119 protein-coding genes, 1 pseudogene and 1 other annotated feature (2 of these 121 running past the window's edge) are annotated in these 114,260 nt (G+C 49.1%); of the genes and pseudogenes, 101 read left to right on the forward strand and 19 right to left on the reverse strand.

The features are described 5' to 3' along the window. Positions 1-895, forward strand: partial view of a CehA/McbA family metallohydrolase gene (locus NIA71_RS18115; protein ID WP_253021144.1) — the 3' end only. 2,360 nt of this gene lie to the left of the window's left edge; the window shows 895 of its 3,255 coding nt (coding positions 2,361-3,255); the start codon falls outside the window, past its left edge; it ends in the stop codon at positions 893-895. Between the two features lie 72 nt (positions 896-967). Here NIA71_RS18115 and NIA71_RS18120 read toward each other — a convergent pair whose 3' ends face one another. The 7 genes from NIA71_RS18120 to NIA71_RS18145 all read right to left on the reverse strand — a co-directional run bounded on the left by NIA71_RS18120 (position 968) and on the right by NIA71_RS18145 (position 9,400). Then, positions 968-1,819, reverse strand: a complete 852-nt coding sequence (locus tag NIA71_RS18120; protein WP_253021145.1) for an AEC family transporter — start codon at positions 1,817-1,819, stop codon at positions 968-970. A gap of 179 nt (positions 1,820-1,998) precedes the next feature. Beyond that, complete coding sequence (gene lexA / locus NIA71_RS18125) at positions 1,999-2,655, reverse strand: transcriptional repressor LexA (protein WP_148395576.1); 657 nt, start codon at positions 2,653-2,655, stop codon at positions 1,999-2,001. Between the two features lie 736 nt (positions 2,656-3,391). Beyond that, positions 3,392-4,120 (reverse strand): transposase, encoded by a 729-nt coding sequence (locus NIA71_RS20115; RefSeq protein ID WP_367177904.1) that lies wholly within the window; start codon positions 4,118-4,120, stop codon positions 3,392-3,394. Next, positions 4,111-4,521 (reverse strand): transposase, encoded by a 411-nt coding sequence (locus tag NIA71_RS20120; RefSeq protein ID WP_367177905.1) that lies wholly within the window; start codon positions 4,519-4,521, stop codon positions 4,111-4,113. The genes NIA71_RS20115 and NIA71_RS20120 overlap by 10 nt, the downstream gene beginning before the upstream one ends. A 277-nt stretch (positions 4,522-4,798) precedes the next feature. After that, positions 4,799-6,145 (reverse strand): aminotransferase class III-fold pyridoxal phosphate-dependent enzyme, encoded by a 1,347-nt coding sequence (locus NIA71_RS18135; protein WP_269478568.1) that lies wholly within the window; start codon positions 6,143-6,145, stop codon positions 4,799-4,801. Between the two features lie 75 nt (positions 6,146-6,220). Further along, entirely contained in the window at positions 6,221-7,645 is a 1,425-nt protein-coding gene (locus NIA71_RS18140) for an aldehyde dehydrogenase family protein (RefSeq protein ID WP_148395578.1), read from the reverse strand. Between the two features lie 372 nt (positions 7,646-8,017). Then, positions 8,018-9,400, reverse strand: coding sequence for a sigma-54 interaction domain-containing protein (locus NIA71_RS18145; RefSeq protein WP_253021146.1), 1,383 nt, complete (start codon positions 9,398-9,400; stop codon positions 8,018-8,020). Positions 9,401-9,904: 504 nt separating this feature from the next. Here NIA71_RS18145 and trxA point away from each other — a divergent pair. The 18 genes from trxA (at position 9,905) to NIA71_RS18235 (ending at position 26,894) form a co-directional block, all read left to right on the forward strand. Beyond that, entirely contained in the window at positions 9,905-10,213 is a 309-nt protein-coding gene (trxA, locus tag NIA71_RS18150) for a thioredoxin (RefSeq protein WP_148395580.1), read from the forward strand. A 20-nt stretch (positions 10,214-10,233) separates the two neighbouring features. Further along, the gene (locus NIA71_RS18155) at positions 10,234-10,605 is read left to right on the forward strand and encodes a desulfoferrodoxin family protein (RefSeq protein WP_148395581.1); all 372 of its coding nucleotides are present in this window, start codon (positions 10,234-10,236) and stop codon (positions 10,603-10,605) included. 436 nt (positions 10,606-11,041) lie between these two features. Beyond that, complete coding sequence (locus NIA71_RS18160; RefSeq protein ID WP_253021147.1) at positions 11,042-11,188, forward strand: hypothetical protein; 147 nt, start codon at positions 11,042-11,044, stop codon at positions 11,186-11,188. A 6-nt stretch (positions 11,189-11,194) separates the two neighbouring features. Then, positions 11,195-13,234, forward strand: coding sequence for a DEAD/DEAH box helicase (locus tag NIA71_RS20125; protein ID WP_269478569.1), 2,040 nt, complete (start codon positions 11,195-11,197; stop codon positions 13,232-13,234). A gap of 81 nt (positions 13,235-13,315) precedes the next feature. Next, positions 13,316-13,444 (forward strand) — a sequence feature (ribosomal protein L20 leader region). Further along, entirely contained in the window at positions 13,396-13,974 is a 579-nt protein-coding gene (infC, locus tag NIA71_RS18170; protein WP_227754770.1) for a translation initiation factor IF-3, read from the forward strand. (Overlaps the previous feature by 49 nt.) Before the next feature lie 36 nt (positions 13,975-14,010). Then, on the forward strand, positions 14,011-14,211 hold the full coding sequence (gene rpmI, locus NIA71_RS18175; protein ID WP_148395583.1) for a 50S ribosomal protein L35: 201 nt from the start codon (positions 14,011-14,013) through the stop codon (positions 14,209-14,211). Between the two features lie 17 nt (positions 14,212-14,228). Continuing rightward, a complete protein-coding gene (gene rplT, locus NIA71_RS18180) occupies positions 14,229-14,588 on the forward strand; it encodes a 50S ribosomal protein L20 (RefSeq protein ID WP_148395584.1) in 360 nt (119 codons plus the stop codon). 326 nt (positions 14,589-14,914) lie between these two features. Continuing rightward, positions 14,915-15,523 (forward strand): hypothetical protein, encoded by a 609-nt coding sequence (locus tag NIA71_RS18185; protein ID WP_148395585.1) that lies wholly within the window; start codon positions 14,915-14,917, stop codon positions 15,521-15,523. Then, positions 15,523-16,083 (forward strand): hypothetical protein, encoded by a 561-nt coding sequence (locus tag NIA71_RS18190; RefSeq protein ID WP_148395586.1) that lies wholly within the window; start codon positions 15,523-15,525, stop codon positions 16,081-16,083. Before NIA71_RS18185 ends, NIA71_RS18190 begins: the two co-directional genes overlap by 1 nt. Beyond that, entirely contained in the window at positions 16,080-16,970 is an 891-nt protein-coding gene (locus tag NIA71_RS18195; protein ID WP_227754769.1) for a hypothetical protein, read from the forward strand. The genes NIA71_RS18190 and NIA71_RS18195 overlap by 4 nt, the downstream gene beginning before the upstream one ends. Further along, positions 16,967-17,539: a hypothetical protein gene (locus NIA71_RS18200; RefSeq protein ID WP_253021149.1), complete on the forward strand. Its 573-nt coding sequence runs from the start codon at positions 16,967-16,969 to the stop codon at positions 17,537-17,539. Before NIA71_RS18195 ends, NIA71_RS18200 begins: the two co-directional genes overlap by 4 nt. Positions 17,540-17,606: 67 nt before the next feature. After that, on the forward strand, positions 17,607-18,293 hold the full coding sequence (locus tag NIA71_RS18205; protein WP_148395589.1) for a response regulator transcription factor: 687 nt from the start codon (positions 17,607-17,609) through the stop codon (positions 18,291-18,293). Continuing rightward, a complete protein-coding gene (locus NIA71_RS18210; RefSeq protein WP_253021150.1) occupies positions 18,280-20,610 on the forward strand; it encodes a sensor histidine kinase in 2,331 nt (776 codons plus the stop codon). Before NIA71_RS18205 ends, NIA71_RS18210 begins: the two co-directional genes overlap by 14 nt. A gap of 89 nt (positions 20,611-20,699) precedes the next feature. Then, positions 20,700-21,545 carry a sigma-E processing peptidase SpoIIGA gene (locus NIA71_RS18215; protein ID WP_227754766.1) on the forward strand — a complete coding sequence of 282 codons (846 nt, stop codon included), beginning with the start codon at positions 20,700-20,702 and terminating at the stop codon, positions 21,543-21,545. Further along, complete coding sequence (gene sigE, locus NIA71_RS18220) at positions 21,535-22,284, forward strand: RNA polymerase sporulation sigma factor SigE (protein WP_227754765.1); 750 nt, start codon at positions 21,535-21,537, stop codon at positions 22,282-22,284. The genes NIA71_RS18215 and sigE overlap by 11 nt, the downstream gene beginning before the upstream one ends. 343 nt (positions 22,285-22,627) lie before the next feature. Continuing rightward, the gene (locus NIA71_RS18225; RefSeq protein ID WP_253021151.1) at positions 22,628-24,895 is read left to right on the forward strand and encodes an ATP-binding cassette domain-containing protein; all 2,268 of its coding nucleotides are present in this window, start codon (positions 22,628-22,630) and stop codon (positions 24,893-24,895) included. A gap of 437 nt (positions 24,896-25,332) precedes the next feature. Beyond that, complete coding sequence (locus tag NIA71_RS18230; protein ID WP_253021152.1) at positions 25,333-25,911, forward strand: sigma-70 family RNA polymerase sigma factor; 579 nt, start codon at positions 25,333-25,335, stop codon at positions 25,909-25,911. Next, entirely contained in the window at positions 25,908-26,894 is a 987-nt protein-coding gene (locus NIA71_RS18235; protein ID WP_253021153.1) for a hypothetical protein, read from the forward strand. The genes NIA71_RS18230 and NIA71_RS18235 overlap by 4 nt, the downstream gene beginning before the upstream one ends. Before the next feature lie 199 nt (positions 26,895-27,093). Here the strand turns inward: NIA71_RS18235 and NIA71_RS18240 are convergent, their stop codons facing one another. Next, on the reverse strand, positions 27,094-28,248 hold the full coding sequence (locus NIA71_RS18240; RefSeq protein ID WP_253021154.1) for an ATP-binding protein: 1,155 nt from the start codon (positions 28,246-28,248) through the stop codon (positions 27,094-27,096). A gap of 101 nt (positions 28,249-28,349) precedes the next feature. After that, a complete protein-coding gene (locus tag NIA71_RS18245; RefSeq protein ID WP_332108586.1) occupies positions 28,350-29,069 on the reverse strand; it encodes a LytR/AlgR family response regulator transcription factor in 720 nt (239 codons plus the stop codon). Between the two features lie 203 nt (positions 29,070-29,272). Between NIA71_RS18245 and NIA71_RS18250 the strand changes: the two genes are divergently transcribed. Beyond that, a complete protein-coding gene (locus NIA71_RS18250; RefSeq protein ID WP_148395596.1) occupies positions 29,273-30,019 on the forward strand; it encodes an ABC transporter ATP-binding protein in 747 nt (248 codons plus the stop codon). After that, positions 30,016-32,127 carry an FtsX-like permease family protein gene (locus NIA71_RS18255; RefSeq protein ID WP_253021155.1) on the forward strand — a complete coding sequence of 704 codons (2,112 nt, stop codon included), beginning with the start codon at positions 30,016-30,018 and terminating at the stop codon, positions 32,125-32,127. The genes NIA71_RS18250 and NIA71_RS18255 overlap by 4 nt, the downstream gene beginning before the upstream one ends. Before the next feature lie 107 nt (positions 32,128-32,234). Here NIA71_RS18255 and NIA71_RS18260 read toward each other — a convergent pair whose 3' ends face one another. After that, complete coding sequence (locus tag NIA71_RS18260; RefSeq protein ID WP_253021156.1) at positions 32,235-32,558, reverse strand: hypothetical protein; 324 nt, start codon at positions 32,556-32,558, stop codon at positions 32,235-32,237. A gap of 648 nt (positions 32,559-33,206) precedes the next feature. On the opposite strand from NIA71_RS18260, the gene argC reads away from it, so the two are divergent. The 37 genes and pseudogenes from argC to NIA71_RS18445 all read left to right on the forward strand — a co-directional run bounded on the left by argC (position 33,207) and on the right by NIA71_RS18445 (position 66,366). After that, positions 33,207-34,160, forward strand: a complete 954-nt coding sequence (gene argC, locus NIA71_RS18265) for an N-acetyl-gamma-glutamyl-phosphate reductase (protein WP_253021157.1) — start codon at positions 33,207-33,209, stop codon at positions 34,158-34,160. Between the two features lie 230 nt (positions 34,161-34,390). Continuing rightward, complete coding sequence (gene argJ, locus NIA71_RS18270; RefSeq protein ID WP_227754760.1) at positions 34,391-35,608, forward strand: bifunctional glutamate N-acetyltransferase/amino-acid acetyltransferase ArgJ; 1,218 nt, start codon at positions 34,391-34,393, stop codon at positions 35,606-35,608. A 12-nt stretch (positions 35,609-35,620) separates the two neighbouring features. Next, the gene (gene argB, locus NIA71_RS18275) at positions 35,621-36,517 is read left to right on the forward strand and encodes an acetylglutamate kinase (RefSeq protein WP_148395601.1); all 897 of its coding nucleotides are present in this window, start codon (positions 35,621-35,623) and stop codon (positions 36,515-36,517) included. Further along, positions 36,504-37,673 carry an acetylornithine/succinylornithine family transaminase gene (locus NIA71_RS18280; protein WP_253021158.1) on the forward strand — a complete coding sequence of 390 codons (1,170 nt, stop codon included), beginning with the start codon at positions 36,504-36,506 and terminating at the stop codon, positions 37,671-37,673. Before argB ends, NIA71_RS18280 begins: the two co-directional genes overlap by 14 nt. A gap of 106 nt (positions 37,674-37,779) precedes the next feature. Then, positions 37,780-38,550, forward strand: coding sequence for an RNA polymerase sporulation sigma factor SigG (gene sigG, locus NIA71_RS18285; protein WP_148395603.1), 771 nt, complete (start codon positions 37,780-37,782; stop codon positions 38,548-38,550). Between the two features lie 67 nt (positions 38,551-38,617). After that, on the forward strand, positions 38,618-38,920 hold the full coding sequence (locus NIA71_RS18290) for a hypothetical protein (protein WP_148395604.1): 303 nt from the start codon (positions 38,618-38,620) through the stop codon (positions 38,918-38,920). Between the two features lie 54 nt (positions 38,921-38,974). Continuing rightward, positions 38,975-39,793 (forward strand): tetratricopeptide repeat protein, encoded by an 819-nt coding sequence (locus NIA71_RS18295; RefSeq protein WP_253021159.1) that lies wholly within the window; start codon positions 38,975-38,977, stop codon positions 39,791-39,793. A gap of 44 nt (positions 39,794-39,837) precedes the next feature. Continuing rightward, positions 39,838-40,779 carry a DUF4037 domain-containing protein gene (locus tag NIA71_RS18300; protein WP_148395606.1) on the forward strand — a complete coding sequence of 314 codons (942 nt, stop codon included), beginning with the start codon at positions 39,838-39,840 and terminating at the stop codon, positions 40,777-40,779. A 51-nt stretch (positions 40,780-40,830) separates the two neighbouring features. After that, positions 40,831-41,478 carry a DUF4125 family protein gene (locus NIA71_RS18305; protein ID WP_253021160.1) on the forward strand — a complete coding sequence of 216 codons (648 nt, stop codon included), beginning with the start codon at positions 40,831-40,833 and terminating at the stop codon, positions 41,476-41,478. A 17-nt stretch (positions 41,479-41,495) separates the two neighbouring features. Continuing rightward, on the forward strand, positions 41,496-42,329 hold the full coding sequence (locus NIA71_RS18310; protein WP_148395608.1) for a MerR family transcriptional regulator: 834 nt from the start codon (positions 41,496-41,498) through the stop codon (positions 42,327-42,329). Between the two features lie 15 nt (positions 42,330-42,344). Beyond that, a complete protein-coding gene (locus tag NIA71_RS18315; RefSeq protein WP_148395609.1) occupies positions 42,345-42,728 on the forward strand; it encodes a BMC domain-containing protein in 384 nt (127 codons plus the stop codon). Between the two features lie 5 nt (positions 42,729-42,733). After that, complete coding sequence (locus NIA71_RS18320) at positions 42,734-43,243, forward strand: EutP/PduV family microcompartment system protein (protein ID WP_148395610.1); 510 nt, start codon at positions 42,734-42,736, stop codon at positions 43,241-43,243. A 402-nt stretch (positions 43,244-43,645) separates the two neighbouring features. Continuing rightward, positions 43,646-44,980, forward strand: a complete 1,335-nt coding sequence (locus NIA71_RS18325) for an MATE family efflux transporter (protein WP_148395611.1) — start codon at positions 43,646-43,648, stop codon at positions 44,978-44,980. 77 nt (positions 44,981-45,057) lie between these two features. Then, positions 45,058-46,149, forward strand: a complete 1,092-nt coding sequence (locus NIA71_RS18330) for a hypothetical protein (RefSeq protein WP_148395612.1) — start codon at positions 45,058-45,060, stop codon at positions 46,147-46,149. A 5-nt stretch (positions 46,150-46,154) separates the two neighbouring features. Continuing rightward, complete coding sequence (locus NIA71_RS18335; RefSeq protein ID WP_148395613.1) at positions 46,155-46,421, forward strand: hypothetical protein; 267 nt, start codon at positions 46,155-46,157, stop codon at positions 46,419-46,421. 73 nt (positions 46,422-46,494) lie between these two features. Continuing rightward, positions 46,495-46,791: pseudogene (locus NIA71_RS18340) on the forward strand (BMC domain-containing protein); the annotation flags it as partial. Between the two features lie 54 nt (positions 46,792-46,845). After that, positions 46,846-47,133 (forward strand): BMC domain-containing protein, encoded by a 288-nt coding sequence (locus NIA71_RS18345; RefSeq protein ID WP_265333430.1) that lies wholly within the window; start codon positions 46,846-46,848, stop codon positions 47,131-47,133. A 41-nt stretch (positions 47,134-47,174) separates the two neighbouring features. Then, complete coding sequence (locus NIA71_RS18350) at positions 47,175-48,665, forward strand: aldehyde dehydrogenase family protein (RefSeq protein WP_227754755.1); 1,491 nt, start codon at positions 47,175-47,177, stop codon at positions 48,663-48,665. 69 nt (positions 48,666-48,734) lie between these two features. Next, on the forward strand, positions 48,735-51,344 hold the full coding sequence (gene cutC, locus NIA71_RS18355; protein ID WP_253021161.1) for a choline trimethylamine-lyase: 2,610 nt from the start codon (positions 48,735-48,737) through the stop codon (positions 51,342-51,344). Positions 51,345-51,452: 108 nt separating this feature from the next. Next, positions 51,453-52,403, forward strand: a complete 951-nt coding sequence (cutD, locus tag NIA71_RS18360) for a choline TMA-lyase-activating enzyme (protein ID WP_148395617.1) — start codon at positions 51,453-51,455, stop codon at positions 52,401-52,403. 24 nt (positions 52,404-52,427) lie between these two features. Next, positions 52,428-52,781 carry an ethanolamine utilization microcompartment protein EutS gene (gene eutS / locus NIA71_RS18365; RefSeq protein WP_253021162.1) on the forward strand — a complete coding sequence of 118 codons (354 nt, stop codon included), beginning with the start codon at positions 52,428-52,430 and terminating at the stop codon, positions 52,779-52,781. Continuing rightward, the gene (locus NIA71_RS18370; protein WP_227754753.1) at positions 52,778-53,224 is read left to right on the forward strand and encodes a EutP/PduV family microcompartment system protein; all 447 of its coding nucleotides are present in this window, start codon (positions 52,778-52,780) and stop codon (positions 53,222-53,224) included. Before eutS ends, NIA71_RS18370 begins: the two co-directional genes overlap by 4 nt. 10 nt (positions 53,225-53,234) lie before the next feature. After that, positions 53,235-53,912, forward strand: coding sequence for a hypothetical protein (locus NIA71_RS18375; protein WP_227754752.1), 678 nt, complete (start codon positions 53,235-53,237; stop codon positions 53,910-53,912). Continuing rightward, positions 53,894-54,736: an ethanolamine utilization protein EutJ gene (gene eutJ, locus NIA71_RS18380; protein WP_148395621.1), complete on the forward strand. Its 843-nt coding sequence runs from the start codon at positions 53,894-53,896 to the stop codon at positions 54,734-54,736. The genes NIA71_RS18375 and eutJ overlap by 19 nt, the downstream gene beginning before the upstream one ends. A gap of 14 nt (positions 54,737-54,750) precedes the next feature. Beyond that, entirely contained in the window at positions 54,751-55,056 is a 306-nt protein-coding gene (locus NIA71_RS18385; RefSeq protein ID WP_148395622.1) for a BMC domain-containing protein, read from the forward strand. Continuing rightward, the gene (locus NIA71_RS18390) at positions 55,050-55,316 is read left to right on the forward strand and encodes a EutN/CcmL family microcompartment protein (protein ID WP_148395623.1); all 267 of its coding nucleotides are present in this window, start codon (positions 55,050-55,052) and stop codon (positions 55,314-55,316) included. Before NIA71_RS18385 ends, NIA71_RS18390 begins: the two co-directional genes overlap by 7 nt. Positions 55,317-55,331: 15 nt before the next feature. Further along, on the forward strand, positions 55,332-56,660 hold the full coding sequence (locus NIA71_RS18395) for a 4Fe-4S dicluster domain-containing protein (RefSeq protein ID WP_148395624.1): 1,329 nt from the start codon (positions 55,332-55,334) through the stop codon (positions 56,658-56,660). A gap of 1 nt (position 56,661) precedes the next feature. Then, complete coding sequence (locus tag NIA71_RS18400; RefSeq protein WP_148395625.1) at positions 56,662-57,210, forward strand: BMC domain-containing protein; 549 nt, start codon at positions 56,662-56,664, stop codon at positions 57,208-57,210. Between the two features lie 67 nt (positions 57,211-57,277). Continuing rightward, positions 57,278-57,934, forward strand: coding sequence for a cupin domain-containing protein (locus tag NIA71_RS18405; protein WP_148395626.1), 657 nt, complete (start codon positions 57,278-57,280; stop codon positions 57,932-57,934). A gap of 18 nt (positions 57,935-57,952) precedes the next feature. Then, positions 57,953-58,573 carry a BMC domain-containing protein gene (locus NIA71_RS18410; RefSeq protein WP_253021163.1) on the forward strand — a complete coding sequence of 207 codons (621 nt, stop codon included), beginning with the start codon at positions 57,953-57,955 and terminating at the stop codon, positions 58,571-58,573. Positions 58,574-58,599: 26 nt separating this feature from the next. Beyond that, on the forward strand, positions 58,600-60,282 hold the full coding sequence (locus NIA71_RS18415) for an acetaldehyde dehydrogenase (acetylating) (protein ID WP_148395628.1): 1,683 nt from the start codon (positions 58,600-58,602) through the stop codon (positions 60,280-60,282). A 3-nt stretch (positions 60,283-60,285) separates the two neighbouring features. Then, positions 60,286-60,942 (forward strand): phosphate propanoyltransferase, encoded by a 657-nt coding sequence (locus tag NIA71_RS18420; RefSeq protein WP_148395629.1) that lies wholly within the window; start codon positions 60,286-60,288, stop codon positions 60,940-60,942. A gap of 30 nt (positions 60,943-60,972) precedes the next feature. Beyond that, positions 60,973-61,263 (forward strand): ethanolamine utilization microcompartment protein EutM, encoded by a 291-nt coding sequence (gene eutM, locus NIA71_RS18425; protein ID WP_148395630.1) that lies wholly within the window; start codon positions 60,973-60,975, stop codon positions 61,261-61,263. Between the two features lie 238 nt (positions 61,264-61,501). After that, positions 61,502-63,508, forward strand: a complete 2,007-nt coding sequence (locus tag NIA71_RS18430; protein WP_227754751.1) for a carbon monoxide dehydrogenase — start codon at positions 61,502-61,504, stop codon at positions 63,506-63,508. A gap of 16 nt (positions 63,509-63,524) precedes the next feature. Beyond that, positions 63,525-64,877 carry a [FeFe] hydrogenase, group A gene (locus NIA71_RS18435; protein WP_253021164.1) on the forward strand — a complete coding sequence of 451 codons (1,353 nt, stop codon included), beginning with the start codon at positions 63,525-63,527 and terminating at the stop codon, positions 64,875-64,877. 18 nt (positions 64,878-64,895) lie between these two features. After that, positions 64,896-65,219, forward strand: coding sequence for a DMT family transporter (locus tag NIA71_RS18440; RefSeq protein ID WP_148395633.1), 324 nt, complete (start codon positions 64,896-64,898; stop codon positions 65,217-65,219). 19 nt (positions 65,220-65,238) lie between these two features. Continuing rightward, positions 65,239-66,366: a 1-propanol dehydrogenase PduQ gene (locus NIA71_RS18445; protein WP_253021165.1), complete on the forward strand. Its 1,128-nt coding sequence runs from the start codon at positions 65,239-65,241 to the stop codon at positions 66,364-66,366. Between the two features lie 481 nt (positions 66,367-66,847). On the opposite strand, the gene NIA71_RS18450 is transcribed toward NIA71_RS18445, so the two are convergent. Further along, positions 66,848-67,663: a hypothetical protein gene (locus tag NIA71_RS18450; RefSeq protein ID WP_253021166.1), complete on the reverse strand. Its 816-nt coding sequence runs from the start codon at positions 67,661-67,663 to the stop codon at positions 66,848-66,850. A gap of 149 nt (positions 67,664-67,812) precedes the next feature. Between NIA71_RS18450 and NIA71_RS18455 the strand changes: the two genes are divergently transcribed. Beyond that, positions 67,813-70,647 (forward strand): hypothetical protein, encoded by a 2,835-nt coding sequence (locus NIA71_RS18455; RefSeq protein WP_253021167.1) that lies wholly within the window; start codon positions 67,813-67,815, stop codon positions 70,645-70,647. Positions 70,648-70,706: 59 nt separating this feature from the next. Here the strand turns inward: NIA71_RS18455 and NIA71_RS18460 are convergent, their stop codons facing one another. Beyond that, positions 70,707-72,506, reverse strand: coding sequence for a helix-turn-helix domain-containing protein (locus NIA71_RS18460; protein ID WP_253021168.1), 1,800 nt, complete (start codon positions 72,504-72,506; stop codon positions 70,707-70,709). Positions 72,507-72,689: 183 nt separating this feature from the next. On the opposite strand from NIA71_RS18460, the gene NIA71_RS18465 reads away from it, so the two are divergent. Genes NIA71_RS18465 through NIA71_RS18475 form a run of 3 tightly spaced genes read left to right on the forward strand, consistent with a single transcriptional unit; the run spans position 72,690 to position 77,027 of the window. Then, on the forward strand, positions 72,690-74,096 hold the full coding sequence (locus NIA71_RS18465; protein WP_227754747.1) for an MFS transporter: 1,407 nt from the start codon (positions 72,690-72,692) through the stop codon (positions 74,094-74,096). 17 nt (positions 74,097-74,113) lie between these two features. Then, complete coding sequence (locus NIA71_RS18470; protein WP_227754746.1) at positions 74,114-75,763, forward strand: amidohydrolase; 1,650 nt, start codon at positions 74,114-74,116, stop codon at positions 75,761-75,763. After that, positions 75,747-77,027, forward strand: coding sequence for a benzoate/H(+) symporter BenE family transporter (locus NIA71_RS18475; RefSeq protein WP_148395641.1), 1,281 nt, complete (start codon positions 75,747-75,749; stop codon positions 77,025-77,027). The genes NIA71_RS18470 and NIA71_RS18475 overlap by 17 nt, the downstream gene beginning before the upstream one ends. Before the next feature lie 411 nt (positions 77,028-77,438). Here the strand turns inward: NIA71_RS18475 and NIA71_RS18480 are convergent, their stop codons facing one another. The 3 genes from NIA71_RS18480 to NIA71_RS18490 form a co-directional block, all read right to left on the reverse strand. Next, entirely contained in the window at positions 77,439-77,708 is a 270-nt protein-coding gene (locus NIA71_RS18480; RefSeq protein ID WP_148395642.1) for a Txe/YoeB family addiction module toxin, read from the reverse strand. Next, entirely contained in the window at positions 77,701-77,970 is a 270-nt protein-coding gene (locus tag NIA71_RS18485) for a type II toxin-antitoxin system RelB/DinJ family antitoxin (RefSeq protein ID WP_148395643.1), read from the reverse strand. The genes NIA71_RS18480 and NIA71_RS18485 overlap by 8 nt, the downstream gene beginning before the upstream one ends. A gap of 760 nt (positions 77,971-78,730) precedes the next feature. After that, positions 78,731-80,251: a hypothetical protein gene (locus tag NIA71_RS18490; protein ID WP_253021169.1), complete on the reverse strand. Its 1,521-nt coding sequence runs from the start codon at positions 80,249-80,251 to the stop codon at positions 78,731-78,733. A 173-nt stretch (positions 80,252-80,424) separates the two neighbouring features. On the opposite strand from NIA71_RS18490, the gene NIA71_RS18495 reads away from it, so the two are divergent. The 12 genes from NIA71_RS18495 (at position 80,425) to NIA71_RS18550 (ending at position 89,463) form a co-directional block, all read left to right on the forward strand. Next, positions 80,425-81,006 (forward strand): hypothetical protein, encoded by a 582-nt coding sequence (locus NIA71_RS18495; protein ID WP_148395645.1) that lies wholly within the window; start codon positions 80,425-80,427, stop codon positions 81,004-81,006. 19 nt (positions 81,007-81,025) lie between these two features. Beyond that, positions 81,026-81,766, forward strand: coding sequence for a creatininase family protein (locus tag NIA71_RS18500; protein ID WP_253021170.1), 741 nt, complete (start codon positions 81,026-81,028; stop codon positions 81,764-81,766). 12 nt (positions 81,767-81,778) lie between these two features. After that, positions 81,779-83,224 carry a sodium:solute symporter family protein gene (locus NIA71_RS18505; RefSeq protein WP_148395647.1) on the forward strand — a complete coding sequence of 482 codons (1,446 nt, stop codon included), beginning with the start codon at positions 81,779-81,781 and terminating at the stop codon, positions 83,222-83,224. 3 nt (positions 83,225-83,227) lie between these two features. Further along, complete coding sequence (locus NIA71_RS18510) at positions 83,228-83,503, forward strand: hypothetical protein (protein WP_148395648.1); 276 nt, start codon at positions 83,228-83,230, stop codon at positions 83,501-83,503. Further along, entirely contained in the window at positions 83,484-84,194 is a 711-nt protein-coding gene (locus tag NIA71_RS18515; protein WP_253021171.1) for an RraA family protein, read from the forward strand. Before NIA71_RS18510 ends, NIA71_RS18515 begins: the two co-directional genes overlap by 20 nt. Next, positions 84,191-85,012 carry a carbon-nitrogen hydrolase family protein gene (locus tag NIA71_RS18520; RefSeq protein WP_227754739.1) on the forward strand — a complete coding sequence of 274 codons (822 nt, stop codon included), beginning with the start codon at positions 84,191-84,193 and terminating at the stop codon, positions 85,010-85,012. The genes NIA71_RS18515 and NIA71_RS18520 overlap by 4 nt, the downstream gene beginning before the upstream one ends. Before the next feature lie 16 nt (positions 85,013-85,028). Then, complete coding sequence (locus tag NIA71_RS18525; protein WP_253021172.1) at positions 85,029-86,252, forward strand: 2-oxoacid:acceptor oxidoreductase subunit alpha; 1,224 nt, start codon at positions 85,029-85,031, stop codon at positions 86,250-86,252. Continuing rightward, positions 86,224-87,036, forward strand: a complete 813-nt coding sequence (locus NIA71_RS18530; RefSeq protein WP_148395652.1) for a thiamine pyrophosphate-dependent enzyme — start codon at positions 86,224-86,226, stop codon at positions 87,034-87,036. The genes NIA71_RS18525 and NIA71_RS18530 overlap by 29 nt, the downstream gene beginning before the upstream one ends. 7 nt (positions 87,037-87,043) lie before the next feature. Then, positions 87,044-87,253 (forward strand): 4Fe-4S dicluster domain-containing protein, encoded by a 210-nt coding sequence (locus NIA71_RS18535; RefSeq protein WP_148395653.1) that lies wholly within the window; start codon positions 87,044-87,046, stop codon positions 87,251-87,253. Position 87,254: 1 nt separating this feature from the next. Then, positions 87,255-87,812, forward strand: a complete 558-nt coding sequence (locus NIA71_RS18540; protein ID WP_148395654.1) for a 2-oxoacid:acceptor oxidoreductase family protein — start codon at positions 87,255-87,257, stop codon at positions 87,810-87,812. A gap of 124 nt (positions 87,813-87,936) precedes the next feature. Then, entirely contained in the window at positions 87,937-89,028 is a 1,092-nt protein-coding gene (locus NIA71_RS18545; protein WP_148395655.1) for a glycerol dehydrogenase, read from the forward strand. 21 nt (positions 89,029-89,049) lie between these two features. After that, positions 89,050-89,463: a DUF3830 family protein gene (locus NIA71_RS18550; RefSeq protein WP_148395656.1), complete on the forward strand. Its 414-nt coding sequence runs from the start codon at positions 89,050-89,052 to the stop codon at positions 89,461-89,463. Positions 89,464-89,550: 87 nt separating this feature from the next. On the opposite strand, the gene NIA71_RS18555 is transcribed toward NIA71_RS18550, so the two are convergent. After that, the gene (locus tag NIA71_RS18555; protein ID WP_148395657.1) at positions 89,551-90,975 is read right to left on the reverse strand and encodes a carbon starvation protein A; all 1,425 of its coding nucleotides are present in this window, start codon (positions 90,973-90,975) and stop codon (positions 89,551-89,553) included. Between the two features lie 730 nt (positions 90,976-91,705). Between NIA71_RS18555 and vanR the strand changes: the two genes are divergently transcribed. The 11 genes from vanR to NIA71_RS18610 all read left to right on the forward strand — a co-directional run bounded on the left by vanR (position 91,706) and on the right by NIA71_RS18610 (position 100,421). After that, complete coding sequence (gene vanR / locus NIA71_RS18560) at positions 91,706-92,398, forward strand: VanR-ABDEGLN family response regulator transcription factor (RefSeq protein WP_148395658.1); 693 nt, start codon at positions 91,706-91,708, stop codon at positions 92,396-92,398. After that, positions 92,388-93,416: a sensor histidine kinase gene (locus NIA71_RS18565; protein ID WP_227754737.1), complete on the forward strand. Its 1,029-nt coding sequence runs from the start codon at positions 92,388-92,390 to the stop codon at positions 93,414-93,416. Before vanR ends, NIA71_RS18565 begins: the two co-directional genes overlap by 11 nt. A 511-nt stretch (positions 93,417-93,927) precedes the next feature. Next, entirely contained in the window at positions 93,928-94,653 is a 726-nt protein-coding gene (locus NIA71_RS18570; protein WP_253021173.1) for a polyphosphate polymerase domain-containing protein, read from the forward strand. A gap of 19 nt (positions 94,654-94,672) precedes the next feature. Then, complete coding sequence (locus tag NIA71_RS18575; protein ID WP_148395660.1) at positions 94,673-95,347, forward strand: DUF4956 domain-containing protein; 675 nt, start codon at positions 94,673-94,675, stop codon at positions 95,345-95,347. Between the two features lie 39 nt (positions 95,348-95,386). Further along, positions 95,387-96,052, forward strand: a complete 666-nt coding sequence (locus NIA71_RS18580; protein ID WP_253021174.1) for a DUF4956 domain-containing protein — start codon at positions 95,387-95,389, stop codon at positions 96,050-96,052. Positions 96,053-96,119: 67 nt separating this feature from the next. Then, a complete protein-coding gene (locus tag NIA71_RS18585; protein ID WP_227754833.1) occupies positions 96,120-96,788 on the forward strand; it encodes a sigma factor in 669 nt (222 codons plus the stop codon). Then, positions 96,778-97,800, forward strand: coding sequence for an anti-sigma factor domain-containing protein (locus NIA71_RS18590; protein ID WP_253021175.1), 1,023 nt, complete (start codon positions 96,778-96,780; stop codon positions 97,798-97,800). The genes NIA71_RS18585 and NIA71_RS18590 overlap by 11 nt, the downstream gene beginning before the upstream one ends. 57 nt (positions 97,801-97,857) lie before the next feature. After that, positions 97,858-98,625 (forward strand): MerR family transcriptional regulator, encoded by a 768-nt coding sequence (locus NIA71_RS18595; protein ID WP_253021176.1) that lies wholly within the window; start codon positions 97,858-97,860, stop codon positions 98,623-98,625. 73 nt (positions 98,626-98,698) lie between these two features. Continuing rightward, entirely contained in the window at positions 98,699-99,361 is a 663-nt protein-coding gene (locus NIA71_RS18600) for an alpha/beta fold hydrolase (RefSeq protein WP_253021177.1), read from the forward strand. Continuing rightward, positions 99,358-100,098: an AzlC family ABC transporter permease gene (locus NIA71_RS18605; RefSeq protein WP_253021178.1), complete on the forward strand. Its 741-nt coding sequence runs from the start codon at positions 99,358-99,360 to the stop codon at positions 100,096-100,098. Before NIA71_RS18600 ends, NIA71_RS18605 begins: the two co-directional genes overlap by 4 nt. Continuing rightward, positions 100,095-100,421 (forward strand): branched-chain amino acid transporter permease, encoded by a 327-nt coding sequence (locus NIA71_RS18610; RefSeq protein ID WP_253021179.1) that lies wholly within the window; start codon positions 100,095-100,097, stop codon positions 100,419-100,421. The genes NIA71_RS18605 and NIA71_RS18610 overlap by 4 nt, the downstream gene beginning before the upstream one ends. Here NIA71_RS18610 and NIA71_RS18615 read toward each other — a convergent pair. Further along, a complete protein-coding gene (locus NIA71_RS18615) occupies positions 100,411-101,154 on the reverse strand; it encodes an acyl-[acyl-carrier-protein] thioesterase (protein WP_253021180.1) in 744 nt (247 codons plus the stop codon). The genes NIA71_RS18610 and NIA71_RS18615 overlap by 11 nt on opposite strands. A gap of 140 nt (positions 101,155-101,294) precedes the next feature. On the opposite strand from NIA71_RS18615, the gene NIA71_RS18620 reads away from it, so the two are divergent. The 14 genes from NIA71_RS18620 (at position 101,295) to NIA71_RS18685 (ending at position 110,533) form a co-directional block, all read left to right on the forward strand. Further along, a complete protein-coding gene (locus NIA71_RS18620) occupies positions 101,295-101,537 on the forward strand; it encodes a hypothetical protein (protein WP_148395665.1) in 243 nt (80 codons plus the stop codon). A gap of 141 nt (positions 101,538-101,678) precedes the next feature. Continuing rightward, a complete protein-coding gene (gene ylxM / locus NIA71_RS18625) occupies positions 101,679-102,035 on the forward strand; it encodes a YlxM family DNA-binding protein (RefSeq protein ID WP_227754728.1) in 357 nt (118 codons plus the stop codon). A gap of 10 nt (positions 102,036-102,045) precedes the next feature. Continuing rightward, complete coding sequence (gene ffh / locus NIA71_RS18630; protein ID WP_148395666.1) at positions 102,046-103,386, forward strand: signal recognition particle protein; 1,341 nt, start codon at positions 102,046-102,048, stop codon at positions 103,384-103,386. Between the two features lie 75 nt (positions 103,387-103,461). Continuing rightward, a complete protein-coding gene (gene rpsP / locus NIA71_RS18635) occupies positions 103,462-103,701 on the forward strand; it encodes a 30S ribosomal protein S16 (RefSeq protein ID WP_148395667.1) in 240 nt (79 codons plus the stop codon). A 17-nt stretch (positions 103,702-103,718) separates the two neighbouring features. Continuing rightward, positions 103,719-103,949, forward strand: coding sequence for a KH domain-containing protein (locus NIA71_RS18640; protein WP_148395668.1), 231 nt, complete (start codon positions 103,719-103,721; stop codon positions 103,947-103,949). Between the two features lie 427 nt (positions 103,950-104,376). Next, positions 104,377-104,874, forward strand: a complete 498-nt coding sequence (gene rimM / locus NIA71_RS18645) for a ribosome maturation factor RimM (protein WP_148395669.1) — start codon at positions 104,377-104,379, stop codon at positions 104,872-104,874. A gap of 9 nt (positions 104,875-104,883) precedes the next feature. Further along, complete coding sequence (trmD, locus tag NIA71_RS18650) at positions 104,884-105,627, forward strand: tRNA (guanosine(37)-N1)-methyltransferase TrmD (RefSeq protein WP_148395670.1); 744 nt, start codon at positions 104,884-104,886, stop codon at positions 105,625-105,627. 52 nt (positions 105,628-105,679) lie between these two features. Beyond that, positions 105,680-106,672 carry an HlyD family efflux transporter periplasmic adaptor subunit gene (locus tag NIA71_RS18655; protein WP_148395671.1) on the forward strand — a complete coding sequence of 331 codons (993 nt, stop codon included), beginning with the start codon at positions 105,680-105,682 and terminating at the stop codon, positions 106,670-106,672. 15 nt (positions 106,673-106,687) lie between these two features. Beyond that, on the forward strand, positions 106,688-107,392 hold the full coding sequence (locus NIA71_RS18660; RefSeq protein WP_148395672.1) for a YggS family pyridoxal phosphate-dependent enzyme: 705 nt from the start codon (positions 106,688-106,690) through the stop codon (positions 107,390-107,392). Between the two features lie 12 nt (positions 107,393-107,404). Further along, positions 107,405-107,905: a cell division protein SepF gene (locus tag NIA71_RS18665; RefSeq protein WP_227754726.1), complete on the forward strand. Its 501-nt coding sequence runs from the start codon at positions 107,405-107,407 to the stop codon at positions 107,903-107,905. 12 nt (positions 107,906-107,917) lie between these two features. Next, positions 107,918-108,496: a DivIVA domain-containing protein gene (locus NIA71_RS18670; RefSeq protein ID WP_227754725.1), complete on the forward strand. Its 579-nt coding sequence runs from the start codon at positions 107,918-107,920 to the stop codon at positions 108,494-108,496. A gap of 22 nt (positions 108,497-108,518) precedes the next feature. Further along, entirely contained in the window at positions 108,519-109,040 is a 522-nt protein-coding gene (lspA, locus tag NIA71_RS18675; protein ID WP_227754724.1) for a signal peptidase II, read from the forward strand. Beyond that, positions 108,979-109,911, forward strand: coding sequence for an RluA family pseudouridine synthase (locus NIA71_RS18680; protein WP_253021181.1), 933 nt, complete (start codon positions 108,979-108,981; stop codon positions 109,909-109,911). Before lspA ends, NIA71_RS18680 begins: the two co-directional genes overlap by 62 nt. A 1-nt stretch (position 109,912) precedes the next feature. After that, the gene (locus NIA71_RS18685; RefSeq protein ID WP_148395675.1) at positions 109,913-110,533 is read left to right on the forward strand and encodes a flavin reductase family protein; all 621 of its coding nucleotides are present in this window, start codon (positions 109,913-109,915) and stop codon (positions 110,531-110,533) included. Positions 110,534-110,581: 48 nt separating this feature from the next. On the opposite strand, the gene NIA71_RS18690 is transcribed toward NIA71_RS18685, so the two are convergent. Further along, positions 110,582-110,761 (reverse strand): hypothetical protein, encoded by a 180-nt coding sequence (locus NIA71_RS18690; protein ID WP_148395676.1) that lies wholly within the window; start codon positions 110,759-110,761, stop codon positions 110,582-110,584. 161 nt (positions 110,762-110,922) lie between these two features. On the opposite strand from NIA71_RS18690, the gene NIA71_RS18695 reads away from it, so the two are divergent. After that, entirely contained in the window at positions 110,923-111,777 is an 855-nt protein-coding gene (locus tag NIA71_RS18695; RefSeq protein WP_253021182.1) for an alpha/beta hydrolase, read from the forward strand. Here NIA71_RS18695 and NIA71_RS18700 read toward each other — a convergent pair. Beyond that, a complete protein-coding gene (locus NIA71_RS18700) occupies positions 111,734-113,416 on the reverse strand; it encodes an Rqc2 family fibronectin-binding protein (protein WP_253021183.1) in 1,683 nt (560 codons plus the stop codon). The genes NIA71_RS18695 and NIA71_RS18700 overlap by 44 nt on opposite strands. Positions 113,417-113,586: 170 nt before the next feature. Between NIA71_RS18700 and NIA71_RS18705 the strand changes: the two genes are divergently transcribed. Continuing rightward, positions 113,587-114,260 carry the 5' portion of a YicC/YloC family endoribonuclease gene (locus NIA71_RS18705; RefSeq protein ID WP_148395679.1) on the forward strand. It continues 211 nt past the right edge of the window, so the window shows 674 of its 885 coding nt (coding positions 1-674); the start codon lies at positions 113,587-113,589; its stop codon lies off the right edge, out of view.

The following is a 114,260-nucleotide window of genomic DNA, read 5'->3' on the forward strand; positions in this document are numbered from 1 at the left end:
CTTCTTCCTCGATGAAAACCGGGAAAACCATGTTATGGATCAGTTCTCCAAGTTCCCCGAATTTGTAAAGCAGACCCATGACAAAGGAGCGACCATTACAGCCAACCATCCGTGGTATTCTTACGGCCTCTATTATTCGGCCCGTAAGGACGGCGGCGTTCCGGGCGGCTATCAGGACGATTACGATAACATCGAAATCAATGCCTGCTCAAGCGATCAGGAAAATGCGGATGTGCTGATTTCTGCCCAGGCTCTGTGGAACGCATATCTGGACGGCGGAAAATATATGGGGGATACGGTTGAAAAACCGCATTATCTGCTGGGCGGCTCGGATACCCACGATGTACTGATTCCAGGCGTTACCAACCAAGGCGAATTTGCAAGAGGCGAATCGGAGCATTACAATTCGGGCAAGGTCAGGACCATAGCCGATGTTGGAAGCACGGAAGGCAAGAACGTGGTGGATACAGGACTGACCTTTACAAAGGCTGTCGCTGAAGGACATTCCTATGTTTCCTTCGGACCGATTCTGGAAATGGATCAAAAACCGGGAGAGATTTATCAGGTGAACAGCGATCAAAAGTTTAATCTCAAGCTGGATGCAAAATCGCTGACAGACATCAAAGAAGTGATCGTTATGACCGGAGACAGCAAAGACAATTATGAAAGTGAGACCTTGATCGGAGCCTATCAGAAAGATTCATATGGAACACATATTAAGTATGATAAAGCACTGACCGATCAGGCTGCAACAATCGCAGGTGATAAAAAGACGGCAGCTGTTGACTTGTCGCTTGCTGTGGATTCCGGCAAGAAAACATGGGTATCCATACTGGTTATGGATGTGAACGGCAATTATGCGGTTACCAATCCTTTCTGGATCGATGGAAAATAAAAATGTAAACCTTTAGATTATAGATAGGTGCTGTCTACATGAAGAAATTAGCTTCGTGCGGCAGCACCTGTTTTATATTCCGTAATAGGTGCTCAGCAGCATGGTGATGAACGGCAATGTGGCCATGGAAAAAAGAGTGGTCATGGCCACGCCCTCTGCCGCCAGCTGGGAATTCTTCCGCTCTTTGGCCGCCAGGGCCACTACAATGACTGCTGTAGGAAAAGCGGCGCCGTAGACCAGTATCAGCTTGGTCATCTCATGGATGGGCAGCCAGTTGACCGCCAGAAAAGTCAGAGCGGGCCATAAGATCAGGTTGATGAGGGATATGACGATGCCCGTAAGGAGTTCGTTGAAAAAAGAAGGGATTTTGAATCCGGAAAAGAGCATAATGATTCCTAAAACCGCTGCCAGCGAGCACATGTTAAGCATTGGTTTGAGGGCCTTTTTCAGCCCTTTGAACTGACGTTTTTCGCCCATATTGATCTGTAAAATCCCCAGCGAATAGAGGTAGATGTTGAGGACGATGTTGCTGACCACCATGAAATACAGCGCTTCATTGCCGAACGCCGCTTTTGTGATGGGAAAACCCATGAAGCCAGTGTTTACGGTGGTGAGGATGCTCATATAAACGCCCTGGTCCGCAGAAGAGATGCGCAGCACCTTGACGATCCCGTAAGAAACGGCCATCCCCACAAGGAAGAAGATGATGGTGCCAGCCAGTACCTCCAGGGTAGAACTGAGGGTATCCGGCGTCAATTGCTTGCCGGTAATGGAGGTGAGGAGCATGCAGGGCGCCGTAATATTCATGAGCAGCGAGATCAGATAACCGTTGGATTCATCCGGCAGGGCTCTGGCTTTATTGGCAATGAAACCGACTCCTACCATAGCGAAAATAATTGCGATTTTACTTAGTATTACAAACATGAATCTTACCCCTTCCAGTTATATACTGGATCTATCATAATACGGCGGTCGGCCAGTTGTCAAATGCAGAACAATGATTCCTGTAAAAAGAATAATTGATGTATTAGCCGAATTGTCCCATGCTGGGATTACCATCACTTTTATACAGAAAAAAACGCGGGTACAATACCCGCGTTGGTTTAAAAATATCGAAAGACGCCTTTGACCTTGCCTAAAATTTTCACATCCTGTACGATGATAGGGCTCATGGATGAGTTCTCCGGCTGAAGCCGAATATGATCCTGCTCTTTATAGAAAGTCTTTACCGTAGCTTCGCTTTCAAAGCCGTCTACCATAGCGACGATGATATCGCCGTTGTTGGCGGTTTGCTGCTGCTGAACCAATATGTAGTCACCGTCCATAATTCCGGCTTCAATCATGCTTTCTCCCTTAACCGTCAGCATAAAATTGGTACCGTTTCCAAGGAAGCGCGATGGAACGGGAAAGGTCTCTTCCACGTTTTGCTCAGCCAGGATGGGCGTGCCGGCGGCAATGCGTCCGATAACCGGTATGTCGGTAACGTCGGTCCGCTGGGCATTATCAATAGGCGGCATCGGTTCTGCCGGTACTGACTCCAATTCCTGATCGACTACCATCAAAGCGCGCGGCTTGGATGGATCCTTGATAATATAGCCTTTTTTTACAAGATTGTCGATATCCTTATGAGCAGTTGAAGTGGATTTAATATTGAGCGCATTGCAGATTTCCCGCACAGTAGGGGGATATCCTTTCTGCCGGATTTCCTGCTTCATGTAATCTAAGATTTTCTGTTCCCGTTCTTTTAACATATCATCCATTCCTCCCGGATTTGTTTTTATCCTGTATAAAGTATTCTGTTTTGCAGTAGGACGGCCATCACCGCCAACATCAAGCCTTATGCATCCAAACCATTCGAGTATCGCTGCTGGTATCAAAAAAATGTCAATTTTGATACTTTGTAGTCCCGGAGCGATTGGATAAAAGCCAGGTGAGGGGCCTCAGTATCAAAATTCCTTGCAAAAACCTTGGATTTTGATATTAATCCGTCCTTCTCTATGAGCGTTTCCCCAAAGAGTATCAATAAAAGAACTATCCTTTTTAGATACTGACAATTTTGCATGAAGGAAGCCCGTCCATTGGTGCAACGTGCCGTCAGAATGTCGTAATTCACTAAAAAATACCGTTTTCTGATACAGTCCGCGGCGTACCAATTGTAATCGTCAGTCAAAGGAGAAACCCGTCTATAACATCAACCTTAGAATACCATAAAAAGAACAAAATGTAAACAGATGTTCTTGATTTGCTTATGTGATGTAAAAAAAGAGACGGTGCAGGGTGTTTTGCCTACTGGGAGCATGATGCCGAGCCAGCGCAGAATCCCCGCCAATTAAAAAGGGGCTGTCGCACTAGGCGGATGAAAATCCGCCGGAGCGAAGCTCCATTATCGTAATCTCTACTTAAATTGTTTCGTCTTTAGCGTATTTCGCCTCAAAAAGACAACAAAAATAAAGCTCTGACAGCAACACTGACAAAAGGTATTTTCAACCTTTAAATTTATGCTGCTTTTTCCGTACAGAACAGGTGTAATCCAGTTCGTTCTTTCTGGATTCGATTATGCAGTTTTTCTATGTTATGTGAAATTGCCATAAGCACACTTTCTGCATATACATTCTTTTGTCCGCGACATAAATATCGTCTAAAATTACGATCCTGCTTCATATCTGCAAAGGAGCCTTCCGCTTGAATGCTGCGATTGATTCGCAGAAGAATACCTTCATCACTTACGATTCTTTCCAAATACTCACTTCTTTGGCGTTCAAAATTTCTGGAGACTTCCAGCTGTTTTGTTCGTTCCTCCAATGGCAGTTTCCAATGATTTGCCTTCGTACAACTTGACTTGTAAGGACAATCTGTGCAATCTTCGCATCGATAGATTGTCGTTTGAGTAAGGTATCCGGCTTTGCTTTTTCTGTTTTTCATCTCAACCGCGATAAGCTTTTTCCTGTTTTTACAAAGATAATAGTCTTCAGCAGGATAGTAATCCATGTGTTCTTTCCTGCTGATATCCTTCTGATATTCTCTCGTTTTGGACCGTTCATAATTGGCAGGTTTGATAAAGGCAATCTGGCCGTTTTCCTCAATCCAACTGTAGTTTTCTTCACTTTCATATCCTGCATCTGCAACAATGTTTTTGTAGGTGAAACTTAGATTCTCTTCCATACTTTTCAGGAATGGTTTTAAGGCTGGCTGGTCATTTGGCGTAGGACCTACAGTCAACCACACAATGTATTCTGAATCGATGCCGTGCTGTAGATTGTAACCGCCTTTTTCCAGACAAAAGTATATTTGTTTGCACGGGCTTTAATTTTCGTACCATCAATAAAGATATCTTTCCCGGATAATTCTCCTAAACGATACAGCCGTTGTGTTGTTTCTGAAAGGATTCCTTCTGCACATGCTGCAAAATGAATACTGCGAAAGCGTGCAAATGTAGCATGGTCAGGAACAGGTTTTCCATCCAGCAGATATATGTAATTTATGTCTCGGTGACAGGCTTGTTCCATCTCTCTGGATGAATATTTACCGTCAAGATAAGCATAAAGGACAAGTTTCAACATGGTGCGTGGAGACGCTTGATTTTCTTTGAGACGCGAATATGTCTCATAAAGATTCGTCAGATCCATTTCCTCCACAAACTGACTTAGCAGTCTCACGCAATCATTATTAGGAATGATATATCCAATATCAAATGGCATCTTGCATTGAAAACATGTTTCGGATTGTGTATAATCTTTCTGTAGAGTATTTGATTTTAGCATACTAATATTTTACCACAAAGTCCGTGAATCTGATGGTTCTCGGGCTTTTAATATTGTTTTTTGTTTATTTTTTGCATACTAGAAGGGGCTATCGCTTAATGCGACAGCCCCTCAAGGAGTACTTTTACATGATCAAACAGGCTTATTTAATCATGTTGTCAACAGAATCTAATACCTTATCCAAAATTGCCATTGCTTCTCTCAGCTCTTCTTCAGTGATGATGAGCGGAGGTGCAACGATAATCATGTTTTCGTGTGAGTAAGTCCAGAATCCTTCTTTAACCAGCATGCCGACGATTTTTGCCATCAGGCCGTCCGGATCATCGTTGAAGCCGACGATCGGTTCTTTTGTAGCCTTGTCTTTTACCAGCTCAAATGCTGAGAAGAGGCCGATGTAACGAACTTCGCCCACGCAAGCGTGTTTCTTGTTCAGATCTTCCAGCAGTTCGCCTAAAACTTTGCCCTGTTTTTTTACATTTTCAGCAATGTTTAGGTTTTTGTATTCGTTGATGGTAGCTACAGCAGCAGCACAGCCCATCGGATGAGCGCTGTAAGTCAGTCCGCACATCATCTTGTGATCGTCAAAGTATTTAGCGATCGGCTCGGATACGATTACGCCGCCCAGAGGAACATAGCCGCAGGTTGCGCCTTTTGCGAAGGTTACCAGGTCAGGCTTGATTCCAAAGTTCTGGAATGCGAAGCAGGTGCCGGTTCTGTACCAGCCTGCCATAACTTCGTCGCAGACCATCATGATGCCGTATTTTGTACAAAGATCGCGAACGCCAGTTACATATTTAGCAGGAGGAACCAAAATTCCGTTGGATCCAACTACGGTTTCGAGGAAGATCGCAGCTACGCTTTCCGGTCCTTCATACTTAACCTGATTGGTCAAAAGTTCCAGATAGAAATCAGCTACATCGTCTTCAGTTTCAAATTTGCAGGCCTTTGGTGCTCTGTAAGCGTAAGGTCCGTCATATTTAATGAATCCGGCAGGTCCCGGCTCATTGGCAAAGTGTCTTGGTTCACCAGTCAGCATTCCAGCGCCGGCGGAAGAACCGTGATAGCATCTGTACTGTGAGAAGATCTTCCATCTTCCGGTGTACTGTTTTGCGATTTTGATGGCGTTTTCATTGGATTCCGCACCAGCGTTGGTGAAGAATACTTTTGCGCCTTCCAGTCCGGAAGCCTCAACAATTGCTTCCGCAGCATCGGAACGAACGTCAATCGCAAATCCCGGTCCGATAAACGGAATTTTTTCCGCCTGATCTTTAATCGCATTGACGATGGCCTTGTTGCCGTGGCCCAGGTTGGAGTTTACCAGCTGAGCAGACATATCGTAATACTTTTTGCCTTCTTCATCCCAGAAATAGATGCCTTCGGCTTTAGTGATCACCTTTGGATTCAGATTGCCCTGTGCGCTCCAGGAGTGTAAGTTATATTTTAAACTTTTTTCTTTAATTGCTGACATTTTTAATCTCCTTTTTTGGATTCTACTGGAGCAGGGAAGTTTGTGAAGCTTTCCTGCTCCCAACACTCAAATTTAATACAGTCGGCTTTCGATTGTTTAGTCGTCTACTTTCGCTCTCAGATCAGCCGGGAATAATTCGTTTGGATCCGGTCTCCAGTTCGGAATTTCTCTGGAAACATAAGTAAAGTTCAGCAGGTCTCTCCATGTTGCATTGTGGGAAACACTGTTTCCGCCCCAGGTTGCGCAGCCCAGAGTCATGGATACCGGGAATCCGCAAGTCCAGCCGCCGGAGTTAACCAGACACTGCGGCTGGCTGACAACGACCTTTGTAACAGGAGCAGCAGCGGCCAGTTTTGCAACTAACTCATCATTGGTTGTGTGGATACCACAGGAGTGGCCTTTACCCATGTAATCTAATGTCTTCATCAGCTTATCGAGCGCATCGTCAAAGTCTTTTGCTTTCTGGATGCCGGATACTGGTGACAGTTTTTCGCCTGTGAACGGGTGTTCCAGACCAAATCCGTTCAGTTCTTCTGCCATCAGCACTTTTGTGCCTGCAGGAACGTCGATGTCAGCCAGTTTTGCAATCTGCTCTGCATTCTGTGCAACAATCGCTCTATTGAGCACGTGGTCGTTTGGAGTGTTCGGCCACATGGTTTTCTGCAATTTTGCTTTTTCTTCGGAGCCTTCCTTGAACAGTACGGCGCCGTGTTTTGCCATTTCGTCAACAAACTCATCGTAGCAGCTTTCGAATACGATGATGTTGTTTTCTGTTGAGCAGGAAGTCGCATTGTCATAAGCCTTGGACCTAACAATCATTTCTGCAACTTTTGCCATATCGGTGGTTCCATCGATGATGGATACTGTATTACCAACGCCTACGCCGATAGCCGGAGTGCCGGAGGAGTAAGCGGATTCAACCAGAGCTTCTCCGCCTGTAGCCAGGATGAAGTCGCACTGTGCCATTAATTCTTTGGAAACTTCGATCTTAACCCATTCAGGCTCAACAGTCTGAACTAAATCTTCCGGATAGCCTAATTTTTTGATGGTAGCTCTGATATCATTAACGATTTCCCAGTTTGTTTTCTTTGCTTTCGGATGGGGTGCCAGGATGATGGCATTTCTTGTTTTAAGAGCCATGTTGGCTTTTACCACAGGAGTAGCTTCGCCGTTTGTTACAGGCATGATACCGGCAACAACGCCCATTGGCTTAGCCCATTTCTGCATGCCGGTTTCTTTGTTGTCTTCCAGCAGACCTACAGACTTTTCATCCTTCATCTGGATATAGGAACCCCAGATTTTTCCGTACATTTTCTGCTCTTTATCAGGAGCGATACCCATGCCGGATTCTTCAACTAACATTTCACCATACTTTAATGCTTTTCCATCCTTGGTCAGGTTGTAAGCAACAGCAGCGGTCAGAAGATCAACATCTTCCTGAGTGAAATTGTTAGCGATCGCCTGTGCTTTTCTGCCTTTTTCAACTAAAGCAGCAACATAATCATGTGCATTCATTGACATTTTTTAAGTCCTCCTTGTAAATATAATCGTATCAACTATGTTCAACGCCAGCAGCAAAACTACTGACGGCTATATATAGAGCAACCAGCGTGCCAAAATGAAAAGAAAAAGTGTGAATTTTCCGTGAAGTCCTATGTTTGAAGATTGTTCTAAAATTAGAACATTGAAATATCAACGTTTGTGAATAAGTCAGTTTCAAAAAATATAATGTATACATGAATCGGCCTGGCAAGATAATGCCAGGAATAAAGCAAAAAAGACAAGAAATGCGATACAAAATTGAATCGAAAGCAAAATTAAGATAGTAAAAATGTTCGAAACGCTTTTAAAATCAAGGGATTGACTGGATGATACAAAATTGAATCGGTGATGCTATTTTGTATCACCTGTAGAAAGACCATATTTTTGGAGCTTTCGAACGACTGTAGGCTGGCTGACCTGCAGGACTTTGGCCATGGACCGGGTCGATTTATATTCAGCTAATGTCCTGGCAAGGATTTCTTTTTCCGCCCTCTGTAAAGCTGCATTGAGGGATAAGGTCCGTACTGCCTCCACAGGCTGTGCCTGTGCAGAGTTTTTGATAAAGATCGGGAGGTTGTCCTCAGTAATAAATTCATCTTTGGTGGTGAGAATGAGACGCTCCATAATGTTCTGCAGCTCTCTGATATTGCCCGGCCAAGGGTAGCGCAGCAGTATGGAAAGCGCAGCCGGATCCAATTTTTTGGCTTCATTGAGTTTTTTATTGCATTTGTCCAGATTGGTCTGGATCAGAGGCAATATATCCTCCGGACGTTCCCGGAGGGGCGGCACGTTGATGGGAACCACGTTCAGTCTGTAATACAGGTCTTCACGAAATTTATTGTTCCTTACAAGCTGGAGCAGTTCTTTGTTGGTGGCAGAAACAATTCGCACATCAATGGGAACACGATTGACGCCGCCGACCCGAATTAATTCCCGATCCTGGATGACCTGCAGCAGTTTCACCTGTAAATTTAAAGGAAGCTCTGAGATTTCGTCTAAAAAGATGGTACCATTTTGCGCGGCTTCGAAGAGTCCCTTTTTTCCTTCCGCCCGAGAGCCGGTAAAAGCGCCCCGCTCATAGCCGAAGAGTTCTGACTCAATGAGGTTTTCAGGAATAGCGCCGCAATTTACTGTGACAAAGGGGTAATCCTTTCGGGCACCGTTTTCGTGGAGCAGTTTTGCGATCACACCTTTGCCGACGCCCGATTCACCAGTGATTAAAACCGTTGAGTCAACCGACGCCAGCCGCTTGGCCAATTGCAGTACATTGCGCATGGAACGGCTGGACGCAACTACGTGTACGCTTGAAAAATTTTCCAATGATTCGATCTGTTTCAGCGTTTTTTGGACCGATTCCAGCTGATTCTGCAGGCTGGTCAATTCGGTAATATCCCTTGATGTGGTGACGATTTTGCTCATCTTTCCCGTATGGTCAAAAATGGGTGTGCCAGTGGAAAGAAGCCGTTTGCCTTCCTTATTCTCGTGAATAATCGTAACCTCTTCCTTTTTTTCCATGACCAGCTTAGCCACAGAAGGTGTAAAAACGCCGCTTTCCTCAAGTTCAGAAACGTGCATGCCGGAAATATCGTCCGGATTGACCTTATAAAGTTCACGGCAAGCTTCGTTGCACCACAAAGAATATCCGTCGCTGCTGTCGATAAAGATTGCATCGTTGATGCTGTTTAAAATGGGAATCAGCTCGCTTGCTGAAAGTGTATCCAGGAATTTTTCCATTCTATACCCCCTTTTAGAATAAAAGCAGCAGTATTATTCGTCCGCCGCCAAGGGCTTGTACGACTGCCAGGCCAGCGCTAGGTATGTTGCAATACAAGGATGAGTATCTTTCCCTGTCTTTTGCTTTGCGACCCGGCTGTTCAACTAAGTAACTACATTATATAATGTAAGAAACGATTCTGCAAGCAGCAATGATGCAACTTTGTATCGCTATAGCCGGCTGATTATTACATTGGCGTGAATGTGCCTGTAACTTTCAGTTGACTAGCGTGCAGATTCCCTATAAAATAACCGTATGCCAGGTGGGAATCGACGGAAAAAAGCCGGGATTGGGGTGCAGGAGCTGATGGGTTTTGACGCACAGTGTTCACCGCGCAATAGGGCGGGTAAGGAGAACTTTTACAGCCGAATAAAAAGTTTTGTCTAAAGAATTTGATTAAGCAGTAAATATATGGGTACTATAAGACTATAATGATGTGATAGATATGCAGGGAGGATGAAGAGATGGCAGTGATGACGTTTACAAAAGATAATTTTGAAAATGAAGTTCTGAAGGCGGATGGACCGGTTCTGGTCGATTTCTGGGCGGCCTGGTGCGGACCTTGTAAAATGATGGGTCCGGTGGTTGATCAGATTGCTGAGGAACATAAGGACATAAAAGTAGGCAAGCTTAATATCGATGAACAGCCGGAGCTGGCTTCCAAATATGGAGTTATGAGTATTCCGACGCTGATTCTGTTTGAGAATGGCCAGCCGAAAGATTCTTCGATCGGGCTGGTTCCGAAGGAATCGATTGAAAAAATGTTTAAATAAAAGTTATGGAGGGTAAAAGTATGAAAATTTTAAGATGTAACCACTGTGGAAATATTGCGACGCTGATTGATGACAAGGGAGTTCCCCTTGTATGCTGCGGAGAAGCAATGGAGGAATTGAAGGCCAACACTACGGATGCTGCGACAGAAAAGCACGTTCCTGTTGTAGAGGTAGCTGACAACAAGGTGAAGGTTGACGTGGGGTCCGTAACCCATCCCATGAGCGAAGAACACCTGATCCAGTGGATTTTGCTGGAAACAGATAAGGGCTGCCAGATTAAGAAGCTGTCCGCATCGGACGAACCGAAGGCTGTATTCTGTTTGGGAGAGGACAAGCCGTTAGCGGTATATGAATACTGCAACCTGCACGGGCTCTGGAAAAAGGAACTGTAAAAGTTATATAATAAAAAGGAGTTGGAAACCAACTCCTTTTTAATATGCTTGGGCATACAGATCGAACGTATACGGAGCTTTATGCGGCCATCGCTTCTGACGAGGTGCTGGATGCTGGGAAGCCGAATCTTTCCACGCCAGAGGTATTTGACACAGCCAACACAGGGAGTTACAATTATTGGGGAGAGGTTGATGTATTATGAAGGACAGAACCGTAGGTATCATATATACGCTTTCTTTAGTCGCGTTTCTTATGTGGCTGCTTTTTCCTGCTGTTTTACTTTCTTTCCTGCCCCTGTTCGTTTTTACGGGCGCTCTGACCGCGGCAGCGCTGCCAGTCTTATCCCGGTATATATCTATAGCCCAAACGATTTGCAAGATTGAATGAACTCCTTTTATTAAAAGATACGACGAGACAATAAAAGGAGAATTTAATATGAAAAAAAAGATGCCGTTTCATAGACGGTTTATTTTACCGTACAGAGATTTTGTTGATAAGGTCAATACTTTTGATGGGAGCGGGCTTTCTGATTCTGCACTAAAAGAAGAGCTGAGAAACTCCTCTCACTGCCCCAGGCGTTAGGGCCTTATAAAAGAAACTATCATACGGTGCAAAGGAATGGTTTTGTTCGATACCCAGCTATCCGCGGCTTACGCCATGGAACAAGGAATGATTGCGGAGCTGCCTACTGGGGAAGGCAAAACGCTGGCGGCAGTAGTTACTGCTTTGAGTCTGGCTTTGTCGGGCGAGCAGGTCCAGATCTTGGTGTTCAATGACTATTTGGCGGCAAGAGACTATAAAGAGAACAAGGAGGTCTTTCAATTTTGCGGCTTATCCTGCGGATGTATTCTTCAGACAACCAAAAGAGAACACCGGCAGGCTGCCTATGATTGCAATATCCTTTATATCACCGCCAGGGAAGCAGGGTTTGACTACTTAAGAAACTTCATGGCTTTTCGTGAAAGTGGTTTGCTGCGCCAGCATTTTCATACAGCCATTGTAGATGAAGCGGATTCTATTCTGATCGATGAGGCTGGTATCCCCCTGGTACTTGCGGGCGAAGAGCCGACTATAGACAAGAATTATATGACGGTTTGGAAAACAGTGGAGGAGCTCGATGCGCAGGATATTGAATTTCAAGAGAAGGAGCATCAGGTATGGCTGACAGAAAGGGGCGCTGTGCATGCGGAACGGCTGCTGGGAGTGAACAATCTGTATGAGCTGGAAAATGCCCATTATTTGGAGATGATTCATACATTTTTAGAAGCGCGGTTATTGTATAAAAAGGATCGTGATTATATCGTAAAGAATGGAACCGTTTTCGTAATTGAACATACGACAGGACGAGTTGCGGAAGGACGGCGTTTCCCGGATCATCTCCACCTTGCAATTGAAATTAAGGAAGGAGTGAAGGCTCGGAAAGGATCTCAGATTTATAATATGATGCCGCTGCAGTTTTATCTGCTAAAATACCGCCGGCTGTGCGGCATGACCGGTACGGCCTGGTCGTCTAGAAAAGAACTGAAAAACATGTATGACCTTTCGGTCATACGGATTCCTCCACACGTTCCTTGTATTCGCAGGGACCACGAGGATGTGATACTGTCTACGAATCAGGCGCTTTACACACAGGTATATCATAAGATCAGGCAAATACATCAAACAGGACAACCGATCCTGATTGGAACTCAAAGTGTAGAAGAGTCAGAAGCGCTGGCCGGTGCGCTGAGAAAGAGAAACTTGCCTTGTTTTGTTCTTAATGCAAAAGAAGACGAAAAGGAAGCAGAACTGATCGCACTTGCGGGAAGGCCGTATCGCATTACCATCTCAACCAATATGGCAGGCAGAGGCGTTGATATAAAATTGGACAAAGATGCGGCGACGGCTGGAGGCCTTTTTGTATTGAGTACAGGCATAAACAGAAGTTTCAGGATTGATCAGCAATTAAGAGGCAGGACCGGACGCCAGGGAGAACCGGGGGAAAGCCAGTTTTTCATTAGTATGGAACAGCCGTTGATCAAAAGACATGTAATTGAGAATACCGGCAAGGTGCAAATCCGCCGAATCCAGCGCATGGCAGAAGGAGAAGATGCACAGATGCGTTATCTTTTGGAAAAGTATTCACTGATTCTGGAAAAGCATAGGCGGATGATTACCCAATATCGAGAAGTGGTTTTGCGGGATATAAAATCTGTGCATTTTTTTGAAACAAACGCGCCTGTGCTATACAAAAAGCGCGTTGCTGAGTCAGGTACTCAAGGGGTATTATGTGCTGAGCAGCAGCTTCTCCTCTTTTACATCAATCAGCATTGGGTCGATTACTTAGCTGCAATGGAGTCTGCCCGCGAGAGCATCCATTTTGCTATTTTGGGCGGTGAAGAGCCAGTGGACGTTTATCAGAGATTCGCGGTCAGAGCTTTTGCGGAAATGGAAGAAGATATAAAAAAGGATGTGCTTAGCAAATTGAAAACATGCAAAATTACCGAGCATGGCGTAGATCTGAGAGGAGAAGGTCTGATAAAAGCTACAAATACATGGACTTATATGATTGATGAAAGCAAAAGCCAATTTGCCAAGGTGCCAAGCTTGTTAAAATATATTCGTAAGCTGAAAGGAACACAATTATAAAAGAAATACTGCAAAAGAAAAGTGGACACTCAAAGGGAAAACACCATTGACAACCAGGCAGAATTTTGATATATTACTTAGGTAGTAAAGAAGAAGTCATCCGCTTCTCACCTTTTCGGCAATCGCGCTGGCAGGGTTCATAAAAGGTTAACACACATGCAATGTGTCTTTTTGGAGCGGATAACGGATTATCCGCTTTTTTTAATGTATGGAGGTACAAGACAATTAGTAAGGAAAACCAAATCAACGAAGAAATTCGTGATAAAGAACTGAGAGTGATCGACAGCGACGGTACCCAAATGGGTATTATGAGCAGGAGCGAGGCAATGGACTTGGCCGCGGAGCGGAAACTGGATCTGGTAAACATCGCCCCTAAGGCAAAGCCGCCGGTATGCAAAATCCTTGATTACGGAAAATACAGATATGAACTTCAAAAAAAGGAAAAGGAAGCGAAGAAAAAGCAAAAGACAACTCAGGTAAAGGAAGTCAGACTGAGCACCTTTATCGAAGAACATGACATCGAAGTGAAAGCAAAGAACGCATCCAAATTCCTGAAGTCCGGAGATAAGGTAAAGGTCAGCTTGAGGTTCAGAGGCAGGGAGAGGGATTATACCAGCAAAGGCATGGACGTTATGAAACGTTTCGCCCAAGTCGTTGAAGAAGTTGGTGACGTTGAAAAGAAACCTTCCTTTGAGGGAAGGAGCCTTATTATGATTCTGACACCAAAGACGGATAAATAGAAACAAATTGAAATTTAACATAGGAGGAAGATCACCATGGCAAAGAACAAGATGAAGTCTCACAGAGGCGCATGCAAAAGATTTAAGTTAACCGGTTCCGGTAAAGTAAAGAGAAACAAGGCATACAAAAGCCATATTCTTACAAAGAAAAGCCCGAAGAGAAAAAGAGGACTGAGAAAAGCTACAACTTTAACAAGTGCGGATCTGAAGAGAATCAAATCTGTTTTAAGCAAGTAAGTTAGGAGGTAAGAAACATGGCAAGAGTAAAAAAAGGCGTTAACGCGCATAAGAGGCATAAAAAGATTTTAAAGCAGGCCAAAGGATTTTACGGTCAGAAGAGCAAGGTGTTCAGAGCTGCTAATCCGGCGGTAATGAGAGCTCTGCGTTCTGCATATGTTGGCAGAAAGAACAAGAAAAGAGAGTACAGACGTATGTGGATTGCAAGAATCAATGCCGGCGCAAGAATGAACGGCATCTCTTACAGCAGACTGATGGACGGTCTGAAGAAATCCGGCATCGAGATCAACAGAAAAATGCTGTCCGAAATGGCAATCCACGATGCAGCTGCTTTTGCTCAGCTGTGCGAGACTGCTAAGCAGGCACAGGCAAAATAAGGACGAATTCAATATGAATCAAAAAAGGAGCTTCTGTCTGAGAATGGCTCCTTTTTTCGTGCGGCGGGGCTGCTTTCGCAGTATGTTGTCTTAAATGGGAAAATTCTGTTGAAAGATTTCATTTTAATCTTTTTCTGATATTACATCTCTTGGCAAAGCCGGGCCAATTAATGAAGATGGGACATTTTGATCTAAGTTAGTGCAACCTAATCTCCAATCTCCAGACACTGCCCGGCCGCCCTCCTTCTCCTTGAAAGCCCGCCCTCCCCATGGTACAATAAGAAAAAGTGTTTATTCAATAAATTTCAAAGAAGGAGGGCAATCATATGACAAGCCTAAAACCCGCTACCAAAGTAGCGGCGCTTTGTATAGGAATAATCGCTTTAGCAGCGATTATTTGTTTTTATCTGCTAGGGCATTACCACCTGCAAAAACCAGTGCTGATTCCATGGCAGACCGAGTATGCCCAGGCATTGCCGGACGATGAGGATGAGGACGAAGATGAAGAAACCCTGGACGAAGGGCCGGGAGGCTTACTATGCTTCTTTCTAACCAACGGCGGCGACACCAGGGCCATCCAGGAAATTGAGTTTGCCGAGGCATCGGAAATCCGATTTTTCGGCGAATATGACGAATACGATTCAGATACCGGCTTCCAAATAGAGGAGGGCTTCGGCGAGCGAATCGGACTTTATCGGGGCGGATGGGTCAGCCTTATTCTGGACCCCCGGACCGACGAATTTCTTGCAAAAAGCCAAGTCTCAATCACGGTGAAAAATGCGATTATCCACTATACAGACGGCTCAAAAGAAACAGCCGATATGGAACCGCTCACCTTTCACCCTCCCGGCGGCAACAACATGCTTCGGGAGGAAGACCCTGTTTCCACCTTTTCCAAAGCCGCCGCATACTTGAAAGAAAGGGGGAGCTTATAATGGATATTAAATCAATTCACGCCAATCTGGGAACGCTTTTCTGGGCCACCATTTTTTCCCTGATAGAATTCCATATTCAACTGGACAATCTTCGGATTTCCACCAGCATCTTATTTGTCATTCTAATTCTGGCAGGAACACAGGATTTGTATCGGGTGACCAAAAACCCCCGCTTCCGGTCAGCAGCCATCTTCGGCTGGATAAACGGAGGCTGCTATGTGCTTTTCCTTATACTAAACGCAGCCATACCGCAGACCATGGCTGTGCCCCTTGCTGAACTAGTCATTGCCAGATTGCTGCTGATCTGCATTTATACCCAGCTCCTGGTGGGAATCGGCGCAATGTTTCCGGCTGCCTTCGGCGACCTGAAAAAAAGAGCCGATCTGTATGCCGTCGCAACGGCCGTCGTGGCACTGGCGGCGATGATCCTTTTCCTTGTCAACGGATACATGGTGATTGGGGCCTTGCAAATGCTCATCCAGCTGGCAGTTCTGATCCAGCTTTACCAGTGCCGCAAAAGGATTGGACAGATGCAACTACCGCAGAAGGAGGCGCTATGATGAAGACATTAAAACCTGCTTCCAGGGCGGCGGCTGCTGCCATTTTCCTGATCGCTCTTCTGGCCGCAGTTCTCTTTGGCATCAGCCAGTACGCTCGCCTGGACTATCCGGTTCTTTGCCGGGTATACGGCGCATATCCAATCTATGGGGATGAGGACGAGGCAGAACAGTTTGAGATACCCTACATAGAATGCAAAGCCGGCCGCCACCAGATCACAGGCGTTGATTTTGCGGAGCTGGCGCTGACAGGTCCAGACGATCCGGATAACGCAGATGAAGCGGACTACTCGTTTACCGACAATGGAGAAAATATGGATTTTTCCTACGACGATACGAATGGATATTATATACGGAAAGCCTCGCAAATCTCTTTGTTCATCGATGACGAAGATTTTAAAGGGTTGAAAAAACCCATTGCCCTGACTACCGCGACGGTTTCCTATGAGGATGGCACCAAGGACCAGGTGGAAATCGGAAAAATCGTTCTCTATCCGGGGGAGGATGTGGATGAAAAGGATTTGAAATTCAAGGGGGAAAACAATTCCGAGGAAGTGAGGGAAGCCAGCTATATGGCGGATCGGGATCTGACCATCAAACAGGTACAGTGCGTTCCGGACGAAAAAAACAGCGGCCTTAAGATCAACGGCAAAGAGCCGGCAGAGCTGGAAGGGGCGACGCTTCTCAAAGACCACTCCATCACCATTTCTTTAAAACGGCAAAGTCCTTTTGTACGATGGCAGCCAATGATCAAGGTCACGTATCAAACAGCTGACGGAAAGGAAGATACCCAGCTGCTCACCGAATTCGGCGAAGCCTTTGATATGGGCAGCGCACCGACCTTCATGCAGACCCTGGCCTATTTGAAAGAAAGAGAGGTGATACGATGAATCCGAAGGCAATGAATCAAGGATATCGGCGCTTGTTCTGGGGCACGTTTTTCATGCTGCTTTGGGGCGGAAGCGACACCACGCTGCCCTTTCTGCCTGGGATAATTGGGCTATGCTGCTGTCTCAGCGGCACGGGAATCATCTGCGCGGTTTCAGAAAACAGACGGTTTTTCCTGGCCCGGCGATGGACTCAGATCGGCATTGGTGTTTGGATCCTGCAAATACTGGTCGTCGTTCCCTTTTTTATCCAACGCGTTCCCTGGGAATTGCGGTTTCTTTCCTATTTTCTGGGCGCGATTATTGTCATCCAGATATACAGTCATATCCTGATCGGCGCGGGAGAACTATTGGGAGGCAGCAGCCAGACTTATTACACCAGGTGCGCGGCTGTCTTTGCCGGTGGCTGCGCGGCCGGCACTATTGCCATGATGATTGATGAACTCTATGGCAGCGGAGAAGTCGTCATCGGCGGCTGGATGATCAACCTTTTGATGCTGCTCTATCTGGGGCTGGCTATTTGGAGCATGTTCCTGATGGCGGCCCTGCGGCGAAGCTACCCGATCCTTTAAAATGTTTCAGAGGACATAAAAAAGACACACGGATCTGTAAAATAGAAACTGTAGGAGGTGTGTATTTGTGTATAACCTGCTTGTAGCGGAAGACGAACCGAAGATGAGAATCATTATCCGTGATTATTTTGAGAAAAAAGGATTCGCGGTATGGGAAGCGGAGGACGGAGTGGAAGCGCTGAAACGTTTGGGGGAACGAACCTTTGATCTGGTTCTGCTGGATGTGATGATGCCGGAACTGGACGGTTTTGCCGTCTGTAAGGCAATCCGCAGGAAAGGGGATACGCCGGTAATCTTTTTGACTGCCCGCATGGCAGAGGAAGATCAGCTGCGTGGGTTTCAGGTAAAGGCGGATGATTATGTAACCAAGCCCTTTTCGTTACCGGTCCTTCACGCCAAAGTCTGTGCGATTTTGGAACGAAGCCGGGGAATGATCAGCGACAGCGGAAAGCTGCGCTCCGGCGGAATCGAGATCGATCTTCGGGCCAGAGAAGTTACCGTTGACGGAGAAAAGACCGCCATGCCGCCCAAAGTGTTCGATCTTCTCGTCTATTTCATGGAAAATAAAAATCGGATCCTGACCAGAGAACAAATTTTGGATCAGGTCTGGGGCGAGGACGCCTTCTGCTACGACAGGGCCGTAGATACCACCATTAAAAAGCTTCGGCAGGCGCTGGGCCGCCGGGCAGGATGTATCCGCACCATTGTCAAGGTGGGGTACAAATTCCAGGAGGTAACGGATGAACAAAAATAAAGCCAAACGCAGCTTCGTGATTCGGGCAGTAACGGCGGTTGTAGCCATCTATGTGCTAATCGTCGGCAGTGTGACCTATTATGGAGCAAAGCGGAATGTTATGGAAGGAACAACGTACAGCTGGGGCGTCATCGGCAATCTTATCAACGAATTGAACGGGTGCCGCTCATCCGCATCCAGTAAAGGCGTCCAGGATGGAATGAATTTGGCAAAAGCCACCAGTGCCATTAGTCGCAACGATTGGAATCTTGGGATTTGGGATGCGTCGGGGAGGACGGACAGTCTGATTCTCTTTCGGGCGCAAAAAGATCCGAAAGGCAATGTGATCGGAATGAAGATGGTCAGCAGCAATGCAAGTGTTTTATCTAACAATTCGTTCCCAGATGACAGCGATAAAAAACGGGTGATACTGGACGACTGGTTTTCGCCGCAGCAGATTCAGGAAATCAGCGAGTGCTGCTATTTGGAGGCTTCGGCTGAAGTGAGAGGCTATGATACGGAAGAGTTCTTTGAACCTGTCAGCTTACAGATCCTTTATACGGGAGATGAAGAGGGGTCAGCCCTTAAGAAAAAGGATTTTATTCCTGTGAAAAAGCCTGATGGAAATAAGCTTACCACCCTGAAATTCGAAGAGGTCAGCGTTAGTCCCATTGACACCACAGCCCGGCAGGAGCAGGATGAAACCTGGCGAGTGCTGGTGAAAAGCGCGGTCGATGCCCGCATTGATCAGGCTGAACTTGGAGAAGACGGCTCCACTTATATCCCCCTGCAAGAGGAAGACAAGAGCATTCTCCGGTCGGAGTCCGTTTGTGTGACCAAGCTTGCTGCCGGCGACTATTTTCTGGGCTGGAGCATAGTCGATCATCCTCTTTCCAAAACCATCGCAAGCACGCTCTGGCTGTACTTTATAATGGCCATTATCTGCACTGCGGCGTGCCTTGTCCTGGTGGGAAGCTATTGCCGGACCATCGATGGGGAATACGAGGCTGAGAGCAAGCGCCGGAAAATGTCGGATGCCATGGCCCATGAGATGAAGACTCCCCTGGGGATTATCAAAAACTACAGCGAGGCGCTGCTGGAAGAAGGGGACGAACAAAAACGAAAGCAATATCTCAATACCATCATTGAGGAAACCGACAGCATGAACGAGATGGTCGTCAGCATGCTGGACCTGTCTAAAATGGAAGCGGGCACCTATCCGATGGAATTGAGCATGATTTCCATGGCTGGGATCACCGAAAAAGTGATCGAGCGTACCCGGATTCTGGCTAAAAACAAGCAGCTGGAGGTTGAACTGAAAGCAGATGACGAACGCCAGATCCTGGCTGATGAGAAATTGGTGACCCAGAGCATTTGCAACCTGCTGATCAATGCCATCACCCACGCCGAGGAGGGAAGCCGGATCCGCATTGTCATTGAAAAAGAACCCCAGGGCATGCGCTTTACCATCCACAACCAGGGTCAGCAGATTGATGACAAAGAACAGGTGCGGATCTGGGACAGCTTTTACAGGGGCGATTCGGCGAGAAACAGAAGCAGCGGAGGAACCGGCCTGGGACTTGCCATTGTGCGCAATACCAGCCTGATTCACAGGGGAACCTGCGGCTGTGAAAATGAAGAGGGCGGCGTCGCCTTTTGGATCCGGATCCCGGACCAGGAGGCGGGACAGACGAAACAAACGGGAAAGATCGGGCCAATTCTCCACACGGCCGATATCGGCCTGAATCTGAAGGGGCTGCTTTACAGCATGGCCGGAACGGGGATCTGGCTGCTGCTCAATGGTTTCATATTTATCTGGAAACGATATGAATACCAGTATGACGGAGCGCTGCTGCTCATTCCGTGGATCATCACCATTCCCGCATGGGTAGTGTGCTGGCTGGGGGCGCGGAAGTTGAAATTCCTCGCTGATAAAACAATACCGATCACCGCATCCATCGCAGTGATCTTTGCCGGTATTGCGGCCAGCTGTTTTCTCACGAGCGATATGATGGATGTCCAGCTGCTCCTTCTGCTGCAAGTGGTTTTGTGCCTGATGACAGTATGTGTGGTCATTTACTTGCTCAGCATGTCATCCATTTGCAAAAGGCTGGCAGAGAAGGCGAAAGAAGATGGCTTGAAAAAAATCATTACTCTGACTGGGGCTGCGGAAGCGGTGGTGCTGGTTTTATGGGCCGCCAGCAGAGACCTGGTCTGGCAGATTCCCATTTTAAGCCGCTTGAATAATGTCATCAGCGGCGTGGTCTTTATCGTGATTCTGGGCAATCTGTACCTGTGGTACCACCTCTATCGCAGATTCCACGGAAAAGAGATTTAAAAAAGAAAAGATTCGACATTGCGTTTTGACACAAATCGACCTCCCTTAGGACTATAATCGAAAGAAAGAGTCCAAGGGAGGTTTTTTCGTTGACTGTTTACGGGGAATATTTATTTCTGGAAAACTTCATAACAGGGTTGGTAATACTGGTTCTCACTGGCAGGCTGTGCGGACGTAAGAGGGCCAAATCCGGCATGGTTTTAGGGGGATTGATGTGCGGAGCATACTCCTTCGTGCTCTTCCTTCCCATGGTATGGCCGGCGGCGCTGATCTGCAAGCTGATCTTCTCCCTTGCCGTAATTTTAGCGGCTTTCGGCTACGGAGGCAAGCCGGTTTACCTGAAAACGGTAGCGGTTTTTTACATAGTAAGTTTCCTCATGGGAGGCATCACGGTCGGACTCATGTACATGACCAAGGTTCCCGGCTTGTCGGCCAACGGAAGCGTTTATCTTCACAGCATCACGTATCTGCAGGTGGCGGCCGGCGTGCTCGTCACCTGGGTACTGGGCAGCTGGCTGGCTGAGTTTATTCGGGGAAAACTTACAAAAGAAAAAGTATTTACGGATATTAAAGTGGAAATTGCGGAAAAAGAGTGGGAAATGCGGGCTTTTGTGGATACGGGGAATTTTTTGCGGGATCCGGTTTCCGGAAATCCGGCGGCGGTCCTGTCGGCTTCCTGCGGCCAGCGCCTCTTGGATGACCTGAAAGATGCCATCTTGAGCAGAAGCTGCGTGATTCCATACAGCAGCGTGGGACAAAAGGGCGTTCTGCAGGGGTTGCGGCCGGATCGGGTGATCGTAGAGGGCAGGCCCATTGAAAATATTGTTTTGGCCATCAGTAAAGAAGATTTTGCCTGCTGGAAAGGAAAAGAAGCTTACGAAGTACTGTTGCAGCAGCAGATTATAGAAGGAGGAGCATTAGAGAATGCAGAATGATCATTTTATGAGCGTGAGGACGTTCTGGGAGGAGCTGAGAAAAGCTTATGAAGCGCTTAAAAACTTTCTTAAGGGCAAAGATGAAATTCCGGATATCCATTATATCGGGGGAAGCGATGTGCTGCCGCCGCCTTTGGATTCCCAGGAGGAACACAAGGCACTGGAGGAATTCATGGCAGGGAGCGAAGAAGCACGGGCCCTGCTCATCGAACATAATCTGCGCCTAGTGGTTTACATAGCCAAAAAGTTTGAAAACGCGGGTATCAATGTGGAAGACTTGATTTCCATCGGAACCATCGGGCTGATCAAAGCGGTGAATACCTTTAAAATGGATAAGAATATCAAGCTGGCGACTTATGCTTCCAGGTGCATTGAAAATGAAATTCTCATGTATCTTCGGCGCAACAATAAAACCAAAGGCGATGTTTCCCTGGATGAGCCGCTCAATGTGGATTGGGATGGGAATGAGCTGCTGCTGTCCGACATTCTGGGCACGGAGAACGATGTGGTTTACACCCACATTGAAGAAGAGGTCAACAAAAGCCTGCTGGACTACGCCATGAACAAGCTCAACAAACGGGAGCGGGAGATCATGGAAATGCGTTTTGGCCTTGTCAGCGGAAAAGAGATGACCCAAAAGGAAGTGGCCGACCGCATGGGCATTTCCCAATCGTATATCTCCCGCCTGGAAAAAAAGATCATCAGCAGGCTGCAGCGGGAGATTAAAAAACTGGGGTGAGTATAAATCTATGGAACAATAGATCATGGACAGGTGTTTTACGAGAGGAATGGGATTTCTTGCGAAAAGAATGAAAAGGTGATATGAAATTTTCGCAAGTTTCAACGATTGGGCACTTTCAGATTCGCCTAGAAGCCGCGCGGGCCGCAAGCTGCTGGGATCAGGCCCCGCGAACCCACAACTTTGCGCAAAAATCGTGATTTTTAAAAAAAATTTTCCGGAGTCCCTTGGGAAAGGCATCCCTTGCTCGCCGTAACACAACAGAACACGCACGCGAAATGAGAGGCAGACATAGTCAAACCATGATATGATAGGAAGCAAAAGCGAAAAGAGGTACAATCAGATGGCAGATATCGTTGTCCATGGGCTGACTCAGAACAATTTGAAGCATGTTACATTCAGTATTCCAAAGGAAAAAATCACGGTGTTTACCGGTGTGTCAGGCTCCGGCAAATCCAGCATTGTTTTTGATACCATCGCCGCCGAATCCCAGCGGCAGATGAATGCGACCTACCCGCCTTTCGTCCGGTCCAGGCTCCCCAAGTATCCCAAGCCTGCAGTGGAGCGTATCGATCATTTAACGCCGGCCGTGGTGGTGGACCAATCTCCCCTGGGCGGGAATGCCCGATCTACAGTGGGAACCATCAGCGGGCTTTATGCCAGTCTGCGGCTGCTGTTTTCCAGAATTGGAAAGCCCTATGCAGGCACAGCCTCCCATTTTTCCTTCAATGACCCCAACGGCATGTGCAAAACTTGTTCCGGCCTTGGAAAGATCACAAAAGTGGATGTGGAAGCCATATTGGATTTGGACAAGTCCTGGAATGAGGGCTGTGTGCAGGATTCTCTGTACAGGCCGGGCTCTTGGTACTGGAAGCAGTATGCGCAGTCGGGCCTGTTCGACCTGGACAAGCCGATCAGAGCGTATTCCAGCGAGGAATACAACCTCCTTCTATACGGTTCCCGCGACGGTAAAGGTGAGCCGGAGAACCCAAAGGTGACCGGGCTGTACCACAAATACACAAAGACCCTATTAAACAGGGATATCAGCAATAAAAGCAGGCATACACAGGAGAAGTCTCAAAGCCTGGTTGTCGAAATGGAGTGTGCCGACTGCCATGGGAAACGGCTCAACGAGGCTGTTTTAAGCTGCAAAATAAACGACTGGTCCATTGCGGATATGTGCGCCATGGAGCTGACCCAGCTTCGTGATGTCCTATCACAGATTATGGACCAAACGGTAAAAGTCCTGGTGCAGACGATGATCGAGGGTCTGGATCGGATGATCGAGATCGGCCTGCCCTATCTTCATCTGAACCGAGAAACCCCGTCTCTCTCCGGAGGTGAGGCCCAACGGCTCAAGCTGGTGCGTTACATGGGCAGCAGTCTGACTGGGATGACCTATATTTTTGACGAACCCAGCACAGGGATGCATCCTCGGGATGTCTACCGCATGAACAACCTGCTGCTTCAGCTGCGGGACAAGGGTAACACAGTCCTGGTGGTGGAGCACGATAAAGATGTGATTTCCATTGCGGACCATGTGATCGACGTGGGACCGGGGGCCGGACAGAACGGCGGGGAAATTGTGTTCGCCGGCAGCTGCGCAGAACTTCTCCAGGCCGACACTTTGACAGGGAAAGCCATGCTCCAGTCCCTGCCGGTAAAAGAGGAGCCCCGTCGTCCGCGAGGCAGCCTGCCGGTCCGGGATGCCTGCCTGCACAATCTAAAGCATGTAGATGTGGATATTCCGCTGGGGGTCATGACTGTGGTCACCGGCGTGGCCGGTTCGGGAAAAAGCACTTTGATCTCGCAAGTCTTTGCCAAACAGTATGAGAGCGACGTTGTGATGATCGATCAGGGCCCTATCACAGCGACAGGCCGGTCCACGCCCGCATCCTATCTGGACTTTTTTGATGAAATCCGCAGGCTGATGGCCCGGGAAAGCGGCAAGCCCAGCAGCCTGTTCAGCTTCAATTCTGCCGGGGCCTGCCCGGTGTGCGGCGGCAAAGGCGTGATTGTTACCGAGCTGGCGTTCATGGATCCCATCGTGACTGAGTGTGAGGCTTGCGGCGGCGTTCGCTATAACCAGGAGGCCCTAGCCTGCACCTACAAGGGAAAAAACATCGTTGAACTGCTGAGCCTGACTGCATCTCAGGCGATGGAGGTATTTGAGGATGCTAAGATTAAGAAGCGGCTGAAAGTAATGGAGCAGGTGGGATTATCTTATCTTACCCTGGGCCAGCCGCTCAGTACCCTTTCCGGCGGCGAACGCCAGAGAATCAAGCTTGCAAAAAAACTGGGGAAGAAGGGGAGCATCATTGTGATGGACGAGCCGACAACCGGACTGCACATGTCCGATACGCAAAATCTGCTCAAGCTGTTCGACATGATCGTTTCCCGGGGCAACACGCTGGTGATCATCGAGCATAACCTGGATGTGATGAAGCAGGCAGACTGGATCATCGACATCGGACCTGACGGCGGAAACAACGGCGGACAGGTGGTATTCACGGGAACCCCAATGGAAATGCTGCGCAGCGCGAAAACGCTGACAGCGGACAGTCTGCGGGCTTCCTTAACAGAAGAGAAAGCGGCTTCGCCTCACTGCTGACAGGTGGATCAGACCTTGGCGGGCACTCGTAAAGATCATAAATAAGGGTGTGTCTATAAATGAAATACAAAAAACAGATTAATTCAGAATTAAAGCAAATCGCAGAGTTTATTTTCCAGATTATCATCTGCTCCCGAGTATCCCTATCCGGCTGCATATGAGTACGTTTTGGCATTATATAAATGTATATTAACATAATACCTTGTTGTAAGCGAAAAGACCAATCAAGAGAAACAGATACACCGCCAAAAAGGTGCAGAAGGGAGCATATCCATTAACATTTATCTGATGTGATATGCTCCCTTTTGCCTTTGATTTCTTTTTCAGCACCTGCACATTCTGTTATAATTTCATGAGATTGTTAGATTCTCCTGTTTTGTTTCGTAGTAATAAGTGATTAATCAAACAGGCCGGTCGGAAATTAGGAGGAAGTAATATTGGATATAAATCATGATAATTTTTTCGCTGAGCTCAGACGGAAAAACCCTGAATCCATCGAGTTTATTGTTCATGAATATGGCTCTTTGATCAAAAGTGTGATTTACAAATACCTGTACAGCGACAAAGAAGCGCTGGACGAATGCTTTAATGATATACTGCTTGCCATCTGGAATAATCCGGATAAATTCGATGATAAGAAAAGCAATTTCAAGAACTGGATCTGTGCAATCGCAAAATATCGGGCGATCGATGCGCTTCGCAGAGAAAAGAAACGCAGTGAACGTTTTGTCAGCATTGGAGATCAGCAGGATATCGATTGGCTGAATGGTTTTCATCCTTTTGATAGCGGCATGGATGGTATCGATGAGTCAACTGGCGAGCTTGAAAAGCTTTTGAGCTGTTTGTCTGAGGAAGATAAAGACCTGTTTTTTCGAAGATATATGGAAGATCAATCGATCGAGGAGATATCCCAAGCGAAAAACATGAAACCTGATCTTATATACTCTCGCATTTCACGGGGAAAGAAAAAAATCAAAAATCAAATGAAGTGCCAAAGCGGAGGTGTGATAAAATGAAGGATAACTACTCGCATATAAATTTTGACGCCTTTTTAACAGAAGAGGACCACATCCTGACAGAAGCTGAGAAAGAAGCTTATATTAAGAATTTCTACAAACGTGCAGCCCTGAGACAGAACGAAGGGCCAGGCCATAAACCTGCAATAGGACGATTCAGCCGCAAGTTCATAGTTCTGGCCGCAGCGCTGGTAATGATTTTGTCATTCGGTGCGGTTGCTTATGCAGCCGGTTGGTTTAATCTGGGAGTGATCAATACAAAGTATGACAAATATGAATTGACTGCAGTAGAGGATTCTGCACAGTATAAAGCTGCAAAAGAAATGATGGATTATTATAACAGTCTTTCTCAAGAGGAACTTATTGCGCTTGACAATGGAACGTTTGAGGATACTGGAACAACAGATGAAAAAGAAAAGTCGATCACGTTCAGAGCTCCTACGGAAAAAGAGAAGGCTGTACTCGAAAAATATGGACTTGAATTTGTACGGACTCACTATTATGTGAATTCGGCAAAGAAGGCATTAGATCAGGTTGGAATCGGAAATATCCTGGGGGAGTTTTGGGATATTAACGAGCTGAAATCAAAGGATGATAATGTGTATAATGATGGATATATCTATACGGATAAAGGAACCGTAACCATAATTGGCGGCGGTGAATCTCCTGAAGCTCCAATATATTGGGAATTGCATATGATTCCGAGAAATGTGTATCTTTCTCCATGGAGTGCTTTTACCTTTCCGGAAGAAAAGGAACGCCCTGAATATACGGAGTGGAACTTTACAACAATGGACGGATATCAGGTTAAAGCAAATTCTTATAAAAGCAACTCTGGCCGCAACTTCAAAGCTCTGATCATTACTGAGACGCATACGATAGAGCTGTTATATCAATTCACGCCAGAAAAGCAAAGCAGCGATTTATCAAATCAGGATTTTGAAAGCCTGATTGAAAAGTTGGATTTATCAAAGCTCTCCTAAGCAGCGAGGTTCTATTGTATAGAGTAAAGGGGTTGCCACATTCGTGAAAATGAATGCGACAGCCCTTTTTTCGATTCCATTTTGTGAACTATTGGGAAGAGGTAATGCATGGATAATCTGATAGAGATGTTTGGAAATCAAAGTGCTTTCAAAGGAACTGGCCTTTTGTAGAAAGTTAAAATCCAGAAACATGCAAGCGCTATCTATCCGCAACCTGTTCCTGATCCAAAGGCATATATAAAAACAGCTGAAATTCCCCGTTTTTGGTTTGTATGTCCATGCTTCCCTGATAACGGGTGACGACTTCCCGGATGCTTCTCAGCCCAAAGCCGTGTTTCTCTTTGTCTGCCTTGCTGGTATCCGGCAGGGCGTTTTCTCCGTCCGCCCGCGTTTCACCGGGAAGGGGGTTGATGACACTGACCGCGAAAATGCCTTTTTGCGCACGCAGCCTGAGGACAGTGCGGCGCTGGTTCTGCGGCAGCTTTTGGCACGCTTCTGCCGCATTATCCAGAGCATTGGCCAGCAGAGCGCAGATGTCCGCTTTTTCAAAGGGAAGAGGGTCTGGAATATCTGCTTTCACATCAAAGGAAATGTTTTTCTGCTCCATGAGGGCGGCTTTGGTGCTGAGTACCGCATTGACGGTTTGGTCGCCGCAATAATGAAGGGTCCCCTTTATGGCAGGACTTTCGATCAGCTTTGCCAAATAAGCGTCCTTTTCCTCATCTGGAAGGGAGGCCAAAGCCTGCAGATGATTGGACAGATCGTGGCGCAGCCTTCTGACCTCGAATTGCTGCTGTTCCATGGAGGCGTAATAGCGTTTGTTCATTTCCCCCACAATGCTGTCCCTTTCCAGGCGGCGTTGTTTAGCCAGCACGGTGATGGCCCACAGGAGCCCAACAAAGGAAAGGAAGGCGATGAAAAGACAGGCAAGAGGGGCATAGGAAAACGAAGGGGTCGATATATAAAAAGGACTGATGAGCAAAACCAGAGAGCAGGTGATGCCAAGGGGCGTAAGGGTTAAAAGAAGCAGCAGCTTCCAGAGCGCGGGGGACAGTTCATAGTCCTTTGGAGGAGCGGCGCGCCGCATGGCAAGATAAAGCAGGCACCAGAAGCAAAGCCGCAGGATAATGGAGGTCTTGAAGTGGACATCCGTTGTTTCATCCAGGAAGGCATTGAGTGCCAGAGCCGTGCTGGCAAACATAAGCCCAATGGTGAGCCGCTGTAGCAGCGGCCCTTTGCAGCAAAGAAGGACCGCGGCCATGAAAAAGAGAAGTGTAGGCGGCAGGTTGAAAGGATCGCCAAGAAAGATGACCATGGAAACCAAAACGAAATGTCCCAGATACAGGAGTGCCATCCGCCAAATCCCCCTGCCGGCTGGCAGCAGAAGACCGGAAGCTTTCATGGCAAGCCAAGCAGTGGGAAAAAGAAAGAAATTCATGGGGTGAGTCAGAAACATCAGAACGCACCTCCCAGCATGGCGCGGGCCAGTTTTTTGGAGGCTTCTTCTTTCAGTGCCCGGCTCATGGGAAGCTGGATTCCTGAGATGGTGACTGCGGATGCGGAAATATGTTCCACCGCGGAAGCATTTACCAGATAGCGCTGGTGGATTCGCACAAAATCGTTTCCCACCTTTGCCGCCACAAGGTCCAGTTTGTCGTAAAAGGTGTATTCTTTTTCAGCAGTAACCAGGTGAACGAGCCGTTTTTCGCTGTAAAAGTAGAGGATGTCCCTGCAGGCCAGCTTAAAGGTCCCGTCAATATTGTGAAAAGCAAAGAAGGCATCTGCCTGCTCCTGCTCCATGCGGCGGATCCGCTCCATCAGCTCACGGAGCCTTTCCGGGTCAGCGGGTTTGAGGATGTAATCCAGGGCCCCGGTGCGGTAGCCGTCAAAAACGTAGTCCGGGTAACCGGTGACGAAAACGATCATAAGCTTCCGGTTGAACTTGCGAATTTCCAGAGCTGTTTCCATGCCGCTCTGTTCTTTCATCTCCACATCTAAAAACAGCAGATCAATTTCTCCGGGGTGTTTGGCCAGCCAGCTTGCGGCTCGTTTCCCCGAATTGAATTCATACACAATGCTTTCCACTCCTTCATAAAGAATTTTTTCCAGCTGAAAGCGCAGGGCGTCTCTTGCCTTTGTTTCATCGTCGCACAAGGCGATTCTCAGCATATTCATTCCATCCTTCCCTCTATATTTTCTGAGTATGAGTATAGCACAAAGATGCTGAATTTTACATGAAAAGAACAAAACTTTGCAAAGCCTGCAAGGCAGATTCCAAAGATTACACCCAATCTGCAATCTATGACACGGCAGATTCTGCAGCTGTTTTTCTGTGGTAAGGTAAGGACATCAAAACAGAGAAAAAGGAGAGTTAGAATATGCTGCATGTAAAAGATTTGCGCAAGTCCTATATGGTGGGCCGGGAAACCTACCCGGTGCTGAAAGGGATCAATTTGTCCGTCGCTCAGGGAGAGTTCGTGGCCGTTATGGGGCCGTCGGGTTCGGGAAAGAGCACGCTGCTCAACTGTATTTCCTGCTATATTCCCTTTGATGAGGGAAAGATCGTCCTCGGCGGCCGGGAGCTGAAAAATCTCAGCGAGGAGGAGCTGGCGAAGGTGCGCAATGAAAAGCTGGGGTTCGTTTTTCAGGACTTCATGCTCCTGGACGGACTCAATATCCGGGAAAACATTTTGCTGCCCAGCATCATCAACGGCAATGTGGGGAAGAAGGAAGAGAAGCTGGCCGATGACCTTTTGAACATCTTTGGAATCGAGCATATCAAGGATAAATTTCCTGCCGACGTGTCGGGCGGGGAGCGGCAGAGGACCGCGGTGGCCCGGGCGCTGATCAACAATCCGCTGATGATCCTTGCCGATGAACCGACAGGAAACCTGGACAGCAAATCCAGCCGGGCGGTAATCGAATCTTTCCGGGAAGCGATCAACAAGCTGGATGCCACCATTTTGATGGTGACCCACGATAGTTTTTCCGCGTCCTTCTGCGACCGGGTGGTCTTGCTGCAGGATGGGACTGTTTATCGGAACATGGAAAAGGGCGAGAGCCGGGAAGCGTTCCACGATCAGCTGCTGCTTGCGATTAAGGAAATGAGCGGTGATACCAAATGATGACCATGAAAGCGATACAGAGAAAATTAAGAAAACACAACCGAAAACAATATTCCCTCTATGCTTTTTGCAATTTTATTTCCTTAATGCTGATCACGGCATATTCGGCGATGATGTTTTCACCCACTGTGCTGAGCGTGCTTCCGGAAGGGGGAGACAGCCGAAAACAGATGATCGCCATTTTTGTCCTGGCCTGTGTGGGCTGTGTGGTCTTTACCATTTATTCCGCAGGGCTGTTCTTTCGGAAAAAGTCCAAGGAAATCGGGATCATGATGGCTCTAGGAGCATCCAAGCAGCGGCTGGCCCCGGGAGTGATTTCAGAAACTGCCATCGTCAGCGGCCTTTCCGCACTGGCAGGGACAGTCTGTGGTATGCCCTTCGCGTGGCTGATCTGGCAGGCTTTCCGCCTGCTTGTGGTGGACAGCGCGGAAATGAAACTGACCTTTGACTTTTCCTGTCTGCTGCTTTCGGTCTTATTCATGGCGCTGGTCATCGGCGCGGCCATTATTTTGGGTATCCGCTATCTCAACCGGACCAATATCATGGACGTGGTTCACGAAGAACACAAGAATGAGCCGGTACGGCAGGTAGGGAGAAAGTGCGGCATTTTGGGGATCGTGATCCTGCTGATCGGCGCAGTTGTGGGATACAGCGCAAGCGGCATCTACAAACAACTCTTCCAGGCATATGCGCCTGAGTGGCTCAATGTTCTCTATGCGCCGGTGCTTTTGGGGCTTTATATGATCCTTCTCCATACTGTGGTCAATGGCTGGCGGCAGCGCAGGAGTCATTACAAGGGGATCATATCCAGGAGCATGATGAAGTTCCAGGGCCGGCAGACGGTCAACAATATGTTGGTAGTAACGGTTCTCATTGCAGGCGCCTGCTTCGGCGCGTTCTATCTTCCCATGATGGGCACCGGACAGATCCTCGAAACCAATTCCAGACCTTACGATTACGCCTTTTTTTATCCGCAGGGAAACCACTTTGCGGAACGGGAAAACATCGAAGCCATGGCGGAAAAGCGGGAATTGGCCATAAAGGATTATGAGAAGGCGGCCTACATTGCCCTGGGGATGGACGGCCAGGAAGAAGTGGAGGACGAAGGACAGAAGTTTCATATAGAGTATACAGAGTTTCTTTCGGAAGGGCGATTTTTTTCCGAAAGCGATTTTTCCAGGGTGACCGGGAAAAAAGCGGAGGTCCCGCGTGGGCAGTACATGACCGTCGGTGATAATGAGGGTAATGCGCTCTACGCCAGAAAGGATACCGGTCTGCTGACCAATATGACGACGAAAAAGCAAATTGCGGTGGAGTATGGAGGCGTCGTGCCCTACGGGATACTCTACATCGGATCGGACCGTACTTACTATGTTCTGGACGACCGGGACTACGCAGCCATATCCAAAGGGCTTGCGGGCGAGTGGAAAGAGGGCGCAGCCTTTTTCAACATCAAAGGAGAGGACGATTACAGCTTTGCCAGAGAACTTTACCATGGGTTTATCGATTCTATGGATGAGGAAGAGCCGACAAACAGCGTTTATGACCGTGTCTATAAATACAGCCGCAATCAAAAAGGAGAGGTCTATTGGGGCGATACGGATGAAATGACCCGGCTGTCCTTCGATAATCCGGACTCCACAGAATTCCGCCAGTATTGGGCATATATGCCGAAAATCAGAATAATGGACCAAAACGATTACATGAAGACCTTTGCCGTATTCTTGATGATGTTCCTATTTATCGCGATCATCTGCATGTTGTCGGCTCTGGTGATCTGTTACACCCGGTGCATGACCATTGCCATCAATAATCACTATGTTTTTGATGATTTGAAGCGCTTGGGCGCGTCCCCCAAGTTCCTGGGCAGAGAGCTGAGAAGCCAGGCCGGCAAGGTGTTTACGGTTCCGGCGATCGTGGGCATGTCCATGATGTATCTGCTCTATATAATGATCATGTATGCCAATGACGGCGGCTTTTCCAAAAGCGAAATCGCCGGACTGGGCGTGTGCCTGGGAGTGGAAGTTCTCTTCGGCCTGATTGTATTCGCGGTTTACCGTATTACCTGCGCCAAGATGCGTCATCAGCTGGGGATCGCGAAAGGTTAGGATAAGGGGCCGGAGCATCGAGGGGGCCGGAAGCTGCCGGGGGTCCTTCCTGGCTATTAGTGGATGTGTATTGTTTTTATACCTTGCAAGCCACGTCGCAGCAAGATTCAGTATTTTTTACCCCGCGGCAACGCCGTATTAAATGGTAAAAATACTATACGATATTCTCCATTGAGTGCGGCATTGCCGCAAAGTTGAATATCGTGAAATTTTTTCGTCATGGCAAAAAAATTATAGGCTCCGAGCAACGGCAGCCGCATGAAGCAGATTACTTTGCCATGCGCCAGCCCTCTCACCATTTCGGCCCCGGCCCGCGGCGGGCCGGCCGGCCGACTTAATGGCCAAAAACACTTTTTTCGCCGATTCCTATTCGAAATGCCCTGATTTGGATGCAATGTCCATAGAAAATCAGGGCATTTTGCTGTTTTCACAGCCTGCTGAGAGGATCAGCAGGATTGGTTTGCTTAACTCTTGCGCATACAAGCAACTTATATGCGGTTAGCCACATACAACAACCGGGATAACCTGGCCTGGAGCGCGATTTTCTATACACTTTGTCTGCCAAAAGGCCGGTTTCGAATAGAAATGGCGAAATTTTTTCCCTCGCCGGCATTTTAGCTTCTACATTTAAGTGAGACACCAGCCCCGGACACATGGACGTGCAGAAAAAAAGGCGGCGATCCCAAATACGTATATAAATTGAATAAACCCAAAACAAAGTTGCGGCGAATCATAATACTTTGTTGCGGCGGCGGCAAATAAGGGAAACTATTTTAGATAAATCGCCCAAAAACCCACAATTAAATTTGTGATTTATTCACAAATAAAAGTCCGAAACGTTGAGATATAGCGTATATACATACAAATTCGAATAAATATACATCCAACATAATAATAATGCCAAAAAACTATTGATTTTTACACAGGAAAGGTTTATTATAGGATGTATATTTTTTATTTTGCCGGAAATATCATAAGCAATATTTTCGGAGTACCAACAAAGCCTGCTTCCTTTAAGAATAGAGCGGAGCCGACTTTGTTCATCGGATAAAGCATGTAAGACGACGAGGAGAATAGGGATGAAACAAAGCTACAAAATATTCATTGACGGCGGAGAAGGAACCACTGGCCTGAAAATCCACGAAAGGTTTGCCGGCCGCCAGGATTTGGAACTTTTACATATTGATGAAGAAAAACGCAAAGATCCCCAGGAGCGAAAGAAGCTGATCAACCAATCGGACATTACCTTCCTCTGTCTGCCCGACGCGGCGGCCAGAGAAGCCGTGGCGCTGGTGGAAAACAACCGCACCAGGATTATCGATGCTTCTACCGCCCACAGAACGGACCCCGACTGGGCATACGGATTCCCGGAACTTTCTGAAGATCATCGCCGGCGCATTGAAACAGCAAAAAGGGTCGCTGTACCCGGCTGCTATGCCAGCGGCTTTATCGCCTGCGTGTATCCTCTGGTCAAGGCCGGGATTCTGCCGACGGATTACCCGCTCACCTGCCATGGAGTGTCTGGCTACAGCGGCGCCGGAAAAAAGATGATCGCAGTCATGGAGAGCGATGAAAAACCGGAGGCGTGCTATTCGCCCCGCCAATACGCCCTCAGTCAAACCCACAAACACTTGCCGGAAATGCAGAAGATTTGCGGTTTGGAATACAGGCCCATGTTCAACCCCATTGTGGACGACTACTACAGCGGCATGGTGGTATCGGTTCCCCTCCATACCAGATGCCTGACAAAGCCCTTTACGCTGGAGCAAATCCATGAGACAATGGCAGTCCATTACCAAGGATGCAAGTTTGTCAAAGTCAGAGAGCCGGGCGGCGGCAAGACACTGGAGGACGGATTTCTGCCGGCCAATTCATTAGCCGGGACCAACCTGATGGAGATCTTTGTCTGCGGAAATGATGACCAGGTACTGGTAGCCTCCCGTCTGGACAATTTGGGAAAAGGAGCCTCCGGCGCTGCGGTTCAGTGCATGAACATTATGATCGGACTGGATGAAACGACCGGTTTACTATAAAAAAGTTTCCATCGGAACCGTTTTTCATAAGGTAAACTTTTTTGAAATACAGGAAATGCCACGCAATTGATATTTCTTGTATTATAAAAAACGTGTGCATGACGGAATCAAAGATGATTCCTACGCACACATGTCGCTGACAAGCAGCGACGCTTCGCAAGGTACGTTCTTTGAAGTATAGGATAGTTCCTATACTATAAACAACTCATGGATAAAAGGAAGGAGAATACATGCAATACATAGATGGAGGGGTGTGCGCACCGAAAGGATTTCAGGCCGCAGGTGTACATTGCGGAATCAGAAGCAAGAATACGGATAAGAAAGATTTGGCGCTGATCGTCAGCGATGAACTGTGCACGGCAGCAGCAGTCTATACCCAGAACAAAGTAAAGGGAGCACCGATTGCAGTCACCAGGGAGCATCTGAAAGATGGCAAAGCAAAAGCTGTGATCTGCAACAGCGGAAACGCCAATACCTGTGCTCCAAACGGCGTGGAAATCGCAAAAAAAACCTGCGATTTAGCGGCGGAGCACATAGGCATCAAGGCTGAAAATATTATCGTTTGCTCCACTGGGGTCATCGGCGAAGAGCTGATCATGGAGCCCTTTGAAAAAGGGATGAAGCCTTTGGTAAAAGCCCTCAGTTATGAAGGCGGAACCCTGGCAGCAGAAGCGATTATGACCACGGATACCGTTTCCAAGGAGTGCGCTGTGGAGTTTGAACTGGGCGGGAAAACCTGCCGCATCGGAGCAACCGCAAAGGGCAGCGGCATGATCAACCCTAACATGGCGACCATGCTTTCCTTCATCACAACCGACGCGGCTATTTCCAGCAGCATGCTTCAGCAAGCCCTTTCCCAGGATATAAAAGACAGTTACAATCAAATCAGCGTTGACGGCGATACTTCCACCAATGACACGGTAGCGATTATGGCTAATGGACTCTGCGGCAACCCGGAAATCAAGGAAGACGGAGAGGCCTTCAAGCAGTTCTGCAAGGCTCTGGCCATGGTCACAAAGGTACTGGCCAAAAAGCTGGCCGCCGACGGTGAAGGAGCCACCAAGCTGATCGAATGTCAGGTGACGGGAGCCCCGGACAAAGAAACTGCCAGGAGCCTTTCAAAATCCGTCATCAGCTCGGACCTGCTCAAATCGGCTATGTTCGGAGAAGATGCCAACTGGGGCCGGGTTCTCTGCGCCATTGGCTACGCGCCGGCGGATTTCAGCGCCGACGATATTACCGTAGAGATGAGCTCGAAGAAAGGCAGCATCAAGGTTTGTGAGCATTCCGCCCTGTATCCCCACAGCGAAGAAAAAGCGGCGGAGATCCTGTCGGAAACGGAAATTAAAATAGATGTTAATCTCAATCAGGGACAAGAACAAGCCGCAGCATGGGGCTGTGATTTGACCTATGATTATGTTAAAATAAACGGAGACTACCGTTCTTAGAGGAGGGCCAAAGTGGTAAGTCAGAAATATTTGGATAAAGCAGAGGTATTGATCGAGGCGCTGCCATATATACAGCGTTTTAACCGGAAAATCATCGTTATTAAATACGGCGGCAGCGCTATGCTGGACCAGGAACTGAAGAAAAAAGTCATCGAAGATGTGGTGCTGCTCAAACTGGTCGGCTTCAAACCGATCATCGTCCACGGAGGCGGCAAAGAAATCAGCAGATGGGTCGGAAAAGTGGGCATGGAACCGCAGTTTATCAACGGACTTCGTGTCACTGACGAGGATACGATGGAGCTGGTGGAAATGGTTCTTGCCAAGGTCAACAAGGAACTGGTGAGCCTGGTTCAATCCCTGGGCGTCAAGGCAGTAGGGATCAGCGGCAAGGACGGCGGCCTGCTCAATGTGACCAGAAAAACCTCCGATGGCCAGGATATCGGCTATGTGGGAGAGATCAAAGAGGTCAACGCTAAAGTCCTCCACGATCTGCTGGAAAAGGATTTTCTGCCCATCGTATTTCCAGTGGGCATGGATGATGATTTTCAGACATACAATATCAATGCCGACGATGCAGCCTGCGCCATCGCCAAGGAAGTCAGCGCTGAAAAGCTGGCATTTCTAACGGACATCGACGGCGTTTACAAGGACCCCAGCGATTCAAAGACTTTGATTGCCGAGCTCTATGTAAATGAGGCGGAAAAACTCATCGAGGACGGATATATCGGGGGCGGCATGCTGCCCAAACTGAAAAATTGTATCGATGCCATCCGCCAGGGGGTTTCAAGAGTGCATATCTTAGATGGGCGTATCCCGCACAGCATGCTCTTGGAAATCTTTACCGACCGGGGCGCCGGTACGGCGATTTTGTGTGAAAGAGAGGCGAAATATTACAATGAAGAAGATTGATATAAAGACAACGGATCAGGAAAAGATCGTTGGCACTTATGCCCGATACGATATGGTGGCGGATCACGGAAAAGGCGCGGTCTGCGTGGATGAAGAAGGAAAAGAATACATCGATTTTACAGCGGGAATCGGCGTCAATTCGCTGGGATTCTGCGACGATGGATGGGTCAGGGCGGTGACAAAGCAGCTGAAGAAATCACAGCATGTGTCCAACCTGTTCTACACTGAGCCCCAGACTCGGGTGGCGGAGATACTGACTGCCCGCACCGGACTTTGCAAAGTTTTTTTCTCCAACTCCGGAGCAGAGGCTAATGAAGTGGCCATTAAAGCGGCAAGAAAGTACAGCAATAATAAATACGGCAATGATATTAATTGGATCACAACCCTGGAAAACTCCTTTCACGGTCGCACCATGGCGGCCATTACGGCTACCGGACAGGAAAATTACCATAAGGATTTTTACCCGTTCCTGGGCAACTTCTCCTACTGCAAACCGGATGATATCGACGATCTGCATAAATCCATCAACGATAAAACCTGTGCTATCATGCTGGAAGTGGTTCAGGGAGAAGGCGGCGTGGTCAACTTGAACAAGGAATTCCTTCAGGAAGTGGAATCCCTCTGCCGCCAGAAGGATATGCTTTTGATCGTGGATGAAGTACAGACAGGAATTGGAAGGACCGGCACCTTGTTTGCTTATGAACAGTACGGTATAAAACCGGATATCGTAACCTTTGCCAAAGGCATCGGCGGCGGCCTGCCCATCGGCGGCGCTTTGTTCGGCGAAAAGGTCTGCGATGTGCTGGGACCGGGAAGCCACGGCACGACCTACGGAGGCAATCCGGTAGCATGCGCCGGGGCGCTGGAAGTGCTGGACCGCATGGATGATGCCTTTCTCAAAGGAGTTGCGGAAAAAGGCGAATATATGAAAAAAAAGTTGAATGCCATCCCCGCGGTCGTCTCCATATCGGGGCTGGGATTGATGCTTGGTGTCGAGATCAAGGGGAAAGAAGCGAAAACCGCGGTTGCTGAAGCCCTGAAAAAAGGCTTGATGAGCCTGACGGCCAAAGATAAAATCAGGCTTTTGCCGCCTCTTACCATCACTTACGAGGAAATAGACAAAGGTCTAAAAATCTTGGAAGATGTCTTAAAATAGTTTTCAGCCAAACAGAATAAAACCGCCTTAGTTTGCGCATAAATAAGGTATGCAGGATGAGCACCAAATGCTTTAGGGGAGCAAAGAGGATGCGAGGACCTTATTTATGGCTAACAAGGTTGAAATTTGTGGTGTCAACACGGCGAAACTGCCGCGCTACAAAGACAAAGAGATGATGGAAATGATCGAAAAGGTCAAGGCTGGAGATGAAGAGGTAAGGGAAGAATTTATAAAAGGGAATCTGCGTCTTGTACTTTCTGTGATCCAGAGGTTCAACAACCGGGGAGAAAACCCGGACGATCTGTTTCAGGTGGGATGCATTGGACTGATCAAAGCTCTGGATAATTTTGATACTTCCCACGGAGTCAAATTCAGCACCTATGCGGTGCCGATGATTATCGGAGAAGTGAGACGGTACTTGAGAGATAACAATAGCATCCGGGTATCCAGATCCCTGCGCGACACAGCGTACAAGGCGCTGCAGGCCAAGGAAAAATTGTCCAGGGAGCTGCAGCGGGAACCCAATGTGACGGAGATCGCCAAGGAGCTGGAAATGAAACGGGAAGATGTGGTGCTGGCTCTGGACTCGATCCAGGACCCGATTTCACTTTTCGAACCGGTCTTTCATGATAACGGCGATGCGGTCTACGTGATGGACCAGGTCAAGGACATGAAAAATACCGATGCGAAATGGATCGAAAATATTTCTCTGTCCGAAGCGATGAAAAAGCTTTCGCCCAGGGAACGGAACATTCTAACCATGCGGTTTTTCGAAGGAAAGACCCAAATGGAGGTGGCGGAAGAAATTTCAATCAGCCAGGCGCAAGTGTCCAGGCTGGAAAAGAACGCATTGAAGTACATGCGAAAATATGTGTAGAATATACCTTGTAAAGCGCCGCCCTTCTGCGGGGCGTAAAGTGTGCATAGGAGGTTTGGCCTCCATTATGCACACTTTTTTTATTCTAGGAAAGATCCATCCTACCGCCCGTGTAAAAGCGCATTTGCCTTGCCTTACACTAATTTTTGGTTTCCCCAAAATTAGTGTAACTTTCCAAGGCTTTCAGGGGTCAAATTGTGTCAAAATCCTTGAAAATTCATATTTGGGGAGATTTCAAGCCCGCAAACCCACAAAATTTACACTGTTTTTAATGAAAAACGATCGCTTTCATTATGGTAAACCAAAAAGTTCCCCTACTGCCGGACGCGCCCGCGCTGACAAACCAAAAACCCCAGGCCGCCCCTCTTGACTTACGGTGGACAAAAGGTCTATACTAAGAAAACAATTTCAGGAGGGATTTTCGATGGACGACAGAGTAAATTTACAAGAATTTTACAACGGGCTGGACATCATGTTCGAGAAAAAGAACAGTCTGGAAACAAAGCGTTATTTGGAAAGCTGGCTCAATGCAGCAGAAGAAAAAAACGACCTTTCCGGGATGACAGCGGTGGCCAACGAACTGGGCGGCCTGTGCAGAGCTGCCGGGGAGCTGGACCGGGCCAGGGAGCTTTACAAAAATGTTTTAAACAATCTGGAGCGGATGGGCCTTTCCTCTACCGAGCATTATGCGACGGCGCTCATCAATACTGGAGATGTACATATCAATGCCAGAGAGTACCCGCAGGCGCTGCAGCTGTTTTTGCAGGCAGAGCAGATTCTATTGGACTGCGGACTGGGCGGAGACTACCGAATGGCGGCTTTGTGCAACAACATCAGCGCCATTTACCGGGAGCTGGGGGAATATGCAAAAGCAGAACAAGCCTTGGACACCGCATTTCGCATTATCAAGGGGCTTCCCCAATTTAAAGGAGAGCTGGCCACGACCTACGTGAACCTGGCCGAACTGCAGATCCGCCAAAACAAACTGGAAATGGCCAAAGAGAGCCTTTTCGCCGCCTTGAAAATCTACGAGGAAAACACCGGCGGCAAAGACGTCCACTATTCCGCGGCCAACGCCAGCCTGGGGGAGGTCTTTTACTGCGAGAAAAATTATCTTCTGGCGGAAAAATATTATGCAAAGGCGCTGGAACTGATCGAACGGGATTTTGGGAAAACACCTTACTACGAGCTGATAGCCCGCAACCTTCAGCGGGTACGGGAAAACTTGCAGCAGCCCCGTTAACAGTCATACTTGCAGGCAGATGAAAACGAAAGGAACGGAGATTTATGAAAGGAATGGAACTTTCCAAAGCATATTTTGAGGAATACGGAAAACCGATGATCGAGAGCCAGTTTTTTCCATATAAAGAACAGATGGCAGCAGGTCTGGTGGGAGAAGGCTCCGAGTGTTTCGGCTATGACGACGAATTTTCCCAGGACCATGATTTCGGACCGGGTTTTTGCATCTGGCTGCCCGATCCGATCTACCGGCAGATGGGAGCACAGCTCCAGCAGGCCTATGACGCTCTGCCCAAAGAATACCGGGGTATGAGGCGTATTCAGTCGGCCCAGGGGGGCGGCCGGGTAGGCGTGTTCTCCATTGAAAGCTTTTACAGAAAATACACCGGGCTGTCTGGAGCGCCCAAGGACAATCTGGAATGGTTTCGAATACCGGAGCGTTTTTTAGCCACAGCCACCAACGGGCAGGTTTTCTTCGACCAGCCGGGAACTTTTTCACAAATTCGCAGCACGCTGAAAGGCTTTTACCCTGAGGATGTACTTAAGAAAAAGCTGGCCGCCAGAACGGTCATCATGGCCCAATCCGGTCAGTACAACTATCCCAGATGCATGAAACGGGGAGAACTCCACGCTGCCTATCTGGCCTGCGGCGAATTCGCGCGGGCGGCTCTGTCAGTGATCTATCTTTTGAACGAACAATACATGCCCTTTTATAAATGGGCCTTTCGCGGGGCGCAGGATCTGCGCATTCTGCAAAATGCCCTCCACGATCTGAAAGAGCTGGTGATGCTTAATGATGCCACAGAGCACCGCGGTAAAAAGGAATGGCTGATCGAAAACATCTGCATTGAGACGGGGCGGGAACTCAACAAACGGGGCTTTACCCGCACCACTGACAGCTTTTTGCAGAGCCACGGGCAGGAACTAATGTCCGGCATCCGTGACACCCGTTTGAAAAATCTCCATATCATGGCGGATTGCGAATTGTGAACGAACGGTTATCGGGCCTGGCCCGGAGGACATTCAAGTTAGGAGGAAGGCATGAGAGAAGAAATAAAACGAAAAAACGGTCAAAAGGATGATTTAATCAACAGCATCATCGAAGCCGAGTGGAGGATGTTCGACCAAGTCCAAAATCAGGGAGGCCGGGCAGGCTGCCAGGACGACGAATGGACTTTTTATGCCATGCGGTACAGCCTGCACAGCGCCTTGGACATGGATACACTGAAAAGCTACCGGCAGGACTTGCAGGAGGCGGACAGAGACGGACGCAACCTGCTGACAGAAAAATACGCTTATATGATGGAATTCACCGATCCGGCCTATTTTGACCATCGATTGAAGGAGCATTTGCCGCCCATTTCACCGGAAAAGGCCGATCTGGTGGACCGGATCGCCAATTTGCTGATCCGCTGTGAACAAGAGTTTGAAGCCGCCTATCCGGTTTTTGCAAAAGCGGGGAGGCCACTTACGGGAACCGATGGGAGCAATGTGTCCTTTCATGTGTATACTATCGGAGAACTAAAAACTTACTCCCAGCGGACCCTGCAGTTTTATCTGGAGGCTGTCCGCAGCGCGTGCGAAAGGAAGGAAAACGTATCCTTTCAAATCCACAAAACCACTGCGGAATTTTATGGATACAAAAGCCTGGAAGAAGCAGAAGCAAGCCTGAGAAGCAAAAGCCGTTAAGAATCTAGGAGGAAGGAATGTCTACAAAAGAACAGGAGTATTATTCCATCGGAGAAGTGAGTAAAATCTGCAACATTTCAAAAAAAGCGCTGCGCTTTTATGATAAAATCGGCATCATCTCCCCGGATAAAATTTCTGAGGAAAACAATTACCGATTTTACAGCAAAGAGACGCTGCTTTCGGTGCCGGTTATTAAATATTTCAAACAAATGGGATTTAAGCTGGAAGAGATGCGGGACTTTCTGGAGGGAAGTTCCTATCAGGCCCATGAGAAGGGATTCCGCGCAAAAATCGACGAATTGAAGTTGATGGAGGAAGAAATCCATATCGCCTATACTTCCGTGCGGGACTGGTACGATCTGGTTTTGGAAGCGGAAAGCGTTATCGAAAACGATGTTACAGAAGTCTCCATCAAATACCAGGATCCCATGACCACCTGCTACTTGGAGCAGGAGTTCAGCTATAATTATATGCAATCCGTCATCAATATTGAATGGACCAACTATTTGGAAGAAATTGACCGGGCCATAACCGGTCCAGTGATTCACTGGTTTCCCAATTACCGGGAAAAGATGGCCGAAGAGCGGACCAGGGTCCGCATCCTGCAGAAGATCATTACTGACTGCGGTGACAATCCCACCATGACTCTGGGAGGGCACATGGCGGCTTCCTGCTACCATATCGGTCCCCACGAGACAATAAACGATACATATGAGAAAATCTTTAAATGGGCCAATGCCCACGGGTACCAGTGCGCCGAGGATTCCATCGAGCGATATGTGACCGATTACTGGACCATTCGCAATGCGGAAGAATTCGTCACAGAAGTATTGATTAAAGTGACAAGATAGGCAGAGGAGGAAAAAATGGACATAAAAGATTTACTGCCCCAGGACGCGGAGGGCAGACTGCGGATCATACAAGAACTGGTCCCAGGAAAACAGATTACGCTGGCCCATGTGATCGGAGGGCCCAGACCCATTGTATATAAAAAATTAGGATTGAATCCGGAGGTGGATTTTGCCAATTCAGCCATCGGTATTCTCAACATGAGTCCGCCCGAGTCGGCGGTCATTGCCAGTGATATTTCCATCAAGGCCGGCGACGTTTATCTGGGATTTGTGGACCGGTTCAGCGGCACCCTGATTATTACCGGACGCCTGTCAGAGGTGGACACGGCCATCAATGAAATCGTGACTTACTTTCGGGACGATCTGGGCTATGCGGTCTGCGACATTACCAGAAGGTAATCCTTATGCGAAAGATTATTTTTATCGGACGCAGTGAAGCGGGTAAAACGACCCTTACACAGGCTTTGAAGGGAGAAACCATCACCTATCAAAAGACCCAGTATGTCAACAATTACGACGTGATCATCGACACGCCGGGGGAATATGCGGAAACAAAGACGTTAGGCGGCGCTCTGGCCGTCTACTCTTACGAAGCGGATGTAGTGGGACTGCTGCTCAGTTCTATTGAGCCATTTTCTCTGTATCCGCCTAATGTATGCTCCATTTGCAACCGGGAGGTGGTGGGCATCGTCACTAAGATTGAACATCCTATGGGAAGTCCCAAGCAGGCCGCCCAGTGGCTGCGCCTGGCGGGATGTGAAAAAATTTTCTTTGTCAGTGCCTACACAGGAGAAGGAATCGCGGAGCTTTTGGAGTACTTGAAGGAAGAGGGCGATGTCCTCCCCTGGGAAGAGGCCAAAGAGCAGGATGAACGTTTGTGGCAAAAAAAGGGTTCCCTTAAGGGGAATGTTTGATTTGAAAAAAATAAAGCAAAAGTTGCGGGAGCATCAAAAACGAAAAAAGAACAGGGCTGCAGCGGAATCGGACCGCCGCAGCCCTGTTCTTTTTTGGTCGGGAGCATTTATACGACGAATTTTATTAGAAAATTCAGACGATTTTTAAAAGCAAATAATTGAGTCCAAAAAACACTTTTTTGCTTTCATTCCACAATAATCTTGAACTAAAATGCTCTAATATAACAAAAAAATTTGCTATTGACATTCCTCTATAGAGTATGGGATATACTTTGAGCTGAAAGAAAGGGGTAGGGGATGACCTGTTAAGAAGTTAACGATTAGAGAGATTTTCGGATACGGTTTCGCAAAAGAAAGTTGCTGTTAGACAACCGGGTATGTGTCAGGAATAAAGGAGTAGGCATGCTGCACAAAGAATTTTTCCGCTATGTAATACCATCCATGATCGCATTTGCGTTTTCAGGGGTATATTCGATCGTCGACGGATGGTTTATTGGAAATAATATCGGCGAGGCAGGTCTGGCCGCCATCAACATCGCGTATCCAATCACGGCCTTGATTCAGGCTACGGGTACGGGAATCGGAATGGGAGGAGCCATCCTTATTTCCATCAGCAGAGGCAAGCGGGAACCGGAGGCCCAGAGAGAATATCTGGGAATTACCATGGGTCTTTTGATCGGCGTTGGTATTGTGGAACTGATCGCCATGTATGCGTTTTATCCTAATATCCTTCACTTTTTCGGAGCGTCGGGCGAGATCATGGACCTGGGCAGTGAATACATACGCTGGATTATATACGGAACGATGTTTCAGATTATTGGCACCGGGCTGGTGCCGATCGTACGAAATTACAACGGAGCGGTGATTGCCATGATTTCCATGGTACTGGGATTTGCGGCCAATGTTCTTTTAGACTGGCTGTTCATCGCTATACTGGGTTACGGAATGTTTGGCGCAGCAGCTGCTACGGTATGCGGCCAGGGGCTGGCCATCGTTCCAAGCCTGGTATTCCTCCTCAAAGAAAAAAAGTTGTTCGGCTATATGAAACGGGCTTCGGAACTGAAGAAACTCAAGGAAGTCCTGCTGGTAGGGGCATCGCCCTTTGGCCTGACCTTATCGCCCAATATTATTTTGATCATTATCAACAAGAATGCAATTATACATGGAGGAGCCGGAGCAGCGGCTTGTTATGCGGTCGTCTGCTATGTGGTATACATCGTACAGATGCTGCTGCAGGGCGTGGGAGACGGATCCCAGCCGCTGATCAGCCAATACTACGGTGTAGGAGATGAGGCTGCGGTAAAAAAATTAAGGCGCATGGCCTACGTGATGGCAGAGATTCTGGCGGCAGTATTCATGAGTCTTTTGATCGTACTGCGCAGATCAATCGCCATTTTCTTCGGAATGGGAGCACAGGGAATCGAGGATGTATCTGTGGCCCTGCCGATTTTCACCTTTGGCTTTCTCTTCATCGGCTTTTTAAGGGTGAGAACTTCCTGCTTCTATGCGGAAAACAAGAACCTGAACGCATACATCCTCATATATGGAGAGTTGGTTTTAGTGGGAATTCTGGCCAGCGCCGTACTTCCGCAGATTTTTGGGATCACCGGAGTCTGGTTCTCGGTTCCGGTTACACAGGCAATCCTGGCAGTTTTGGGGTTGATTATGAGCAGAAAGACCAGAGGTAAGAAAGAAAGAAATACTACAATGGACAATGCGGCGGAATGCTGCGATTGACGATTCCTATAAATACAGGCAGTTATTCAATTTGAATATAAAGCAGCAATTATCTTAAAGTATGAGAGGAGAAACTTATGAGTGAGAGAGCTATGAGTGCACCAGCAGGTGCTCTGGAAGCAAAACGACAAATGGAAAAGTCATTCAGAATCAAAGGTATCTTTATCGCGCTGATGTCCGGTTTCCTGTACGGAGGCTACACCGCCTTCATGACACAGGGTATGGCCACAGGCGTGTGGGCGGATTGGTACGGCCCAGCCAGCACGCTGTCCGCGTTTGCGCTGGTCTACACCCTCAGTTCCGCAGGCGCAGCTGTTAACGACATCTGCTCCGCCGTATGGTCCATCATCTATGCGGCTATCATCGGCAGACTGGGAGATTTCGGAAGATCCCTGCGTTCCAAGCCTGGTAAGATTCTGATCGTGGCAGCGATCATCGGCGGACCGCTGGCATCCACGGCTTACGTAGTAGGCCTGCAGATGGCTGGTTCCATCATCATCCCCATCGCGGCACTGAACGCGGCAATCGGAGCAATCATCGGCAGAATTATTTACAAACAAGCCCTATCCGGCGGCATGATCTGCGGTATCGTAGTCTGCTTCGGCGCTGCCGTTCTTATCGGAAGCACAGGATTTGAAGGCGGCGTTGGATTCAGCGCAACAACGATCATCGGTATCATCGCTGGTTTCTGCGCGGCACTGGGCTGGGGGATCGAAGGCGCTGTCGGCGGATACGCATGCAGCATGGTTGACTACGAAGTAGCGATCGTTATTCGTCAGTGCACATCCGGTCTGATCAACGGGGTAATCCTCGTCAGCTTCCTTTCCCTGATCGGCGGAGACGGAATCGGTTCCGGACTTGCTCTTGTGGGCCAGGCGCTGGTAGATGCTCCATCCATCTGGATGTTTGTAATCGGCGGTGTATTTGCATCCTTCTCTTTCAAGTTCTGGTACAAAGGCGCTTCCATGTGCGGCGCAGCGCTGGGCATGGGCTGCAACGGTACATATGCATTCTGGGGACCATTCTGGTGCTTCATCGTATGCGGATTGATCTTTGGTACCGAAGGCTACGCGATCCCATGGCAGGGATGGGTTGGAGCCATCGTAATGGTAATCGGTATTGTTATCCTGGCTATTTCACAGGATAGAGCATCAAGGAAGGAGGCATAAACAGTATGAAACCTTTGAACTTTGCAATATTAAAATATTTTGCGTCAGGCGTTGAAGCCTGCAGAGCAGATGTTCAGGAAGCGCTGAAGGCTGATTACAGCGGATTCCGGGCGTTCAAGGACAAACAAATGGATGAAGCGCTGATGACAGCTGCATCCAACGGCCTGATTGAAGAAAGCAGGGTCGACCTGGATGAAAAGGGTAACCTGGTTATTTATTATCGTGCCCCTCAGGACGGCATCGATGCAATAAACAGTTATATCAAAGACTAATTACATCACTAAATAAGCTGCGGGGCGGCCAAGGCTTCCCCGCAATATTACATGAAGAAGGGAGATTCTTGTTATGGCAAGATATTATGCAGAACAGGCGCTTGGCATGCTGGAGACAGTGGGAATGGTTCCTGCTCTGGAAGCATGCGACAAGATGCTGAAGGCTGCCGAGGTTGAACTGCTTTCCTATGAAAACGTAGGTTCCACCCTGGTAACCATGTTCATCAAAGGAGACGTGGCAGCTGTCAAATCTTCAATCAAGGCAGGCGCTCAGGCAGCAGAGGCCATCGGCAAACTGACTGCTACCGATGTGATTCCCCGTCCGATCAAACCCATCGGCGATGTGGTATCCATTTATGACATTGACACCCAGTGCGACGAAAAATTATTAGAACCGGGGGCTATTAAGACAGAAGCGTTGGGAATGATTGAAACCTTTGGAATCGTCTATTGTATCGAAGCGGCTGATGCTATGTGCAAGGCTGCGGACGTAGAGCTGGTAGGATTTGAAAATACCGCTTCCGGATATATCTCAGCGCTGGTAGAAGGTGACGTTGGAGCCTGCAAAACAGCAGTAGAAGCAGGAATTAAAGCAGTCGAAGAACTGGGAACCGAAGTTTACAGCTCGATTGTTATTGCAAGACCCCACGAGGATCTGAAAAAAATTACCAGCCAGTATGATATGGAAAAACTACTTCCTTATACTGAATAATAAATCGTTTCGAAAACGAGGAAAGAAAAGGAGAGATGCAAATGAATATAATTGATTACGATTTGCTCTCCATCCAAGAAGCTCGTATCCTGGCGGAGAACGCACATGAAGCACAGCAGACGCTGGCCACCTTTCCCCAGGAAAAGCTGGACGAGATCACGGAGCGCATGGCGGAAGAAATCGCCAAGCATGCCAAAGAGCTGGCCGTGATGTCCAGTGAAGAGACCGATTATGGAATATGGCAGGATAAATACATAAAAAATCGGTTTGCCTGTGAGTATCTGCCGACAAAGCTGCGGGGCATGCGGTGTGTGGGCATTATCAAGAAAGACGAAGAAAAACAGATGATGGATGTGGGCGTTCCAGTAGGAGTGATCGCATCCCTAGTTCCGGCCACCAGCCCGGTATCGACGACAATCTATACGGCGCTGGTTGCAATCAAAGCTGGAAATGCCGTGATTTTTTCACCCCATCCCAGGGCGAAAGAAACCATCGGCAAGACGCTGGACATTCTGATCCAGGCCGCCGAAGGGTACGGCCTTCCGGAAGGAGCGCTGACCTATCTGCATACGGTTACACCGGCGGGAACCATAGAGCTGATGAATCACAGATGCACATCGCTGGTCATGGATACGGGAGTACCGGGTATGCTGGATGCGGCTTACCAATCGGGAAAGCCGGTGATCTATGGAGGCACGGGCAACGGTCCTGCCTTTATCGAACGGACCGCCGACATCCGCCAGGCTGTTTCTGATATCATCGCCAGCAAGACCTTTGATAACGGCGTGGTATCCGCTGCCGAACAATCAATCGTGGTTGACAGCTGTATTGCCGGAGAAGTCAGACAGGAGCTGGTTGCAGGAGGCGCTTATTTCATGACCGATGAGGAGGCGGACCTGCTGGGACGGATGTTCTACTATCCCGACGGCAGTTCCAATCCGGAGCTGGTGGGTAAAACCGCGGCCGAGCTGGCAAAGCGGGCAGGGTTTGCGGTGCCAAATGGCACCAGGGTGCTGATTTCCCAGCAGAAATACGTATCGGAAAACAACCCTTACTCCAGAGAAAAGCTTTGCCCGGTACTGGCCTACTACATTGAAGACGACTGGATGCATGCCTGTGAGAAATGTATTGAATTGCTCCTGTCAGAGCGTCACGGACATACGCTGGTCATCCACTCCAAGGATCCGGAAGTAATCCGCCAGTTCGCCCTCAAAAAACCAGTGGGCAGAATGCTGGTGAACACGCCGGCAGTCTTCGGAAGCATGGGAGCGACCACCAATCTGTTCCCGGCTATGACCCTGGGAAGCGGATCGGCCGGCAAGGGAATCACCTCCGATAACGTTTCACCGATGAATTTGATTTATATCAGAAAAGTCGGATATGGAGTAAGGCAGATCGAAGAGATCGGCCTGGGAATTCCCCAGGGCAGCCCAGCCAAGGCGCAAAGCGCTGAAAACACAGGCACAAATAACGATGAAAGCTTGCAGGTGCTGCAGAAAATCCTGGAGGAGGCTCTGAAGAATCTGGGATAAAGCAGCAGATGCTTTGTGATAGAAATGGTTATTTTTTAGAGTATTGAAGAAAGAAGAGAGGTAAGAGTTTTGGATATTCGTGAATTTTCAAATAAGCTTGCACAAGCTACACAAAACATGTCCGATGAAGAACGCGCATCTCTGATGAAGATGTTTGAAGCCGTATCGGGCGATATTTCAAATATGACACCGGCTCAGGTTCCTCCGCAGGCGACAGGCGCAGCGAAAGCGACCGGCGATCACCCGGCTTATTATTCGTCTACAGCGGCGCCAACCACTGAGGTGGATGAAGACGGAGTACCGGTAGGTCCGACCGAACGTCTGGTAAAACTAAAGGCAAACTTCTTGGAACAGGTTCCGTCCATCACTACACATAGAGCTCGGGCCGTTACCAAAATCACCAAGGAAAACCCGGGAATGCCGAAAATCCTGCTGAGAGCAAAATGCTTCCGCTACTGCTGTGAAACGGCCCCCCTGGTTATTCAGGATAATGAGCTGATTGTCGGTGCACCCAACGGAGCACCTCGTGCAGGAGCCTTTTCCCCTGACATCGCATGGAGATGGATGGTAGATGAAATCGATACCATCGGAAAGCGTCCCCAGGACCCGTTTTACATTTCCGAAGAAGACAAGAAGTATATGAGGGAAGAACTGTTTCCGTTCTGGGAAGGAAAATCTGTCGATGAATATTGTGAGAGTCAGTACCGCGAAGCCGGCGTATGGGAACTGTCGGGAGAATCCTTTGTTTCTGACTGCTCATATCACGCAGTAAACGGCGGCGGCGACTCTAATCCTGGATACGATGTGATTCTGATGAAGAAAGGTATGCTGGATATCCAGCAGGAAGCAAGGGATCACCTGGCTCAGCTGGACTACGAGAACCCGGATGACCTGGATAAAATCTATTTCTATAAATCCGTTATCGAAACAACAGAGGGTGTTATGGCCTACGCCAGACGTATGTCACAGTATGCAGCGGAATTATCTGCAAAAGAAACCAATCCGACCAGAAAATGCGAACTGCAGAAAATTTCAGAAATCAACGCCAAAGTTCCGGCTCATAAACCGGAAACCTTCTGGGAAGCGATTCAGGCCGTATGGACGATCGAATCCCTGCTGCCGGTTGAAGAAAACCAGACCGGTATGTCTATCGGACGTGTGGACCAGTACATGTATCCATACTACAAGGCTGATATCGATTCCGGCAGGATGACCAATTACGAAGCGTTTGATCTGGCAGGCTGTATGCTGGTCAAGATGTCGGAGATGATGTGGATCACCAGCGAAGGCGGTTCCAAGTTCTTCGCAGGCTACCAGCCTTTCGTAAACATGTGCGTGGGCGGTATCACAAGAGACGGCCGGGACGCAACCAACGAACTGACCTACTTATTGATGGATGCCGTAAGACACGTAAAGATTTATCAGCCTTCGCTGGCTTGCCGTATTCATAACAAGTCACCGCAGAAATATCTAAAGAAAATCGTAGACGTTATTCGTTCCGGAATGGGATTCCCAGCCTGTCACTTCGACGATACTCATATCAAGATGATGCTGGCCAAGGGCGTTTCCATTGAGGATGCCAGAGACTACTGCCTTATGGGATGCGTTGAACCGCAGAAAGCAGGCAGACTCTATCAGTGGACGTCAACCGCCTATACTCAGTGGCCGATCTGTATTGAACTGGTGCTGAACCACGGTGTTCCGCTCTGGTATGGCAAACAAGTTACACCGGATCTGGGAGACCTGGATCAGTTCAAGACATATGAACAATTCGATGCCGCAGTAAAGGAACAGATCAAATACATAACAAAGTGGACCAGTGTGGCTACGGTTATTTCTCAGCGCGTCCACAGAGATCTGGCTCCAAAACCGCTTATGTCCATCATGTATGAAGGATGTATGGAAAAAGGTAAGGACGTTTCCTCGGGCGGTGCGATGTATAACTTCGGACCTGGCGTAATCTGGTCGGGACTGGCAACCTATACGGACGCCATGGCAGCGATTAAAAAGCTGGTATTCGATGATAAGAAATATACCCTGCAGCAGCTTAACGAAGTCCTGAAAGCGGACTTTGTAGGATATGACCAGGCCAAGGCAGACTGCCTGGCAGCGCCGAAATTCGGCAATGACGACGATTATGCCGACTTGATCGCAGCTGATCTGATCAATTTCACAGAAATGGAGCACAGAAAGTACAAGACGCTCTACTCGACTCTGAGCCACGGAACTTTGTCCATTTCCAACAACACTCCGTTTGGTCAGCTGACCGGCGCATCGGCAGGCGGAAGAGCCGCATGGTCACCGCTTTCCGACGGAATCAGCCCGACACAGGGTGCGGACTTTAAGGGTCCGACGGCCATCATCAAGTCGGTTTCCAAGATGGCCAACGATAACATGAACATCGGTCTTGTGCACAACTTCAAGCTGATGGCAGGGCTACTGGACACCCAGGAAGGGGAAAACGCCATTATCACCCTGCTGCGTACGGCATGCGCTTTTGGCAACGGCGAAATGCAGTTCAACTACATGGACAACAATACGCTGATCGATGCTCAGAAACATCCTGAGAACTATAAGGACCTGGTTGTCCGTGTAGCCGGATACAGCGCCTTCTTCACAGAGCTGTGCAAGGATGTACAGGATGAAATCATCAGCAGAACCATGCTGACAGAGCTCTAAAACAAGAAACCAAGTTGGCTTTAAACCCATATAACGCTGCCTGAGAAAGCAAATTAATTTTCAGGCAGCGGCAAACAAACCGCAAGAAGCCGAAAGCAGGAGACAGAGATGAGCGATAACAATATGAATATGATCGAAAGAAAAGCGTTCATTTTCAACAAACAAAAATATAACATGTATGACGGGCCGGGGGTCCGTACCCTGATCTTTTTCAAGGGATGCCCTCTACGCTGCAAATGGTGTTCCAACCCGGAAGGGCTGGAGAAAAAATACCAGGTCATGCTCAAGGCTGGCTCGTGCGTAGGCTGCGGTGCCTGCGTACCTGTCTGCCCGGCGGGAATACACAGCATTTCCAAGGACGGCGAGCACATCATCGATCGGAGCATCGACTGTCTGGGCTGCCGCCAGTGCGTAGATGCCTGTGCATATTCGGCTTTGACCATCGCCGGTGAGCAGCATACGATTTCCGAGCTCCTGGAATATGTCGAGGAAGACCGAGCTTTCTACGAACAGTCGGGAGGAGGCGTCACCTTAGGAGGCGGGGAAGTCACTTCTCAGCCGGAGGCAGCGGCAAATCTGCTGATGGCCTGTAAACAGATGGGAATCAATACGGCGATTGAGACCTGCGGTTATGCGAAAAAAGAGAACCTTTTTAAAATCGCCGAGTTTGTGGATTTGTTTCTCTTCGATATGAAGCACATCGATCCGGACCGGCATTTCGAGCTGACCGGCGTGCGCAATGAAATGATTCTGGAGAACTTAAAAGAACTTCTTCACAAACGATATAACATAAAAATCAGAATGCCCATGTTGAAAGGCATCAACGACAGTGAAGCGGAAATACGCGGCGTGATCGAATTTTTGATGCCCTACAGGGATTATAAAAACTTTAAAGGAATCGACCTGCTGCCTTATCACAAGCTGGGAGTCAACAAGTACAAACAGCTGGGCATGGATTATCCCATTGACGGAGACCCAAGCCTTACCGATGAGGACCTGGACAGGATCGAAGGCTGGATCAAAGAGTATGATTTTCCGGTTTCAATCATCAGACATTAGAAACCCGGCAGAAAGGCAAAACTTATGGGAATTATGAATGAAAAAGCGATGGAACGCATCATACAAGAATCGGTGCCCGGTAAACAGGTCACCATTGCCCATGTCATCGCCTCCCCCATGTCCGACATTTACGAGCGGCTTGGGATCGACGACAGGGGCGCCATCGGAATTTTAACTTTGTCCCCCTATGAGACCGCCATTATCGCGGCCGACATTGCCACCAAAACTGCTGACGTGGAAATCGGATTTTTGGACCGTTTTACAGGGTCCGTGGTCATTTCCGGAGACGTGCAGAGCGTGGAGACCGCCCTCAAGGCTGTCACCGAAACCTTCTGCAGTCTGCTGGATTTTACCACCGTACCAATTACACGAACATGAGAAAAAAGCGAATTATGGTGGTCGGACCCAAGGGCTGCGGCAAGACGACGCTTGTCAATGCCATCAACGATTACGACGGGCCGCTTCGGCGGACGCAGGACACGATCTACGGGCCCAATACCATCGACGTACCCAGCGCGTATATTGAAAACGCCTGGATGTACAAACATATGATTGCTTTGGCGCAGGACGCATGGTGCATGCTGGCGCTGGTGGACCAGTCCAGATGTGCGGAGGTTTACTCCCACGGATTTGCAAGAGCCTTTCGATGCCCGGTAATCGGGATCATCAGCAAGAGCGACCTTGCTCCGGAGAACGAAACCGTCTGTATCCGGCAGCTGAAGATGATCGGAGCAGCAGAACCTTATTTTAAGGTCAGTGTTCCAAATGGAACAGGCATTGAAGAATTAAAACGTTATTTATCAGAGTTAAAAGAAAGGTAAGGGGTCTATCATGAAGTTCATAACCGAAGAAGACTTGCGGGATTTGTATAGAAAACAGCCCTTTACAAATTACGACCTTTCGCCCGGAGAAAGGCTGACGCCGGGAGCAAGACAGTTCCTGGTGGACCGGGGCATCAACATGTATGACCCATCGGATCCTTTCATAAGCGGCAAAGGAAAAGAAACTCCGCCGCCTGGAGAAAAAAAGGCGGAGGCACCGGCGGGAGACGGACGCCAAAAGAGGAAATTCTGCAGCAGGATGAAATCCATGCAGGCATTGTTTCTCCTCACGGCAGAAGAGCTCCTGGAAAAGGATGTCTGCGTATCTCAGCAGCTGACGGAGCTTTATCGCCAGTTCGCCTGCCTGGGCAGCGCCGCTGATGGCAAATGCGAGGCAAAGGACTTGTGCCTGAGCCCTTGCAGCGGCATAGACAGCGGAAATTTCTCCCAGAACCTGGGCGACTGCTTTGAAATCACAGAGTTTCACATGCAGATGGAGAAAGGACGCGAAATGCTCCTACTTCACAGATTGCGCAGTGAGCTTGCCCAGCTGGACGCGGATCTGCCGGATTTCCTGGACACCCAGCTTTCAGACCAGGTTTCAGGAAAGCTTAATCAGATTATCAACCGCCTGTCGCAGATGATATGCGGTGCGCTTGGAGGTAAAGAATGTCAGAGAAGCATGTAACCTTTGATTACTGCGATCAGATGGTCGCAGATTTTGAAAAGGTCATCGATCGTCCAATCAGAGAAAAATCCTCCGTCTATTATACGGGAGTGGATCTGGGAACGGCCTGCGTAGTGGTCGCAGTGCTGGATGAGAACAAGCGGCCGGTAGCCGGAGCCTATCGCTATGCGGACGTTGTCCGCGACGGCATGGTAGTGGACTACATCGGCGCCGTACAGATCGTCCGCGAGCTGAAGGAAGAAATCGAAGAAAAACTGGATACCGAACTGATCTACGCCGCGGGAGCCATTCCGCCGGGGACCGATCTGCTGGATTCGGGAGCTGTGAAAAACGTCATTCAGGGAGCCGGATTTGAACTGACCAACATGCTGGATGAATCCACGGCAGCCAACGAAGTGCTGAAAATGAAAAATGGCGCTGTGGTGGATATCGGCGGCGGCACCACCGGTATTTCCATCCTCAGGGATGGCAAAGTGGTGTACATAGCCGATGAGCCTACGGGCGGAACCCACTTTTCCCTGGTCATCTCAGGAGCTTACGGCAAATCCTTTGACGAGGCGGAGCTCTACAAGCGGGATGAAAAGAATCACAGGGAGCTGATTCCGGTCTTGCAGCCGGTGATCGAAAAGGTTTCATCGATTATTTCCCAGCACATCAAGGACTACGATGTACAGGAGCTTTCTCTAGTAGGCGGAACCTGCTGTCTGACTGGCATTGAAGATATCATAGAGAAAAAAACCGGGGTTTACACCCACAAACCAAAAAATCCGATGTTTGTAACGCCGCTGGGCATTGCCTTAAGCTGCAAACAGGAGGAAATGTAAGCAGGAGGCTGACGATGGAAATCAGAATCATAAAATCCCCATCACAAGGTACCATCGACATTCTGATGCGCAGAAAGGGATCGGGGAAAACCCAGATGCCCGAGTGCGTCGATGCCATCGGTCTGGTGCAGGGACGTATGATTGAAATGGTCTGCGCCGCGGATGTGGCGGAAAAGGCCGTCGGCGTTACTGTGGAAGATATCCGGGGCAGTTGTCCCCAGAACATGATTTTGCTGGCGATCTTCGGTGACACGGCTTCGGTGGAATCGGCGCTGTCCGAGATCAAACGCAAAGCAGAGGAAGGTAAGGATATATGTTAACAGCAAGACTGGTGGACCACATCTGGTCCACGAGAAAGGCAGACTCACTCAATGGTCTCAAACTGATGCAGGCTGAAATCATCGGCGGCGGCTCGGATGCGGGGCGCAGGATCATCGTAGTGGATATCATAAGCGCAGGCATAGGAGACCGGGTGATCGTAACCACAGGCTCTTCGGCCCGGCGCATGCTGGGAGATGACGATATCCCGGTGGACGCAGTCGTAGTCGGCATCATAGATGAGGACTGCAGCTTTGAATAAAGGGGAGGTGCAAGAATGAGTCTTCTAGAGCAGATCAAGGATGCCGGTATTATCGGAGCGGGCGGAGCGGGATTCCCAACCCACGCAAAACTCACGTCCAAAGCCGATTACATCCTTCTCAACGGGGCTGAATGCGAGCCGCTTTTGCGGGTAGACCAGCAGTTGATGGCAGACTATCCCGATGAAATTATCAAAGGATTTGAAGCAGCCGGCAGACTGGTGAGCGCAAAAAAAGCGCTGATCGGAATTAAAAAGAAACACGGAAAGGTGATCGCGCTCTTAAAGGAACGGATACAGGTGCTGGGAGTCGGAGACTTCGTGGAAGTCAGCGAGCTTCCCGATATCTATCCGGCGGGTGACGAGCAGGTGCTGGTTTATCAGCTCACCGGCAGAGTCGTTCCCGAAACCGGCATTCCCATTCAGGTGGGATGCGTGGTTGTCAATTCCGAGACAGCGCTGAATATTTTCAAGGCTTCTCAGGGGCAGCCGGTCACAGAAAAATATATCACAGTAGCCGGAGACGTACCAAACCGAGTGACGGTGAAGGTGCCGGTGGGCACACCCATTATCGATGTGCTGAGACTTTCCGGCATCGAAGATTTTACCGATTACGCGGTCATTGACGGAGGCCCGATGATGGGGCCGGTGATGACGGATATCGGCGGATTTATCACTAAGAAAAACAAGGGCTTCGTGGTCCTGAAAAAAGATCACTTCCTGATCCGCAAAAAATCAGTTACGCCTGATCAGGCCAGGAGAGTGAATAAAGCCACTTGTGAACAGTGCCGGATGTGTACGGACCTTTGTCCCAGATATCTGCTGGGACACAATATGCAGCCTCATAAGATCATGCGGGTTTTGAACTACTCCATCGATGATCTGGAAGGGCAGAAAATGGCCCAGCTGTGCTGCCAGTGCAACTTGTGCGAACTGTTCTCCTGTCCGGCGGGACTCCATCCCAAGATGGCCAACCTGCATTTCAAGGATATGATGGCGGAACAGAAGATCAAGTATACGCCGGATAAGACGGAATTTGAAGCAAGGTCCATCCGCAATTACCGGCTGGTGCCAAGCAAGCGGCTGATCGCAAGGCTTGGACTCAGAAACTTCGACCTTCCGGCTCCCATGGCGGAGGCAGGGATTGTTCCTCAGATGATCCGAATCGCAACCAGACAACACGTTGGTGCTCCGGCAGAACCCATCGTTGCGCCGGGAACCCGCGTAGAGGCCGGTCAGATGATCGGAAAAATTCCGGAAGGCGCGCTGTCCGCTGCCATTCACAGCAGCATTTCGGGGGTTGTTTCGGAAGTAACTGCCGATTATATCGAGATAAGGAGGAACTGAAATGCAAAGAGCAATAGGAATGGTTGAATTTAACAGTATTGCCCGGGGCATATACGCAGCGGACCAGATGGTAAAGATTTCGGAAGTAGAGATCGTTACAGCGGCGTCCACCTGCCCGGGAAAATATATCGCCATCGTTCACGGAGATGTGGCCGCAGTGGAAGATTCGGTGCAGATCGGCGAGCGGATGGCAGAAGAGTTTTTCGTTGACTCCATCGTGATCCCCAATGTGGATCCGGGTGTGTTCCCGGCGATCACAGGGTCGACCATGCCGGAGCGCATTCAGGCGGTGGGCATCATGGAATCCTTTTCACTGGCTACCATGATCATCTGTGCGGACCAGATTTTAAAGGCCGCGGAGCTGGAACCCATTGAACTGCGTCTGGGCAACGGGCTCGGCGGAAAAGCATATTTCACCTACACCGGCGATGTGGCCGCCGTGCAGTCAGGAACGGCAGCAGGTCAGGCCATCGCAGAAGAGAAGGGACTTCTGGTTAACGCAGAAGTAATTCCTTCACCATCCGACAGACTCGTGCCGTCTCTACTGTAACAGAGGGCAGAGCATTAATATAAATTGAAGATATTTCTTGTGCAAATAGATGAAAGGATGTGAAGGCATGAAAAGACTGATTTGTGCAAAAGAAGTCGAGGCTTTGGACAAAGAGGGTAAGAAGGTAATGTACATCGATGCCGATACCATTATCACACCATCTGCCAAAGATGCGGCCAGCGCCTGTGGAATCGAATTTTCTACAGAGCCGGAACCCGCATGCTGCTGTAATCAGGACGCTGCTCCCTGCGGAGACGCCGCACCGCAGCAGTCAGCCGGTATTGACAGCGAGCTGATCTATAAAGCCCTGACCGCACTGATGGAAAAAGGCCAGCTGGGGGCTGTACTTGGCAGCCTGGGGCAGGATGTTCCTTATGTGGCGGAAAGCGACGGAAACGGCTGTGTCAAGCTGGTCCGCGGCGATACCGCAAAATGGGAAGTTCTGGACACAGGAAATCCGGCGGACAAGGTATTCTACAATGAGCTGATCGGAGCCGACGACGGTTCTTCCATGAACGCGGGATTTATGACCATTGAGAACTGTCAGTTCCCATGGGATGTAGCCTGCGAAGAGATCTACTACGTTGTGGAAGGAACGCTGACGGTAGGACTGGACGGCAGAACCTTTACCGCTCATCCGGGAGACTGCTTGTTCTTCCAGAACGGTTCCAAGCTGACCTTCGGCTCTCCTGATAAAGTCAAAGTATTCTACGCGACTCACTAATAGCAAGGAGGATAACCGATGGAAGCACTGGGAATGATTGAAACAAAAGGGCTTCTGGCAGCCATTGAGAGTGCGGACGCCATGCTCAAAGCAGCAGAGGTAAGACTCCTGGAGCGGACCTTTGTCGGCGGCGGACTGGTTACCATAACCATTACCGGCGATGTGGCAGCGGTAAAAGCATCCATCGATGCGGCAGCTGCGGCGGTGTCCCGTCTGGGAACAGAGCTTCTCGTTTCTCAGCATGTGATTCCAAGACCCCACGTTGAACTGGGCGAAACCATTGTATCTCCCATACCGCTGTGCGAGCTTCATCAGCAAGAGGATGAGCCGCAGGAGGAAGAAAGCCCGGCTGAGGCCGAGCCTGAAGAAGAGGCGGAACCGGAAGATGCTGAGCCTGCAGAGAACGTAGAAGAAGAGATCGAAGCGGACATAACTACGATGCACAAAGAAGATATGGATAAGCTGGTCTCCAAACTAGGCGCGGAAAAAGCAGTGGAAGTACTGGAAAACTGCAAGGTAGTCAAACTGAGAAACCTGGCCAGAGAATATGAAGAAATTGGCATTGCGGGACGTTTGATTTCGAAGGCCAACAAGACTGCATTGATTGAAGAATTCAGAAAATACTACAGTCAGAAATAGCAAAATAAAAAAGGAGGTGCCACAATATGGAAAATATGGATTATGATTTACGGTCCGTACAGGAAGTAAGAAATCTGGCCCGTCTGGGACAGATCGCTACTGAACAGATCGCAAATTATACCGCAGAACAGATAGACAAAATTATTAGAAACATGGTTCGTGTGGCGGAAGCCAACGCCGTTTCCCTGGCAAAGATGGCCGTGGAAGAAACAGGGTTTGGTAAAGTAGAGGATAAGACATACAAAAATCACATGGCTTCAACGCTGTTGTACGATGCCATTAAGGATATGAAAACAGTGGGCATTATCAATGAGGACCCGGTTAACCAGATCATCGAGGTTGCCGATCCGGTCGGACTTTTGATGGGAATCGTACCTTCCACCAACCCGACTTCCACAACGATTTTCAAATCCATCATCGCCATTAAATCGAGGAACGCCATCGTTTTCTCGCCCCATCCATCGGCTGCAAAATGTACCCAGAAGGCGGCCAGCCTGATGTACGAAGCAGCGGTTGAAGCAGGAGCACCGGCAAACATTATCGGATGCATTTCCATGCCGTCCATGCCGGCTACCAACGAGCTGATGCACAGCAAGGAAGTTAAGATGATCATCGCTACGGGCGGACCTGGAATGGTAAAAGCTTCCTACAGCGCCGGAAAACCGGCACTGGGCGTAGGCGCGGGAAACTCACCGGCTTACATAGAACGGACCGCCAACGTGCAGCAGGCCGTAACCAACATTATTGCCAGTAAGACCTTTGACTATGGAACCATCTGCGCTTCCGAACAGTCCATCATCTGCGAAGAATGCAACAAAGATGCGGTTATCGCAGAACTGAAGAGACAGGGCGGCTACTTCATGACACCGGAAGAGACAGAAAAAGTATGCAAACTGCTCTTCAAAAACGGCCACAGCATGAACGCCAAGTTCGTGGGCAGATCACCGTTTAGAATTGCTACCGCTGCCGGAATTACCATTCCAGAAGATACCAAGGTTCTCATCGGACCTCAGGGCGGCGTCGGCGACGGATATCCGCTTTCCTACGAAAAGCTGACGACTGTACTGGCATTCTATGTGGTAAAAGACTGGCACGAAGCCTGCGACCTGAGCATCGAGCTTCTTCAGAACGGGATCGGCCATACCATGAGCCTGCATACAGAAGACAGAAACGTTGTATTGGAATTCACCAGAAAGCCGGCTTCCAGAATTCTGGTAAACACCGGCAGCAGCATGGGCGGCACAGGAGCCAGCACCGGTCTGCTCCCATCCTTCACTCTGGGATGCGGAACATGGGGCGGCAGCTCAGTTTCGGAAAACGTCAGCCCGCTGCATCTGATCAATATCAAAAAAGTTGCCTACGGAACAAAGAATTGTGCTACACTGGCAGCAGATGACCCGACCTTTAATCATCCGGAACTGGCGGCATGCGGCCAGGGCGGATGTGCTCCGGCGGGCGGCATGACGACGACAAGCTGCGGAAGACCGGCACCAGCGGCACCGATTGCACCTACGTCGGCTCCCAACTGCGGCAGCACGGCGGGATATCTTTCCCCTGCTGAATACCAGAACAGCGGCATTTCCTACAGCACAGGCTGCAACAGCTGCGCCGATACTGCGGCAGCTCCGGCTGCCAGCGATCAGCCTATCGATACCGAGCAGCTCAAGGACATGATCAACGCACTGGTCAGTGCGATGAAGGGAGAATAGAAGATGGCAAACGCAAATTATGAAGCTGTCCTAAAGCTCCTCCTGGAAGCAGTCAATTCGACGTCCAATGCTTCCGGAGTGCAGCAGGAACCTGACGGGATCCCGGTAGGAGTTTCAAACCGCCATCTCCACCTTTCCCAGGCAGATCTGGATGCCCTTTTCGGAGCCGGCTATCAGCTGACGCCGATCAAGGATCTGTCTCAGCCCGGACAGTTTGCCTGTAAGGAGACCGTAACCATCGCCGGCCCCAAAGGGGCGATTGAAAAGGTTCGGGTCCTGGGACCTGTCCGCAGCAAGACACAGGTCGAGATTTTGACAGGAGACGGTTTTAAACTGGGCGTTACTGCTCCGGCCAGACTGTCGGGAGACCTGGCAGGAACACCGGGGATCACGATTATCGGTCCCAAAGGATCGGTTCAGACCAGGGAAGGTCTGATTGTCGCTCAAAGGCACATTCATATGACACCGCAGGATGCCGCCTGCTACGGCGTGCATGACGGCCAGATCGTGGATATCCAGATTGAAGGTCCGCGAGGGGGAAGTTACAGCAATGTCGCCATAAGGGCAAACGACGCATCGGCTCTGGAATGTCACGTTGACACGGAAGAAGCCAATGCGATGAATCTCAATTCGTTATCAAAAGTTAAAATTCATAAATAAAACCATAAAATTTTTTAGGAGGAAAAAAAGATGACTAAGTATGATGCATTAGGAATGATCGAAACGAAAGGTTTAGTAGGTTCCATCGAGGCTGCGGATGCCATGGTAAAGGCTGCAAACGTTTACCTGATTGGTAAAGAACATGTTGGCGGCGGACTGGTAACAGTAATGGTAAGAGGAGATGTGGGCGCTGTTAAAGCTGCTACAGATGCAGGCGCTGCTGCTGCTCAGAGAGTAGGCGAACTGATCTCTGTACACGTAATTCCTCGTCCTCACGCAGAAGTTGAAGACATTCTGCCTGCAAAGAAGGAAGCAAAATAAGGGAGGGCTTTCCTGACACTCCTATATAAATAGGAAAGAAACCCAAAGAAAAAGTGCGGGAGGTGGATATCATGTCCGCCTCCCCATTTTAAATTCTGCATAGAGCGGGGTGCTGTATGTTGAGAACTATGCGGATTGCTGTTTCAAGTTGATGAAAGCGGGTCAATTTGCAACATCAATCACCATACTTTGCCTTTTACGGCAGGCCGCGGGCATTTTACTAAAGGGAGGATTTTTTATGGCAGATAAGCGAGCAATATGTCCGGATGCAGATCCGGTTCTGGAACAATTTATTGAAGGTTTGGATGTGGAAACGTCCCATCATAGAATGATACAGCAGGAAAATAAATGTGGATACGGACTTTCCGGCGTCTGCTGCCGCCTCTGCTCCAACGGGCCCTGCCGGATTTCTCCGGCCAGGCCCAAAGGCGTGTGCGGCGCTGATGCGGATACCATTGCGGTCAGAAATTTTCTCCGCTCCGTGGCTGCCGGTTCGGGCTGCTATATTCACGTTGTGGAAAACGCGGCCAGGCAGCTGAAAAAGACGGCAAAAGACCGGGCCGAGCTAAAAGGCATCGAGGCCCTGGACCGGCTCTGCAAACTGTTGAATATCAGCGGATTCAGCGATTGGGATCGGGCGGCCAAGGCAGCCGATGCGGTTCTTTCGGATTTGAGGCGGCCCGTGGACGAGCAGATGGAGCTGGTGGAAAAGATCGCTTATCCCATGCGGACCCAGCTTTGGAAAGAGACCGGACTCATGCCGGGAGGGGCCAAAGATGAAATTTTTAATGCCCTTGTTAAGACTTCCACCAACCTCAACTCCGATCCCACGGATATGCTGCTCCAATGTCTGCGGCTGGGGATTTCCACAGGCGTATACGGACTGGTTCTGACCAACCTGATCAACGATGTTTTGATGGGCGAAGGGGAGATTGGCTTTGAGCCGGTGGGTCTTCAGGTTGTGGACCCGGAGTGCATCAATATTATGATTACCGGCCATCAGCATGCCTTCTTCGGTCACTTACAGGAGTATCTGGCTTCGGAAAAGGTCAGGGCCCTGGCGGAGCAGGCGGGCGCTAAGGCTGTCAAAATCGTGGGATGCACCTGCGTGGGCCAGGATTTCCAACTGCGCAAGGCAGCCGGTACCGACGCATTCTGCGGCCATGCCGGAAACAACTATACCAGCGAAGCGGTTCTGGCCGGAGGCTGCATTGATTTGGTACTCTCCGAATTCAACTGTACGATCCCTGGGATCGAGCCCATCTGCCAGGAGCTGGGAATTCCCCAGATCTGTCTCGATGATGTGGCTAAGAAGGCCAATGCTGAATATCTGCCGTATCATTATCAGGAGCGGGAACAAATCAGCCAGACTGTGGTGGAAAAAGCAGTTGAATCCTTCCGCAAGCGGAAGGTCAGCGTGCCGGGCGATGTGCAGAGTCTGTTTGTGCAGCTTTCTGATGCTCTGGGCAAGGTGGCTGCGGATTCGGAGGAAGCCCGGACACTGGATTCCGTCCTGGCCCAGGCGGCCGCAAAGCAGGACTGGGGAGGGAGAAAGAACCCCATGGTTTCCCATGGATATTCCAATGCCATTACCGGCGTTACGGAAGTGACTTTGAAAAAATTCCTCGGCGGAAGCTACGCGCCGCTCATCGATCTGATCAAGCAGGGTAAGATTAAGGGCATCGCCGGAGTCGTGGGCTGTTCCAACCTGCGGGCCAAAGGCCACGATGTCTTTACGGTGGAGCTGACAAAAGAGTTGATTAAAAAGGATATTCTGGTGCTGTCGGCGGGCTGTACCTGCGGAGGTTTGGAGAACTGCGGACTGATGAGCCCTGAGGCTGCGGCTCTTGCGGGGGACAGCCTGAGAGAGGTCTGCCAGTCCCTGGGAATTCCGCCGGTTCTCAATTTCGGCCCATGCCTGGCCATTGGCCGTATGGAACTGGTGGCAGGAGAAATCGCAGAGGCGCTGGGGATCGATATTCCACAGCTGCCCATCGTAATTTCCGCGCCCCAGTGGCTGGAAGAGCAGGCATTGGCCGACGGAGCATTCGCGCTGGCTCTTGGCTTTACGGTGCATCTTGGACTGGCGCCTTTTGTGACCGGAAGCCCGATCGCGCTGGATGTTTTAACCAGGCAGATGGAGGAGATTACCGGCGGCCGCCTGATGGTGGATACGGATGTGTCTTCTTCTGCGGCGGCGCTGGAAGCGGTCATTTTGGAAAAGCGCAATGGCTTGGGACTGTAGATGTGAGGAGGAGATCATGACCATGAATTCATATGATCGCTGCGTCGCAGTAGCGGAGGATAATCCGGCCATCGTTAAGGATAAGGATTTATGCGTGGAATGCGGCCACTGTCTGGCTGTGTGCCAGGAAGAGATCGGCGTGGCCGGACGGACTCAGGCCCTTGGGGCCGGCGGGGAGGCGGAGCTTTCCTGTATCAACTGCGGCCAGTGCAGCGCTGCCTGCCCGGAATCGGCCATTACCCTCCGTTCGGAGATCGATCTGGTCCGTACAGCGATTGGGGATCCGGAAAAAGTTGTCGTTTTTTCCACATCGCCCTCTGTGCGGGTAGGCCTGGGGGACGCGTTTCTGGATAAAGCCGGCACCTGGGCGGAAGGTAAAATGGTGGCTGCCTTGAAGGCTCTGGGCGCTGACTATGTGTTCGATGTGACCTTTTCCGCTGACCTGACCATTATCGAGGAAGGCTGCGAGCTGCTCAGCCGTCTGCTTACAGGAAGCGGGCCGCTGCCCCAGTTTACCAGCTGCTGTCCGGCCTGGGTAAAATATGTGGAAACCTATCATCCCCAGCTGATTGCCAATTTATCCACGGCCAAGAGTCCCATCGGTATGCAGGGTGCGACGATCAAGACTTATTTTGCCGGGAAGGCCGGCATCGATCCGGCCAAGCTGGTGACAGTCAATGTGACGCCCTGCACTGCGAAAAAGGCGGAGATTCGCAGATCGGAGCTGGCGGATGCGGGAAATCTTGTAGGCCGCAGCGATATGCGGGATAACGATTATGTGATCACCACCAAAGAGCTGGCCCAGTGGATGAAGGAAGAACATATCGTATTTGAGGAGCTTGCCGATGCTGAGTTTGATTCTATTCTGGGCAAAGGAAGCGGCGCGGGGGTTATTTTCGGAAATACCGGCGGCGTGATGGAAGCGGCTCTGCGCATGGCGTTTCAGAGCTTGACCGGCCAGCCTCCTGCTAATGATCTGCTGGATTTTGAACCAGTCCGCGGCCTTACGGGGGTGAAAAAAGCTGCAGTGGAGCTTGCTGGAAAACAAATTAATGTGGCGGTTGTCTACGGCACTGCCAATGCGGAAAAATTCCTGGCCGGGGACATTTCGGACTATCATTTTGTGGAAGTTATGACCTGCCCCGGCGGCTGCATCAGCGGTGCAGGACAGCCCCAGATGCACTGCGTGCCGGTTGTGGATGATATCAGAAGGAGCAGGATCAGCAGCATGTATGCAGAGGATGCCAGGATGTCTCTGCGAAATTCCATCGATAATCCCCAGGTAGCACAGGTTTATCGGGAATTTTACGGGGAGCCTCTGGGTCCGCTGGCCGAAAAGCTGCTGCATACATCCTATCGGAGCCGGTAGGTATATGGGAGGAAGTTTATGTACAACCTATTTTTAGCCATTGCCATCGGCGGCGAGCTGATTGGAACTACTTTTTTAAAATATACGGAAGGCTTTACCAAGCTGTGGCCGTCCCTGATTACGATTGCGTCCTACGGCATCTGTTTTTATTGCTTTGCGCGGGCCCTGGAGCATATCAATCTCAGCTTTGCCTATGCGATTTGGTCCGGACTGGGAATCGTGGTGGCCACGCTGGTTTCCGTGTTTCTGTTCAAGCAGGCTATTACTCCGGCAGGGATTTTCGGGATTATTTTGATTTTAATCGGCGTCGTTGTTCTAAACTTATTCGGGACGCCCCACTAAAGAAGAAGGGAATTTTGTAATGAAAGAATTCAGTATTAGTACCAATGTGTTTTTCGGCGAGAATTCTCTCGGCCGGTTGGATGAGATAAAGGATAAGCGTGTGCTCATCGTCTGCGACAGCTTTATAGAGCAGTCGGGCATGGTGGACAAGATTAAGTCGCACCTGGATTCCTGCTCCGTCTCTGTGTTCAGCGATATTATTCCCGATCCGCCGGTGGAAGTGGTGGCGGAAGGGATCAAGTGTCTGGCGGAGTGCAAGGCTGAGGTTATGATCGCAGTGGGCGGCGGTTCCTCCATCGATGCGGCCAAGGCTATTCGGGAGCTGTCCAGACAGATGAAGTATGTGGATGTGGAAGAGTGCTATGCCATACCGACTACCAGCGGCACCGGCTCGGAAGTGACCAAGTTTTCTGTGATTACCAATGCGGAGGAAGGGATTAAGTATCCTCTTGTGAGCCAGTCCCTTCAGCCTATGGTGGCGATTTTGGATCCGGAGCTGGTGAAAACTGTGCCGCCGGCCATTACAGCCGATACGGGTCTGGATGCTCTGACTCATGCGCTGGAAGCCTATGTTTCTATTGAGGCTACGGATTTTACCGATGCGCTGGCGGAAAAAGCGACGACTTTGCTGTTTCGCTTCCTGCCCCAGGTATATAAAGACGGCAATGATCTTGTCGCAAGGGAAAAGGTTCATAATGCAGCCTGCCTTGCGGGCATGGCCTTTAACACAGCCGGCCTGGGGATCTGCCACAGTCTGGCTCATGCGGTGGGCGGCAAGTTTCATATTTCCCACGGCCGCAGCAATGCCATGATTTTGCCCCATGTGTTGGCGTTTAACGCGAACTTGGAGTCGGGGGAGATAACGCTGGCGGCCAGGAAATATCAACGGATGGCCAAACTGATCGGGCTGCCTTATGCCAATACGGCAGTGGCGGTAAACAGCTTGATCCGCCGGATCCGGGAGATGGAGGCTACTTTCGGCATTCCTTCTACTCTGAAAAAGCTGGATGTGGATCCGGATGCAGTTTGTGCTTTAAAGGAGGAGATGGTTGAGGCCGCTTTGGCGGACACCTGCACAACGACCAATCCCCGGCAGGCAACCGGGGCGGATTTGGAAAACCTGCTGGCGCAGGTGACGCCCTTTTAGGCCGCCGGGGCTTAGCTGGGAGCCGGGGCCCGGCGGGCCGGCCTGATTTTGCCAGGGGCCGGCGGCCCTGGTTGGCTTTACCTGCTCGAGTTGGCCTTGTTAGGGTCCAGCTTTGCCTGGGCTCGGTTTTGCCCGGGAAAAAAACTTTTTTTGCCGAATCCTATTCGAAATGCCCTATTTTGGAAGCAATGTCCATAGAAAAACAGGGCATTTTGCTGTTTTTGAACCACGGCGGTTCGAAGGATGCTATTTACTTGCTGCAAATAGCCACGAGCGAGCAATTTGTATGCGGTTAGTTGCAAATAACAACCGGGATGAACCGGCCTGAAGCGAAATTTCGCATGATTTTCTATGGACTTTGACTGCGAAAAGGCCGGTTTCGAATAGAAATGGCGAAAATTTTTGATTTTGGGGCGTCGGGGGAGCCAGGGCCGCCTAAAGCGCTCCGGCATCTTTATTTGTAAAGCGCCCCGGCACCCCTTCACCGAGTCAGCAGCCGGGAAGTAACGACGTCCTGGATTTCCCGCATAGTCAGCGGATTCTGGAGGTCCTCGAAAGTCATGATAAAATTGGTGCCGGTGCGGATGCCGGCTTGGCGATAATCCATGATTTTAGCTCCTGCGCTGAGAAGATAATCCGGCTGATCCATTTTCCCGAAATGCTCCCAATAAAAGATTTCCCGGTTCAGCGGGTGGTGCAGGGTGAAATCGGGGGCGTAAGATTTTCCGTTTATGATCAAGACCTGTTCGTAGCGAAAAGGCACCCCATATAAGGTTAACGTGTCCGCGATCATGGATTCCGATTTGGAGCGGACCAGCAGACCGGTGGATGTTTCGTGGATCAGGCCCTCCGGATGTCCTGCGTATTGGGTATAGGACTCTTTGGCCCATCGCCTCAAGTCCGGTTCAGCCGGCAGCCATAAACCGGGATCCTTTTGAATATCCTGATAGGCGGACGTGAGCTGGGTACAAATACGCCCAGGATCATAAGGAACAAATTTGGCGATTGCCTGCTCCAAGGCTGAAATATCGGTTTTCAGCACAGACAGGCTTTTTTGCAGAAAACGCCGCCGCTGCAATTTTTTCAGCAGCCTTTGATCGTATTTGCTGTCCGGATTTAAATAACGCTTTTGCTTTTTCCCGTCAGCACTATAGTTGTGATAATAATATTGCTTTGAACTCTGTATTGAAACCGACAAACTGCCCGGCGGCAGAGAAAGTATTTCCTTTTCAAATGACTCGGCCAGGCTGCGCATATGTTCCAGACTCTTTATCATTTCCTCATAAACTTTAATCATAGCTCCTCCAATATGTTTTACATATATTGTAAGTTTACGACGCCGCGCAGTCAAGTGAAATATGTAAAAAAATCCCATAATAACTATATCCAAAGGCCCGTATACATGATATAATAAAAGCAATTATGAACCAGGGAAGGGACAATAAGATGTTGAAAAAGGGAAAGGCTAAAAACCGTATCATGTGCTTAATCCTGATTGCTGCACTTTTGGCCGGCAGCGGCAGTTTGTCGTATGGTCAGACAGCCAATCAGAAAACAAAGGAATTCGCCAATCTGGTGCTGTTCGTTCAGTTGGACGGCGATCCATCCAAAAACTTTATGGAAACCAGGACCACTGGCTACAATCCGCCGACTTATGCCCAGCTGGCTCGCAAATACTGGCTGGATGAAAGCTATGCCAAATCCCTGCCATCCTACTTAACGGCTATCTCCTACGGTCAATTTCACGTTACCAGCTACCTGCCCCAGGACAATGGCACAACGATCGTTCCGGTCATGGGAAGCGGCAGCACGGATTATGACTTGATCAGCGCGGCCGTGAAAGCGAACGTTTCACTTCAGGGCAGCGATCTGGATCGAGACGGTAATGGCTTTATTGACAATGTAACGGTTATCGTCCAGGGAAAAGCCACCAACGATGCCACGGATCCGCACAAAAGCTGGGACGGCCATACAACTTTTGCCGGTAAAACCATCGGCAACTACAATATTATCAAGTCCAGCGCCGCTTTTGAAGGAGCAGAAGAAGGGGTCATTGCCCACGAATTTTTGCATAGCATCGGATTTCCCGATCTTTATTCCAATGACGGGACGGACCCTGTAGGCGACTGGGACATCATGTCCAAAACATCTACCTACCTTCAGTATCCACTGGCCTATCTGAGACACAAAAGCGGCTGGCTTACCATCGATACCATCGCAAGAGACCGAACAGGACTGACCCTGGTGCCGGCCGATCAACCCGCAGGCGATCAGGCCTATATCCTCAAGTCCCCCATGTCCGACACGGAGTTTTTCGTGGTGGAGTATCGAAAAAAGACCGACCCGCTGGTGCCGGGCAGCCTGGATGCAAAGATTCCCGGCACCGGCCTGATCGTTTATCGTGTAAATACGGATGTGGAAAATCTGACAAATATGGGTACGGAAAAAGGGATCGTCGTTTTTGCTAAAGACATTGACGTTCCTGCCAAAAACCGTGACGAGCTAAAGGATTCCTTTTTTTCCGCAAAAGAAGGCAGGTCTTCCTTTGGCAGCAAAGATTTGGACCAGAAAACCAATGTACTGAGCTACTCCGACGGCAGGAATTCGGGGATCGTTCTCAAAAACATCGGCAGCCCAGGGGACACCATATCCTTTGACGTGGAATTTGCAGATGTGTCCGACCAAGGAATTTGGAAGAATCTGGGCCCTGGAAAGATAGAAAACTCTGAAGCGAATGAGATCTCTACAGCGGCCGATTCATCAGGCAATCTATATGCGGCCTACCAAAAAGGTGATTTTAAGACCTATGTACGCAAGTATACGAAAGACGGCTGGACAACACTTGGAACCGGCCAGACTATTCATGATGGAAAGATTCTGATTTATAAAGACGTGCCCTACCTCCTTTGCAGTTTTGGCGATCAGTATGCCGGTCAGCTGTTGAAATATGAGGGCGGGGATTGGAAGCAGGCTGCGTTGATCAATGGAGACCTTACCCAATATACGGACGCAGTGGTGCGGGACGACGGCATCTACATCGGGTACAGCCAAAGCTCAAGCGAGACTGGGAATTCCTTTATATATGGAATCAAAAAATTTGACGGAAACACCCTGACTCTGGCGGCGGAGAACGTTGCGGCAGGGGATCTCAACAACATGCAGCTTACAGGAGAAAAGGGCTCCATGTACATGACCATGCGCACAGGAACAAATGAGCTAGTCATTAAAAAAATTACCGGATCCAAGGCAGCGCCGGTTCCGACAGAGATGAAAGCTTCTTCCTTTGATACCCTTGCGGTCAACGATAAGCTTTATCTTGGAGCACCTTTTGAGGAAGGGTTTTCAGTATGGTCCTATGACGGCAGCAGCTGGAAACAAGAGAGCCCGCCGCTGGCAGATTCAGGCTCCTTGAATCAAAAGCTGGCGGCCTGTGGCAGCCAAATTTTTGCGGCCAGCGAAAACCAGACAACACACCGAACCAAGGTCTGGCAGCGAAAGGGCGATGCCTGGGAGCAGTTGGGAACCGATGCGGAAGTAAAAGAAATAAGGAGCATAGACCTGACGTGCTCCAAGGGAAACATCTATCTGTCCTATATTAACGGCTTGGGCAATCCCATTGTAAAATATAAAGAGCTGCCAGGGGCAGAAGAACCACCGGTAGCCGAAAAGCCCGATCCCCCTGTAATCCAGCCCCCTGCACCCGAGCCGCCCGTGAGCGTTGAGCCGGCCCGGGGCATCCGCTTCACGAAAGCTTCCACGTCATCGATCAGCATTGGCTGGGAGAAAGCAGCCAATATAAGCGGCTGGGATATTTACCGGTCAACTTCCGCCTCTGGCAAATACCAAAAAGTTGGAACCGCAGCAGCATCCAACAATTCTTTTACCGATACAAAGCTGACTTCCGGTCAGAGTTATTATTACAAAATTAAGGCGTATCAGGTGAAAGACAGCAAACGATATGACGCTGATTTCTCAAACATTGCGGCAGCGACCACCAAGCCGGGAAAGACTGCCATGAAAAAAGCAAAGGCTGGAAAGAAAAAGGCGGCGGTCAGGTGGAAAAAAGTCCGGGGCGCTGATAAATATCAGATCTACCGGGCTGTGAAGAAAAACGGATCATACAAAAAAGTAAAAACGGTTTCAGGAAAGAAAACCTCCTGGACCAACAAAAAGCTGAAAAAGGGAAAGCGATACTATTATAAAATAAGGGCAGTCCGGTATCTGGGCGGCAAGGCCTATTACGGCGCCTTCAGCAAAAAAATCAGTGTCCGGCCCCGGTAAGAAAGAAACATAATGAAACGGCGGCAAGCTTCTGCAAAAGAAGCCCCCGCCGTTTTTTCTTATTTGTGCGGAAATGTAAACTGAAAATACTTCACCTCAAAAGGCGCCAGCGTAATTTCCAGACGCTCCTGAGGTTTGAAAAAGTAAGCGTCCGGCTGAAAGGCACTGTTCAAAAGCTGAACGGTTTCCTGATCCAGAGACGGAGGACAACCCAGCCTCTGCCACTGGACAAAGGGATCCATGGAACGCTTCAGCTTCTGCTCCATAGCTAAAGAATCCTGAGGAAGCTCAACGACAAAGGTTCGATTTGCCATAGATTGGGTGCGCTCTTCCACGTAGGAAGCCAGAGCTTGCGGCATGTGAAAGCTGCGGGACAGCAGCTGGCCGATATCCAGAGGCGCATAATAAAGGAGCAGATGAAGGATCCTTTCAGAATCCGGTCCTGACCAAGCCAGAAAAGAGCCGGCGTCAATGGGAAATTCATCACCCTCAAAGTGTTTTAAAAACTCCAGCGTATGAAACGAAGCTTTACAAAGTCCCTGCTGGGTGACAGCGCCGGGCCTGCCGTTAAAGGGCAGGGAATTCCCTGAGCAATCTTCATCCCTGCATGCAAAACAGGGATATTTTTTTAAGAAAGGGCCGGGGCCTACCAAAGCGATCTGTGAAAGCAGCAAAGAAGCCATGTAGGGCGAATCATACAAAATATGGGATTCGGGCCAGTTCAAATCGGAATAAGCGTCTGCGCCGGATGGAAGTGGGCCGTGTCCGTCCTGCCGGTCCGGGACGTTTTTCAGATCAATAAAACGGATTTCAGGCTTTCCGGCGCCCATGGAAGCAGTGGTCTTAATCGAGTCCAGACGCATCAGCAGCGACTCGGCGGCAGATTGGGGAATGGGCGAGAGAACGGAAATTTCTTTATGTAAAATCGTTTCTTTTTGATACTTCTGCCGGTATGCGTTGGGCGTCATATGGAACAGGCTCTTAAAATGCTGATTAAAATACCGATAAGAAGAAAAGCCCAGCTCAAAGACAATCTGACTGATGGGCAGATCGGTTCCCAGCAGATATATTTCCGCCTTTTCAATACGGATATGCTGCAGCAGTTCGGAAAAGGTAAAGCCAATCCCGGATTTCACCAAATGAGAGATATGGTAGCGATTGACGTAAGTCCGATCAGCCACATCCTGCAGTTGGATCTTCTGAGGAAAGTTTTCATAAAAATAAGAGAGGATGTTTTTCAGCCGGTCGGCCTGGACAAAGCTATCCCGCAGCGTGTTTTCTTTATGATCGCTGAGGAGAAAATATTCCGCAGTGAAGTGGAGCTCAAAATAATTAATCAAGGTACGAAGGAGGATTTTTTCATATTCCTCATTGCGGGCGCTTGCGTAAACCGGAAGATAGCCGTCAGGACTGTCCTCTGCCAGCATGGTCGAAAGGTGTAAATGAAAAATCTTGCGCAGAACCTCTTCAATCTTCGAGAAGTCGTCTTTGGCCGCGTCCTGGTAGAGCTTATACTCGGATACAAAGATGGTGCCTTCCTGACAGGGGTCGTAAAACTGGGGGCTGATCTCTAAAAGACATACGCGGTTGGGCTCATCGGTACAGTATAAACCGTGAAGTTCAAATGGATTCATGATTGTAAATTCCCCTGCGGAGAGGGTATAATTGGAGACTCCCACCTTAATGGAGAGGCTTCCTTCCAAAACATAGATGATCTCCATATGAAGATGGGTGTGGATCGGATATTCCCGCAGAGAAAAAAAGGAAAAGCGTGAGAGGCGGATTCCTTCCGGAAATTCCTGCATCAAAGGCTGCGCCAGTGAAATATTGATGTTTTCGGTCTGAGACAAGATCATCATTCCCTTCTGAATTGGATTGTTTTCTCTATTATAGAATGACAGGGGCTTGCGGTAAAGCGTATGGGCCTAAAAAATCTGAAAAAACAGAAAGTTGCCAATAAACTGTATAATTTGTACCAAGAAACCGCCTATTTCTTATTTGCCCTCTCAGTTAAACTGAAGAAAATAAAGGAGGACGCGAATATGAAAAAATTATCATGGAAAGTGATCCTGGGATATGGAACTGCTTCCGCATCGGATGCGATCACTTACAACTTTGTCTTTATGTTTTTATTATTTTTCCTGACGGATATCGCTGGGATTAGTCCGGCCCTGGCCGGGAGCATTTCCCTCATCGCCGTTATCTGGGATGCGGTATCGACCCCCATTCTGGGACAGATATCCGATAATACCAGATCCAAGTACGGAAGAAGGAGACCCTATTTGATCGCGGTCGCCGTGCCGCTGGCCGCTGCTTTTGTCCTGCTGTTTACCAACGTGCCCCTGGATGGCAACGCCAAGAATGTTTACTACGTTATCATGGCCATGGTATTTTGGACATCTTACACAACGTTTTACATTCCGTACACAGCTTTGGGCGCAGAGCTCACCCTGGATTACGACGAGAGAACCAAGCTGCGCGCGCCGGCAACTATCTTTAACCTGCTGGGCAACATCGTAGGTATGTCGGCTCCGTCACTGGTGGTAGCCATGTTCATCGGTCAGGGAATGGCCCCGGGACGGGCCTGGCAATCCATGGCCATGATCGCAGGCGGAATCGCCATGATCTGTATTTTAATCACCTGGAGAACCACCAGAGGCCACGAGATCATGAACGTTCGGGAAGAAGCCATTACAGAGAAAAAGAAAGAAAACGGCTTCAAGACCTATCTGAAAATCCTCAAGCTCAAGCCTTACAAATTCCTGCTGGGTATGTTCATGGCCTTCATGTTCGGATACAGCATGATCAATGCGGACATCGCCTATTTCGTATACCACAAGATGCAGTCCACCGAAGAAACGCTGGCGCTGGTTATGTTCCTTTACATTCTGATCGGCATCGTGGCAGTACCCCTCGTTTCGGCCATTTCCATGAAGATCGGCAAGAAAGCGGCCGCGGCCTTATGCATCGCAGGCTCAGGCGCAGTCATGTTCTGTTTCAAATTTATATCCATTGAAAGCTTTGGCATGCTCCTTTTGTATATGGCGATTTTCAGCATTGCCAACGGAGCATACTGGACTTTGATTCCGGCCATCAACATGGATATGTGCGAAGTCTATGAATACAAGTACGGTGAGCGCAGAGAAGGCGCGGTTTTCGCAGCAGGTATTTTCTTCGCCAAGTTCAGCGCCGCTATTTCCAGCCAGGTGCTTGGAATCATCCTATCCGTTTCAGGATACGATCCTACGCTGCCCCAGCAGTCCGCATCGGCTGTAGCAGGTATCGAAAATGCCTTTACGATCATACCTTCAAGCTTCTTGATTCTGTCCGGCGTTATGGCGATAGCCTTCCCGCTGACCAAAGCGAAATTCGACCAGCTGAAAGCCGTGATGGAAGCCAAAAAGAAGGGTGAGGACTATCAGGAAGAAGGACTGGAACGTGTCATCTGAGGAAATGGGAGGAAGAAATGGATAAACGAGTGATTTACGGAAATGGGAGGGTCTACACGGTGGACGAACGCTGTCCCTGGGCCCAGGCCTTCTGTGTGGAAGATACGAAATTTATCGCTGTGGGTACGGAAGAAGAAGTCGCCGAAAAGGCGGGAGCAGATGCAGAGTATATCGATCTGCAGGGAAAAACGGTTTTGCCGGGATTCATCGATTCCCATATTCATGCGGTACAGGGCTGCGCGGAAGTGCTGTTTAAGGTGGACCTGGCCCGGGCCCAGTCGAAAGAGGATTGTTTGAACGCTGTCCGGGATTTTTATGAAGCCCATCCGGATATTGATTTTCTGGAAGGGGCGGGCTGGATTAACACGTATTTTGACGACCACGGCCCCAGAAAGGAATGGCTGGATGAAATCGCGGCGGATATTCCCATTGTGCTGGATTCGGGAGATCATCACAGTATATGGGCAAACTCAGCGGCGATCCGGCTGGCCGGCGTTACAAAAGATACGGTGATCGAAGGGGGCGTTCTGGAAAAGGACGCGGATACAGGGGAGCTTTCCGGAACCTTCCGGGAGTGCGCTCAGGAACCCTTTCATGCCATTAAGCCTGTCTATTCGGTAGATAAGGTGAAAAAGGCAGTGCGCTATCTGGAAGAAATGATGGGCCAGCTGGGGCTGACCATGGTCCACGATCCCATGGTTGAGCTGTATACCAATTATTATGAAGCCTACAAAGTGATGGACCAGGCAGGAGAGCTGAAGGTGAAAATTCGTGGATCCTTCATGGCAAGACCCGAAGCGGTGGATTCGATGCTGGAGGACTATCAGACGGAAAGAACGGCCGCCGGTGCCGGCACGCGGTTTGCCGCAAACAGCATTAAAGTGCTGGTGGACGGGGTTGTGGAGGGCGCTACCGCTTTTCTGAAAAAGCCCTATGCTCATCGGCCGGACTATTACGGAGAGCCGGTTTGGAGCCAGGCCGCGCTGAATAAGCTGTGCTCCTGGGCGGAGCACCACGGTTTTCAGATGCACTTTCATGTGATCGGAGATGCGGCTGTGGATCAGATGCTGACAGCGCTGGAATGCTCCGCGGCGGAAAACGGGCAGCCTAATATCAGGCCCATCGGCGCTCATATGCAGATTGTGGATAAAGATGATTACCAGCGCCTCAGGGAGCGGCAGGTTGTGGTTTCGGCAAATCCCTATTGGTTTGCTAAAGAAAAAGGTTATTTCTACGGCTTGGAGGTGCCGTTCCTGGGTGAGGAGCGGGCGGAAAACGAGTATCCCATGAGGAGTCTGGCAGAAGAAGCAGGACTCGTTTTGTCCTCGGGCAGTGATTTTCCGGTTACTCAGCCGCCGGCCCCGCTGCTGGGCATTCAAATGGGGGTGACCCGCTGTGATTTCAGGGATGACGCCGACGACCCGTCCAATGTGCTAAACGCCAAAGAAGCGCTGACTGTTGAAGAGATGATCCGAACCTTTACTCTGGATGCGGCTTATGCCGATTTTGCCGAGGACATCACCGGTTCCATTACACCCGGCAAATTCGCGGACTTTGTGGTGCTGGACAAAAATATCTTTGAGGTGCCGGCGGATACCATCGGGCAAATACCCATCCTGATGACGGTTTCAGAAGGGAATGTGATTTACGATGCGCAGGCTCATTGAATCAGGAAATGGCTTTCACAATCTAAAGAAGGAGTTTAAGTGCGAGAGCCGCAATATCTTTGCGGCTCTGACCTCCATGGTTTTCGTGCTGGCGGGCGCTATCCCCATGCTGTCGTCTGTGGCTGCCAGCGCGGGGATGACTTCGGCGCAGGCCGCATCCTTTGTCATGTGCAGTATGGCGGTGGGAGGACTGATTTCCATCTTTGCCAGCATTTATTACCGGACGCCCTTTTATTTTGCGGGTTCCCTGACTGCGATCGTGGTATTAAAACCCATGTTCGATCAGTTTACACTGCCGGAAATGGTCGGCGGATTCATCGCAGCCGGGGTTGCGCTTTTCCTGGTGGGATATACGGGGATGATCGGCTGGATCAGCAGGTATTTGCCCCTTCCAGTGATTCTGGGGATGGTGGCAGGGGTTTTTATGAGCTACGGGCTGGATATCGTAAGGTCCATAGCATCAGACCCTCTTTCGGGAGCGCTGATCGCAGGCGCCTTTGTCGCATTTCCCCTGGTGACGAAGAAAGTTCCGCCTCACATCATAGCGCTGGCTGTGGGCATCGCATGTGCTGTTTTTCTCCATTCGGGAGAAGCGGATGGATCGGCAGGCTCCTACGGTCTGTCGCTGCCGGTTTTCACAGGGCCGGATTTTACCAGCAATGTTTTTCTGACCGTGTCGCTGCCGCTGGTGATTATGGCTGTGGCGGATGTTTTCAAAGGTTACGGGGTTTTAAAAGCCAACGGCTGTGATCTTTCCCTCAATAGTGTGACCGTACTCAGCGGGCTGGGTTCCATACTGGCGGCCTTTGGCCTGGGGCATACCATTTCTCTTGCCGGCCCGGTTATGGCGATTCTCGCTGGAGAGGATGCGGGCAGACGGGAAAGAAGATTCGCAGGAGCAGTCATCTACTGCGGCGGCGTGTTGGTGGTCTGTGTACTTTCAGGCATTTTGATCCCGTTTATCATGCAGCTGCCGGGAACGATCATCGATCTCATTTGCGGGATCGCCATGACCGGCCTGCTGGTGAGCTCGCTACAAGGTGCTTTTGGGACCGGCCGCTTTCAGATGGGCGCGCTGGCAGCCTTTCTCATCGGCCTGTCCAAAGTGAGTATTCTGGGAATCGGTGCGCCTGTGTGGGCCATTGTATTCGGCTGGATCGTAACCCTTTGCATGGAGAACGGCCAGTGGCGGCAAATGATCGCCCGGGGCCGAAGCGAGAAAAAGGAAACCGGTCCTGCAGCGGACCAAGCAGTAATGGATTAATGTGTACTGTAAAATGGAGCCGTTTGAGTTGATGGCTCTGTTTTGCTTTTTTGGGGTGGACGGTGCTGTTTATAGCTGGGCCTGGGTCTTTGGCTTGGGGTAAAGATATGTTCTGGCCCCGGATTACGGGTGAAAAGTAAAATTATCGTTGGAGCTTCTTTTGAGTCCGATTTGCGATGATTTCTCATCGCTGGAGACTAGAAAAAGTTGGATCAGCGATGATTTCTCGCTGTTTTTCGGTGGATGGACGGTGAAAATGGCTCAAAATCATCGTGGAGAAGGCCTGACGGACCGGATCGCGATGATTTGCTTTCAGCGCCGGTCCCGGTCTGGCTTGCGCGCCGGGGTCATATTGATGCCCCGGCCCGGGCAAGAATCGCTTCTCTTTCAAGACGAGGGCATCATGTGCGGTTACTTATCTCCATAATGTCCTCTGCAATGCACGATGTAGATGCGGCCGTTTTCCATATGGTAGACCAATCGGTCCTTCTCGTTGATGCGGCGGCTGTATTCGCCCTGCAAGTCACCGGTTAAGGGTTCGGGTTTCCCGATGCCCTCCATGCAGCCATTACGCTCAATATCTTTAATGAGCTGATTGATGCGTTTTACTGTTTTTTTGTCCTGGGTTTGCCAATAGAGATAGTCCTTCCAGGCATCGTCTGACCAAATTTTTTCACTCATCTTCTATCTCAATCAGTTCGTGCGCCGTCCCTTTCCCTTCACGAAGTTCCTGAACGGATTTTTTTATATAGGCCATATTCGATTCAGAAAAAAATGGATCAGTGGTTTCTGCAATTTCAAATGGGATCCTGTTTTCGCGTAAAACTGCTTTCACAAAAAGATTGATGGCTGTGGAGGTGTTTAGACCCACATTGGAGCAAAAAGCGTCAAATCTGGCTTTATCCTTTTCGTCTACTCGCGCAGTTATGGTTGACTGTGCCATAAAATCAACTCCTTTCTGTATTCTGTACACCTTAATTATATCGTTATTGTATGCAAATTACAAGCTGTTGTAATACAAAAGGCACATATTGTAATCGGATCCGGATTTTTGGGTTGGGTACGGATATCTTTTGGCTCGGACCCGGGCCTGGGCTAAAGATTTGTTCTGGCCCCGGATTACGGATAAAATATAAAATCATCGTGGGAGCCTCTTTTGAGCCCGATTTACGATGAATTCTCATCGCTGAAGATTAAAAAAAGAAGGATCAGCGATGATTTTTCGCTGTTTTTCGGTGGATAGACGGTGAAAATGGCCCAAAATCATCGTGGAAAAGGCCTGGCGGACCGGATCGCGATAATCTGCTCTCAGCGCCGGTTCCAGTCTGGCTTGCGCGCCGGGGTCATATTGATGCCCCGGCCTCCAAAATCCGGCCCGGCCCGGGCCACACCAATGCTCCGATCCGCAAACTTCTACAGCCCTGGTTTTAATATATAAATTTATGTTTATCGCCAAATCAGGAAAATTTTCATAAAAATTCGCATTCTTTACGCAAAGTTGTGGGTTTGCGAGACCTTATATTGCTAAAAAGCGATCTTACTTGCTCCAGAGCCGGTCGAAGAGGGTTTAACCGTTGAAAAACGTGTAAATTTACCAAGGATTTTTTAATCTTTTCCCCGCCCCGGCTAGAGGGTCCGAAAAATCCTATTGCTGAAACCAGAGAGGAAAATGCAGGATTGCGTTAGGGTTCAAACCTAACAAATCAACCCGAATCAGAGCCTGCTGCACCCGAAGGGACCTTTTCAAACATCTGATTCAAGATCAATAGGAGCTGCGTCATATTTTTATTTTCTTCCGGAAGACCGATGCGCAGGTTCTCCAGATACCGATAAGCGTCTGCGGCGACGAAGGGGTTGGTGAAAAGCAGATGTTTGGCCTCGTTGGGAGTTGAGTAGGTATTGATATAGGCACACAGATTATCCACCGCGTAGACCGTGGTATCTCTGGGAAGTCCGGTGCAGGAATCGGTGACCATGGCGATTTCAACGTTGATCTCAGAAGATTCGGGGTTGGAAACATAATCGAAAATCTCCTTTAAATAAAGATAATAGAGGGTTTTGGGAATGACAATATCTTTGTTGGAAAGCAGCTTTGGCAGGAAGATACACTGATACTGGTCCAAGGCGTCAAAGATACCGTCCATATTCAAGAGAAACTGGCAGTCATTGAAATTGGAGCTCAGGCATGGATGATAAATGAACGTTAAATAGCGCATCATGATCGCTTCGATCTCTGGAGCGCTGAAACCATTGTAAACCAATATTTTCTGAAAGTTTTCCGGCCTTATGGGAAAGACGAAGGGCGTACTGTCATACACCGAAAGTTTCTGGCCCATATGTTGAATTCCTTTGAGCGTTATAGCGACTTGCCGTATTTTTTTATCATCGTGATTTACCAGCAATTCGCAGCTATTGAGCTGGTTTTCATATTGGAGCTGGAGCCGGCGCACGATGTCCGGATGGGTGAAGGAATAGAGGGTGGTTTTTTTATCACCTATGGAAGGGGTGAAGTTGGTTAAAGCTAAGACATCTTCCAAGATGCACAAATCAAAAGCGGGGATGGCTCCCTTGGGCATGTAATAAGCGTGGAAATTGGGTGAAAAACATAGAGAGAGAAAATTATCCAAATCCACGATGCAGGAGCGGAAAAAATCGCTGCTGTATATAAAGGAAATTTCATGGCCCTTTTTAATAATTTCGTGAAGTCTCTGAATCCAGGGAATGTAAAAGGACTCCTGCTCCAATATTCGGTCAGTACTGTCATCAAACATCAGATAGAGATGCTTTCGCTCCGGCAGCATCAAAGTGGTGTCCAGCGCATAGAGCAGGGCTTCTTTTTTTTGCCTTTCCCCCTTAATGATGCCCACATCAGCTACATTGGCGTTATCTACGGAAGGAGGAAGGGTTTCGTAGGGAGAAACGCTGAAATGGCCGCTCATCCACAAATCCAAAGCCTTATACGCTTCTTCCCGGTTGGTGATGGCAGCTTCCGGCATATAGTCCATGAGGAAAATGGCGATATTCTGATAGTTGATCCGCTCATCCTGATCCAAAATAAAATTCAGAGTATTAGAGTAATGGGCGGAAGAGGAGTTGAACTTCCGGTTTTTGTTCCGCCACCTGCTGATCAAAGATGGATCCACGTGAATGCCTGCCGCCAGGTCGACAGCGGAAATATGTAAGTGGTCTAAAATAAGGGAAAGGGGAGAGACGCTGCTTTTCATATTCATACCTCCATTTCATTTAAGCACCATAGTACAGTTATTGTATTACGGTGTCAATTTTTTGTCAATTAGCATTGACTGACAAGTGTCACATACATGTTGTAATATTTCGAAAATTTGCTACTATTGAGTTGCATGCAGGATCAATAAAGACGTCTTACGGAGAAAACGAAATGGAAAAAGAAACATTAGTAAAACAGCTCAAGGCTGCTAAGGCTTCCACGCCGACGGACAAGGAAAAACAAAGCAAAGGTGTCAAAGTAAAGGTAACCTTGCACACGATATCGGAAGAAGACCTGCCTTACCTGGTCAGAAAGCGCCTCTTCCTGATTCGGCCGAAGGTTTTATCTGCTAAATTTCACTATCTGCCTTGCTGGAGAGTCGTTCTTAAATATTCCGTATCCTATTTTAAAAAGAACCGGACAGATGACGGGACCATCGAATTTATCGTAGATCCCATAAGAGGATGCGGCGCCAATGAGGAAAAGCTCAATCTCAAGCTGGTGAAAAAGGCGATTGAACCCGAGCTGCTGGTGGCTGATACCCTGACCCGGGCGCAGGCGGAGAAAAGAGCCATTGTAGACGCCAGGTGGAAGGTTTTGATGGCAAAATACAAGCGGCCTCCTGAGTTGGAAACGGACCATATTGAAAAATTTTACCGGCCCTATTATGAAGTGCGCGTCGCATTTGCCGGTAAAACCCAGACTCAATTTATAGCGGCAGACGATTTTTCCAATTATTTTGTTTACAACTGAACAAGAAAGGAACGTACCAATGGATAAGCATTTGATTGCAGAAATGACCCTGGAAGAATTCGGACGGTTTATAAAAGAATCCGATACAGCGATTTTTCCGGTGGGAGCCACAGAAGCCTATGGGCATCACTTGCCGATGGGATCTGACTGGCTGGTGACTTATGAAGTGGCAAAGCGAGCAGCACAAAAGGCCGGCTGTTTTGTAGCTCCGCCGATTTCATACGGCTTTTCAGAGGATTTGATGTGCTACACGGGAACCCTCTCTGTTTCCACCATGTCCATCCTGGCCATGTATCGGGATGTGCTCGAAAGCCTTCATCGGCAGGGCATGAAAAAAGTCTTGTTTCTATGCGGACATGTGGGTAATCTGGGTGCCATCGATCAAGCAGCGTCGGATGCCATGCGGGATTACGGCATGGAATGCGCCCACATCGACTGGTGGCGCTTTATCTACCACATCAACGAGGAGCTGATGGACAGCAAGTTTCCGCTGGGCCATGCTGCGGAGGCAGGAACGTCCATCTTAAAATATCTGTTCCCCCAGTTGGTTAATGAGGAGAAAATGATCCGCAATGAGAAGGAGGAAAAAGAGGAAATCCCGGATTTGTATGTTTATGAGTACTTTGATAAGGAGACCGAGACCTCTGTTCTGGGAGATCCCTTTTGCGGAAGCGAAGAAAAAGGAAAAGTTATGATCGAAAATGCTGTCAATGTTATCAGCGGATTCATTGACCAGTGGCAAGCGGATGATAGGAAATAAAGGAGGAAAGCAATGTTACACGTAAATGTCCCCTGGGCCGTTCCCGATACGGTGATCCTGATCGGATACTTTTTTCTAATGATTTTTATCGGGCTGCGATTTCGGAGCAAGGCCAGAAAAAGCATGAGCAGTTATTTCCTTTCGGGCCGGTCCCTGACTCTGCCTCTGGTCATCGGAACTATGATGACATCCTGGTATGACGGATATTCCGTGATTGGAGTAGCGGAATATGGAGCAACCATCGGTATTGCCGGAATGATCGTGTATGTTATCCCATGTACCCTCTCCCGGGTGCCTTTTGCTCTTTGGATCGCCCCTTTAGTGAGGGGAAAAATCCCTGAAGACGTGATGACAGTACCCGATCTGATGGAATTTTTATACGATCGGAAATCAAAGGTCCTTGGAACCGTGGCTGTTCTGGCGGGAGTTCTTTACAACGGCGTAAACTTTCTGGTCATTTCCCAGCTACTGGAGATGATGTTCGATTTTCCAAGCTTTGTGGCAATCCTCATTTCCGGCTGCATCGTCGGCATCTATGTGCTGGCATCCGGAATGTGGTCGGTAACCATGACCGATGTATTCCAGCTGGGATTTATCAGCTTTTCCGTAGGCGTAGGCGTAATCGCGGTTATGAATATGGCAGGTGGATGGGATGCGATTTTCGGAACCTTGAATGGAAGTCAGCCGACCCTGTTCGAGCCCACCGGAGGGATGAACGGTGCCACAGCCCTTTCCTGGGCCCTCATTGGACTGAGCATTTATACCGAACCAATGATGTATCAGCGTTTTTCCGCATCGGATTCGGCAAAAACAGCCAAGCGCTCGTTCATGTTCTGCATTCCCATGTGGCTGGTATTCAGTACAGCAGTCATTATGATGGGCTTCTGCGCCAAGACCCTGTATCCGGATGCAGTTTTCTATGAGGCATTTTGGAATACGGTTATGGCTGCTCTTCCGACTGGTCTGCGTGGTTTGTTCGTTGCCGGCCTGATCGCGGCGGTCATGTCCACCCTCAGCAGTTATATCCTGGTTCAAGCGGCAGCCTGCACCAAGGATTTGTATACGGGCATAACGGGAAAAGTTTTGTCGGACGCTCAAATGATCCGCTGGAACAATATTGCCACCGTGGCAATCATTATATTCTCCATGCTCAGCACCCAGGCCTGGCTTTCCAGCATTATTGACGGTCTGTATTTTGTCACCGGTTTTCAGGTGGCAGGTCTGTTCATTCCCCTGGTTGTGGGCCTGTTTTATTCCAAACGAACTCCGGCAGCCGGCTGGGTCAGCACAGCCTTCGGATATGTATTCTGGCTGTTCTGGAATTATGTGCTGGCAGAATCGACAGGCATACCTGCCAACAATATCACTTGGGTAGCAGCGTTCTTTGTATTCATGATTGTTGCCAAGTTTACCTATAAAGACGGTCAAAACGATAATATGAAGAAATTGGAGGCGTAAACAATGAAAAAAGAAACCTCAAGCAAATACGATGACGGCAAAGATACAGTTGTAACAGCGATTTCGCTGATCGTAATTCTGGTACAGTCCTTGATTATCATCTTTGGTTTCGTCTATCGGTGGGACTGGCTGGCATACGAATGCGCAGCAATGCTCATCATACCGGCGGCAATCGTTTTATGGTACGGCATCAAGGCCATTATCCATGCGGATCAAATGATGACTGCCAGCATAAAAGAGGCAGAGAAAGCGGGGGCCAATGGCAAAACTAAGAATTAATCAAAGAAAGCCTGTCAATACAGGAAGGTATAAAGCGAAGCTGGAACAAGTGAGCATCGCAGCCATCGGCCATTATTCGGAATTCGGCTTTATGAATCCGCGGATACGCTGCATGAATCCCAATACAGGAAACGTGTTTGGTCCGGCGGTTACCGTACGCATACCGGCGCAGGAATCAAAGGCGCTGCATGTGGCTGTAAGCATGGCCCATGAAGGAGATGTTCTTGTGATCGACCGCTGCGGCGATGTTTCACACGCTTGTGTGGGCGAAATGGTCGCCCTTTGCGCCAGCGTGCGCAAACTGGCAGCGATCGTCGTAGATGGGCCGATGACAGACTATGAAGAAATCATGGAAATCGGTATCCCAATCTTTGCTACTGGGACCAGTCCTTTAACGACCAAGTTCATCGAGGATTCCGGGGAAATTAATTTTGACATTTCCTGCGGAGGGGTCCCGGTCCATCCGGGCGACCTGATCCTGGCGGATCAAAACGGAGTCCTGGTACTGAGGGAATTCGAAGCAGAGGAGCTGATTAATACAGCCATAGCCGATCAGGATACGGAAGCGGAGGAACGGGAAGAAGTGTTACAGGGAAAGACCCTGCAGCAGCTCTATGTTCCCGATTATCCATTAGAAAGAGAACCATTTGCCGCAACGTTTGCTTCCGATTTGATAAAGGAGGAATCATGACAAAAAAATTAAGCTTTGTAGGGATTCAAACTACGCCCACAAAGGATAAGGATAAAAATTTCAAACAGGCGCTGGACTTGATGGATGAGGCGCTGAAAGCCTATAAAACCGTGGATATGGTCGTACTTCCGGAATATTTCTATTATGCGCCGGATCTGGACGAAACCCCTTTGATCAAGGAATATCCCCAGGAAATCATCGACGAATTTTCCATGCGGGCCAAGCTGTTCAATACCTATATCATCGGCGGGACCGTGGCCCACAAACAGCAAGACGGAAACATCTATAACACGGCCCTGCTGTTCGACCGCAGCGGAGAAATCGTCGGCAGATATGACAAAATTCATCTGTTCGATGCCTTGAACGCCATGGGCGGAGAGCAGGAATCGGACCAGATCACAGCAGGAAACAAGCTGTTCACCTATGATGCGGACTTTGGAAAGATCGGAATTTCCATCTGCTACGATATTCGCTTTCCGGAGGCGGCAAGGACCATGGCGCTGCAAGGCGTTCAATACTTATTTATCCCATCGGCCTTCTATTCTCCCAGGAGCGACCACTGGCAGAATATCCTCACTGCCACAGCGCTGCACAACTCCATGTATGTGGTAGGGGTTAACCTCTTTGGAAAGCTCAACGAAGACAATATTTTCTGCGGGCGCAGCCTCATTTGCGATCCATGGGGCGTCCCCGAGGCTATCGCTGCGGATAAGGCCGGTTACATACAGGCATATGTGGATCCGGATTATCCCAAGGAAATTGGGGATGCAGTGGGTACCTTTCATAACAGAGTACCGGAAGTTTACAAGATAAAGTGAGGTGTAGAAAAAGAAAATGGAACCAGATGCACAAGGTCAAAAGCAGGCGGTTTTACAAGGAAACGAGGCCTGCGCCAAAGGGGCGATCTATGCGGGATGCCGGTTCTTTGCCGGTTATCCCATCACTCCTTCCACAGAGATCATTGAAATGCTTTCCGCAGAAATGCAGAAAAACAACGGCGCGTTCATTCAGATGGAAGATGAGATCGGATCCGCATGCGCGGTCATCGGTGCCAGGTGGGGCGGGAAGAAGGCGATGACTGCCACATCGGGACCAGGATACACGTTGATGCAGGAAGCCATTGGCTTTGCTGCGGTTACGGAAACGCCGGCAGTCATTGTCAATGTACAGAGGGGCGGGCCGTCCACCGGACAGCCCACCCTGTCCTCCCAACAGGATATCTACCAGGCCCGCTATGGAAGCCATGGAGATTACGGCATCATCGTACTGTCGCCTTCCTCGGTTCAGGAAATGTACGATTTTACCATCAAAGCCTTTGAACTATCGGAAAGGTATCGCAGCCCGGTCATTCTTCTGTCCGATGAAGTGGTGGGACATATGCGAGAAAAGATTACCATATACAGTGGTACGAAAAAAAAGAATGAGGCCGGGCCTGGATTTGCCTATTCCCCCCAAGAGGATTTTTTTCAAGGGAGCAGCTCTCTGGTGGAAGGGCAGCTTCACGATGAAAAAGGTCGGCGAATCGGACACATGGCCGACCGCAGCGGGCATTTCATAGAGCAGATCAACCGCAAGATAGAAGACCATCGCACCCAGCTGGCTGATCTGGATACTTTTTGCATGGAGGATGCGGATATCGCGATCATTGCCTATGGTTCCGTTGCACGTCCGGCCATGAATGCGATCAAATTGGCAAGAGGTATTAAGGATCACCGCCTTAGGGCGAAACTGAACATGTTCCGCGATTTTTTCAAAAAAGGCGCTCCGGCCGTGATCCATACGGATTACAGCCATCTGAAAGTGGGCCTGATTAAGATTAATACGGTATGGCCTTTCCCCCAAGAAGCGCTCAAGAAAGCGGCCCGGGACATCTCTCTTGCCATTGTCCCAGAAATGAATGTGGGAAAGTATGTGCGGGAGATTGAGCGGGCGCTGGATGGAATAAAGGTGATTTCAATGCCCAAATGCGGCGGAGATATCCATACGCCAAAGGAATTGCTGGATGAGATTTTGGAGGAGGTGGGAAAAGATGAATCGGCTCTATCAGAAATATATTAAGACCGACTTGCTGCCCACACTTTTCTGTCCCGGGTGCGGCAACGGCATCATCCAGTATGCGGCCATAGGAGCGATCGACAGCCTGGGTATCAAGGAGGACACGGCCTGCGTGAGCGGAATCGGATGTTCCTCCTGGATCCCCTGCTATTACAAGATGGATGTGATGCATACCATGCACGGGAGAGCCCTGGCCTTTGCCCAAGGGCTGAAGCTGGCCCAGCCGGATAAAAACATTGTCGTCTTTACCGGAGACGGCGATTGTCTTGCAATCGGCGGCAATCATCTCCTTCACGCCTGCGCGCGAAATATTGATCTGACGGTCATCATGGCCAATAACTACATATACGGTATGACAGGAGGGCAGAAATCCCCATCCACCCCCAAGGGAGCTGTAACCAAAACTTCTCCTTTCGGCAGCATCGATGAGCCGATCGACGGATGCAAGCTGGCCGCTTCTATGGGCGCAACTTACGTTGCCAGATGGACGACGGCCCACCCTGTTCAGCTGGAAAAGTCCATTGCTCAAGGCATCTCTCACAAAGGGTTTTCCTTTATCGAGGTGCTATGCCAGTGTCCTGTTCAAGCCGGAAAAACCGTTTACGGCCAGAAGGATCCTGCCAAGATTTTGAAGATGTACAAAGAAAATACCTATCAATATCAAAAAGGCATGGATATTCCTGAAGGCAAAACCAGAATCGGCGTGCTGAAGCATGAACGGGAAGCAGCGGAATATCTGGAAAAGGTCAGAGAAAAGCTGCTGGCCCGGGACGTAATCAAGGGGTGAGAAGAGCATGAAAATAACCATCGATAAGAACTGCTGCAAGGGCTGCGGCATTTGCCTGGCAATATGCCCCAAAGGAATTTTTATCAAAAGTAAAAAAAGAAATAACTATGGAACCAATATGCCGGAGGCATCGAAAGAACAAACTTGTGTCTTTTGCAGGATGTGCGAACGTCAATGCCCGGACGGAGCCATCGATGTAAAAAAGGAGGAGAATTAAAATGAAATTAAATGTAAGATTTGCCGGAGCAGGGGGACAGGGGGTGATCCTCTCTTCCGTGCTGCTGGCAAAGGCTTACGGGCTGGGTGAAGATTATAATGTTTCACAGACGCAAAGCTATGGACCGGAAGCCAGGGGCGGAGCCTGCAAAGCGGAAGTGGTGGTTTCCAACGAGGACATCGACTATATGAAAGTAGATGATGCAGATGTCTTTATTGCTTACAATCAGGTGGGATATGATAAATATAAAAATACGATAAAAAAGGGAGCTAAGGTTCTGGTCAACAGCACTCTGGTTGAAAACAGCCAGGCGGATCACTACCAAGTCCCTGCCACGGAAATCGCTGAAAGCATGGGAAAGCCCTTTGTGGTCAATATGGTTATGCTGGGAGCTCTGACAAAAATGCTGCCTCGGCTCCATTATCCGGCGGTGCTTCAGGAGATCCTTAAAAACTTTCCGGAAAGCATGCATGAGGTGAACCGGCAGGCCTTCCAAAAAGGATATCAATATTTGGAGGAGCGGATGAAAGAAGAATCTGCCCCGATTGACCACCAATAAAATAAACCCGACGTTTCACCATACAAAACCCCGCAGGAATCCCGTCCTTGCCAACTGCCAAAGGCTTGTGCTAATATGAAGAGGTCAAGCGAATACTGTATACACAACAAGGAGGTATAAAATCATGGCAAAGATTATCGGAAGCCCGAGCAGGTATGTTCAGGGCAAGGGAGAGATGAAGAACTTATGCGGTCATGCGGCTAATTTTGGGAAGAAGCTGTTCGTCCTGACCAGCGTGTCGGGGAGAAAGAGAGTGGAGCCGGCGATTGCAGAAGGGCAGGGGGATGCACAGATTGTTTATGAAGTATTCAACGGTGAGTGCTGCAAGACGGAGATCAACCGGGTCATGGAGGCCTGTAAGGGAGCGGGTTGCGATGTGATCGTAGGCATCGGCGGCGGCAAGATTCACGATACGGCCAAGGCAGCGGCTCACTATTTGGGTCTGCCGGTAGTCATCGTGCCCACCATTGCTTCCACCGATGCTCCCTGCAGCGCTCTGTCCGTCATATACACGGACGATGGAGTATTCGAAGAATATCTCTTCCTGCCGGCCAGCCCCAACATGGTGTTGGTGGACACGGATGTGGTGAGCAAGGCTCCTGAACGCCTGTTAATCGCAGGAATGGGCGATGCGCTGGCCACCTATTTTGAAGCCAGGGCCTGTCAGAGATCCGACGCGGCAAACTGCGTAGGCGGAAAAATCACGATGGCAGCGATGGCGCTGGCCCGCTTATGCTACGATACGCTGCTCACAGACGGTATCAACGCAATGCTGGCAGTAAAAGAAAACATTTGTACAAAGGCAGTGGAAAACATCATCGAGGCCAATACCTATTTGTCCGGCATCGGTTTTGAAAGTGGCGGCCTTGCCGGCGCCCATGCGATCCATAACGGGCTGACAGCTATTGAGGAAACCCATGAGCTTTACCACGGCGAAAAAGTAGCCTTCGGCACGCTTGTCCAGCTTGTTCTAGAGCATGCTCCAGAAGATGAGCTGGATGAAGTGATTGACTTCTGCCTGGAAACAGGGCTTCCGGTTACCCTGGAGGATCTGGGAATCAAGGAAGTAAAGCCGGAGCAGATTATGGAAGTGGCCCAGCTGGCCGCAGCGGAAAACGACACCCTTGGAAATATGCCTTTTGAGGTGACGCCGGAGGATGTGTATGCCGCAATTATGGGGGCGGATGCTCTGGGCAGATATTATAAGGGGATTTAAGAAATCCAGAGGAGGCATGCGATGAAATATGTAGAAATTAAAGCCGGATCATTTACATTCAAAGGCAGGCTGCTCACGGATGAAGCGCCTGAAACCTGCCGTGTCTTTGAGGAAATGCTGCCCTTAAAAAGCCAGTTTATCCATGTTCGCTGGAGCGGGGAAGGCATTTGGATCCCTTATGGAGATCAGAGGACAGGCCTTTCTTATGAAAACCATACTTCCCATCCGGCCAAGGGGGAAATGCTGCTTTACCCGGGCGGCATCAGTGAAATGGAACTGATCATGGCCTATGGCAGATGCTGCTTTGCCAGCCAGCACGGCCAGCTGTCCGGAAATCATTTTCTGACCATCACAGAAGGCCTCGAAGACCTTGAAGCTTTTGGAAAAAAAGTCTTGTGGGAAGGTGCTCAAGATATTGAAATCAAGCTGATCTAAGAAAAGAATAAAAGACGCGTTTTCAGGGCTGCAGCACAGCCTTGGAGGTGCGTCTTTTATTGTAAAAGCTGAGGGTAAATCTTGCTTCTAAAGCCGGCGGTCTTTCTTCATTCCTGGGAGATAAGCTTTCCATATGAAGACAATGATGCACAGCACTGCAAAAATAATTCCGGCCGGATAGGCGATGGATGCGCTCAAATGAAAGCCTTCTTCGGCATAGATCAAATAGGTGCAGCAAACGGCGGACATAAAGGCGGCGGGGATGGCAGCCATCAGGCTGGAAATTGGACTCACCTTTACAGCCAGATAAACTGCGCCGGCCCACAGAGCTATCATCGCCAGCGTCTGGTTGGACCAGGAAAAATACCGCCATACAACCTGGTAATCGATCCGTGAAATCAAGTAACCGGCGATCAACAATGGGGCGGCCAAAATGAGGCGGTTGCGGCTTTGTTTTTGACTGATTCTGAACCAATCGGCGATGGTCAGGCGGGCGCTGCGAAAGGCAGTGTCGCCGGAAGTGATGGGGCAGGCGATGACCCCAATCATGGCCAGCACGCCGCCCACAGGACCCAAAAGTCCGATGGACATGTCATAAACCGTATTGGAACTGCCTCCTCCTGCTGCTGCAAGGCCGGCGGTTCCCTGGTAAAAGGCGGCTCCCGCAGCAGCCCACACCAGGGCAATGATCCCTTCGGCAACCATAGCCCCATAAAAGATCAGCCGTCCCTGCCGTTCTGAAGTCAGGCATCTGGCCACCATGGGCGATTGGGTGGCGTGGAATCCGGAGATCGCGCCGCAGGCTACCGTAACAAACATGAGCGGCCAGATTGGTTTACCTTCAGGGTGAAGATTGCTGAGGGTGATTTCTGCGATGGGATGGGTGTCCGCGTTGAGGACCGTGGCCCCGCCGATTCCCAGCGCCATGATAATGAGGCAAATACCAAAGAAGGGGTAAAACTTGCCGATAATTTTATCGATGGGAAGCAGGGTGGCGAAAAAATAATAGACCAAAACGACGATGGTCCAAAAGGTTACCGTAAAAACATTAGGCGTCAGTTTTGCCAGCAATTCCGCCGGGCCTACCATAAAAACAACCCCGACCATAACTAGTAAAACCACGGAAAAAATCCGCATAACTGTCTTCATGACCGGCCCAAGATAGATGCCGACCAGCTCGGAAATGCTGGCGCCGTTATGACGCATGGAAAGCATGCCGCACAGAAAATCATGGACTCCGCCGGCGAGGATGGTGCCCAGGACGATCCACAGGAACACGGAAGGTCCCCATATCGCTCCCGACAGCGCGCCAAAGATCGGTCCCAGTCCAGCAATATTGAGCAGCTGTATCAAAAATGCCTTCCAGGGTTTGAGAGCAACGTAATCCACTCCGTCGGAATGCTCCAAACAAGGGGTAGTTCTGTCATCCGGTTTAAAAACTTTTTCGATGAGTGCTCCATAGAGGATGTAGCCAACGATAAGCGCGGCTAAACATGCAAAAAACGATACCATGTCAATGCCTCCTTTTTGGCAGTAAGATAGGAATAGATTGCCCAGTTTTGTCGGTTATTATGTTAAATGTTCCTTGCAGCGCAAGGTTTTACAGATTTCTTTAAGTGCGTTTATTTATTGAAATACATTTTTTTACTGTAATATATTGTAATTTCGTTAGATGTGCTCTATAATAACCTCAAGCTAGAATAGGCGACGAAAGCGGTTAGCCTTCAGAAAGAAGGGAATGTCCCCGATCTATAAGAACCTCCACTTGTGGAAATCTTAGAAGGGAGGGGAAGTTTTATGTCAGATTTTGAAATCTTGTCACTAATGTTCATATTTGTGGGTATTGTGGTAAGTATTTTGATCGAATACACAAAAAAGTAACCGCCTATCGTAGCTGAGAACACGGTTACTTTTCGCTGTATTCTTGGCTAACCGTTTTCAACGGTGCGCCTTTCTTGCTTTTATTATATAAAAACATAAAACAAATTACAATGCTATTTTACAAAAAAGCATACGACATTCCCCATTACTTGCAGCTTAGCCGCAAAGCTGGGTATCGTGATACTTTTCCCCATTCTTCTGCTCCTTTGCCCTAACGATCCCGCCGGCAGCGCCCTCTCCCGGGCAAACCTGCAGGGCCCGGAATTCGGGCCCTGCTCTTAAAATTTGCTTAATTTCCAGAAAAAAGTGGTGTGGAAAGGGCGGCCTCTGTAGTACAATATCAAAAGGAGAGGTGATTAGCATGGACATGAATATATTGGTAGTGGACGATGAGAAGGAGATCGCGGATCTTCTGGAGTTGTACTTAAAAAACGACGGCTACAAAGTATCCAAATTTTACAGGGGAAAGCCGGCGCTGGAATGTGTGGAAAATGAGAAAATCGATCTGGCGCTTTTGGACATTATGCTCCCGGATATCGATGGACTGGAAATTTGCAGGCGCATCAGGGAAAATCATAATTTCCCTATCATTATGCTTACGGCCAAGGGAGAAGAGCTGGATAAAGTGACCGGCCTGACCATGGGCGCCGATGATTACATCACAAAACCCTTTACTCCGCTGGAAGTAGTGGCCAGAGTCAAAGCTCAGCTGAGGCGGTTTACCCAGTACAACAAAGGAACATCGGAAGAAAATGTGCTGACGATCCGCGGGCTGCTATTGAATCGGGATACCCACGAATGCCTTCTCAACGAAGAGCCGGTGGACCTGACGCCGACTGAATTTGCCATTCTTTGGACCCTGGCCGAAAACCAGGGAAAGGTGATTACATCCGAGGAACTGTTCAGCACTGTCTGGCAGGAGAAGTATTTTGAAAACAGCAACAATACCGTCATGGTCCATGTGCGGCATCTTCGGCAGAAGCTGAAGGATTCTGCCGAGCGGCCCAAGTATATTAAAACCATCTGGGGAGTAGGGTATAAAATTGAAAAATAAGAAAAAAGTCGTAGTAAAAATTATCCTGATCGGAGCGGCTATTGCAGTGACGGCCTTGATTCTTGCCCAATTCATCGATTCCTTCGGCAACGGCGTTTTCAAGGATTGGTTTTACAACCGCTTCATCGAACAGATCGCCGTAGATGAGACAACCAGTTACTCGGTCTTTTATAATTGGGCTGGATTTAAAAGCTTTATCATTATCGTGGTTGTGGTGGCGCTGGTGGTGGTTAGCACGGTGATTATCCTGATTATGAATTACTCCAACAACCGGAAATCTCAGGAAATGAAAAACACCATCGAAAGTATGCGTTTGAAAGGGCAGCGCCACGAGCAGTTGCTGCAGATGGAGTCTCAACGCAAGAGCGATTTGATTACCTATCTGGCCCATGACATGAGGACGCCGCTGGCATCCATCATCGGTTATCTGAGCCTGTTGGATGAGGTGCCGGAAATGCCTGCGGAGCAAAAGGCCAAATATGTGGGCATCACTCTGGATAAAGCCTATCGCCTGGAACAGCTCATTGAGGAGTTCTTCGATGTGACCCGCTTTAATCTGCAGACGATCGTGCTCACCAAGCAGAAGCTGGACTTAAAGCTGCTGCTCCAGCAGATGGCCGACGAGTTTTATCCATTGGTGGAACCGGCCGGAAAATCCATTGAGGTGGAAACGCCTGATACGCTCATTTACAATGGGGATGGGGACAAGCTGGCAAGGGTGTTCAATAATATTATCAAAAATGCTGTCACCTACAGCTATGAAAATACGGTGATCCGCATCGCAGCCAGGCAGGAAGATCGGATTATCGTTGAGGTGGCCAGCCATGGCGATCCCATACCAAAGCATCAGCAGGAGCAGATCTTCGAAAAGTTCTTCCGGCTTGATTCTTCCCGGTCCTCCCAGACAGGGGGCGCGGGCCTGGGACTTGCCATCGCCAAGGAGATCGTGGATGCCCACGGCGGAGATATTTCCGTGCGCAGCGACGAGGAAGAGACCGTGTTTACAGTGAAGCTGTGACCTTTGCGCCCATCGACAGGGCTGTTTTTAAGAAACGGAACTTTCGCATCAAGAGAAGCTATCGTTCTGCACTCGAGGCTGAGCCAATTCCGTAAAACTACATATGAATACGAAGGGGCTGCTGCATGAAATGAATTATATTTCATGCAGCAGCCCTGTTTGTTTGCGGGAGTGCGCCAGGCAGCACAGGTTTTTCTTTTTTACGCAAGTTTCAACGCCAGGCGCTTTCAACTTCGTCTTGAGGCCGTGCAGGCCGCAAGTTGCCCAGATCAGGCATGGCAACCCCACAACTTTGCGAAAAAATTAAATCCTTTAATAAAATTTTCCTGATTATATTAAACGGATTTCTCTGCTGTCAGAACTGTCTCAGCCGGCCTCCCCTGTCAACCGGCCACAACCAGCCGCCGCTGATGTGGACCGAGTCTCAGAATCAAAAACGAAATCTTTTTGCCAAAAAGGGCCCCAAACGAAAAAACCACCTCGTATATTATAGCGAGAGGAGGACCTACCCATGTCGATACAAACAACGCCGAAACCAACGGTTCTGTCCGTTGCCCGCAAAGAAGTGAAATATCTGCTCTCCCTTGCGGACCGCCTGTATATACTCGATGCGTTGGACCGCATCCTGGTTCCCGACACATACGGAGGCTACAACGGCTACACAGTGCGCAGCGTCTATTTTGACAGCATCGCCAACGATGATTACATAGACAAATCCGAAGGAGCGGCAGAAAAAAAGAGGATACGCGTCCGCGTGTACCACCCCCAGGATTCAACCGCAAAATTTGAACTAAAGCGAAAATACTATGGACAAGAATTAAAAGAGAGCCTGGTGATTACAAGGGAAGACGCAAAAAAGCTGTTAAAGGGTGATTACAGCGTTTTGCTGTCATACCAGAGCCAGATGGCCAAGTACGCCTACAAGCTGATGACCTCCAGATTGTACCGGCCGGCGGCCATGATCGAGTACGACCGCAGAGCCTACACCCATCCCCACTTCAACACCAGAGTGACGCTGGACAACAACCTGCGATACTGCGACTTCAACTATAATTTGTTTGATCGCAGGCCCAATTTCCGAGCCGGCATGGCGGCCGACCAGACCATTCTGGAAATAAAATACGACCGTTTCTTATTTAAACAAATCCAGCAGGTTCTGGCTGAATGCGATTTAACAAAAAAACCGCCCAGTAAATTCGGCACCTCCAGGCAGCTGCTGCGCCAATACTACTATTGAAAAGAAAGGAAGCTTTGAGATGAATACGTTTTTAAACAGTTTTACAGGACAAGCGGCAGGCGGAGCAAGCGGCAGCCTGCTGACACCATCCCATCTGGCCGTCAGCCTTATGGCGACCATGCTCCTGGGAGCGATTATGTTTGCCACCTATCGCGCCTGCCACGATTCACTGACTTATAACAGAAAATTTAATATTACCCTGCTGATGATCGCGCTGATTTCCACGATTCTTTTGGCCTTGGTCCAGGACAACCCGATCCTGTCTCTGGGCGTGCTGGGATCCCTGTCCATCTGCCGCATACGGACGAATACGAAAGACCCCAGAGACATTGGTTTTGTGTTCTGGGCGCTGGCAATTGGGATTTCCTCCGCAGTAGGAGCTTTTATTGTGGGCCTGGCAAGCACGGCGCTGCTGTCCATGATACTGATCCTTTTTAACCGCAGCGTCAGGGAGAGAAAGGCTGTGACCATGGTCGTCCGGGGCGCCAAAGCCCAGGTTGACCGGGTACAGGAGGTTTTTCAAGAAACAAAAGGCAGCTCCATTCAATGCAAGAATGTGTTTGCCGATACCTTTGAACTGGTTTATGAATTAAAAGTGCCCTGCAAAGAAGAACAGCAGCTGCTTTCCATGTTCAGCACCATGGAAGGGATCCACGATGTGAACGTACTGGCGCCCCAGAGCAAAGTGGCGTGAGGACCGCATACAATCATTCGCAGAGAAAGGAAAACAGATATGACTACACAAATTCAAGAAACGATCAGTGGACTGACAGGCGGCACTGGGACAATGAACGCAATGATGGCAAGCATGGGCGCTGCCCTGCTCTTTGCCGCAATCATGTGCACCGCATACCGATTTGCCAACGTTAAAATGAACTTTCGGCCCCAATTCGCAGTGACCCTCATCGTGCTGGCCTTTGTGTCCACGATTTTGATGAATCTGATACAAAGTAATCTGGCTTTATCCCTGGGAATGCTGGGAGCATTGTCGATTGTCCGCTTCCGCACCAATATTCGCGACCCGCGGGACATTGGATTTATTTTCTGGAGCATGGCCATCGGCATTGCGGCCGCCACCCAAAGCTATGTGATCGGGGCCATTGGATGTCTGGTGCTGTCGGTGATCATGATCGTTTCAAAGAACAAAACCGGCCTCCAGTCCCCCATGCTTCTGGTCATCCGGGGCAGCAACACGGATATCGAGCAGATTCAGGGCGTTATGGACCGTGCTCCAGGCCAAAACAGAGTCAAGGCAAAAAATGTGCTGGCAGAATCCTTCGAGCTGGTGTATGAAGTTCAGCTGCCTCAGAAGGAGGAAAACAGCATGATCCTGGAGATCTTTGAACTTGGAGGAATCGACAGTGTGAATTTATTGGCGCAAAACGCGCAAATGGGTTAGAATAATATGAAGGTATAAGCAGCAGACATTTGTGCAATCGGCCGGATCGCAGAAAATATTGAAGGTGATGACATTGATTCCAGGTGAGAAAATAGAAATTGACAATTTACAAAATCTGATCGAAAACCATATGGCATTTTTGATTCGAACCGTCAGCGGAGTGACAGGACGGTATGTTTCAGTTGAAAACGATGAAGAATTCAGCATTGCCCTGTCCGCATTCGCAGAAGCGGTTGAGAAATATGACCCGGAACGGGGGAATTTCCTTACCTTTGCCAGACTGGTCATCGAAAGCAGGCTGAAAACCTTTTTATCCAGAGAGAGCTCGCGCCCCAGGCACGCTTCGCTGGAACAGCTGCAGGAAGAGGGCTATGACATTTCAGAAGAAGAGGAGAACGATGCCGGTCTCCACGAAGAGATTCTGGCCTATCGGAAAGAGCTTTTTAAATTCGGACTGACCCTGGAGCGGCTGGCGGACGAAGCGCCCAAACACAGCGACACCAGGAAGAATGCCATACATATCGCCGATACGGCCAGCAAGGACGAAGCGACCGTGGAAACGACTTATCGGAAAAAGAAGCTGCCGATCCGGCAGGTGGCGCGCCTTTCCAATGTTACAGAGAAGGTAGTAAAACGAAGCAAAACGTTTATTCTGGCGGCAATGATCGTCTTTGTCAAACGGTTCCCAAAGCTTTGTTATTGGATCAAAACAGCGAGGTGCACGGATGTATTATAAAGTAATGGTTTTAGAGATAAAGGCCGATTATTGTCTGGCTATGGCAGATGACGGCCAGGTCCTGCGGATAAAGAAAAAAGGTGAAATGAAGGAAGGGGACTGCATTTACGTTCTCAATGAAGACCTTTATTCGGGCAAGCCGGAGGAGCAGCCGGAAAAAATGCAGGCCATCAAAATATCAAAAAAGACCCTCAACTCCATCATCGCCGTCGCGGCCGCGCTGATGCTGTGTCTGTCCGCGCTGATCATACCCAGGATTACAGATAAGGTCTATGCCGTCGTTTCCGTCGACAGCGGCGTGAGCCTGCAGGTGCAGCTGGATGAGAAATACAAGATCCGCAAAGCGGTTTCTTATGAAGGTTCCGTATCTGAGGAGCAATTAAAGGAGATCAAGGGTCTGCAAATAGATGAGGCGGCAGAAGAGCTGGGGGTAAACCAGCCGCAGACAGGAAATACCATACTGATTGGGTACGCACTGGAAAAGGAAAATGACCAGCAGCAGGAAAGAAAGCTGAAAACCCATCTTCAAGAGCTGTTTTCTACGGATGAAGCGCTATATTTGAAAGGCAGCAAAAACGATATCAAGCAGGCAGAGCGGGATAAACAAACACTGGGCCTGTACATTGCTCAAAAAGCGCTTAACGAAGATCAAATTGAAGAGGTTGTGGATGATATGAGCAGGGAAGATGTTCTGGAAATGGTGAAGAAGCAGCCGGCGCTGATGAAAAATGATGCCGTAAGAAAAGCTTTGGAGAAGGACGAAAAGGCAGCTAAGAAAACGAAGAAATCCAACCAGCGCAAAGTAGAAGCCGATGATGACGACGACTATGATACGGATGACGATGATGACGCTGTCGAAAGCAAATCAAAGGCTGCTGCCCCCACATCGAAAACGGACAAGAGTAAAAAGCCGACAGCCGCACCGCAAAAAAACAACGACGATGATGGCAATGACAATGATACGGATGCAGATGATGAAGCCGAGTCTGATGATGAGGAAGAAAATGATTAAAAAGATTGACCTTTACGCAGCGTCAAAGCCTATAATCCCATTTGTAAGGAGGAAAGGATGATGGAATACACGATCAAAGAGCTGGCGGAGCTGGCCGGAATCAGTACGAGAACGCTGCGCTATTACCATCAGATCGGACTGCTCGCTCCGGCCAGGATCAGCCGGGCAGGGTACCGCATCTACGGACAAAAGGAAGTGGACGCCCTTCAACAGATTCTGCTGCAGAAGAGGATGGGAATGGGGCTTTCCCAGATCGGGAAAAGTCTGCAAATGTCCGATGAAGATAAAGTGCGTGTTATGGAAGATCACCTGAAAAGCCTTCTTACCGAAAAACAACAGCTGGAGATCATGATCGACAATGTGAGCAAAACGATCAAGCGTAAGAAAGGAATGATAACCATGACAGATCAGGAAAAGTTTGAGGGCCTGAAAAGGCAGCGGATCAAGGAGAATGAAGAAACCTACGGAGCTGAAGCCAGACAGCGCTACGGCGATGCTGCCATCGATGCCAGCCAGAAGAAAATGCTGAATCTGACAGAAGAGGAATATGAGCGGATGCAGCGTTTGGAAGAGGAGATCAAAGAACGTCTTGCCGCCGCTGTGAAGGCGGGCAAGCTCCCCGCCGGCTCCGAAGGCAAAGAAATCGCCGCTCTTCATAAGCAGTGGATCTGCTGCAGCTGGCAGCACTATACCAGCAAGGCCCACCTGGGACTGGCGGAACTGTATACGGCGGACGAGCGGTTCAAGGATTACTACGATGCAAAAGCCCCAGGCTGCGCCCAGTTCCTGAAAGAAGCCTTAATCGCACACGTAAAAGAGCTGTAAAGAAAAAAGCCGGACTTCCCTTTCCCCCGCTTATCGTGTAAAATGATACATGATTAAGAAAGGCGGAGTCGGCATGTATATCAAAGTAAACGGCGTTGAGCTGTTTTATGAGAAAGAAGGAAGCGGTCCTCCCCTTGTGCTGGTGCACGGAAATGGGGAGGATCATTTTATATTTGACCAATGCGCAAAAGTCCTCAGCGGATCGTTTACGGTCTATCGGCCGGACAGCCGGGGACACGGAAAAAGCAGCCGGGTGCCAAAGCTTCATTATCAGGACATGGCCGATGATATGGCCTTGTTTATCAAAGAATTGGAGCTTTCTCAGCCGTTTTTTTACGGCTTCAGCGACGGAGGGATCATCGGGCTTCTCGTGGCATCTCAGCACCCGGACCTTTTGTCCCGGCTCATGGTCAGCGGAGCAAACTTAAATCCCAAAGGACTGAAAGCGCCGATCTATTGGTTTTTCCGCACGCTGTTTCTCTTTAAAAAGGATCCGGCCATGGAAATGATGCTCACCGAGCCTCATATCGGCAAAGGGGATTTGGAGCGGATTTCCATACCGGTGTGGGTCACCGCCGGGCAGCGGGATATGATTCGGGAATCCCATACCCGGGAAATCGCGGAGCAGATAGCGGATAGCAGGCTGATGCTGCTCAGCGGCCAGTCCCACGGTTCGTATGTGGTACACAGCACCAGGCTGGCCCAGATTATCAAGGAGGCAATGGAAGAAAATTGAACAGCAATCATGAAAAATTTACAGCGCTGAAGGCAGCGTTTCCACATACCATTCCCATTCTCACCGGGTTCACGTTCCTGGGGCTGGTCTACGGAATGCTCATGGCCAGCAAGGGATACGGAGCCGGGTGGTCTCTGCTGATGAGCATGGTGGTATTCGGAGGGAGCATCCAGTATGTGGCGGTGACCCTTCTCACTGCGGCCTTCAATCCGATCCAGGCGCTGATTTTGAGTCTGACCATCAATGCCAGACACTTGTTTTACGGAATCTCCATGCTGAAAAAATACAGCGGCACGGGAAAGCTGAAATATTTTTTGATCTTTGCGCTGTGCGACGAGACTTATTCCCTCACCAGCACCAAAGAGCCTCCAAAAGGCGTGAGCGCAAAATGGTTTTATTTTTGGATCACGGTTTTGGATTATGCCTATTGGGTGATCGCATCCTTTGCCGGCGGTCTTTTGGGCAGTCTTGTTAAGTTGGATCTGGAAGGGCTGGATTTCGTGCTGACGGCGTTGTTTGTGGTTTTGTTTTTAGAACAATGGAGGGAAAAAGAAAAACGCATTCCTGCGGTGATGGGCGTAATCTGTTCGGTGATCTGCCTGGCGGTTTTCGGAGCGGATAATTTTATCATCCCGGCCATGATCCTGCTGGCGGTCAGTCTGCTGGGCGGCAAGAGCAAACTATCAAAAGCGTATCATTTAGAAAAGACATCAGAAAAGGCAGGTGACGACCAATGACCATGCTCCAGCTTTTGATCATGATAGCGGCCCTTGCGGCAGGGGTTATGATCACCAGGTTCGTTCCTTTTGTCCTTTTCCCGGAAAACCGCAAGGTACCCAAAATCGTGGAATATTTGGGCAGCGTGCTCCCGCCGGCGGTCATCGCGCTGCTGGTGGTCTACTGTCTGCGCAATGTGGATTTCCTTCACGCCAGCTTCGGCCTTCCGGAGATTGCGGCGATCCTGGCAATCTGCGGGCTCCATGCTTGGAAGCGGAACAGTCTTCTCAGCATTGCAGGAGGAACGATCCTCTACATGGGGCTGCTGCACCTTATCGGGTAGACGCCGCATTCTTTTCTTTTCCGCGGAATTCCACGTTGGCATAAACCTGGCCGTGTGGCCCTTGCAGAGAGATCATCCAAATACCGGGGGCCGTTTGATAACGGAACGGATGAATACGATCGCCGTATTTTGCAGCGGTCTTGTATTCGATGCGGCAGGCTTTGATTTGAAAGTTTTCGGGCAGGTATTCTTCTGCGATATCGAGGTAGCGGGCGTTGTTGATATGATGGTTGTGATCGATGTAATGGCGGAGCACCGGCGCGGGCGCAAAGACTTTTTCGCAGGGGCCTTTGGGGACGGACACTTTCCGCGGCAGATATTCCATATCCGGGAATTTGGGATCCAGAGGCACCGTTGCCATCACATCCTTGGGCATGACGGTGGCGCCGCCTTTGTTCAGATCGATGAAAGCGCCGCCCGCATAGCTGGCGATCAAAAGCTCGCCGGCTTCATTATATATGAGGGTGTTTCGATAACCGTAAGCTGCCCGGAACTGGTAGATGGAGGTGCGGATGGTCAGCTTGTCCCCATAAAAGGCCGGCTGGAGCAGGTCGATCTGACGGGAAATGAGAAACATGGTGATGTGGTGTTTTTGGAAATATTCCGTCAGCTGTTTTTCGCTGTCCAGTTGAAAACAGCAGCAATCCTGCATAAAATCCACGGCCGCAGACAAACGCAGGGTTCCGCTTGTATCCAGATGGCTGCTGCCAACGGTTCTCGTAATTTCAAACATCGTGAAAACTCCTTTCTGACTTCACTGTCTTTTATCATACCCACCAGCACTTTTTTTGTCAAATTTGATTAAAATCAGAATTTTCTGGTTTATGTGGGACGGACAGGGTATAATGATTACTATGAAGGAGGTACTGTGCAGTGGGAAAAAAATGTTATCGATGCGGTTCGGAGAATTTGATCAAGGTAATTCCGGCCAAAGCACTGGTGATCCCGGAGCTGAAAAAGGAAGTGGAGGACGGGCTGGCGGAAGTGGATTGCGGATGCTCCGGCTTTCAGACCGGGCACCGGACCAAATGCCGGGATTGCGGCTTCATGTGGGATTACCTGACAGAGCAGCAGCTGGAACGTCAACTTGCGGAAAAAGAAAAAGAGCAGCCATGATTTGTGAGCTGCTTTTTTCGTAGCGGAACTGTTTTGTAAAAATGCCGGATCGTCAACCAAAAATACTTGACAAGAGGAAGCTTTTCCGATAAACTAACCAAGTGTCAAGCAAAAGGACTTGTCGATGAAGGGAAAACCAGTATGAAATTGGATGAAATCACACAGATCAGCCTGCTCCACGATTTTTACGGGCAGCTGCTTACAAAGAGACAACAGGAAGTCATGGAACTGTATCATGAAGAAAACTTGTCCCTTTCCGAGATCGCCCAGGAGTTTTCCATCAGCCGGCAGGGCGTGCACGACGCGCTGAAAAACGCGGAAAAAGCATTGCTGGACTATGAACAGAAATTACGGCTTGTAGAGAAGTTTCAAAAAAGCAGACAGGCCATTCATCAGATAGACGGGATCATCGATGAGATGGTGGCTGAGAGCCGGGACGAACAGCTGACCGGAAGGCTCAGGAGCATAAAAACCATCATCGATGAATTGGATCAATAGGAGGAAGCCAATGGCATTTGAAGGATTATCGGAAAAACTGCAAGGCGTCTTTAAAAATCTGAAGGGAAAAGGTTCCCTCACCGAAGCGGACATTAACGACGCCATGCGCGAAGTAAAGCTGGCGCTCTTGGAAGCGGACGTTAACTTTAAGGTGGTAAAAGAGTTCGTCCAGTCGGTAAAAGAAAAAGCTCTGGGTGAAGAGGTTATGAAGAGCCTGACTCCGGCGCAGCAGGTCATCAAAATCGTTGACCGGGAGCTGACGGAGCTGATGGGCGGAGCGGGCAGCAAGCTGACCTATTCCCCGAGAGGGTTTACGGTGCTGCTGATGGTAGGCCTGCAGGGTACCGGTAAGACGACGACCTGCGGTAAGCTGGCCAATTATTTGAAGAACAACGGCAAAAAGCCCATGCTTTGCGCCTGCGATATTTATCGTCCGGCGGCCATCGACCAGCTGGAGGTGGTGGGTAAAACGGTGGATACGCCCGTATTTACCATGCGGGACTGCAAGGAACCGGAAAAGATCGCTCTGGCTGCTATGAAAGAAGCCGAGCTGAAAGGTTATAATGTATTGATTGTCGATACGGCAGGACGGCTGCAGATCGACGAGGCTCTGATGGAGGAACTGGTTACCATCAAGAAAGCGGTTAAACCCCATGAAATTTTGCTGGTTGTGGATGCCCTTACCGGTCAGGACGCGGTCAACGCTGCCGAAGGGTTTAACGAAAAGCTGGGCATCGACGGCATCATCATGACTAAGATGGACGGCGACTCCCGGGGCGGTGCGGCCCTGTCGGCCAAAAAGGTTACGGGAAAACCGATCAAGTTCGTGGGTATGGGCGAAAAGTTCGATGCTTTGGAGCCATTCCATCCTGACAGAATGGCCAGTAGAATCCTGGGAATGGGCGATATGCTGACGCTGATTGAGCAGGCGGAGAGCAGTTATGACGATCAGCAGGCAGCTGCTCTGGAAAAGAAAATCCGCAAGAACCAGTTCACGCTGGAGGATTTCCTGGATCAAATGGGCCAGATCAAAAAGATGGGCGGAATCGGCAAGCTGCTGGGCATGATGCCGGGTATGAATTCGGCGGCCATGAAAAACGTCAATATGGCTCAGAGTGAAAAAGAGTTCGTTCAGATGGAAGCAATCATTCAGTCCATGACCAAGGATGAGCGGGAGAACCCCAATATTCTCAATGCCAGCAGAAGACGCAGGATCGCGGCGGGCAGCGGCCAGCCGGTAAGTAAGATCAACACTTTGGTAAAGCGCTACACGGAAGCAAAAAAGATGATGAAGCAATTTACCGGAAAAGGCGGGAACAGCCGCATGAACCGGATGTTCCGGGGAATGTAAACGTTTAAACATGCTTAGAATTCAGGGAAATCTTGAGTTTAAAATATAAAATGAATTTTTTAGGAGGAAGAAGAAATGGTAAAAATCAGATTAAAGAGAATGGGTGCGCACAAGAAACCTTTTTATAGAGTCGTTGTTGCAGACTCCCGCAGCCCCAGAGACGGAAAGTTTATCGAGGAGATCGGCTACTACAATCCGCTGACGGATCCGGCTGATATCAAAATCGATGAAGAAAGAGCGAAAAAATGGTTAGGTGACGGCGCCCAGCCGACGGATACCGTCAGAAGCCTGTTCAAAAAGACCGGCATTTTATAAGAAAGCGGTGAAAGTTGATGGTAGAATTGGTTAGCGCAATTGCGAAGTCACTTGTTGACAATCCTGATGCTGTAGAGGTTACGGAATCCGCAGCAAGCAAGACCACTGTGATCCAGCTTAAGGTCGCGCCTGAAGATATGGGCAAGGTCATCGGAAAGCAGGGAAGGATCGCCAAAGCGCTCCGCACGGTCGTCAAGGCTGCGGCAACAAAGGCAGGAAAAAAAGTCGTAGTTGAAATCGTTCAATAATGACAGATTGCAAATCGCAAAGATAAGGCACATCCTCCCGCAGGCGGGAGGATGTGCTTCAATTATATTAGGCGCCTGCTTATCGGATGACGGGTTAAGGCAGCCTCAGCAGTCTGGGCCCCGGAGGGCTTGCAAGAGAGGAATCGCCATTTTTTCGAAAAGATAGGAAAAAATTTGAGAAATTTACGCATTTTTCAACGGTTGAGCGGCTTCGAACTGGAGCCGAAGGAGATGCGGCCGCTTTCCCACAGAATGATGGCCCGCAACCCCACAAATTTGCGTAAAAAATGAAAAATCTCATGATAATTTTCCGGGTTCCAGGCCCCGGCCCCGTGCCACACCGGACCGGCCCCCGGGCCGGGGGCCAAATCCCAAACTGAGAGCCCCGGGCAAATAATACCAACCACAACATTTTAAAAGGAGAGACATGGAGAAAATCATCATTGGAAAAATTGTCAACGCAGTGGGACTGAAAGGCGAAGTAAAAGTCTACTGCTATACAGACAGAAAAGAGCGCTTTGAAGAGCTGGAGCGGGTATACGTGGAAGACACACCATACCCCATCGCAAACGTCCGCTACCAAGCCAACGTGGCGATTCTGAGACTTGAGGGCATCGACGACCGCAATCAGGCAGAAGCCCAGAAGGGAAAAAATGTATCCATCCTGGAATCCGATTTGGAACGGCTGCCAGAGGACACATATTATGTGCGGGATCTTTTGGGGATCGCTGTAGCTGATGAAGAAGGCCGCGTCTTGGGCAGCCTATCAGACGTGGTGCAAAGCAGCGCACAGGATCTATACGAAATCAAGCTGGAAAGCGGAAAGAAGATTTTGCTGCCCGCGGTTAGGGAATTTGTTCTTTCCGTCGATATGGAAAACAGAACTATGAACGTCAAATTGCCGGAAGGCCTTTTGGACCTGTAGAGGAGCGTTATGAAGATAGATGTTTTGACCCTTTTTCCGGAGATGTTTACTGCCGTAACTGACAGCAGCATCCTAGGGAAAGCAGGTGAAAAAGGTCTGCTGGATATCCGGCTGACCAATATCAGAGATTACAGTACGGACAAGCACCACAAGGCGGATGACTACCCATTCGGCGGCGGAGCAGGCATGGTCATGCTGGCCGACCCGGTTTTTCGAACTATGGAAGCGATCGGAGCCAGTGGAAAAAAGACTATCTACATGTCCCCGCGGGGGAAGATGCTTGACCAGAATATGATCCGCAACCTGGCTGGAGAAAAGGAACTAGTCATTCTCTGCGGCCACTATGAAGGCGTAGACCAGCGGATTTTGGATTATTGGAATATGGAGGAGATCTCCATCGGCGACTATGTTCTCACAGGGGGAGAACTGCCCGCCATGGTATTGATCGATTCAGTTGCCAGAATGATTCCGGAGGTCTTAAAGAGCAGCCATGCGGCGCTGGATGAATCCATCTATTCCGGACTTTTGGAGTATCCTCAGTACACCAAGCCGAGAGAATACCGGGATTTACCGGTGCCGGAAGTTCTGGTAAGCGGGGATCATAAAAAAATCCATCTTTGGAAATTCGAACAATCCCTGCTGTTGACAAAAGAGCGGAGGCCTGATCTTTTTGATCAATTTATAGAAGGGAAACCTCAACTATCAAAAGAGGAGAAGAAAATCTTAGAGAAAATATTGGAATTACACACCTAGTACATTGAAAGAAATATGTATTTAGTGTAAAATGTACTAGTGGAGAGAGATTATGGCGAAAAAAAATAGGAAACCTATATATATTTTTATTCTTGCACTGATCATACTATATGTTGTTATTTACATCATTCCTAAAGTAACGGGCGTTTTTGAAACTACAGAAACGCTCAAGGCCGGCACCCTGCAGGTGACAGAAGAGGCAACCTGTTATTTTGTCAGGGAGGAAACGGTATATGAAGCGGGAAGCGCAGGAAGCCTCGATTACCTGATCGATGAGGGTACACATATCAGGAAAGGCACCAAAGTCCTCAAACTTACGGAGGACAAGGCCAAAAGCGAGGAAGAGACAACCGATAAGTCCGATTACAAGGATATCATTACCAGGCTTTCGGATTATGTGGTGCGGTCTGCAGACTGCAAAGCCCAGTCCAGCGGCATACTCAGTTATTACATCGATGGATACGAACATTATTTTTCTCCCAGCACCATGGACGAGCTGAAGTATGAAAAAGTGGAGGACCTGAAAGTAAAAGCAAAAGACACAAAAAGAAAAAGTACTCTGGAGCGTGAACCAATTTTTAAAATCTGTGATAACGACAACTGGTATATGGTCTGCTGGGTGGAAGCTGCCAGCATAGCCAAATACCAAGAGGGAAAAGCGGTAACGATCCAGCTGCCGGAAGGGGATGTGCAGGCTACTGTCCGCAGCATCAAAGAGGACGGAGATCGATGGAGAATTATCTTCCGTTCTAATCGCTATTATGAAGCTTTTGCTAAGAGTAGAGTTGAAGAAGCAACGATTGTTTCCCAGGACTATAACGGATTGATCGCCAAGAGCAAAAGCATTACTACAAAAGACGGAAAGCCGGGGGTGATGGTCAGACAGACCAGCGGTGAATACGCCTTTACACAGGTAAAGGTCATTGCCAGCGATGGAGAGTATACTGTGCTGCAGGATGTTTCCTTTATCGATGAAAACGGCAATTCCGTAAATACCGTCAATGTTTACGATGAAATATTGAAGAATCCCGGAAAGGGAACTTGATGAGGAGATGTGAGCATGCAAAGGATTAAAGAGAATATTGCCAAGATTAACGGGTTGAAAGCTGCTGCTGCTGAAAAGACCGGACGCAGCGGTGATGATATTCTGCTGGTGGGAGTGACCAAAACCCGATCTGCAGATGAGATCAACGAGGGTATCGATGCGGGGCTGACCGATATCGGAGAAAACAAAGTTCAGGAAATTATGGATAAATACGACTTTGTAAAGCCTGTCAGATGGCATATGATTGGACATTTGCAGACAAACAAGGTAAAATATATTATTGATAAGGTTTCGATGATCCATTCGGTGGATTCGTACAAGCTGGCGGAAGAAATCAATAAAAGGGCGGGTCAGCATGGTATTACTATGGATATCCTGATTCAGGTCAATTCCGCACAGGAAGAAAGCAAGTTCGGTATTTCCATGGATGAAACCGAAGAATTGATCCGGACAATTATAGAAAATTGTGCCAACATTCGGATCAGGGGACTGATGTGCATCGCGCCTTTTGCAGAGGACCCAAACGATGTGCGCATCTATTTTGCGGAAGTAAAACGATTATACGATCAATATGGAAAAATCGATCACGAAAGGCTCGACTTCCAATACCTTTCCATGGGAATGTCTCATGATTTCGAGGCTGCCATTCAGGAGGGTTCGAATCTGATTCGTGTGGGAACAGCCATTTTTGGCGAAAGAGATTACAGCAAACAGAAATAACGGGAGGTTGTTATGGGAATTTTAGGAAAATTTAAAGATCTGGTAGGAATTGAAGACTACGATGAGGATGAGGAGTATGAAGAAGTGCAGCCAGTGTCAAAGGCGGCTGAGAGAAGGCCGGCGGAGAACCGGACATCCTTCTCGGCACCAAGACCCGAGCCGCATAATGACGGAAAGGTCATCCCAATGCAGAATCGGACGGTCAGCGCGATTACAAGTGCCTTCAAACTGGTGGTAATTGAACCTTCCGGCTTTGATGAATGCCCCAAATTAGTGGACAGCTTGAAGAGCAAAAAACCGATCATTATCAACCTGGAACGGATTGAATCCGATACAGCGAGAAAGATTTTTGACTTTCTCAGCGGCGCTACATATGCGCTCAATGGTAATGTTCAAAAGGTTGCAAACAATATTTTCGTCTTTGCACCTGAAAATGTGGACATCGCCGCGGGCGTAGACCACAAGGGCTTTTCATTCGATAATGACAAGAAGAACAGTAATCCCTGGAAATAATGGAGGTGCGGTATGATTTCCCCTTTAGAAATACAGGAAAAAGAATTTTCAAGAGGACTTAAAGGCTTTAAAGAAGATGAAGTAAATGAATTTTTAGATCAGATTACATTGGATTTGGAACATTTGCTGGAGGAAAACCGCCAGCTGAAGGCGGAAAAACAGCAGATGGAAGAGGATTTAAAAAAGTATCAAAGCTCTGAGGGCGCTGTACTGCAGACCTTGGAGACCGCTAAAGCGCTCATGGGAGAACTTTCTGCCAGCGCGGAAAAGCGGGCGCAAATTCTGCTGAAAAATGCCGAGCTGGATGCTCAGCGGATGCAGCGGGAGGCAAAAGAAAACATCGAACGCATGCAGGAGGAAAACGCAGTGCTTCGCAGCCGCTTTACCAGCTTCCAAAAGCGGTACAAGCGGATGTTGGAAGAAGAACTGCAGCGCTTTGACAGTTTGGCGTCAGAGCTGTTCCCGGAGCTGCAAGTGAGCGATCTTTCCGATCTGCCGGAAGCGGCTCCCAAGCAGAGGAAGACCAGCAGGTCGGGAAAGCCCAATATCGACCCCAATGACAGAAAAAAGACCATGGTCCATATAAAATAAAAGACAGGAGGCGGGGCAGATCATGCCCCGTAATTTTTACATGTATTATATTCTGATTGCGGCGATTATCATACTGGATCAGATCGTCAAAAAAGTTGTGACTTCTTTCATGGCCTTGGGAGAATCGATTCCAGTACTAAGTCAAGTGTTTCATATCACTTATATCCGAAATCAGGGAGCAGCCTTCAGCCTGATGGAAGGGTTTCGCGGTTTTCTGATATTGCTGCCGACGGTTCTGATTCTGGCAGTCCTCATCTATATCTTTAAGAAGAGAAAACGTGCCCATCCGCTGCTTTTGACATCGCTTTCCTTTATCGCCGGAGGCGGACTGGGCAATGTGATCGACCGAGCGGTCTTTGGCTATGTGGTGGATTTCTTGGATTTTCGTGTTTTCCCGGTATTCAATGTGGCGGATATTTTCGTCTGTCTGGGCTGCGGCCTCTTGATCATCTACATTATTTTTATCGACGGAAAGAGAGAGCATGGAAAAGGAAACGATCTACAAAGTAAAAATCGAAAAGAAGCAGCAAGGGACCAGAATTGATTTGGTACTTTCTCTGGCTCTGCCCCAAATCTCCAGGAGCTATTTGCAAAAGCTGATTGGCTCGGGAGCTGTAACCATAGACGGGACGGTCTGCGGGAATAAAAAATGCAAGGTAGAGGAGGGACAGGAAGTTGTGATCATCCTGCCCGAGCCCCAGCCGCTCAATGTTGAGGCAGAGGATATCCCGCTGGATATTGTTTATGAGGATGAAGACCTTTTAGTGGTCAACAAACCCAAAGGCATGGTGGTGCATCCTGCAGCAGGAAACGAATCGGGCACGCTTGTTAATGCTGTCCTCTACCATTGCATGGGAAAGCTGTCATCGATCAATGGCATTATACGGCCGGGAATTGTACACCGGATCGATAAGGATACCAGCGGCCTTTTAATGGTGGCAAAAAACGATGCGGCACATGTCACTTTGGCTGAACAGCTGGCAAAGCATAGTATCACCAGAGCCTATAATGCCATTGTTTATCATAACTTTGCCCAGGACCAGGGAACGGTAGATGCCTCCATTGGGCGGGATCCAAAGAATCGTCTGCGGCAGGCCGTGACGGAGCAGAATTCCAAGCGGGCGGTAACCCATTTTCGCGTGCTGGAGCGATTCGGCAGGTTCACCCATATTGAGGCGAGGCTGGAGACCGGGCGTACCCACCAGATTCGGGTGCATATGGCTTACATGAAACACCCCCTTTTGGGTGACGGGGTCTATGGGCCTGCCAAGAATTCCTTCGGCGTCCAGGGGCAGATGCTCCATGCAAGATTGCTGGGTTTTGTCCATCCAAGGACTGGGACTTACATGGAATTTGAAAGTCCTCTGCCCGATGAATTTGAACAGATTTTAGAAAAATTGAGACGGAGCGTATAGAATGAAGAAATTGCGTTTTAAACCGGGAACCATGCTCAATCCAGTGCCGGTGGTCATGGTCTCTTGTGCCAGCGGCAGCGAAAAAAATATTATTACGGTCGCCTGGACCGGTATTGTCAATTCAGAGCCGCCCATGACCTATGTTTCAGTGAAAAAAGAGCGGCATTCTCACCGATTAATCAAAGAAAGCGGTGAATTTGCCATTAACCTTTGCACGGAAAAGCTGGTTTTTGCCACCGATTACTGTGGTGTTAAATCCGGCCGTGATGTGGATAAATTCAAGGAACAGAAGCTGACGGCCCTTGACGGTGAGAAGATCAGCTGTCCAGTCATTGCCCAATCTCCGGTTAATTTGGAATGCAAGGTTAAGGAAATTCACGAATACGGCAGCCACGATATGTTTGTGGCCGAAATCGTCAATGTCCGGGCCGATGATGGGCTGATGGATGAGAAGGGCAGACTGCGGCTGGATCAGGCTGGTCTGGTATGCTATAACCACGGCGAATATTTTGCCTTGAAAAGACAGCCGCTTGGTAAGTTCGGCTACTCGGTAATGAAAACTAAGACGAAAAAGCGGTTGGCGGGAGAGGCACGCAAGCAGCATTTTCGAAAAAAAAGATAGGGAACTGGGGAAGATGCAGAGCCCTATCCATTGATCAATAGGGATGGATCAAGTATCTTCAGAAGACTTGGGATCTTCTTGTTTCTCATCTTTGATCGAACGCAGGCAGCTCTCACAGATATATCCCCCTTTGAATGCGAAATTGTGGTACAGCTGTCCGCAAAGAGTACAAGGTTCCGCTTCTGAATTCTCTTTTTTGATTTTGTTTTCTATTTTTGTTTTGTCCATAACCTTTCCTCCTTTGTGAAACGAGCTGAAATCGTGGAACATGGAGTCAAGAGCGGGTAGTACATATATAATAAAACAATCTCTTGTGCAAAGCAATCGATTTTGTTAAATTTTAACAAAAAGAGCATAAAATGTAATATTGTAGGATAAAAGGAGACGCCATGTATCAAAAGTTTCAGTTAAAAAAGGCGCAGGAACCGGATGGAGCTATCATCGGATACCATTGGCCGCGGGAAAATCCTTCCCATACAGTCTGCATCGTTCATGGAATCGGCGAGTATGCAGGCCGGTATGATCGGGTCGCGACCAGGATGAATGAGGCTGGATTTGCCGTGTTGTCTATGGATCTTAGAGGACACGGCAAATCCTTTGGCAAACGGGGCCATTGTGCGCCCAGGCAGGAGGTGCGGGCGGATCTGGATGAACTGATCGCCTGTGCGCGTAAGCGGTATCCCCAAGCCCCCGTCATTTTGTACGGGCATAGCATGGGCGGCAATCTTGTTTTGGATTACCGAAAGGGTGGAGCGCTCAATTTTGTCCCTGCGGCATTTATTGTCTCCGCGCCATGGGTGGAACTGGTCCGTGCGATTCCGGCACCGCTGTATGCGGCCGTTAAGCTGTTGTCCCGAATCGATCCTCACTTTGCAATTCCTTCGGGTGTGTCGGCAAGTGATCTGGGTCATCGCAACTCAGTTGGCGATTATGAGAAGGATCCGCTGGTCCATAAAAAGATTACAGCCCTTTGCGCTGTGGAAGGGTTCGATATTGGAGCAAAGCTGGCAAAAGGAGCTTTGCCTGATAATGGAGGAGCTGCAGGAAAGCCGATGCTGCTGATGCATGGAACGGGCGATAAAGTATGCAGCATAAACGGCAGCAAAAAAATTGCTGCCGTGGAAGACTGTGAATACGTAGAGTGGCCCGGACTATATCATGAGATTCATAATGGAGGAGCAGATAGTACGGGCGATGAAGTTATCGAGAAGATGATTCGCTGGATTGGGGAACTTTCGGTGTAACATAGACCGTGCGGTTGTGGGTGAAAATCACCATGCCGGGTTTTGCTCCAGCAGGTTTCTTTACGTAGCGGACCTGGGTGTAATCCACAGGCACGTTTTCGGACGCACGTCCTTTGCTGTGATAAGCAGCGATGGCTGCAGCGTCGAAGATCGCTTCTTCGGTCAGCAGGCGGTCATCTGTAAATACAAGAACATGGGAGCCGGGAATATCTTTGGTATGAAACCAATAGTCCTTAGGCCCGGCCATTTTAAAGGTAAGAAGATCGTTTTCCTTGTTGTTGTGTCCGGCCAGAACGCGAAATCCATCCTCCGTAATATACTGGAAAGGCTGAGCCTTTCCTTTTTTCTTGGGTGCACCGCTGGTCTTGCGCTTTCTGAGGATACCCGACTCAACCAGCTCTTCTCGGATACTGTCCACCTCTTCTACTGTCAATGCGTTTTCCAAAAATGCGGCCACCGATTCCAAGTAAGCGATTTCCTGATCCGTCTCTTCCATTTGAACCTTTTTTTCCTTGACTGCGGTTTTGGCTTTGCCATACTTTTTAAAATAGCGCTGGGCATTTTTTGGCGGAGCATATTTGGGGTCCAGGGGTATGTCCACTTGACTGCCGTCGTAATAGTTAGTCACGGTTACAGCGTCGGCTCCAGGACGGATTAAATGGATATTGGCAGTCAGCAATTCGCCGTAAAGTCGATACTTATCAGAATTTTCTGCCTTTATCAGGTCTTCGCCCAGCCGCTGCCGCTTTAGGTATAATTTGTCCAGAGCCGCGTTCAGCGTTTTTTCCAGATCAGCGGCTTTCTGTTTGACCCGATTGGAGGACTGCTTGTGGACAAAATAGTAATCCAGGGCCTGGCTCACTGTGTCAAAATTCAGGCTTTCCGGATATAAGGATAAAGGTATAACATGAAAGTCGCCCGGGCTTTTATCCTCTTTTAAATAAACCACAGGTGTTAATCGGCCCTGATTCAAAGCCTCTTTAATTTCGTTCAGTCTGGTATAGAGGTCAGGACCGTCGGCCAGGAACTGAGCCGCTGCAGGGGAAATACCACCGATGGATGCCAGCAGCGACTTGGGATCTTTATCCAAAGATGCTGCCTGGCCGGGCGTAATTTCCTTGAACGGAATCTTATTTTGCAGCGGAGGATATTCATAAAGCTTGCCCGGAAGGATCTGCCGGGCACGATTAACATCAATGGAAACCCGTTTAATGCTGTCCATGATTTTCCCCGTGCTTAGGTCAATCAGTATGATATTGCTGTGTTTGCCCATGATCTCAAAGATCAACTTTTTATTAACAGAAAAGCCCAGTTCATCGATGGTCTCAAGCTGGAATTCAATGATTCGCTCACAATCCTTTTGGGCAATATCCGTGATGCGCCCACCCTGCAAGTGCTTTCTTAGGAACATGCAAAATGGCAGCGGGGCCGGGGGATTAGGAGGGTTTTCTTCAATCAGATGGATACGGGCATGGTTGCTGCTGGCCGATGCGTACAGCCTCCGGTTTCCCTTTTTTGTGTGAATATGAAAGACCAGCTCATCGGATTCAGGCTGGTAAATTTTTTCAATCTTCCCCATAAGCAGGGTGTTTTTCAATTCTTGTGCCACCGCGCAGGTGACAATTCCGTCAAATGCCATAGTTTTATTACCTCATTCGTTTTATTGCGTTTATATGTTCATGTGTACCAGAAGTCGGATTAATCACAGTTTAGACTGGCGCACACGCTGAAACTTACTCGACGTAGCTCGTAAGTTATAGTATAATGATATATTATCATAGTTTTGAGGAACTGAGGAGAATAAATTAGATGATAAAAAGTATGACAGGCTTCGGGAGGAGTGAACATTCGGACGGAAAGAGGAGCATTACCGTTGAAATTAAATCGGTTAACCATCGTTATGGGGATATCAGCGTCAAGATGCCCAGACGGTACTCTTTTGCGGAAGAGAAAATTAAAAATACGGTAAAGAAAACAGTGAGCAGGGGCAAGGTGGACGTTTCCGTGATAGTGGAAAATCTCACCGAAGACGATATGACCGTTAAGCTCAATACAATGGTTGCCAAGCAATACGTGGACAATCTGGGTGAGCTGCAGGGAACGTTCGGACTGAGCGGGGAGATAACTCTGCAATTTCTGGCTACGCTTCCGGATGTCATGAAAGCAGTCCCGGACGTTGAAGATGAGGATGAAGTCTGCAGGGCCATTCAGGTTCCGCTGAAGCAGGCGGTGGAAAATCTGGATTATATGCGGACGATCGAAGGCGAAAAGCTGGCGGAGGATCTGCTCAAGCGGGGCGATTTTATCCGCAGTCTGGTAAAAAAGATCGAAGAACGTTCGCCTTTAGTAACGGAAGCCTATTCGGAAAAACTGAGAGAGCGGATTAAGGAATTGATTGGAAATCATGTGACAGTTCCCGAAGACCGCATTTTGCTGGAAGCGGCGATCTTTGCTGATAAATGCAGTATTACGGAGGAGCTGGT

Origin of the sequence: Ihubacter massiliensis (genome assembly GCF_024125305.1) — a bacterium.
Taxonomy (GTDB): Bacteria; Bacillota; Clostridia; order Peptostreptococcales; family Anaerovoracaceae; genus Hominibacterium; species Hominibacterium faecale.

Excerpts from the sequence above, each read along its gene's own strand:
- NIA71_RS18120 (WP_253021145.1), bottom strand. The coding sequence starts at position 1,819 with ATGTTTGTAATACTAAGTAAAATCGCAATTATTTTCGCTATGGTAGGA.
- lexA (WP_148395576.1), bottom strand. The coding sequence starts at position 2,655 with ATGGATGATATGTTAAAAGAACGGGAACAGAAAATCTTAGATTACATG.
- NIA71_RS20120 (WP_367177905.1), bottom strand. The coding sequence starts at position 4,521 with ATGGATCTGACGAATCTTTATGAGACATATTCGCGTCTCAAAGAAAAT.
- NIA71_RS18140 (WP_148395578.1), bottom strand. The coding sequence starts at position 7,645 with ATGTCAATGAATGCACATGATTATGTTGCTGCTTTAGTTGAAAAAGGC.
- NIA71_RS18145 (WP_253021146.1), bottom strand. The coding sequence starts at position 9,400 with ATGGAAAAATTCCTGGATACACTTTCAGCAAGCGAGCTGATTCCCATT.
- trxA (WP_148395580.1), top strand. The coding sequence starts at position 9,905 with ATGGCAGTGATGACGTTTACAAAAGATAATTTTGAAAATGAAGTTCTG.
- NIA71_RS18155 (WP_148395581.1), top strand. The coding sequence starts at position 10,234 with ATGAAAATTTTAAGATGTAACCACTGTGGAAATATTGCGACGCTGATT.
- NIA71_RS18160 (WP_253021147.1), top strand. The coding sequence starts at position 11,042 with ATGAAAAAAAAGATGCCGTTTCATAGACGGTTTATTTTACCGTACAGA.
- infC (WP_227754770.1), top strand. The coding sequence starts at position 13,396 with ATGTGTCTTTTTGGAGCGGATAACGGATTATCCGCTTTTTTTAATGTA.
- rpmI (WP_148395583.1), top strand. The coding sequence starts at position 14,011 with ATGGCAAAGAACAAGATGAAGTCTCACAGAGGCGCATGCAAAAGATTT.
- rplT (WP_148395584.1), top strand. The coding sequence starts at position 14,229 with ATGGCAAGAGTAAAAAAAGGCGTTAACGCGCATAAGAGGCATAAAAAG.
- NIA71_RS18185 (WP_148395585.1), top strand. The coding sequence starts at position 14,915 with ATGACAAGCCTAAAACCCGCTACCAAAGTAGCGGCGCTTTGTATAGGA.
- NIA71_RS18190 (WP_148395586.1), top strand. The coding sequence starts at position 15,523 with ATGGATATTAAATCAATTCACGCCAATCTGGGAACGCTTTTCTGGGCC.
- NIA71_RS18195 (WP_227754769.1), top strand. The coding sequence starts at position 16,080 with ATGATGAAGACATTAAAACCTGCTTCCAGGGCGGCGGCTGCTGCCATT.
- NIA71_RS18200 (WP_253021149.1), top strand. The coding sequence starts at position 16,967 with ATGAATCCGAAGGCAATGAATCAAGGATATCGGCGCTTGTTCTGGGGC.
- NIA71_RS18210 (WP_253021150.1), top strand. The coding sequence starts at position 18,280 with ATGAACAAAAATAAAGCCAAACGCAGCTTCGTGATTCGGGCAGTAACG.
- sigE (WP_227754765.1), top strand. The coding sequence starts at position 21,535 with ATGCAGAATGATCATTTTATGAGCGTGAGGACGTTCTGGGAGGAGCTG.
- NIA71_RS18225 (WP_253021151.1), top strand. The coding sequence starts at position 22,628 with ATGGCAGATATCGTTGTCCATGGGCTGACTCAGAACAATTTGAAGCAT.
- NIA71_RS18235 (WP_253021153.1), top strand. The coding sequence starts at position 25,908 with ATGAAGGATAACTACTCGCATATAAATTTTGACGCCTTTTTAACAGAA.
- NIA71_RS18240 (WP_253021154.1), bottom strand. The coding sequence starts at position 28,248 with ATGGCACTCCTGTATCTGGGACATTTCGTTTTGGTTTCCATGGTCATC.
- NIA71_RS18245 (WP_332108586.1), bottom strand. The coding sequence starts at position 29,069 with ATGAATATGCTGAGAATCGCCTTGTGCGACGATGAAACAAAGGCAAGA.
- NIA71_RS18250 (WP_148395596.1), top strand. The coding sequence starts at position 29,273 with ATGCTGCATGTAAAAGATTTGCGCAAGTCCTATATGGTGGGCCGGGAA.
- NIA71_RS18255 (WP_253021155.1), top strand. The coding sequence starts at position 30,016 with ATGATGACCATGAAAGCGATACAGAGAAAATTAAGAAAACACAACCGA.
- argC (WP_253021157.1), top strand. The coding sequence starts at position 33,207 with ATGAAACAAAGCTACAAAATATTCATTGACGGCGGAGAAGGAACCACT.
- argJ (WP_227754760.1), top strand. The coding sequence starts at position 34,391 with ATGCAATACATAGATGGAGGGGTGTGCGCACCGAAAGGATTTCAGGCC.
- NIA71_RS18280 (WP_253021158.1), top strand. The coding sequence starts at position 36,504 with ATGAAGAAGATTGATATAAAGACAACGGATCAGGAAAAGATCGTTGGC.
- sigG (WP_148395603.1), top strand. The coding sequence starts at position 37,780 with ATGGCTAACAAGGTTGAAATTTGTGGTGTCAACACGGCGAAACTGCCG.
- NIA71_RS18290 (WP_148395604.1), top strand. The coding sequence starts at position 38,618 with ATGCACACTTTTTTTATTCTAGGAAAGATCCATCCTACCGCCCGTGTA.
- NIA71_RS18295 (WP_253021159.1), top strand. The coding sequence starts at position 38,975 with ATGGACGACAGAGTAAATTTACAAGAATTTTACAACGGGCTGGACATC.
- NIA71_RS18300 (WP_148395606.1), top strand. The coding sequence starts at position 39,838 with ATGAAAGGAATGGAACTTTCCAAAGCATATTTTGAGGAATACGGAAAA.
- NIA71_RS18305 (WP_253021160.1), top strand. The coding sequence starts at position 40,831 with ATGAGAGAAGAAATAAAACGAAAAAACGGTCAAAAGGATGATTTAATC.
- NIA71_RS18310 (WP_148395608.1), top strand. The coding sequence starts at position 41,496 with ATGTCTACAAAAGAACAGGAGTATTATTCCATCGGAGAAGTGAGTAAA.
- NIA71_RS18315 (WP_148395609.1), top strand. The coding sequence starts at position 42,345 with ATGGACATAAAAGATTTACTGCCCCAGGACGCGGAGGGCAGACTGCGG.
- NIA71_RS18320 (WP_148395610.1), top strand. The coding sequence starts at position 42,734 with ATGCGAAAGATTATTTTTATCGGACGCAGTGAAGCGGGTAAAACGACC.
- NIA71_RS18325 (WP_148395611.1), top strand. The coding sequence starts at position 43,646 with ATGCTGCACAAAGAATTTTTCCGCTATGTAATACCATCCATGATCGCA.
- NIA71_RS18330 (WP_148395612.1), top strand. The coding sequence starts at position 45,058 with ATGAGTGAGAGAGCTATGAGTGCACCAGCAGGTGCTCTGGAAGCAAAA.
- NIA71_RS18335 (WP_148395613.1), top strand. The coding sequence starts at position 46,155 with ATGAAACCTTTGAACTTTGCAATATTAAAATATTTTGCGTCAGGCGTT.
- NIA71_RS18345 (WP_265333430.1), top strand. The coding sequence starts at position 46,846 with ATGATTGAAACCTTTGGAATCGTCTATTGTATCGAAGCGGCTGATGCT.
- NIA71_RS18350 (WP_227754755.1), top strand. The coding sequence starts at position 47,175 with ATGAATATAATTGATTACGATTTGCTCTCCATCCAAGAAGCTCGTATC.
- cutD (WP_148395617.1), top strand. The coding sequence starts at position 51,453 with ATGAGCGATAACAATATGAATATGATCGAAAGAAAAGCGTTCATTTTC.
- eutS (WP_253021162.1), top strand. The coding sequence starts at position 52,428 with ATGGGAATTATGAATGAAAAAGCGATGGAACGCATCATACAAGAATCG.
- NIA71_RS18370 (WP_227754753.1), top strand. The coding sequence starts at position 52,778 with ATGAGAAAAAAGCGAATTATGGTGGTCGGACCCAAGGGCTGCGGCAAG.
- NIA71_RS18375 (WP_227754752.1), top strand. The coding sequence starts at position 53,235 with ATGAAGTTCATAACCGAAGAAGACTTGCGGGATTTGTATAGAAAACAG.
- eutJ (WP_148395621.1), top strand. The coding sequence starts at position 53,894 with ATGTCAGAGAAGCATGTAACCTTTGATTACTGCGATCAGATGGTCGCA.
- NIA71_RS18385 (WP_148395622.1), top strand. The coding sequence starts at position 54,751 with ATGGAAATCAGAATCATAAAATCCCCATCACAAGGTACCATCGACATT.
- NIA71_RS18390 (WP_148395623.1), top strand. The coding sequence starts at position 55,050 with ATGTTAACAGCAAGACTGGTGGACCACATCTGGTCCACGAGAAAGGCA.
- NIA71_RS18395 (WP_148395624.1), top strand. The coding sequence starts at position 55,332 with ATGAGTCTTCTAGAGCAGATCAAGGATGCCGGTATTATCGGAGCGGGC.
- NIA71_RS18400 (WP_148395625.1), top strand. The coding sequence starts at position 56,662 with ATGCAAAGAGCAATAGGAATGGTTGAATTTAACAGTATTGCCCGGGGC.
- NIA71_RS18405 (WP_148395626.1), top strand. The coding sequence starts at position 57,278 with ATGAAAAGACTGATTTGTGCAAAAGAAGTCGAGGCTTTGGACAAAGAG.
- NIA71_RS18410 (WP_253021163.1), top strand. The coding sequence starts at position 57,953 with ATGGAAGCACTGGGAATGATTGAAACAAAAGGGCTTCTGGCAGCCATT.
- NIA71_RS18415 (WP_148395628.1), top strand. The coding sequence starts at position 58,600 with ATGGAAAATATGGATTATGATTTACGGTCCGTACAGGAAGTAAGAAAT.
- NIA71_RS18420 (WP_148395629.1), top strand. The coding sequence starts at position 60,286 with ATGGCAAACGCAAATTATGAAGCTGTCCTAAAGCTCCTCCTGGAAGCA.
- eutM (WP_148395630.1), top strand. The coding sequence starts at position 60,973 with ATGACTAAGTATGATGCATTAGGAATGATCGAAACGAAAGGTTTAGTA.
- NIA71_RS18430 (WP_227754751.1), top strand. The coding sequence starts at position 61,502 with ATGGCAGATAAGCGAGCAATATGTCCGGATGCAGATCCGGTTCTGGAA.
- NIA71_RS18435 (WP_253021164.1), top strand. The coding sequence starts at position 63,525 with ATGACCATGAATTCATATGATCGCTGCGTCGCAGTAGCGGAGGATAAT.
- NIA71_RS18440 (WP_148395633.1), top strand. The coding sequence starts at position 64,896 with ATGTACAACCTATTTTTAGCCATTGCCATCGGCGGCGAGCTGATTGGA.
- NIA71_RS18445 (WP_253021165.1), top strand. The coding sequence starts at position 65,239 with ATGAAAGAATTCAGTATTAGTACCAATGTGTTTTTCGGCGAGAATTCT.
- NIA71_RS18450 (WP_253021166.1), bottom strand. The coding sequence starts at position 67,663 with ATGATTAAAGTTTATGAGGAAATGATAAAGAGTCTGGAACATATGCGC.
- NIA71_RS18455 (WP_253021167.1), top strand. The coding sequence starts at position 67,813 with ATGTTGAAAAAGGGAAAGGCTAAAAACCGTATCATGTGCTTAATCCTG.
- NIA71_RS18460 (WP_253021168.1), bottom strand. The coding sequence starts at position 72,506 with ATGATGATCTTGTCTCAGACCGAAAACATCAATATTTCACTGGCGCAG.
- NIA71_RS18465 (WP_227754747.1), top strand. The coding sequence starts at position 72,690 with ATGAAAAAATTATCATGGAAAGTGATCCTGGGATATGGAACTGCTTCC.
- NIA71_RS18470 (WP_227754746.1), top strand. The coding sequence starts at position 74,114 with ATGGATAAACGAGTGATTTACGGAAATGGGAGGGTCTACACGGTGGAC.
- NIA71_RS18475 (WP_148395641.1), top strand. The coding sequence starts at position 75,747 with ATGCGCAGGCTCATTGAATCAGGAAATGGCTTTCACAATCTAAAGAAG.
- NIA71_RS18480 (WP_148395642.1), bottom strand. The coding sequence starts at position 77,708 with ATGAGTGAAAAAATTTGGTCAGACGATGCCTGGAAGGACTATCTCTAT.
- NIA71_RS18485 (WP_148395643.1), bottom strand. The coding sequence starts at position 77,970 with ATGGCACAGTCAACCATAACTGCGCGAGTAGACGAAAAGGATAAAGCC.
- NIA71_RS18490 (WP_253021169.1), bottom strand. The coding sequence starts at position 80,251 with ATGAAAAGCAGCGTCTCTCCCCTTTCCCTTATTTTAGACCACTTACAT.
- NIA71_RS18495 (WP_148395645.1), top strand. The coding sequence starts at position 80,425 with ATGGAAAAAGAAACATTAGTAAAACAGCTCAAGGCTGCTAAGGCTTCC.
- NIA71_RS18500 (WP_253021170.1), top strand. The coding sequence starts at position 81,026 with ATGGATAAGCATTTGATTGCAGAAATGACCCTGGAAGAATTCGGACGG.
- NIA71_RS18505 (WP_148395647.1), top strand. The coding sequence starts at position 81,779 with ATGTTACACGTAAATGTCCCCTGGGCCGTTCCCGATACGGTGATCCTG.
- NIA71_RS18510 (WP_148395648.1), top strand. The coding sequence starts at position 83,228 with ATGAAAAAAGAAACCTCAAGCAAATACGATGACGGCAAAGATACAGTT.
- NIA71_RS18515 (WP_253021171.1), top strand. The coding sequence starts at position 83,484 with ATGGCAAAACTAAGAATTAATCAAAGAAAGCCTGTCAATACAGGAAGG.
- NIA71_RS18520 (WP_227754739.1), top strand. The coding sequence starts at position 84,191 with ATGACAAAAAAATTAAGCTTTGTAGGGATTCAAACTACGCCCACAAAG.
- NIA71_RS18525 (WP_253021172.1), top strand. The coding sequence starts at position 85,029 with ATGGAACCAGATGCACAAGGTCAAAAGCAGGCGGTTTTACAAGGAAAC.
- NIA71_RS18530 (WP_148395652.1), top strand. The coding sequence starts at position 86,224 with ATGAATCGGCTCTATCAGAAATATATTAAGACCGACTTGCTGCCCACA.
- NIA71_RS18535 (WP_148395653.1), top strand. The coding sequence starts at position 87,044 with ATGAAAATAACCATCGATAAGAACTGCTGCAAGGGCTGCGGCATTTGC.
- NIA71_RS18540 (WP_148395654.1), top strand. The coding sequence starts at position 87,255 with ATGAAATTAAATGTAAGATTTGCCGGAGCAGGGGGACAGGGGGTGATC.
- NIA71_RS18545 (WP_148395655.1), top strand. The coding sequence starts at position 87,937 with ATGGCAAAGATTATCGGAAGCCCGAGCAGGTATGTTCAGGGCAAGGGA.
- NIA71_RS18550 (WP_148395656.1), top strand. The coding sequence starts at position 89,050 with ATGAAATATGTAGAAATTAAAGCCGGATCATTTACATTCAAAGGCAGG.
- NIA71_RS18555 (WP_148395657.1), bottom strand. The coding sequence starts at position 90,975 with ATGGTATCGTTTTTTGCATGTTTAGCCGCGCTTATCGTTGGCTACATC.
- vanR (WP_148395658.1), top strand. The coding sequence starts at position 91,706 with ATGGACATGAATATATTGGTAGTGGACGATGAGAAGGAGATCGCGGAT.
- NIA71_RS18570 (WP_253021173.1), top strand. The coding sequence starts at position 93,928 with ATGTCGATACAAACAACGCCGAAACCAACGGTTCTGTCCGTTGCCCGC.
- NIA71_RS18575 (WP_148395660.1), top strand. The coding sequence starts at position 94,673 with ATGAATACGTTTTTAAACAGTTTTACAGGACAAGCGGCAGGCGGAGCA.
- NIA71_RS18580 (WP_253021174.1), top strand. The coding sequence starts at position 95,387 with ATGACTACACAAATTCAAGAAACGATCAGTGGACTGACAGGCGGCACT.
- NIA71_RS18585 (WP_227754833.1), top strand. The coding sequence starts at position 96,120 with ATGACATTGATTCCAGGTGAGAAAATAGAAATTGACAATTTACAAAAT.
- NIA71_RS18590 (WP_253021175.1), top strand. The coding sequence starts at position 96,778 with ATGTATTATAAAGTAATGGTTTTAGAGATAAAGGCCGATTATTGTCTG.
- NIA71_RS18595 (WP_253021176.1), top strand. The coding sequence starts at position 97,858 with ATGATGGAATACACGATCAAAGAGCTGGCGGAGCTGGCCGGAATCAGT.
- NIA71_RS18600 (WP_253021177.1), top strand. The coding sequence starts at position 98,699 with ATGTATATCAAAGTAAACGGCGTTGAGCTGTTTTATGAGAAAGAAGGA.
- NIA71_RS18610 (WP_253021179.1), top strand. The coding sequence starts at position 100,095 with ATGACCATGCTCCAGCTTTTGATCATGATAGCGGCCCTTGCGGCAGGG.
- NIA71_RS18615 (WP_253021180.1), bottom strand. The coding sequence starts at position 101,154 with ATGTTTGAAATTACGAGAACCGTTGGCAGCAGCCATCTGGATACAAGC.
- ylxM (WP_227754728.1), top strand. The coding sequence starts at position 101,679 with ATGAAATTGGATGAAATCACACAGATCAGCCTGCTCCACGATTTTTAC.
- ffh (WP_148395666.1), top strand. The coding sequence starts at position 102,046 with ATGGCATTTGAAGGATTATCGGAAAAACTGCAAGGCGTCTTTAAAAAT.
- rpsP (WP_148395667.1), top strand. The coding sequence starts at position 103,462 with ATGGTAAAAATCAGATTAAAGAGAATGGGTGCGCACAAGAAACCTTTT.
- NIA71_RS18640 (WP_148395668.1), top strand. The coding sequence starts at position 103,719 with ATGGTAGAATTGGTTAGCGCAATTGCGAAGTCACTTGTTGACAATCCT.
- rimM (WP_148395669.1), top strand. The coding sequence starts at position 104,377 with ATGGAGAAAATCATCATTGGAAAAATTGTCAACGCAGTGGGACTGAAA.
- trmD (WP_148395670.1), top strand. The coding sequence starts at position 104,884 with ATGAAGATAGATGTTTTGACCCTTTTTCCGGAGATGTTTACTGCCGTA.
- NIA71_RS18655 (WP_148395671.1), top strand. The coding sequence starts at position 105,680 with ATGGCGAAAAAAAATAGGAAACCTATATATATTTTTATTCTTGCACTG.
- NIA71_RS18660 (WP_148395672.1), top strand. The coding sequence starts at position 106,688 with ATGCAAAGGATTAAAGAGAATATTGCCAAGATTAACGGGTTGAAAGCT.
- NIA71_RS18665 (WP_227754726.1), top strand. The coding sequence starts at position 107,405 with ATGGGAATTTTAGGAAAATTTAAAGATCTGGTAGGAATTGAAGACTAC.
- NIA71_RS18670 (WP_227754725.1), top strand. The coding sequence starts at position 107,918 with ATGATTTCCCCTTTAGAAATACAGGAAAAAGAATTTTCAAGAGGACTT.
- lspA (WP_227754724.1), top strand. The coding sequence starts at position 108,519 with ATGCCCCGTAATTTTTACATGTATTATATTCTGATTGCGGCGATTATC.
- NIA71_RS18680 (WP_253021181.1), top strand. The coding sequence starts at position 108,979 with ATGGAAAAGGAAACGATCTACAAAGTAAAAATCGAAAAGAAGCAGCAA.
- NIA71_RS18685 (WP_148395675.1), top strand. The coding sequence starts at position 109,913 with ATGAAGAAATTGCGTTTTAAACCGGGAACCATGCTCAATCCAGTGCCG.
- NIA71_RS18690 (WP_148395676.1), bottom strand. The coding sequence starts at position 110,761 with ATGGACAAAACAAAAATAGAAAACAAAATCAAAAAAGAGAATTCAGAA.
- NIA71_RS18695 (WP_253021182.1), top strand. The coding sequence starts at position 110,923 with ATGTATCAAAAGTTTCAGTTAAAAAAGGCGCAGGAACCGGATGGAGCT.
- NIA71_RS18700 (WP_253021183.1), bottom strand. The coding sequence starts at position 113,416 with ATGGCATTTGACGGAATTGTCACCTGCGCGGTGGCACAAGAATTGAAA.